At 72.7% G+C, this 113,693-nt stretch carries 99 protein-coding genes, 11 tRNA genes, 1 other RNA gene, 2 pseudogenes and 1 riboswitch (1 of these 114 running past the window's edge); of the genes and pseudogenes, 56 read left to right on the forward strand and 57 right to left on the reverse strand.

Features of this window, described 5'->3' with window-relative positions; translation table 11 throughout:
* A partial coding sequence (locus AC07DA_RS13770; protein ID WP_479127842.1) for a zinc-ribbon domain-containing protein occupies positions 1-359 on the reverse strand: 359 nt, incomplete at its 3' end.
* A 157-nt stretch (positions 360-516) separates the two neighbouring features.
* Here AC07DA_RS13770 and AC07DA_RS13775 point away from each other — a divergent pair.
* The 3 genes from AC07DA_RS13775 to AC07DA_RS13785 all read left to right on the forward strand — a co-directional run bounded on the left by AC07DA_RS13775 (position 517) and on the right by AC07DA_RS13785 (position 4,008).
* On the forward strand, positions 517-1,623 hold the full coding sequence (locus AC07DA_RS13775; RefSeq protein ID WP_479127655.1) for a hypothetical protein: 1,107 nt from the start codon (positions 517-519) through the stop codon (positions 1,621-1,623).
* Between the two features lie 61 nt (positions 1,624-1,684).
* Complete coding sequence (locus AC07DA_RS13780) at positions 1,685-2,257, forward strand: hypothetical protein (protein WP_479127657.1); 573 nt, start codon at positions 1,685-1,687, stop codon at positions 2,255-2,257.
* Positions 2,258-3,777: 1,520 nt separating this feature from the next.
* The gene (locus AC07DA_RS13785; RefSeq protein WP_479127659.1) at positions 3,778-4,008 is read left to right on the forward strand and encodes a DUF397 domain-containing protein; all 231 of its coding nucleotides are present in this window, start codon (positions 3,778-3,780) and stop codon (positions 4,006-4,008) included.
* Here the strand turns inward: AC07DA_RS13785 and AC07DA_RS13790 are convergent.
* Both AC07DA_RS13790 and AC07DA_RS13795 read right to left on the reverse strand, forming a co-directional pair.
* Positions 3,993-4,850 (reverse strand): helix-turn-helix domain-containing protein, encoded by an 858-nt coding sequence (locus AC07DA_RS13790; RefSeq protein WP_479127661.1) that lies wholly within the window; start codon positions 4,848-4,850, stop codon positions 3,993-3,995. The genes AC07DA_RS13785 and AC07DA_RS13790 overlap by 16 nt on opposite strands.
* Before the next feature lie 247 nt (positions 4,851-5,097).
* Positions 5,098-5,574 (reverse strand): MarR family winged helix-turn-helix transcriptional regulator, encoded by a 477-nt coding sequence (locus AC07DA_RS13795; RefSeq protein WP_479127663.1) that lies wholly within the window; start codon positions 5,572-5,574, stop codon positions 5,098-5,100.
* Positions 5,575-5,676: 102 nt separating this feature from the next.
* Between AC07DA_RS13795 and AC07DA_RS13800 the strand changes: the two genes are divergently transcribed.
* The 8 genes and pseudogenes from AC07DA_RS13800 (at position 5,677) to AC07DA_RS13835 (ending at position 15,962) form a co-directional block, all read left to right on the forward strand.
* Positions 5,677-6,078 carry an HGxxPAAW family protein gene (locus AC07DA_RS13800; RefSeq protein WP_479127665.1) on the forward strand — a complete coding sequence of 134 codons (402 nt, stop codon included), beginning with the start codon at positions 5,677-5,679 and terminating at the stop codon, positions 6,076-6,078.
* Between the two features lie 46 nt (positions 6,079-6,124).
* Positions 6,125-6,996: pseudogene (locus tag AC07DA_RS13805) on the forward strand (DUF2797 domain-containing protein).
* A gap of 609 nt (positions 6,997-7,605) precedes the next feature.
* Positions 7,606-8,346, forward strand: a complete 741-nt coding sequence (locus tag AC07DA_RS13810; protein WP_479127667.1) for a response regulator transcription factor — start codon at positions 7,606-7,608, stop codon at positions 8,344-8,346.
* Entirely contained in the window at positions 8,343-9,944 is a 1,602-nt protein-coding gene (locus tag AC07DA_RS13815; RefSeq protein WP_479127669.1) for a sensor histidine kinase, read from the forward strand. The genes AC07DA_RS13810 and AC07DA_RS13815 overlap by 4 nt, the downstream gene beginning before the upstream one ends.
* A 14-nt stretch (positions 9,945-9,958) precedes the next feature.
* Positions 9,959-11,338: a bifunctional glycosyltransferase family 2/GtrA family protein gene (locus AC07DA_RS13820; protein ID WP_479127671.1), complete on the forward strand. Its 1,380-nt coding sequence runs from the start codon at positions 9,959-9,961 to the stop codon at positions 11,336-11,338.
* Positions 11,335-13,476: an ArnT family glycosyltransferase gene (locus AC07DA_RS13825; protein ID WP_479127673.1), complete on the forward strand. Its 2,142-nt coding sequence runs from the start codon at positions 11,335-11,337 to the stop codon at positions 13,474-13,476. Before AC07DA_RS13820 ends, AC07DA_RS13825 begins: the two co-directional genes overlap by 4 nt.
* 96 nt (positions 13,477-13,572) lie before the next feature.
* The gene (locus tag AC07DA_RS13830) at positions 13,573-15,069 is read left to right on the forward strand and encodes an MFS transporter (protein WP_479127675.1); all 1,497 of its coding nucleotides are present in this window, start codon (positions 13,573-13,575) and stop codon (positions 15,067-15,069) included.
* 134 nt (positions 15,070-15,203) lie between these two features.
* On the forward strand, positions 15,204-15,962 hold the full coding sequence (locus tag AC07DA_RS13835) for a TetR/AcrR family transcriptional regulator (protein WP_479127677.1): 759 nt from the start codon (positions 15,204-15,206) through the stop codon (positions 15,960-15,962).
* Between the two features lie 12 nt (positions 15,963-15,974).
* On the opposite strand, the gene AC07DA_RS13840 is transcribed toward AC07DA_RS13835, so the two are convergent.
* Positions 15,975-16,445, reverse strand: a complete 471-nt coding sequence (locus AC07DA_RS13840) for a PPOX class F420-dependent oxidoreductase (protein ID WP_479127679.1) — start codon at positions 16,443-16,445, stop codon at positions 15,975-15,977.
* Positions 16,446-16,455: 10 nt separating this feature from the next.
* Positions 16,456-16,809, reverse strand: a complete 354-nt coding sequence (locus AC07DA_RS13845; RefSeq protein ID WP_479127681.1) for an STAS domain-containing protein — start codon at positions 16,807-16,809, stop codon at positions 16,456-16,458.
* Between the two features lie 215 nt (positions 16,810-17,024).
* Here AC07DA_RS13845 and AC07DA_RS13850 point away from each other — a divergent pair, with 215 nt between their 5' ends.
* Both AC07DA_RS13850 and AC07DA_RS13855 read left to right on the forward strand, forming a co-directional pair.
* Positions 17,025-17,747 (forward strand): GAF and ANTAR domain-containing protein, encoded by a 723-nt coding sequence (locus AC07DA_RS13850; RefSeq protein WP_479127683.1) that lies wholly within the window; start codon positions 17,025-17,027, stop codon positions 17,745-17,747.
* Positions 17,748-17,806: 59 nt separating this feature from the next.
* The gene (locus AC07DA_RS13855; protein ID WP_479127685.1) at positions 17,807-18,517 is read left to right on the forward strand and encodes a GAF and ANTAR domain-containing protein; all 711 of its coding nucleotides are present in this window, start codon (positions 17,807-17,809) and stop codon (positions 18,515-18,517) included.
* Here the strand turns inward: AC07DA_RS13855 and AC07DA_RS13860 are convergent.
* From AC07DA_RS13860 to AC07DA_RS13870, 3 genes are all read right to left on the reverse strand, one after another.
* Positions 18,500-19,321, reverse strand: coding sequence for a YceI family protein (locus tag AC07DA_RS13860; RefSeq protein ID WP_479127687.1), 822 nt, complete (start codon positions 19,319-19,321; stop codon positions 18,500-18,502). The genes AC07DA_RS13855 and AC07DA_RS13860 overlap by 18 nt on opposite strands.
* 87 nt (positions 19,322-19,408) lie before the next feature.
* A complete protein-coding gene (locus AC07DA_RS13865) occupies positions 19,409-21,865 on the reverse strand; it encodes an MFS transporter (protein ID WP_479127844.1) in 2,457 nt (818 codons plus the stop codon).
* 94 nt (positions 21,866-21,959) lie between these two features.
* Positions 21,960-22,448, reverse strand: a complete 489-nt coding sequence (locus AC07DA_RS13870; RefSeq protein ID WP_479127689.1) for a MarR family winged helix-turn-helix transcriptional regulator — start codon at positions 22,446-22,448, stop codon at positions 21,960-21,962.
* Positions 22,449-22,663: 215 nt separating this feature from the next.
* Between AC07DA_RS13870 and AC07DA_RS13875 the strand changes: the two genes are divergently transcribed.
* Positions 22,664-22,858 carry a hypothetical protein gene (locus tag AC07DA_RS13875; protein WP_479127691.1) on the forward strand — a complete coding sequence of 65 codons (195 nt, stop codon included), beginning with the start codon at positions 22,664-22,666 and terminating at the stop codon, positions 22,856-22,858.
* Between the two features lie 280 nt (positions 22,859-23,138).
* Here the strand turns inward: AC07DA_RS13875 and AC07DA_RS13880 are convergent, their stop codons facing one another.
* From AC07DA_RS13880 to AC07DA_RS13915, 8 genes are all read right to left on the reverse strand, one after another.
* Complete coding sequence (locus AC07DA_RS13880) at positions 23,139-24,044, reverse strand: RNA polymerase sigma factor SigF (protein WP_479127693.1); 906 nt, start codon at positions 24,042-24,044, stop codon at positions 23,139-23,141.
* Positions 24,045-24,312: 268 nt separating this feature from the next.
* The gene (locus tag AC07DA_RS13885; protein WP_479127846.1) at positions 24,313-25,191 is read right to left on the reverse strand and encodes an RNA polymerase sigma factor SigF; all 879 of its coding nucleotides are present in this window, start codon (positions 25,189-25,191) and stop codon (positions 24,313-24,315) included.
* A gap of 200 nt (positions 25,192-25,391) precedes the next feature.
* Positions 25,392-25,685, reverse strand: coding sequence for a Dabb family protein (locus tag AC07DA_RS13890; protein WP_479127695.1), 294 nt, complete (start codon positions 25,683-25,685; stop codon positions 25,392-25,394).
* Positions 25,685-25,861 carry a hypothetical protein gene (locus tag AC07DA_RS13895; RefSeq protein WP_479127697.1) on the reverse strand — a complete coding sequence of 59 codons (177 nt, stop codon included), beginning with the start codon at positions 25,859-25,861 and terminating at the stop codon, positions 25,685-25,687. Before AC07DA_RS13895 ends, AC07DA_RS13890 begins: the two co-directional genes overlap by 1 nt.
* A gap of 116 nt (positions 25,862-25,977) precedes the next feature.
* Positions 25,978-26,062 (reverse strand) — tRNA-Ser (locus AC07DA_RS13900).
* A 56-nt stretch (positions 26,063-26,118) separates the two neighbouring features.
* A complete protein-coding gene (tadA, locus tag AC07DA_RS13905; protein ID WP_479127699.1) occupies positions 26,119-26,550 on the reverse strand; it encodes a tRNA adenosine(34) deaminase TadA in 432 nt (143 codons plus the stop codon).
* A 56-nt stretch (positions 26,551-26,606) separates the two neighbouring features.
* Positions 26,607-27,152, reverse strand: coding sequence for a tRNA adenosine deaminase-associated protein (locus AC07DA_RS13910; protein WP_479127701.1), 546 nt, complete (start codon positions 27,150-27,152; stop codon positions 26,607-26,609).
* A 276-nt stretch (positions 27,153-27,428) separates the two neighbouring features.
* A complete protein-coding gene (locus AC07DA_RS13915) occupies positions 27,429-27,698 on the reverse strand; it encodes a hypothetical protein (protein ID WP_479127848.1) in 270 nt (89 codons plus the stop codon).
* Positions 27,699-27,830: 132 nt separating this feature from the next.
* On the opposite strand from AC07DA_RS13915, the gene upp reads away from it, so the two are divergent.
* Complete coding sequence (gene upp, locus AC07DA_RS13920) at positions 27,831-28,466, forward strand: uracil phosphoribosyltransferase (RefSeq protein ID WP_479127703.1); 636 nt, start codon at positions 27,831-27,833, stop codon at positions 28,464-28,466.
* A 72-nt stretch (positions 28,467-28,538) separates the two neighbouring features.
* Here the strand turns inward: upp and AC07DA_RS13925 are convergent, their stop codons facing one another.
* The 6 genes from AC07DA_RS13925 to AC07DA_RS13950 form a co-directional block, all read right to left on the reverse strand.
* Complete coding sequence (locus AC07DA_RS13925) at positions 28,539-29,150, reverse strand: LytR C-terminal domain-containing protein (RefSeq protein WP_479127850.1); 612 nt, start codon at positions 29,148-29,150, stop codon at positions 28,539-28,541.
* 120 nt (positions 29,151-29,270) lie between these two features.
* The gene (locus AC07DA_RS13930) at positions 29,271-29,567 is read right to left on the reverse strand and encodes a type II toxin-antitoxin system VapB family antitoxin (protein ID WP_004943146.1); all 297 of its coding nucleotides are present in this window, start codon (positions 29,565-29,567) and stop codon (positions 29,271-29,273) included.
* 278 nt (positions 29,568-29,845) lie between these two features.
* A complete protein-coding gene (locus AC07DA_RS13935) occupies positions 29,846-29,980 on the reverse strand; it encodes a hypothetical protein (RefSeq protein ID WP_479127705.1) in 135 nt (44 codons plus the stop codon).
* A 72-nt stretch (positions 29,981-30,052) separates the two neighbouring features.
* Positions 30,053-30,391 carry a hypothetical protein gene (locus AC07DA_RS13940; RefSeq protein WP_479127707.1) on the reverse strand — a complete coding sequence of 113 codons (339 nt, stop codon included), beginning with the start codon at positions 30,389-30,391 and terminating at the stop codon, positions 30,053-30,055.
* A 294-nt stretch (positions 30,392-30,685) separates the two neighbouring features.
* On the reverse strand, positions 30,686-31,279 hold the full coding sequence (locus AC07DA_RS13945; RefSeq protein ID WP_479127709.1) for an HhH-GPD-type base excision DNA repair protein: 594 nt from the start codon (positions 31,277-31,279) through the stop codon (positions 30,686-30,688).
* A 44-nt stretch (positions 31,280-31,323) separates the two neighbouring features.
* On the reverse strand, positions 31,324-32,043 hold the full coding sequence (locus AC07DA_RS13950; RefSeq protein ID WP_479127711.1) for a siderophore-interacting protein: 720 nt from the start codon (positions 32,041-32,043) through the stop codon (positions 31,324-31,326).
* A gap of 83 nt (positions 32,044-32,126) precedes the next feature.
* On the opposite strand from AC07DA_RS13950, the gene AC07DA_RS13955 reads away from it, so the two are divergent.
* The 4 genes from AC07DA_RS13955 (at position 32,127) to AC07DA_RS13970 (ending at position 37,982) form a co-directional block, all read left to right on the forward strand.
* Positions 32,127-34,223 carry a penicillin acylase family protein gene (locus AC07DA_RS13955; RefSeq protein WP_479127713.1) on the forward strand — a complete coding sequence of 699 codons (2,097 nt, stop codon included), beginning with the start codon at positions 32,127-32,129 and terminating at the stop codon, positions 34,221-34,223.
* Positions 34,216-34,824 carry a GNAT family N-acetyltransferase gene (locus AC07DA_RS13960; protein WP_479127715.1) on the forward strand — a complete coding sequence of 203 codons (609 nt, stop codon included), beginning with the start codon at positions 34,216-34,218 and terminating at the stop codon, positions 34,822-34,824. The genes AC07DA_RS13955 and AC07DA_RS13960 overlap by 8 nt, the downstream gene beginning before the upstream one ends.
* Positions 34,821-35,294, forward strand: a complete 474-nt coding sequence (locus AC07DA_RS13965; RefSeq protein WP_479127717.1) for a cupin domain-containing protein — start codon at positions 34,821-34,823, stop codon at positions 35,292-35,294. The genes AC07DA_RS13960 and AC07DA_RS13965 overlap by 4 nt, the downstream gene beginning before the upstream one ends.
* Positions 35,295-35,585: 291 nt before the next feature.
* Positions 35,586-37,982: a copper resistance CopC/CopD family protein gene (locus AC07DA_RS13970; RefSeq protein ID WP_479127852.1), complete on the forward strand. Its 2,397-nt coding sequence runs from the start codon at positions 35,586-35,588 to the stop codon at positions 37,980-37,982.
* On the opposite strand, the gene AC07DA_RS13975 is transcribed toward AC07DA_RS13970, so the two are convergent.
* Positions 37,882-38,877, reverse strand: coding sequence for a DUF72 domain-containing protein (locus AC07DA_RS13975; RefSeq protein WP_479127854.1), 996 nt, complete (start codon positions 38,875-38,877; stop codon positions 37,882-37,884). The genes AC07DA_RS13970 and AC07DA_RS13975 overlap by 101 nt on opposite strands.
* A gap of 165 nt (positions 38,878-39,042) precedes the next feature.
* Between AC07DA_RS13975 and AC07DA_RS13980 the strand changes: the two genes are divergently transcribed.
* The 4 genes from AC07DA_RS13980 to AC07DA_RS13995 all read left to right on the forward strand — a co-directional run bounded on the left by AC07DA_RS13980 (position 39,043) and on the right by AC07DA_RS13995 (position 46,087).
* The gene (locus AC07DA_RS13980) at positions 39,043-41,544 is read left to right on the forward strand and encodes an ATP-binding SpoIIE family protein phosphatase (protein WP_479127719.1); all 2,502 of its coding nucleotides are present in this window, start codon (positions 39,043-39,045) and stop codon (positions 41,542-41,544) included.
* A gap of 105 nt (positions 41,545-41,649) precedes the next feature.
* Positions 41,650-42,117, forward strand: a complete 468-nt coding sequence (locus tag AC07DA_RS13985) for an MSMEG_6728 family protein (RefSeq protein WP_479127721.1) — start codon at positions 41,650-41,652, stop codon at positions 42,115-42,117.
* Between the two features lie 129 nt (positions 42,118-42,246).
* Positions 42,247-44,460 carry a hypothetical protein gene (locus tag AC07DA_RS13990; RefSeq protein ID WP_479127723.1) on the forward strand — a complete coding sequence of 738 codons (2,214 nt, stop codon included), beginning with the start codon at positions 42,247-42,249 and terminating at the stop codon, positions 44,458-44,460.
* A gap of 4 nt (positions 44,461-44,464) precedes the next feature.
* Positions 44,465-46,087 carry a type 1 periplasmic-binding domain-containing protein gene (locus AC07DA_RS13995; protein WP_479127725.1) on the forward strand — a complete coding sequence of 541 codons (1,623 nt, stop codon included), beginning with the start codon at positions 44,465-44,467 and terminating at the stop codon, positions 46,085-46,087.
* 380 nt (positions 46,088-46,467) lie between these two features.
* Here the strand turns inward: AC07DA_RS13995 and AC07DA_RS14000 are convergent, their stop codons facing one another.
* The 3 genes from AC07DA_RS14000 to AC07DA_RS14010 all read right to left on the reverse strand — a co-directional run bounded on the left by AC07DA_RS14000 (position 46,468) and on the right by AC07DA_RS14010 (position 47,821).
* Positions 46,468-46,689: a hypothetical protein gene (locus AC07DA_RS14000; RefSeq protein ID WP_383327771.1), complete on the reverse strand. Its 222-nt coding sequence runs from the start codon at positions 46,687-46,689 to the stop codon at positions 46,468-46,470.
* A 112-nt stretch (positions 46,690-46,801) separates the two neighbouring features.
* On the reverse strand, positions 46,802-47,602 hold the full coding sequence (locus AC07DA_RS14005) for an SCO4651 family lipoprotein (RefSeq protein ID WP_479127727.1): 801 nt from the start codon (positions 47,600-47,602) through the stop codon (positions 46,802-46,804).
* A 134-nt stretch (positions 47,603-47,736) separates the two neighbouring features.
* A tRNA-Ser gene (locus AC07DA_RS14010) sits at positions 47,737-47,821 on the reverse strand.
* A 73-nt stretch (positions 47,822-47,894) separates the two neighbouring features.
* On the opposite strand from AC07DA_RS14010, the gene ffs reads away from it, so the two are divergent.
* The 6 genes from ffs to AC07DA_RS14040 all read left to right on the forward strand — a co-directional run bounded on the left by ffs (position 47,895) and on the right by AC07DA_RS14040 (position 56,772).
* Positions 47,895-47,989: signal recognition particle sRNA small type (gene ffs, locus AC07DA_RS14015), an RNA gene on the forward strand.
* A gap of 49 nt (positions 47,990-48,038) precedes the next feature.
* Positions 48,039-50,534, forward strand: coding sequence for a DNA polymerase III subunit gamma and tau (locus AC07DA_RS14020; RefSeq protein ID WP_479127729.1), 2,496 nt, complete (start codon positions 48,039-48,041; stop codon positions 50,532-50,534).
* A gap of 117 nt (positions 50,535-50,651) precedes the next feature.
* Positions 50,652-51,902 carry a phosphoribosylamine--glycine ligase gene (purD, locus tag AC07DA_RS14025; RefSeq protein WP_479127731.1) on the forward strand — a complete coding sequence of 417 codons (1,251 nt, stop codon included), beginning with the start codon at positions 50,652-50,654 and terminating at the stop codon, positions 51,900-51,902.
* A 351-nt stretch (positions 51,903-52,253) separates the two neighbouring features.
* Positions 52,254-54,098, forward strand: a complete 1,845-nt coding sequence (locus AC07DA_RS14030) for a M48 family metalloprotease (protein WP_479127856.1) — start codon at positions 52,254-52,256, stop codon at positions 54,096-54,098.
* A gap of 229 nt (positions 54,099-54,327) precedes the next feature.
* Positions 54,328-55,803, forward strand: a complete 1,476-nt coding sequence (locus AC07DA_RS14035) for a N,N-dimethylformamidase beta subunit family domain-containing protein (protein ID WP_479127733.1) — start codon at positions 54,328-54,330, stop codon at positions 55,801-55,803.
* A gap of 69 nt (positions 55,804-55,872) precedes the next feature.
* The gene (locus AC07DA_RS14040) at positions 55,873-56,772 is read left to right on the forward strand and encodes a phosphoribosylaminoimidazolesuccinocarboxamide synthase (RefSeq protein ID WP_479127735.1); all 900 of its coding nucleotides are present in this window, start codon (positions 55,873-55,875) and stop codon (positions 56,770-56,772) included.
* A 42-nt stretch (positions 56,773-56,814) separates the two neighbouring features.
* Here the strand turns inward: AC07DA_RS14040 and AC07DA_RS14045 are convergent.
* The 8 genes from AC07DA_RS14045 to AC07DA_RS14080 all read right to left on the reverse strand — a co-directional run bounded on the left by AC07DA_RS14045 (position 56,815) and on the right by AC07DA_RS14080 (position 61,378).
* Positions 56,815-56,890: transfer RNA gene (locus AC07DA_RS14045), tRNA-Gly, on the reverse strand.
* A 22-nt stretch (positions 56,891-56,912) separates the two neighbouring features.
* A complete protein-coding gene (locus AC07DA_RS14050) occupies positions 56,913-57,533 on the reverse strand; it encodes a response regulator (protein WP_479127737.1) in 621 nt (206 codons plus the stop codon).
* On the reverse strand, positions 57,530-58,795 hold the full coding sequence (locus AC07DA_RS14055; protein ID WP_479127857.1) for a sensor histidine kinase: 1,266 nt from the start codon (positions 58,793-58,795) through the stop codon (positions 57,530-57,532). The genes AC07DA_RS14050 and AC07DA_RS14055 overlap by 4 nt, the downstream gene beginning before the upstream one ends.
* Before the next feature lie 22 nt (positions 58,796-58,817).
* Positions 58,818-59,615, reverse strand: coding sequence for an ABC transporter permease (locus AC07DA_RS14060; RefSeq protein ID WP_479127739.1), 798 nt, complete (start codon positions 59,613-59,615; stop codon positions 58,818-58,820).
* Positions 59,612-60,577, reverse strand: coding sequence for an ABC transporter ATP-binding protein (locus tag AC07DA_RS14065; RefSeq protein WP_479127741.1), 966 nt, complete (start codon positions 60,575-60,577; stop codon positions 59,612-59,614). Before AC07DA_RS14065 ends, AC07DA_RS14060 begins: the two co-directional genes overlap by 4 nt.
* A 126-nt stretch (positions 60,578-60,703) precedes the next feature.
* Positions 60,704-60,776 (reverse strand) — tRNA-Gly (locus AC07DA_RS14070).
* An 80-nt stretch (positions 60,777-60,856) separates the two neighbouring features.
* Positions 60,857-60,928, reverse strand: a tRNA-Gly gene (locus AC07DA_RS14075).
* A gap of 132 nt (positions 60,929-61,060) precedes the next feature.
* Positions 61,061-61,378, reverse strand: a complete 318-nt coding sequence (locus tag AC07DA_RS14080; RefSeq protein WP_365091789.1) for a histone-like nucleoid-structuring protein Lsr2 — start codon at positions 61,376-61,378, stop codon at positions 61,061-61,063.
* A 268-nt stretch (positions 61,379-61,646) separates the two neighbouring features.
* Between AC07DA_RS14080 and purS the strand changes: the two genes are divergently transcribed.
* From purS to purM, 9 genes are all read left to right on the forward strand, one after another.
* Positions 61,647-61,910, forward strand: a complete 264-nt coding sequence (gene purS, locus AC07DA_RS14085; RefSeq protein ID WP_030251612.1) for a phosphoribosylformylglycinamidine synthase subunit PurS — start codon at positions 61,647-61,649, stop codon at positions 61,908-61,910.
* The gene (gene purQ, locus AC07DA_RS14090) at positions 61,907-62,587 is read left to right on the forward strand and encodes a phosphoribosylformylglycinamidine synthase subunit PurQ (RefSeq protein ID WP_311688296.1); all 681 of its coding nucleotides are present in this window, start codon (positions 61,907-61,909) and stop codon (positions 62,585-62,587) included. The genes purS and purQ overlap by 4 nt, the downstream gene beginning before the upstream one ends.
* On the forward strand, positions 62,584-64,842 hold the full coding sequence (gene purL, locus AC07DA_RS14095) for a phosphoribosylformylglycinamidine synthase subunit PurL (RefSeq protein ID WP_479127745.1): 2,259 nt from the start codon (positions 62,584-62,586) through the stop codon (positions 64,840-64,842). Before purQ ends, purL begins: the two co-directional genes overlap by 4 nt.
* A 118-nt stretch (positions 64,843-64,960) precedes the next feature.
* Positions 64,961-65,461, forward strand: a complete 501-nt coding sequence (locus AC07DA_RS14100) for an ArsR/SmtB family transcription factor (RefSeq protein ID WP_479127747.1) — start codon at positions 64,961-64,963, stop codon at positions 65,459-65,461.
* Positions 65,462-65,479: 18 nt separating this feature from the next.
* Complete coding sequence (locus tag AC07DA_RS14105) at positions 65,480-66,313, forward strand: M23 family metallopeptidase (protein ID WP_479127749.1); 834 nt, start codon at positions 65,480-65,482, stop codon at positions 66,311-66,313.
* Between the two features lie 5 nt (positions 66,314-66,318).
* Positions 66,319-67,116: a maleylpyruvate isomerase family mycothiol-dependent enzyme gene (locus AC07DA_RS14110; protein WP_479127751.1), complete on the forward strand. Its 798-nt coding sequence runs from the start codon at positions 66,319-66,321 to the stop codon at positions 67,114-67,116.
* A 37-nt stretch (positions 67,117-67,153) separates the two neighbouring features.
* Positions 67,154-67,927: an META domain-containing protein gene (locus AC07DA_RS14115; RefSeq protein WP_479127753.1), complete on the forward strand. Its 774-nt coding sequence runs from the start codon at positions 67,154-67,156 to the stop codon at positions 67,925-67,927.
* Positions 67,928-67,990: 63 nt separating this feature from the next.
* Positions 67,991-69,520 carry an amidophosphoribosyltransferase gene (gene purF / locus AC07DA_RS14120; RefSeq protein ID WP_479127755.1) on the forward strand — a complete coding sequence of 510 codons (1,530 nt, stop codon included), beginning with the start codon at positions 67,991-67,993 and terminating at the stop codon, positions 69,518-69,520.
* 45 nt (positions 69,521-69,565) lie between these two features.
* Positions 69,566-70,645, forward strand: a complete 1,080-nt coding sequence (gene purM / locus AC07DA_RS14125; protein WP_479127757.1) for a phosphoribosylformylglycinamidine cyclo-ligase — start codon at positions 69,566-69,568, stop codon at positions 70,643-70,645.
* 80 nt (positions 70,646-70,725) lie between these two features.
* On the opposite strand, the gene AC07DA_RS14130 is transcribed toward purM, so the two are convergent.
* Both AC07DA_RS14130 and AC07DA_RS14135 read right to left on the reverse strand, forming a co-directional pair.
* Entirely contained in the window at positions 70,726-70,971 is a 246-nt protein-coding gene (locus tag AC07DA_RS14130) for a DUF3073 domain-containing protein (protein ID WP_030251636.1), read from the reverse strand.
* Positions 70,972-71,278: 307 nt separating this feature from the next.
* Positions 71,279-72,385, reverse strand: coding sequence for a Leu/Phe/Val dehydrogenase (locus AC07DA_RS14135; protein ID WP_479127760.1), 1,107 nt, complete (start codon positions 72,383-72,385; stop codon positions 71,279-71,281).
* A 220-nt stretch (positions 72,386-72,605) separates the two neighbouring features.
* On the opposite strand from AC07DA_RS14135, the gene AC07DA_RS14140 reads away from it, so the two are divergent.
* Together AC07DA_RS14140 and bldC are read left to right on the forward strand one after the other, a co-directional pair.
* A complete protein-coding gene (locus AC07DA_RS14140; protein ID WP_479127762.1) occupies positions 72,606-73,451 on the forward strand; it encodes a DUF8083 family protein in 846 nt (281 codons plus the stop codon).
* A gap of 598 nt (positions 73,452-74,049) precedes the next feature.
* Positions 74,050-74,256, forward strand: coding sequence for a developmental transcriptional regulator BldC (bldC, locus tag AC07DA_RS14145; RefSeq protein WP_003949541.1), 207 nt, complete (start codon positions 74,050-74,052; stop codon positions 74,254-74,256).
* Positions 74,257-74,712: 456 nt separating this feature from the next.
* On the opposite strand, the gene AC07DA_RS14150 is transcribed toward bldC, so the two are convergent.
* The 7 genes from AC07DA_RS14150 to AC07DA_RS14180 all read right to left on the reverse strand — a co-directional run bounded on the left by AC07DA_RS14150 (position 74,713) and on the right by AC07DA_RS14180 (position 81,450).
* Positions 74,713-74,916: a DUF6274 family protein gene (locus AC07DA_RS14150; protein ID WP_479127764.1), complete on the reverse strand. Its 204-nt coding sequence runs from the start codon at positions 74,914-74,916 to the stop codon at positions 74,713-74,715.
* Between the two features lie 314 nt (positions 74,917-75,230).
* Positions 75,231-75,305 (reverse strand) — tRNA-Asp (locus AC07DA_RS14155).
* Positions 75,306-75,397: 92 nt separating this feature from the next.
* The gene (gene hrpA, locus AC07DA_RS14160; protein WP_479127766.1) at positions 75,398-79,342 is read right to left on the reverse strand and encodes an ATP-dependent RNA helicase HrpA; all 3,945 of its coding nucleotides are present in this window, start codon (positions 79,340-79,342) and stop codon (positions 75,398-75,400) included.
* Positions 79,343-79,514: 172 nt separating this feature from the next.
* Positions 79,515-79,588 (reverse strand) — tRNA-Phe (locus tag AC07DA_RS14165).
* Between the two features lie 24 nt (positions 79,589-79,612).
* Positions 79,613-79,687: transfer RNA gene (locus AC07DA_RS14170), tRNA-Asp, on the reverse strand.
* 35 nt (positions 79,688-79,722) lie between these two features.
* A tRNA-Glu gene (locus AC07DA_RS14175) sits at positions 79,723-79,795 on the reverse strand.
* 80 nt (positions 79,796-79,875) lie between these two features.
* A complete protein-coding gene (locus AC07DA_RS14180) occupies positions 79,876-81,450 on the reverse strand; it encodes a metallophosphoesterase family protein (protein WP_479127768.1) in 1,575 nt (524 codons plus the stop codon).
* 83 nt (positions 81,451-81,533) lie between these two features.
* Here AC07DA_RS14180 and AC07DA_RS14185 point away from each other — a divergent pair, with 83 nt between their 5' ends.
* The 9 genes from AC07DA_RS14185 to AC07DA_RS14225 all read left to right on the forward strand — a co-directional run bounded on the left by AC07DA_RS14185 (position 81,534) and on the right by AC07DA_RS14225 (position 90,457).
* Complete coding sequence (locus tag AC07DA_RS14185; RefSeq protein ID WP_190199398.1) at positions 81,534-81,884, forward strand: metallopeptidase family protein; 351 nt, start codon at positions 81,534-81,536, stop codon at positions 81,882-81,884.
* A gap of 87 nt (positions 81,885-81,971) precedes the next feature.
* On the forward strand, positions 81,972-82,514 hold the full coding sequence (locus tag AC07DA_RS14190; RefSeq protein ID WP_479127771.1) for a hypothetical protein: 543 nt from the start codon (positions 81,972-81,974) through the stop codon (positions 82,512-82,514).
* Positions 82,515-83,136: 622 nt separating this feature from the next.
* Positions 83,137-85,293, forward strand: a complete 2,157-nt coding sequence (locus AC07DA_RS14195) for a DEAD/DEAH box helicase (protein ID WP_479127773.1) — start codon at positions 83,137-83,139, stop codon at positions 85,291-85,293.
* Between the two features lie 149 nt (positions 85,294-85,442).
* Positions 85,443-85,515: transfer RNA gene (locus AC07DA_RS14200), tRNA-Lys, on the forward strand.
* 385 nt (positions 85,516-85,900) lie between these two features.
* The gene (locus AC07DA_RS14205; RefSeq protein WP_107473153.1) at positions 85,901-86,011 is read left to right on the forward strand and encodes a keywimysin-related RiPP; all 111 of its coding nucleotides are present in this window, start codon (positions 85,901-85,903) and stop codon (positions 86,009-86,011) included.
* Between the two features lie 26 nt (positions 86,012-86,037).
* Positions 86,038-87,876 carry a lasso peptide isopeptide bond-forming cyclase gene (locus AC07DA_RS14210; RefSeq protein WP_479127776.1) on the forward strand — a complete coding sequence of 613 codons (1,839 nt, stop codon included), beginning with the start codon at positions 86,038-86,040 and terminating at the stop codon, positions 87,874-87,876.
* A gap of 30 nt (positions 87,877-87,906) precedes the next feature.
* Positions 87,907-88,161 carry a lasso peptide biosynthesis PqqD family chaperone gene (locus AC07DA_RS14215; RefSeq protein WP_479127778.1) on the forward strand — a complete coding sequence of 85 codons (255 nt, stop codon included), beginning with the start codon at positions 87,907-87,909 and terminating at the stop codon, positions 88,159-88,161.
* A complete protein-coding gene (locus AC07DA_RS14220) occupies positions 88,158-88,592 on the forward strand; it encodes a lasso peptide biosynthesis B2 protein (RefSeq protein WP_479127780.1) in 435 nt (144 codons plus the stop codon). The genes AC07DA_RS14215 and AC07DA_RS14220 overlap by 4 nt, the downstream gene beginning before the upstream one ends.
* Positions 88,589-90,457 carry an ABC transporter ATP-binding protein gene (locus AC07DA_RS14225; protein ID WP_479127782.1) on the forward strand — a complete coding sequence of 623 codons (1,869 nt, stop codon included), beginning with the start codon at positions 88,589-88,591 and terminating at the stop codon, positions 90,455-90,457. Before AC07DA_RS14220 ends, AC07DA_RS14225 begins: the two co-directional genes overlap by 4 nt.
* Before the next feature lie 17 nt (positions 90,458-90,474).
* Here AC07DA_RS14225 and AC07DA_RS14230 read toward each other — a convergent pair whose 3' ends face one another.
* The 5 genes from AC07DA_RS14230 to AC07DA_RS14250 form a co-directional block, all read right to left on the reverse strand.
* On the reverse strand, positions 90,475-91,512 hold the full coding sequence (locus tag AC07DA_RS14230; protein ID WP_479127784.1) for a SpoIIE family protein phosphatase: 1,038 nt from the start codon (positions 91,510-91,512) through the stop codon (positions 90,475-90,477).
* Entirely contained in the window at positions 91,512-91,955 is a 444-nt protein-coding gene (locus AC07DA_RS14235) for an ATP-binding protein (protein WP_479127787.1), read from the reverse strand. Before AC07DA_RS14235 ends, AC07DA_RS14230 begins: the two co-directional genes overlap by 1 nt.
* The gene (locus tag AC07DA_RS14240; protein ID WP_479127789.1) at positions 91,952-92,377 is read right to left on the reverse strand and encodes an STAS domain-containing protein; all 426 of its coding nucleotides are present in this window, start codon (positions 92,375-92,377) and stop codon (positions 91,952-91,954) included. The genes AC07DA_RS14235 and AC07DA_RS14240 overlap by 4 nt, the downstream gene beginning before the upstream one ends.
* A complete protein-coding gene (locus tag AC07DA_RS14245; RefSeq protein WP_479127791.1) occupies positions 92,374-93,285 on the reverse strand; it encodes an STAS domain-containing protein in 912 nt (303 codons plus the stop codon). Before AC07DA_RS14245 ends, AC07DA_RS14240 begins: the two co-directional genes overlap by 4 nt.
* A gap of 145 nt (positions 93,286-93,430) precedes the next feature.
* Entirely contained in the window at positions 93,431-94,591 is a 1,161-nt protein-coding gene (locus AC07DA_RS14250) for a PP2C family protein-serine/threonine phosphatase (RefSeq protein ID WP_479127859.1), read from the reverse strand.
* Between the two features lie 273 nt (positions 94,592-94,864).
* Between AC07DA_RS14250 and AC07DA_RS14255 the strand changes: the two genes are divergently transcribed.
* Together AC07DA_RS14255 and AC07DA_RS14260 are read left to right on the forward strand one after the other, a co-directional pair.
* Positions 94,865-95,308: a MarR family transcriptional regulator gene (locus AC07DA_RS14255; protein WP_479127793.1), complete on the forward strand. Its 444-nt coding sequence runs from the start codon at positions 94,865-94,867 to the stop codon at positions 95,306-95,308.
* Between the two features lie 332 nt (positions 95,309-95,640).
* Entirely contained in the window at positions 95,641-96,501 is an 861-nt protein-coding gene (locus tag AC07DA_RS14260; RefSeq protein ID WP_479127795.1) for an RNA polymerase sigma factor SigF, read from the forward strand.
* 94 nt (positions 96,502-96,595) lie between these two features.
* On the opposite strand, the gene AC07DA_RS14265 is transcribed toward AC07DA_RS14260, so the two are convergent.
* From AC07DA_RS14265 to AC07DA_RS14275, 3 genes are all read right to left on the reverse strand, one after another.
* Entirely contained in the window at positions 96,596-97,123 is a 528-nt protein-coding gene (locus AC07DA_RS14265) for a MarR family winged helix-turn-helix transcriptional regulator (protein ID WP_479127797.1), read from the reverse strand.
* Positions 97,124-97,240: 117 nt separating this feature from the next.
* Positions 97,241-97,882: a GTP cyclohydrolase II gene (locus AC07DA_RS14270; RefSeq protein WP_479127799.1), complete on the reverse strand. Its 642-nt coding sequence runs from the start codon at positions 97,880-97,882 to the stop codon at positions 97,241-97,243.
* A gap of 152 nt (positions 97,883-98,034) precedes the next feature.
* Positions 98,035-98,550 (reverse strand): MarR family winged helix-turn-helix transcriptional regulator, encoded by a 516-nt coding sequence (locus AC07DA_RS14275; protein ID WP_479127801.1) that lies wholly within the window; start codon positions 98,548-98,550, stop codon positions 98,035-98,037.
* A 68-nt stretch (positions 98,551-98,618) separates the two neighbouring features.
* On the opposite strand from AC07DA_RS14275, the gene AC07DA_RS14280 reads away from it, so the two are divergent.
* The 3 genes from AC07DA_RS14280 to AC07DA_RS14290 all read left to right on the forward strand — a co-directional run bounded on the left by AC07DA_RS14280 (position 98,619) and on the right by AC07DA_RS14290 (position 101,374).
* The gene (locus AC07DA_RS14280) at positions 98,619-99,749 is read left to right on the forward strand and encodes a dihydrofolate reductase family protein (RefSeq protein WP_479127803.1); all 1,131 of its coding nucleotides are present in this window, start codon (positions 98,619-98,621) and stop codon (positions 99,747-99,749) included.
* A 62-nt stretch (positions 99,750-99,811) separates the two neighbouring features.
* A tRNA-Met gene (locus AC07DA_RS14285) sits at positions 99,812-99,885 on the forward strand.
* 289 nt (positions 99,886-100,174) lie between these two features.
* A riboswitch (cyclic di-AMP (ydaO/yuaA leader) is annotated at positions 100,175-100,331 on the forward strand.
* A gap of 11 nt (positions 100,332-100,342) precedes the next feature.
* Positions 100,343-101,374, forward strand: coding sequence for a M23 family metallopeptidase (locus AC07DA_RS14290; RefSeq protein ID WP_479127805.1), 1,032 nt, complete (start codon positions 100,343-100,345; stop codon positions 101,372-101,374).
* Positions 101,375-101,460: 86 nt separating this feature from the next.
* On the opposite strand, the gene AC07DA_RS14295 is transcribed toward AC07DA_RS14290, so the two are convergent.
* From AC07DA_RS14295 to AC07DA_RS14310, 4 genes are all read right to left on the reverse strand, one after another.
* Complete coding sequence (locus AC07DA_RS14295) at positions 101,461-102,858, reverse strand: PrsW family intramembrane metalloprotease (protein ID WP_479127806.1); 1,398 nt, start codon at positions 102,856-102,858, stop codon at positions 101,461-101,463.
* Between the two features lie 76 nt (positions 102,859-102,934).
* Positions 102,935-103,765, reverse strand: a complete 831-nt coding sequence (trmB, locus tag AC07DA_RS14300; RefSeq protein WP_479127807.1) for a tRNA (guanosine(46)-N7)-methyltransferase TrmB — start codon at positions 103,763-103,765, stop codon at positions 102,935-102,937.
* Between the two features lie 452 nt (positions 103,766-104,217).
* Entirely contained in the window at positions 104,218-105,423 is a 1,206-nt protein-coding gene (lhgO, locus tag AC07DA_RS14305; protein WP_479127809.1) for an L-2-hydroxyglutarate oxidase, read from the reverse strand.
* 69 nt (positions 105,424-105,492) lie between these two features.
* Entirely contained in the window at positions 105,493-106,917 is a 1,425-nt protein-coding gene (locus tag AC07DA_RS14310; protein WP_383336412.1) for an NsdA family TPR-like regulatory protein, read from the reverse strand.
* A gap of 861 nt (positions 106,918-107,778) precedes the next feature.
* Here AC07DA_RS14310 and AC07DA_RS14315 point away from each other — a divergent pair.
* Both AC07DA_RS14315 and AC07DA_RS14320 read left to right on the forward strand, forming a co-directional pair.
* Positions 107,779-109,896 carry an asparagine synthase-related protein gene (locus tag AC07DA_RS14315; RefSeq protein WP_479127811.1) on the forward strand — a complete coding sequence of 706 codons (2,118 nt, stop codon included), beginning with the start codon at positions 107,779-107,781 and terminating at the stop codon, positions 109,894-109,896.
* 367 nt (positions 109,897-110,263) lie between these two features.
* Positions 110,264-111,019: pseudogene (locus AC07DA_RS14320) on the forward strand (AfsR/SARP family transcriptional regulator); the annotation flags it as partial.
* A gap of 253 nt (positions 111,020-111,272) precedes the next feature.
* On the opposite strand, the gene AC07DA_RS14325 reads toward AC07DA_RS14320, so the two are convergent.
* The gene (locus tag AC07DA_RS14325; protein WP_479127813.1) at positions 111,273-113,282 is read right to left on the reverse strand and encodes a sigma-70 family RNA polymerase sigma factor; all 2,010 of its coding nucleotides are present in this window, start codon (positions 113,280-113,282) and stop codon (positions 111,273-111,275) included.
* Between the two features lie 343 nt (positions 113,283-113,625).
* Positions 113,626-113,693, reverse strand: the final stretch of a protein-coding gene (locus AC07DA_RS14330; protein WP_479127815.1) for a TetR/AcrR family transcriptional regulator. Its footprint extends 697 nt past the window's final position; 68 of the gene's 765 nt are visible here — the last part of the coding sequence; its start codon lies off the right edge, out of view — the gene reads right to left on this strand; its stop codon occupies positions 113,626-113,628.

The raw sequence follows: 113,693 nt of genomic DNA on the forward strand, positions 1-113,693 counted from the left end.
TCAGATGCGGTGTGTCCTGGGTGGCCGTCAATTGCAGTGAGCTCGGCCGCGATCTCTGGGAAGCGGTCTTGTAGTGACGCGCCAGGAGGCGGCATCTGCCAAGCCGCTTGCGATGCCGCCCGCCGACACTGGGAGCAGCCGCGACCGCCCGCTTTAGTCCGATCAACTACTCGGCCGCGCCATTGATGGCCGCATGTGCTGCAGGTCCAAAGCACTGTCCGGCCGCTGCCGGTAGTGAGGCTATCTCGATCAACCGCTGCCGGCTCCACGGCGCTGATCTCTGCGAAGACAGCAGGGTGCGTATCGCGCAACAAGCGGCGTGTGGCCACGTCTTCCCCCCGGTACAGGACGAGGTTCATACTACAGAGCTACCGCCTGCTGCACTGGCATGGTTCAGAGGTCGAGGAAGACGTAAGCAGCTTCCCTGTGACCCGGCTGCGTCGGGGCTGTTTCGCGAGTACGCAGAGAAAAGCAGGATAGAACGGGGGAAAATTGGCTGCACATTCATTCTTTGTCGTGGGGGAAACATGGTTCCAATCCTTTCGCGAGGGCTATAACCCTGAAGCGGCATCGATTTTTCGTGAGTGTGACGCCCGCTGCGACGAAAACGGCGACCTTGATTACTTCACGATTTCATCCCACCAGATGAAGGATCGGTTGGAGCTCCTTGGTATCGACATCAATGCGACGGCCGCTGCCTTCAGGCACGGATACATGGAGACTCCAGAGGAATACCGTCCAGACGAGTTCGATTTCCACTCCTGGCTGGAAGACGGCAAAGAGTCAGTGCGGCGAACCGGATGGTGTGATTTTGGTGCAGATGCCGACTGGATCGATTCGTCGGTCGATATTCGCTACACAATTCGGGCCGTAATTGAAATGCACGAAGAAGACGTGCCCGTGGTCTGGAATCTTGCAGACGTGGTAGGTCGCGGCTTCGTGTCACCCGATCCTCGGCTCTGCGAGCTTGAGATGGAGAAGAATAGGGGGGCAAATGTCGCAACCTTCCCCGTGATCGTACTGACAGAGGGATCGACCGATGCTAGCTTTTTGAGTGCGGCGCTCTCATTGATATATCCACACCTTGTTGACTTTCTGAAGTTCATGGATTTTGGGGTTGGAGCTGAAGGAGGGGCTAGCGCCCTTGCGCGATCCGTAAAGTCATTCGCAGCCTCAGGGGTCGCAAACAGAGTGATCGCTATTTTTGATAATGATACGGCCGCCTCGGATGTACTGGTTGCCATGAACGCCACACTTCCCAAGACTTTCAGGGTGATTCAATACCCTGACATCGATTTGGGCAGAAAATACCCGACGATCGGCCCCACCGGGCACGGAATCTCTGACGTCAACGGTAAAGCGGGCGCCTTGGAGCTGTACTTCGGTCAGGATGTCTTGAAAGATCCTGCGGGTGGACTGACACCGGTGCAGTGGACGGGTTACGTAAAGAGACAGAACGCCTACCAGGGTGAACTTCTTGATAAAAGCCGTCTTCAGAAATCTTTCCGAAAGAAGCTGGATGGCGCCATAGCTCGGGGGAGCACTCAACCGGAGGAAGACTGGTCTGGGATCACCGCGATTCTCGATAGTATCCGTCACGCTTTCCGAGATTTTTCAGCTTAATTAAATGGAGAGCGATCGCGGCAGATGCCATTCGGACACACAATGAACTGGAGGGAGATTGATGATCGGCGACTCGACGCCATGGCGTGAGGACCTTCTTCGAATCGCAGAGCGGCTTGAGAAGCGAAAAGTTCAAAAGCGGTGGACTGAGCGAACCACTTACCTGGTCGAGCGAGACATAGCACTTGGTGCCTTCATTGTTCGGCGACTGAACGAGTCCCGTAAAGTCTCCGATAGACTTGCTGCGCGTAACTTTCCGGTCGAGCGCTTCTCGCTAGTTGGAGAGGTGCCGGACGTATACAACCGTTACGAGTTCTATGAGCTGTATGATCTCGAACGTGGTGCGGCAGATACCCTTTCATTCCCTCACCTGTGCAATCAGATAATTCATAGCTACGTCTGGCATTTTTCCGTTACTGAAGATTCTGGAATGCTGGATGGCATTTATGTCTGTTCCGATCACAAGCGCCGGAAGACTCTCTATAAAATTACACTCGACAGCTTGATTGATCTGTTCATTCGTGTGGGATCCGAGGACATCTACCGAATCGACATTCGTGCAGACGGTAATGGTGAGAGGTATGTTGCGCACGTCGAGGGTCGCTCGCCGCTCGACGAAGTACGTGCAGAATAGGTCGATGCAGCGGCTTCGGGCGGGAGTTGCTTCGCTGTGAGTACTCTTGGCCCACAAGTTTTGCCGCGTCGGGCTTGTGGGGCTGCCCAGTAAAGCGCGAAGTCGGGGCCAGAATCTGAGGGGCTCGGCTTGCAGCGACTGCCCAGAATTGTAGAGCTGATTGTCGCGCCACGGCGTACCGCTTCTCTGGGGCAGGCGGTGGATTACTGTGCGCGGCACGGGCGCCGGCCGGGCCGGATGCGGTGAGCCGAGCGAGCCGCCTTGAGTAGCAGAGAAGGTGGTCTTCAAGGGCTTCCGTTCGGTTGGGCCTACTGCCACTCAGGTGGGGTTGGCAGGAGTGGCTTGCTGGGACCGGAACGGGGCGGGCGGACACTCGGCGATGGCGAAGCTGCAATCTGACGGCAGTTCTGACGGCAACGACGGCACACGCTCGCACGCGATCGCCAACCTGGGCGATCGGGATCTGAGGCTGTCGGCAGTGGGCACGACGCCCTGCCCGATCCTACGGATCAGAAGGTTGCAGGTTCGAATCCTGCCGAGTGCACACAGGTCAGAGGCCCCGCCGGTTACCCGGACGGGGCCTCTGACGTCAGCGGGTGACACCAGAGAGGCCACAGAGCCGCGCTCAGTGGCCCGATGCCTCTCCGGTTCCGGTACGGACTGAGTGGCTTCGTCTGGGCGCTGGCTCGCAGGCAGGCCAGCTGCCTGATGTGGCATCAACATCCTCGGGCGGCGGCACGCCTTGAGGGACGGGCGAGACGTGTACTCCCGGTGGTGAGGAGCGGAACAGAGATCTTGCAGAGCGATCCGCAGGACCTCGGCGCAGTGAGCACGACCAGCTAGTCGCCGAGCCGACGGTATTGCCATCGCCCAATGCGTCTGCGGGGACCGGATGTGATCACCGCATGAGTTCGCGGATCTTCAGCAGCAGCATGGTGACGGCGATGAACGTGCCCCCGGCCCATTTCACCGCGTCCAGGATTGTCGCTCGGAGCACGACTGCCACCACGCCGACTATGAGACCGATGAGCAGGCCGAACAGTACGGCGATAATGATCAGTAGGGCCCGCTGCTGTGAACCATCACTGGGGAGAGACGGAGGCTGAGTCACCCTATGCCTCCCCCGCTACGTATGGTCTGTGACAGCTGGTGACTCTTGCCTGGCTGGTAGGCCCCGCCTAGGACGGGCCGTCCACTGAGATACCGGTGAGGGCGGGGCTGGTAGGTGACGCGACGCGCGTTACTATCTGCCATGAGGCTTCCTGGTTGAGTCGATGGACGAGGATGCTTCGCGCTGGGGGAGTACTCGGGCAATGCTTGCTGGCAGACCGAGGACTCCCCCTACCGCTGTGAAAAGCTCTTCATGTTTGGCCGAAATCGGCCTTGAATTCTTGCTTGACGCTCTGCACTTGGTCATCCGTTCATGACCTCACCCATTTTCTGACCCTGCCCTGCCGCATTGGCATCCTTGGCAGTCATGACTTGTACCGTCATACTGGCGCCGGAGCCCTGACTGTGCCATGTTGCTGCAGTACAGGATTGGGGGAGCTGTGACCTTTGCGGACCCGATACCGGTGTGGCGGAAAAGTTCTGCCAGCGGACCAGCGGGTGATAATTGCGTCGAGGTCTCGTTGGGACGTCACGTTCTGATCAGGGACTCGAAGTTATGCGACGGACCCCTTATGGTTGTCGGCCCATCGGCGTGGACGACTTTTTTGGATGCACTTTCTCGCCATTATGCGGCGAGCTGAGCGTTGCTCTCTCGCCATTCCTTGACGGGCTGAGCATAGCTGTTCTCAACTTCCCAAAAGGCCTCCAGGTAGTCTTCTACGCTGCGCTGGACTCCTACGTTCGCTTTGTTGTTCAGGATGACGCTGCCGTCTGGGTTCTCGAGATAGACAACGCGCTCTTGGTCGGGCTTCGCGAACTCGAAAATCACGTAGGGCGAACGCAGCAGCGGGTACAGGCCGCTGGCAAAGGGCACCACTCCAATGCTGATCCGGTCCATCTCGCTGACCCTCTCGAGATGACGGATCTGAGCCTCCATCAGTTCGGGGTCACCTACGACTCGTCGGAGGGCGGCCTCATCGATCAGGAAACGCAGTTCGGTCGTAGCTGCCTCCCCCAACATGCGTTCCTGACGCTTCATGCGAAGGTCCAGCAACTCTTCCTTCTCCGGGACCACCGACTGCTGCAGAAGGGTGCGCGCGTACAGTTCGGTCTGAAGCAGCCCGGGGACGAAGAGGGCCTCGAAGTTGCGAATCACGGAAGCCGATGCCTCGTAGCCGAGGTATGACTGAAACCCCTCAGACAGCAGAAGCCGGTATTCGTACCACCACGGTTGCCGACGCGCTTCCTCTGCTGCGCGACGCAATTTTTCTGCGCTGTCGGGCGGGAGATTGTAGAAGCTGATCAACGCCTTCAGGTCGGTCATGGAGATTTTTACCCGACCTGACTCGAGACGCATGACCTTCGACAGGGACCATCCTGTCTCTCGTGCCACATCCGGCTGCGAATGTCCCGCTTTTTTACGTGCTTCCTGAAGCTGCGTGCCCAGAACCTGACGGTAGAACATGGGATCGGCATCGGGCATGAAGGGCTCCTCTTAGTGCCACCGGTCAAACCGAAGCCAAGCGGACTGGCAGTATGCATAGCGACCAGTGCCGCAAGGCTACGCGGATTTTTGCTACCTGTCACTATGCGACCCGCCGCTTCGCTGCATAGCGAACTCAGGAGAGATTCACGAGATAGGAGATAAAAAATCGTACGCGAGATCGAGGAGGTCGGAGATGTGATCGATTAATGTGGCGTGTTAATTGGGGCTGATGATCCCAGTGGTTTCAGTCCCCGCGGCGGTGCTCCTCCATGTAGTCCGCCGCCAGGGTGCTCGCGCGGTTGAACCAGTCGGTGAGGACCGCGATCTCGGCCGGGGAGTAGTCCGCGAAGAGTTCCATGAGGCGGGCGTAGTACGGCTCGTAGACCTCGCGGACGCGGGCGACGGCGTCGGGCCGGGCCGCCACGCGGATCCGGCGGCGGTCGTCCGGGTCGGGGCGGCGGGCGATGTAGCCGGCGCGCTCCAGGCGGTTGAGGATGCCGGTGACCGCGCCCGTGGTGACGTGGACGCGGGCCGCCAGGTCTCCGGCGGTGGGGAGGTCGTCCCCGGCCTGGATGACGTACGCGAAGCACGTGAGGTCCGTCACGCTCAGGCCCACCTGCTGGGCGATCTCGTGCTGTCCGACCAGGTGGGTCGCGATGAGGTGGTCCATCGCCGACAGCGCCTGCTCCGGCGTGGCGGCCGGGCGCGGCTTGGCTTGCATTCCCATTTCCCTTAGTTCGTGAGATGTTTGGGTGATAAAAGTCTTAGTAAGTAAGGGGCTGCGGGTGTTCCCCGCGCGGGCCCCGTGGCCTAGGGGAAGTACGTGAGCGCACATCAGTATGACCACGGGCACACCGTCGCGGGCTGGGTCGGCTTCGGCATCGCGAGCGTCGGCGCCGCCGTCGTGGGAGCGGGGGTCTGCACGGTCTCCGGCCCGTTGATCGGCGCAGGCCTCGGCATCGGCGCTGTGAGCCTGCTCGTCACCTGGGCGCTCCATCTCGCGGGATGGGGCAAGGGGCCGGGGGCCCGGCCCCGGGCCGAGTGGGGGTGGCGGGTGCGGGATTCCGCGGCGCCCGGCGGGCATGCCGACTGCCTGGGATGCCGGCTGGCCGGACGCCGGCGGAGCGGCGAGCGGGCCGGCCGCACGCCGGAACCGTCCATGCCCGCGCAGCGGGAGGGAGAGCGGGAGAAGGCGACCGCCCTCGGAGCGGACTCCGTCCGCTGAGGCGGTCCGACGTCCTTGTCAGTGGTCCCCTCTACTCTCGTCGGTGATGGCACGCACATGGAAGTGCTCGGGGCTGCGGTGGTCCGGGGCGGGGCCCGAGCTGGTGTGGGACGGGGGCGGCGCAGCGCGCTCGCCCGTGGGAGGCGCGTGGCCTTCGGAGTCGCGGAAGGGGCAGTGCGCGGGTGTGCGGGGGCCCGGGGGCACGCGTGCCCCGTGGGAGCGGTCGTACCGGCGCGCAGTACGGGGGCGCGGTGTGAGGAGTGCGCGCGGCTGGACCGGGCGCACTCCGTGGCGGCGGACACCCTCGCGGACGACCCGCGGCCGTACCACGTGTACCTGGCGTGGTTCGGGCCCGGCCTGGTCAAGGTCGGGATCACCGCCGTGGAGCGCGGCCCGGCCCGGCTGCTGGAGCAGGGAGCCGTCTGCTTCAGCTGGCTGGGCGCCGGGCCGCTCATGGCCGCGCGGCGTACGGAGGAGCTGCTGCGGGCCGCGCTGCGGGTGCCGGACCGGATCCCCTACGCGGACAAGCGGGCCGTGCGCGCCCGGCTGCCGCGGGCGGCGGCCGACCGGGCCCGTGAGATCACCGGGCTGCACGCGCGGGCCGTCGCGCTCGCCGGGTGGCCGGAGTCGCTGGAGCGCGAGCCGCTGGACGTGGTCGACCACGTCGGCGTGTTCGGGCTCGCGAACGTCCCCGCGGCCGTCGGGGAGGTGGCCGGGCTGGCCGCCGGGGGCGTGGTCGGCGGGGAGCTGGTCGCCGCCGCCGGGCCCGATCTCCATCTGTCGACCGGGGGCGGCGTCGTCGTGCTCGACACGCGCCTGATGACCGGCTGGGAGCTGGTGCCCGCACCGGACGGCGGACTGACCGTGCCGGTACGGGAGTTCAGGGCGTCGGCGAGCGTGCAGGACGGGCTGTTCTGACGCGCGCGGGCACCCGGCCCGGGTGAAGCGGGCCGGGCTCCGCCGACCCGGGTGACGCGAGCTACTCCGCCGACCCGGGCCATGCGGCCGGGCTCAGCCGACCCGGGTGACGCGACCCGGGTTCCGCCGACCCGGGCCACGCTGCCGAGCTCCGCCGACCCGGGCCATGCGGTCGGGCTCCGCCGACCCGGGCCATGCGGCCGGGCTCAGCCGACCCGGGTGGCGCAGGCCGGGTCCCGCCCGCCCGGCTCCGTCGGCCCGGGTTCCGCCGACCCGGGCGACGCGACCTACGCGATGTGACCCGGGCTCCTCCAACCCGGGCTCCTCCAACCCGGGCCCCGCCAACGTGGCCTCCGCAACCCGGGCCCCGCCAACCCGGGCCCCGCCAACGTGGCCTCCGCAACCCGGGCCCCGCCAACGTGGCCTCCGCAACCCGGGCCCCGCCAACCCGGCCCCCGCCAACCCGGCCCCCGCAACCGGCCCCCGCGCCCCGGACGGCCCGGGCCGGGTCGTCTTCCCAGGCGTTTCCTGGGAAGTGCCTGTGGGTTTCTCAGACAAATCACAGCCTGTGGAAAGAGCCCTCTCAGCGGGCCTCGACATCGTGTTCACATGACCACGACCTCGCCCCAGGGGCGCACCGAACTGCTGAGGCCGGACGGGAGCCCCGTCCGCGTGCTGGTGGTGGACGACGAGATGTCGATCACCGAGCTGCTGTCCATGGCCCTGCGCTACGAGGGATGGCAGATCCGCAGTGCCGGCGACGGCACGGGCGCGATCCAGACCGCGCGTGACTTCCGTCCCGACGCCGTCGTCCTCGACATGATGCTGCCGGACATGGACGGACTGTCCGTGCTCGGCCGGCTGCGCCGCGAACTGCCAAACGTGCCGGTGCTGTTCCTCACCGCCAAGGACGCGGTCGAGGACCGCAGCGCCGGGCTCACGGCAGGCGGGGACGACTACGTCACCAAGCCGTTCAGCCTGGAGGAGGTCGTCGCGCGGCTGCGCGGGCTGATCCGCCGCTCCGGCGCCGCCGACCGGCGGTCCGACTCCACGCTGGTCGTCGGCGACCTCACCCTCGACGAGGACAGCCACGAGGTGACCCGGGCCGGGGAGAACATCCACCTGACCGCGACCGAGTTCGAGCTGCTGCGGTTCCTGATGCGCAACCCGCGGCGCGTGCTCAGCAAGGCGCAGATCCTCGACCGCGTGTGGTCGTACGACTTCGGCGGCCAGGCCAACGTGGTCGAGCTGTACATCTCCTATCTGCGCCGGAAGATCGACGCCGGGCGGGAACCGATGATCCACACCCGGCGCGGCGCCGGTTACCTGATCAAGCCCGCGGCGTCATGAGCGGCCGGCGACGGCCGCGTACGCAGCAGCGGGCCCTGGGGAAACGGGCGGGCACACCGCGCACGCTGCGCACCCGGCTCGTCGTCGCGTCCGTGGCGCTGATCGCCGTGGTGTGCGCGGTGATCGGGACCGTGACGACCCTCGCCCTGCGGTCGCACCTGTACGAGCAGCTGAACGGGCAGCTCAACGAGGTCGCCGCCCGGGCCGCGCTGAGCCCGCCGAAGGAGCCGGGCCGGGACGACGCACCCGCACAGCCGAAGCGGATCAGCCTCACCGAGTTCGTCACCAAGGGTCCGCAGCCGAGCGGCACGGTCGCCGCCGAGATCCGCGACGGGAAGATCGTGGACTCCGCACACGGCGAGTCCGAGGACACCTTCCACGTGACCGCCAAGCCGCTCACGGCCGCTCAGGCCGCCGCGCTCGCCTCCGTTCCCCGGGTCGACGGGACGATCGAGACCGTCGACCTGCCGGGCCTCGGCGAGTACCGGGTCGAGTACAAGTCGGGTGACAAGGGCAGCTACTACGTCGCCGTCCCCACCACCGGCGTCACCGGCACCATCAACACCCTCGTCCTGGTGGAGATCAGCGTCACGGCAGCCGGGCTGGCCGCCGCCGGGCTGGCCGGTTCCGTGCTGGTCGGCGTCGCCACCCGCCCTCTGCGCCGCGTCGCCGCCACCGCCACCCGCGTCTCCGAACTCCCCTTGCACACCGGCGAGGTGAACCTCAGCGAGCGCGTCCCCGACTCCGAGACCGACCCCCGCACCGAGGTCGGGCAGGTCGGTGCCGCGCTCAACCGGATGCTCGACCACGTCCACGGGGCGCTGCACGCCCGCCAGCAGAGCGAGACGCGGGTGCGGCAGTTCGTCGCCGACGCCAGCCACGAACTGCGCACCCCCCTGGCCTCCATCCGCGGCTACGCCGAACTCACCCGGCGCGGACGCGAACAGGTCGGCCCCGACACCCGGCACGCGCTGGGCCGGATCGAGTCCGAGGCCGGGCGGATGACCCTGCTCGTCGAGGACCTGCTGCTGCTCGCCCGGCTGGACGCCGGGCGGCCGCTGCGGTTCGAGCGGACCGACCTCGTCCCGCTGGTCGTCGACACCGTCAGCGACGCCCGGGCGGCCGGCCAGGACCACCTCTGGCGGCTCGACCTGCCCGACGAGCCCGCGCTCGTGTCGGCGGACGCGGCCCGGCTCCAGCAGGTCCTGGTCAACCTGCTGGGCAACGCCCGCACCCACACCCCGCCCGGCACCACCGTCACCGCGCGCGTCCAGCGGCGCGGGCCCTGGCTGTGCGTGGACGTGGCGGACGACGGGCCGGGCATCCCGGGCAAGTTGCTGCCGCACGTCTTCGAACGGTTCGCGCGCGGCGACTCCGCGCGTTCCCGCGCCACCGGCTCGACCGGTCTGGGCCTCGCCATCGTGCAGGCCGTGGCGACCGCCCACGGCGGTGCCGTGACCGTCGACAGCGTGCCCGGGCGGACCGTGTTCACGGTGCGCCTGCCCGCGCTGCCGCCCGGGCCGCGGCCGGACAGGGACGGGCGGGAGCACTCACAGGCACGCCACAGCCTCACCACACGGGCGCGACAGGGCGCCTGACGACAGTCGGTGCCATGCGAACCGACTCTTCTCCCGGCACCCTGCCGGCGCGGGAGCACCTCCCGGCCGCACCAGCCGGTACGCCTGTCCTGGACGTAGTGGTCCCCGTCTACAACGAGGAGAAGGACCTCCAGCCGTGCGTGCGCCGACTGCACGAGCACCTCTCCCGCACGTTCCCGTACGCGTTCCGCATCACGATCGCGGACAATGCCTCCACGGACACCACCCCGCGGGTGGCCGCGCGGCTGGCGGCGCGGATCCCCCAGGTGACCGTGCGCCGGCTGGAGCAGAAGGGCCGCGGCCGGGCCCTGCGCACCGTCTGGTCGGGCTCGGACGCCCCGGTCCTCGCCTACATGGACGTGGACCTGTCCACCGACCTCAACGCCCTGCTCCCGCTGGTGGCGCCACTGATCTCCGGTCATTCGGACCTCGCGATCGGCTCCCGGCTCGCCCCCAGCTCGCGCGTGGTGCGCGGCCCCAAGCGGGAGTTCGTCAGCCGGGCCTACAACCTCATCCTGCGCGGCTCCCTGCAGGCCCGCTTCTCCGACGCCCAGTGCGGGTTCAAGGCCATCCGCCGCGAGGTGGCGCAGGCGCTGCTGCCGCTGGTCGAGGACACCGGCTGGTTCTTCGACACCGAGATGCTGGTGCTCGCCGAGCGGGCCGGGCTGCGCATCCACGAGGTCCCGGTCGACTGGGTCGACGACCCCGACTCGACCGTGCAGCTCGTGAAGACCGCGACCGACGACCTCAAGGGCGTGTGGCGGGTGGGCCGGGCGCTGGCCACCGGGTCGCTGCCGCTGGACCGGCTCACCCGACCGTTCGGCGACGACCCGCGCGACCGCGAGATCGAGGACGTACCGAAGGGGCTGGCCCGCCAGCTCGTCGGGTTCTGCGTGGTCGGCGGCCTGTCCACCCTCTGCTACCTGCTCCTCTACAGCGGCTTCCGGTCCTTCACCGGCTCGCAGGCGGCCAACGCGCTCGCCCTGCTGGTCTCCGCGGTCGCCAACACCGCGGCCAACCGGCGGCTCACCTTCGGGGTGCGCGGGCGCGGCGGGGCCGTACGGCACCAGGCGCAGGGCCTGGTCGTCTTCGGCATCGGACTCGCCCTGACCAGCGGCTCGCTCGCCGCGCTGGGAGCGGCCACCGCCGAGCCGGCCCACTCCACCGAGCTGGCGGTCCTCATCGCCGCCAACCTCGCGGCGACCGTGCTGCGCTTCCTGCTCTTCCGGGCCTGGGTCTTCCCCGACCGGCGCGAGGGCGGCCCGCCGGTGGCCGCCCCGCCGTACGACACCACTCCGTTCCGCGCCGGTGACGTCGCGGACTCCTGGCGGGAGACCACCGTGCGGCCGCTGCCGGTGCGCCCCCACGACACCGATGCGAGGGACCTGCGATGACCGTCCACTACGACCGGCGGGCCGACGCCGGAGCCACACCACCGGGGACCGGGTCACGAACGCCCGCGCCCCCGGCCGCCCCACAGGCCGGCGAGCCCGGGCGGTCGCTGCCGCGGCGGCTGTGGCGCGGCCGCCCCGAGGACCCCCGCTGGGCCCGCCCGGCCTTCCTCGCCCTGCTGCTGGTGACCACCGCTCTCTACCTGTGGAACCTGAGCGCCTCCGGATACGCCAACTCCTTCTACTCGGCGGCGGTGCAGGCGGGCAGCCAGTCCTGGAAGGCGTTCTTCTTCGGCTCGCTGGACGCGGCGAACGCCATCACCGTCGACAAGCCCCCGGCCGCGCTGTGGCCCATGGCCCTGTCCGTGCGGCTGTTCGGGCTCAGCTCCTGGGCGATCCTCGTCCCGGAGGTCCTGATGGGCGTCGGCACGGTGGCCGTCGTGTACGCCGCCGCGCGCCGCCGGTTCGGCCCCGCGGCCGGCCTGATCGCGGGCGCGGTGCTCGCCCTCACGCCCGTCGCGGCGCTGATGTTCCGCTTCAACAACCCCGACGCGATGCTGGCGCTGCTGATGGCCCTGGCCTGCCACCTCGTCATCCGCGCCCTGGAGGACGGCCGCACCAGGTGGCTGCTGTGGGCCGGTGCCGCGATCGGCGCCGCCTTCCTCGCCAAGACCCTCCAGGCCTTCCTGATCCTCCCGCCGCTCGCCCTCGTGTACGGCGTCTGCGCCCCGGTCACGGTGCGGAAGCGGATCGGGCAGCTCGCCGCCGCCCTGGCCGCGATCGTCGTCTCGGGCGGCTGGTGGGTGGCGATCGCCGAACTCTGGCCCGCCTCCTCCCGCCCGTACATCGGTGGCTCGCAGAACAACAGCTTCCTGGAGCTGACCTTCGGCTACAACGGCCTGGGCCGCCTCAACGGCGACGAGACCGGCAGCGTCGGAGGCGGCGGGGGCGGCGGTGGCGGCGCCTGGGGCGAGACCGGCTGGGACCGGCTGTTCGGCTCCGCCGTCGGCGGCCAGATCTCCTGGCTGATCCCGGCCGCGCTGATCCTGCTCGTCGCCGGGCTGGTGGCCACCCGCTGGGCCGGGCGCACGTCGGTGACCCGCGGCGCGTTCCTGGTGTGGGGCGGCGCGCTGCTCACCACCCTGCTGGTCTTCAGCTACATGCAGGGCATCTTCCACGAGTACTACACGGTGGCCCTCGCCCCCTACATCGCCCCGCTGACCGGCATGGGCGCGGCGCTGCTCTGGGAGAGGCGGGCCGAGGTGTGGGCGTCCCTGACCCTGGCCGCCGCGACGGCGGCGACCGCGGCCTGGGGGTACGTCCTGCTCGGCCGTTCCCCGGGCTACCTGCCCTGGCTGAAGTGGCTGGTCCTGGCCGGCGGTCTCACGGCGGCCCTCGGCCTGGTCTTCGCCGGGCGGCTCGGGCGCCGGCTCGCGCTGGGTGCGGCCGGGCTGGGCCTCGTCGCCGCGCTCGCCGGACCGGCGGCGTACACGCTCACCACGCTGAACGAGGGTCACACCGGCTCCATCGTCACGGCGGGCCCGTCGGTGGCGGGCGGCCGCGGCGGCCCGGACGGCGGCGCCCCCGGCGGCGCGGGCCCGGGCGGTGGCTTCCCGGGCGGGAGCCGGAACCAGCAGGGCCGGAACCAGCAGGGCGGCCCGGGCCTCCCCGGCGGTGGCATGCCGGGCCAAGGCCAGAACCAGAACCAGAACCAGCAGAAGGGTGACGGCGGCCGGATGGGCGGCACGGGCGGTGGCGGCGGCATGGGCGGCCTCCTCAACGGCGCCGGCGTCGGCTCCGAGGCCAGGAAGCTGCTGGAGGCGGACGCCGACCGCTACACCTGGGCGGCTGCGGCCATCGGTGCCCAGAACGCGGCGAGTTACCAGCTGTCCACCGGAGAGCCGGTGATGGCCGTCGGCGGCTTCAACGGCACCGACCCCTCCCCGACACTGGCCCGGTTCAAGGAGTACGTGGCGGAGGGCAGGATCCACTACTTCGTCGCCTCCGGTACGGGCGGCGGCATGGGCGGCCGCGGCGACGGCACGTCCGCGCAGATCACCGCCTGGGTCGAGGCCAACTTCGAGAAGGTCACGGCCGGTTCGGCCACCCTCTACGACCTCACGCAGGAGGCCGGCGGCTGACCAGTGAACGGTCCGGCGGGGGGCGGTGGCTCTCGGCCACCGCCCCCCGCCGAACTCCGTTGTACGCCGTATAGGAGCTGTTCTACGGTGTAGAACATGACGACGTCCCCCCAAGAAACCACCGCGCCGCGGACGGCGCCCGCCGGGCACCCCCAACGCTGGCTCATCCTCGGTGTCATCTGCCTCGCGCAGCTCACCGTGCTGCTCGACAACACGATCCTGAACGTGGCGATCCCCTCGCTCACCCGTGAGATGGACGCCACGACCGCGGACGTCCAGTGGATGATGAACGCGTACTCGCTGGTCCAGTCCGGCCTGCTGCTGACCGCGGGCAACTCCGCCGACCGCTACGGCCGCAAGCTGATGCTGATGTCGGGCCTGGTGATCTTCGGCATGGGCTCGCTCGCGGCCGGTCTGTCCCAGAGCCCGGCCCAGCTGATCGCGGCCCGTGCGGGCATGGGCGTCGGCGGTGCGCTGCTGATGACCACGACCCTGGCGGTCGTCGTGCAGATCTTCGACGACCAGGAGCGGGTGAAGGCCATCGCGCTGTGGTCGACGGTCAGTTCGCTCGGCTTCGCGGCCGGGCCGCTGATCGGCGGTGTGATGCTGAACCACTTCTGGTGGGGCGCGATCTTCCTGATCAACATCCCGGTCGCGGTGCTCGGCCTGGTGGCGGTGGCCGCGCTGGTCCCGGAGTCCAGGCACAAGGCCGGTGACCGGCCCGACCTGCTGGGCGCGGTGCTGTCCACCATCGGCATGACGGCCGTGGTGTACGCGATCATCACCGGTCCGGAACACGGCTGGAGCTCCGGGCAGGTGCTGGTCTCCGCCCTCGTCGGCGTGCTCGTCCTCGGCCTGTTCGTGCTGTGGGAACTGCGCACCGAGCAGCCCATGCTCGACATGCACTTCTTCCGCAACCAGAAGTTCGTCGGCGCGGTCGCGGGCGCCATCCTCGTGGCGTTCGGCATGACCGGGTCGCTGTTCCTGCTCACCCAGCACCTGCAGTTCGTGCTCGGCTACGAGCCGCTGGACGCCGGGCTGCGGACGGCACCGCTGGCGCTGACCGTGGTCGCCCTCAACTTCACCGGGATCGGGGCGAAGCTCGTGCTGAAGGCCGGGACCCCCGCGGCGATCGCGCTCGGCATGACCCTGGTGTCCGCGGGGCTCGCGGCGATCGCGCTGCTCGGCGGGCACGGCTACGGCGGCATGCTGCTCGGCCTGGTCGTGATGGGCGCCGGGGTGGCCCTGTCGATGCCCGCGATGGCCAACGCGATCATGGGGGCGATACCGCCGGAGAAGGCGGGCGTGGGAGCGGGCATCAACGGCACGCTCGCGGAGTTCGGCAACGGCCTCGGCGTCGCCGTCCTCGGGGCCGTGCTCAACTCCCGGTTCGCCTCCCTGGTCGCCGTCTCCGCCGCCTCGCTGCCCGCGGCGCTGGCCGCGGCCGGCACGGCCGAGGAGAAGGCGCGCATCTCCGACGCGTTCGCCTCCGGCCTGGAGACCAGTCAGCTGGTCGGAGCCGTCGCCGTGCTCGCCGGCGGACTGGTCGCGGCGGCGTTGCTCCGGCGGGCCGAGCGGGCAGAGTCCGCTTAGGTGACCGGGCCGTGCGGGTACGGGGTCGCCGCGGCCGGCCCCCACGGCAGAGCCGCACCGCGACACGGCCCCGCCGCCGACGGCAGACGGCGCGTCTAGCATGAGCGGCGTTCGAGGACCGAGAAAGGTGCGCCATGGCGAAAGCGGCCCGGCGGGATCAGCCGCGAACCAGCGTCTGGCTGGAGGGCAAGGCGCACCGCAGGCGCGGCGGCGGACAGCCCTCGGGGCTGGACCGGGAGCGCATCATCGAGGTGACCGTCCGGCTGCTGGACGCCGAGGGCCTGGCCGGGTTCTCCATGCGGCGGCTGGCCGGTGAGCTGAACGTCACCGCGATGTCCGTCTACTGGTACGTCGACACCAAGGACGACCTGCTCGAACTCGCCCTGGACGCGGTCATGGGCGAGATGCGGCTGCCCGACCCGGACTCGGGCGAGGACTGGCGCGAGCAGATGCGGGCGCTGGCGCGGGAGTACCGGACGCTGCTGGTGCGGCACCCCTGGGTGTCGGCGCTGGTGGGGGCCTTCCTCAACATCGGCCCCAACAACCTGGCGTTCTCGCGGGTGGTGCAGCGCGTGGTCCGCGGGACCGGGATGCCCGCGCGGCGCCTGACCAGCACGATCTCGGCCGTCTTCCAGTTCGTCTACGGCTACGGCACGCTGGAGGGCCACCTGGCCACCCGGGCCGCGGCCGGCGGCATGACCGTGGACGAGTACTTCCAGCAGGCCCTCAGCACGGTCTCGACCGCCCCGCAGGCCGCCGACGTCATCAAGGAGTCCCAGGAGATCATGGCGGCGCGCGGTGGCGACACGGTCGCCGAGATGCTGGAGCGCGACTTCGAGTTCGCCCTGGAGCTGCTGATCGCGGGCATCGAGGCGATGGTCGCCCGGGGCTGACCTCGCGCCCGGCTACTCCCCCTCCACCAGCCGCGCCGGGAAGCCGCCCGTCGCCACCGGCCCCCACCGCTCCGGTGTGATCCGGATGATCGACTTGCCCTGCCTGACCATGGCCGCGCGGTACTCGTCCCAGTCGGGGTGCTCCCCGGCGATGTTCCGGTAGTACTCCACGAGCGGCTCGACGGAGTCGGGCGAGTCGAGGACCTCCGCCGTGCCGTCGATCTGCACCCACGGGCCGTTCCAGTCGTCGCTGAGGACGATGACGCTGACCCGCGGGTCCCGCTTGGCGTTGCGGGTCTTGGCACGCTCCGGGTACGTGGAGACCACGATCCGGCCGGAGTCGTCCACCCCGCAGGTCAGCGGGGATCCCTGGGGGCCGCCGTCGAACCGCCGGGTCAGCAGGACCGCGTGGTGGCGGGGCCGTACGAAGTCGAGCAACTCGTCCAGGGAGACACGGGTGTTCGTCGCGATGTTCGGTGCCATGCCCGGCAGCCTACGACGCCAGTGCCTCCGGGAGGTTGTCGTACACGGGCACGTCCCGGCGCATGCCGGTCAGCTCCAGGACGCGGCTCGCGACCCCGTCGGGCCGGGCCACCAGCCGGACCCGGGCCCCGGGACGCAGGCCCTCGCGTATGTCGTTGATCAGGCGGATGCCCTGGGAGTCCATGAAGGAGGTCGACGTGAGGTCCAGGACGAGCACCTCCAGCCGGTCGCCTCGGGCCTCGGCCGCGGACATGACGAGCGGGAGCAGCTCCGAGGCGTTGCAGAAGTCGATCTCGGCGGGCAGGGTGAGGTGGACGCGGCCGGGCAGGTCGCGTGGTTCTGTGGGATTCGTGAAGAAGGTCACGGCACTCACCTGGCAGACGTTCGTCCGGTTTCCGGTAAGGCCGCTTCCTGACCCGCCGCCATTCCACCACGCCGGGGGGTGGCCACGGAAGCGCCCAGGCCCGGCCGTCGGCCGGGCGTCACTTCGAGGCAACCGAACAGTTAGAGTGCTGTCCGTCCTGTGCTCGCAGTCGGGAATGTGCTGCGGAGCTCTCCTGCGCACGGCCATGGCCGTGCATGCCGAAGAGGTTCGTGGTGGCTGCGTCCGAGTTTCCTGATTTGCCCCGTTTTCCGGTCGGCTTCGAGCTGGCCGAAGCACTGACGGTGGCTTCTCAGCAACTGCACGAGACCTCCACCCCGCACAGCACGCTGCGCACGGCGGTCCGGCTGGCCGTCCACCTCATGCCGGGGGCCGAGCACGCCGGCATCTCCGTGATCGAACGCGGGGACAAGCTCCGCACACTCGCCTGGACCGACGAGGTCGTCCGCTCCGCCGAGTCCCGGCACACCGGCCGCGAACAGCACGGGCACTGGGAACAGCTGTGGCACAGCCCCGTGGCGCGGATAACGGACAGCGAGACGGACGACGGCTGGGACGTCCTGTCGGCGCTGGGACTGCGCTCGGCGCTGTCGCTGCGGCTGCGGGCCGACAAGCGCCGGCTGACCGTGCTCACGGCGTACGCCCGCAAGCCCGGCGTCTTCGACGAGGACGCCACGCGCATCGGCCGGCTGTTCACCGCGCACGTCAGCATCGCCCTCGACTCCGCCACCGTGCGCGAGCAGCTCACCGAGGCCATGCACACCCGGGACCTGATCGGCCAGGCCACCGGCATCCTCATGGAGCGTCAGGGCATCGACGCGGCCGCGGCCTTCGAGAGCCTGGTGCGGGCCTCCCAGCGGGAGAACGTCAAACTGCGCGACCTGGCCCGCCGCATCGTCGGCACCCACAACACCGCCTGACGGCGGGACGGGACGGCTCGGGGGGCGTGTTCGCGGGCCGACGGGATACCCGTACGGTCATGAACTCCGAGACGTCCGACACGCTGGACCAGGCGATGGTGCGCAGCAGTGGTCTCGACACCCTGCTGCGCGACCTGACCGACCGCGCGGTGCAGGAGGTGCCCGGCGCGGCCGCCTGCAGCATCACGGTGCGCCGCGCGGGCCGGCTGCTCACGCTGGCCGGCAGCGACGGCCTGCCCAGCGGCCTGGACCTGCGGCAGTACGAGAACGGCTCGGGTCCCTGCGTCGACGCCGCGGAGACCGGCGTCGAGCAGTACGTCCCGGACCTGGCCGAGGAGACGCGCTGGCCGTCGTACACGCCGTACGCGCTGTCCCTGGGCGTGCGCTGCCTGCTGGCGGTGCCGGTGGCCGTCGAGGGCGAGACGGGCGCCGCCTTCAACTTCTACGGCGTGCGGGCCGGGGCGCTGGACGCCGGCCGGGACGCGGCCCGGGCCTTCACGGCCCGGGCGGGGGACGCGGTCAACGTGTCCCTGCACATCGAGCGCCGCCGCCAGTCGGCGGCCGACGTGCGCACCGCGCTGCTCTCGCGCAGCGTCATCGACCAGGCGGTCGGCATCCTCATGGCCCGCGAGCGCATCGACGCCCGCCAGGCCCTGGAGCGGCTGCGCCGGGTCTCGCAGGACCGGAACGTCAAACTCCGGGATTTGTGCGGCCAGTTGGTGGCGAGAGTCTCCCAGCCGCGCGACCCCTCCTCACGCCGCGGGCAGTGACGCTCCCTGCACGGCCTGGACGTCCAGCTCCACCTTGAGGGTGGTGCCGATGGCGGCGATGCCCGCCTGGAGGACCTGGTTGTAGTTCATCGCGAAGTCCTCGCGCCGCAGCTCGGTCGTGGCGCGGAACGCCGCCCGGGTGCCGCCCCACGGGTCCGGGCCGGTGCCCAGGTAGGCCAGGTCCAGGTCGACCGGCCGGACGACCCCGTGCATGCCCAGCTCCCCGTGGACGGTCCACCGGTCCGGCCCGGTCGCCGTCAGCCCCGTGGACCGGAAGGTGATCTCCGGGAACCGCTCGGCGTCCAGGAAGTCCGGCGACTTCAGGTGCCCGTCGCGCATGCCGTTGCCGGTGTCGATCGACGCGGCCCGGATCACCGCCTCCACGCGCGACTTGGTGACGTCGTCCGGGGCGATCTCGATCGCGCCGGAGAACTCCGTGAACCGGCCGTGCACGCTGGAGATGCCCAGGTGCTGGGCCACGGCGGCCACGCTGGAGTGCACCGGGTCGATCGTCCACGGGCCGGGCGGCGGCAGTTCGGTGCCGCCCTGGCGCGCCAGCGTCACCGTGCCGACCTCGGCCCGCCCGCTCGCCGTGACGATCACACTCGACGCCGCGGGCGCGTACCCGACGGCCGTGACGATCACCGTGTACGCCCCCGGCCGCAGCGGCGCGGCGTCCCGTACGGCGCCCTCCGCGTCGGCCTCGGCCCGCAGCACCTGCGCGCCGGTCATGTCCGCCACCGTGACGACCGCGTGCGACACGGCCCATCCGTCCCGGGTACGGATCCTCGCGGTCAGTCCCATCTCACGTAACTCCTCGAGAAACCGGCCCGTGACAGGGGGCGCACCTCCGCTCGGGGCGCGCCCGCCCGCCACGGGCCGGGGTCCGTACTACTCGCCCGGGTGGGCGAGTTCGATGTCGTGGCCGTCGGTGCCGCGGCCGGTCACCGTCAGCGCGGTGGCCACCGGCGGGTAGCCCGTGGCGATGACGGTGTACTCGCCGCCGTCCAGGTCGGTGAAGGCGTACGCCCCGTCCGCCCCGGTCGTGGCCGAGCCGACGACGTTGCCCGCCTGGTCGACCAGCGTCACCCGGGCGTCGGCCAGCGGGCCGTGCGGGGCGCGGACGACACCCTGGACACGGGCGCCCGCGTCCAGGTCGATCTCGACCCGGGTGACCCCGGTGCCGCCGACCTCGACCGGCAGGGCGCGCGGCCGGTACCCGGCGGCGTTCACCGCGACGGTCACCGCCCCCGGCACCAGCTCGGCGAAGGAGAACTCGCCCTGCTCGCCCGTGGCCTGAGTGGCCAGCAGGTCGCCGCGCACGTCGGTCACGATGACCATGGCGTCCCGCACCGGCTGCCCGCTCTCGGCGGCCCGCACCAGGCCGGTCAGCCCGCTGGTGCCGCTGAGCAGGATGTCGTAGGCGAGCGGCTCGCCGTGGACGACGATCGTCGACGCCTGCGGCTGGTAGCCGTCGGCCGAGGCGATCAGCACGTACGACCCCGCGCCCGGCGCGTCGACCGCGTAGGAGCCGTCGGCCTGCGCCACGGACCGGCCCAGCTGGCGCCCGGCCAGCGAGATCAGCGTGACGGCGGCCTGCGGCACGGGCGCTGACTCGGCGCCGCGGACGAAACCGCGGACCGGCACACCGCCGCCGGACGCCGGCTCCTCGGCCCGGGCCGCCGTGGCGACCGCGGCGAGCCGCTGCGTGCCCTCGGGCCCGGTGCCGGCGGCGGCCCCGGTGTCCGCGACGGCCCAGCTCGGCGCGGTCTTCCCGGCGGGCGCCCCGGCCGCCGCCTCCGCGGGAGCCTGCGCGCCGGTCTCGGCGGCCGCGGCCTGCGCGAGCCCGCCCTTGGTCTTCAAGGGGACCTCCTTGATGAACAGCGACACCAGCAGCGCGAGCAGCGCCAGCGGGGCCGAGTAGAGGAACACGTCCGCGACACCGTGGCCGTAGGCGCTCTCCACGACGGTGCGGATCGGCGCGGGCATCGTGTCGAGGTCGGGGATGCCGCCCCCGCCCGTGCCGGCGTGGCCGAGTGCCGCGCCCTGGGAACCGAGGTCCGCGAGGCCGTCCTTCACGTAGTCGGTGATCTTGTTGCCGAGCACGGCGCCCAGCGCCGAGACGCCCACGGCACCGCCCAGGGACCGGAAGAAGGTCACCGTGGAGCTCGCGGCGCCGAGATCACCCGGCTCCACCTGGTTCTGCGTGCAGAGCACCAGGTTCTGCATCATCATGCCGATGCCCAGGCCCAGCAGCGCCATGAAGAGCGCTATGTGCCAGTACTCGGTGTCGTACCGGATCGTGCCCAGCAGCCCCAGGCCCGCGGTCACCAGCACACCGCCGGCGAGCAGCCAGCCCTTCCAGCGGCCGGTCCGGGTGATGATCTGGCCGGAGACGGTGGAGGAGACGAACAGGCCCGCGATCATCGGGATCGTCATGACGCCGGACATCGTCGGGGACTTGTCCCGCGCCAGCTGGAAGTACTGGCTGAAGAAGACGGTCCCGGCGAACATCGCGACACCGACGAACAGCGAGGCCAGCGACGCCAGCGTGATGGTGCGGTTGCGGAACAGCCGCAGCGGGATGATCGGCTCGCTCGCCTTCGCCTCGACGAGGACGAAGACCGCCAGCAGCACCAGCGAACCGCCGACCATCGCGTACGTCTGCCACGAGATCCAGTCGTACTTGTCACCGGCGAAGGTGACCCAGATGAGCAGCAGGCAGACGGCCGCGGTGATGAAGAAGGCGCCGGCCCAGTCGACCCTGACCTTCCGCTTCACCACGGGCAGGTGCAGGGTCTTCTGCAGCACGATCAGGGCGATCACGGCGAAGGGCACGCCCACGTAGAAGCACCAGCGCCAGCCCAGCCAGTCGGTGTCGGTGATGACACCGCCGACCAGCGGGCCGCCGACCATCGCCGTGGCGAAGACGGCACCGAGGTAGCCGTTGTACCGCCCGCGCTCACGCGGGGAGATCATCGCCGCCATGATGATCTGGGCCAGCGCGGACAGACCGCCCATGCCGATGCCCTGGACGGCGCGGAAGGTGATGAGCGTCCCCGGGTTCTGGGACATGCCGGCCGCCGCCGAACCCAGCACGAAGATCACCAGCGCGAGCTGGATCAGCAGCTTCTTGGAGAACAGGTCGGCGAGCTTGCCCCACAGCGGGGTGGACGCGGTCATCGTCAGCAGGGACGCGGTCACGACCCAGGTGTAGGCGCTCTGGCCGCCGCCGAGGTCCCCGATGATCCGGGGCAGGGCGTTGGAGACGATCGTCGACGACAGGATCGCGACGAACATGCCGAGCAGCAGGCCGGTGAGGGCCTCCATGATCTGCCGGTGCGTCATCGGAGCGTCGCCGGAGGAGCCGTGGGAGCCTCCCCCGTGCTTGGCATGAGCCCGCACACCGGCTGGTGTGGTCGTTGCCATGGGCTTCCTTTTCTTACGTGCTCGCGGGTGTACGGGTGGTCCGTTCGAAAGCGGGCGGTGCCGACCGGGCCGCGGGCCGGCAGTCGAAGCTCTCCCGCAGTCGCGCCATCAGGTCCGTGAGCCGGCCGACCTCCTCGTCGGTCCAGTCGCTCAGCCGCTCGGCCAGGACCTCCGTGGTCCGCCTGGACAGCTCGTCGAGCTGGGCGTGGCCCGCGGGGGTGAGGCGCAGGATGCGTGAGCGCTTGTCGGCGGGGTCGGGGGAGCGTTCGATCCAGCCCCGGTCCACGACGTGCGCGACATGGCGGCTGGTGACCGACATGTCCACCGCGAGCAGCTCGGCGAGCTTGCTCATGCGCATGTCGCCGTGGCGGCCCAGCAGGGTCAGCACGGCCGCCGACCCGCCGGGGCATTCGGCGGGCAGCATCCGGCCGAGCTCCCGCTTCACGGCACCGAAGGCACTGAACTGGCGGACCAGCTCCTCGTACTGCGCCCTCCCGGCCATGACACCTCCCGCTTTCGTTGCTTAGGGCAACCATAGGAGTGGTTGGTTGCTGAAGGCAAATAAAAGAGGGGATGGGGGACCAAAAAGTTGGCAAAGGCAAGTATTGCGGGAGTAAATGTGCAGGTGGCGAGCCCGGAGCTCCCGGTCGCACGGGGACAAACGGAAGGCCAACCCCCACTTGGGGAGCCCCGCCGTTTTCGCTAGGGTCTCGGGCCATGGCTAACAACCAGGCCCCCCAGGGCAATCACGACCCGGCCGGCAGCACCCAGATGTTCCGCGCGTTCGTCGACGAGGCGCCGCAGGGGCGCCAGGCCGCGGCCTCGGGCGGCGGCCCGCGCATCGGCCTCGTCCTCGGCGTGGTCGTCGCGGTGGCGATCGTCGCGGCGGTCGCCTGGCTGGCGCTGGGGTAGTACGGCGGGTTCTCGGGCACCCGGCGACGGTGCCGGGTGGGCGCGCGACCCGGCGCTTGCCGTCCCTGGGGCGAGACGCGCCCGCACCCGCCGGACGGCGCAAGGGGCCGTGTCGGGGGTGTCCGCCCGCAGCGGTTGGCGCGTCGACGCCAGTCAGTCGGTGAAGGGGTCGATCGCGCCGTTCCGAGGACGGACACCCCCGGCGCGGCCCCGACCCACCACCGGCGGGAAGGCGAAGACACCGCGCCACGGGCAACCGGCAACCGTCCTCGGTCCGTTCTCAGTCCGAGATCAGACCTTCCCGCAGCTGCGCCAGCGTCCGCGTCAGCAGCCGCGAGACGTGCATCTGCGAGATGCCGACCTCCTCGCCGATCTGCGACTGCGTCATGTTCGCGAAGAACCGCAGCATGATGATCCGCCGTTCCCGCGGCGGCAGCTTGGCCAGCAGCGGCTTCAGGGACTCCCGGTACTCCACGCCCTCCAGCGCGGTGTCCTCGTACCCCAGCCGGTCCGCCAGCGACCCCTCGCCGCCGTCTTCCTCCGGCGCCGGCGAGTCCAGCGAGGACGCCGTGTACGCGTTCCCCACCGCCAGCCCGTCGACCACGTCCTCCTCGGACACCCCGAGCACCGTGGCCAGTTCGGTGACCGTCGGCGACCGGTCCAGCTTCTGCGAGAGCTCGTCGCTGGCCTTGGTCAGCGCCAGCCGCAGCTCCTGAAGCCGCCGCGGCACCCGCACCGACCAGGACGTGTCCCGGAAGAACCGCTTGATCTCCCCGACCACCGTCGGCATCGCGAACGTCGGGAACTCCACGCCCCGTTCGCAGTCGAACCGGTCGATCGCCTTGATCAGCCCGATCGTGCCGACCTGGACGATGTCCTCCATCGGCTCGTTGCGCGACCGGAAGCGCGCGGCCGCGTACCGCACCAGCGGCAGGTTGAGCTCGATCAGCGTGTCACGGACGTACGCACGCTCGGGGCTGTCCTCGTCGAGCGCGGCCAGCCGCAGGAACAGGGAGCGGGACAGGGTGCGGGTGTCGATGGCCCCCGTGGCCGGCAGCACCGGCGCGGGCTCGGTCGCGAGCTCGGCCGGAACGTCGTCGATGGGGCCGAGTGAGTCGAGAGCATGGGGAGCTGTGTCGCTCTCCGCGAGCGTGAGCACCTTCGAGCTGCCCTGTTCTGCGGACATGCCACCCCCTTTGGGTCGCGGGACGGTCGCGGCGAACGCCCCCGTCTGAGGAACGCAGCCTTCACCTGAATACCGGAGCCGAAGCTCCGGCAAACGCGCTTCACGCAGAATGTCACATGTCGGCAACACGCTGTAGTGACATGTCGACATCTGAGACGCGAATCCGCCCTGCAAACAAGGGGTCTGACGACTTTTCGGCTCTCAACTGTCGGCAACGGCCCTGATGAGCGATTCCCTCCCCCCGGTGACCTCTCGCTCGCGTTTGCGGTTACGCGTCGATCCGGTTCGCAGACCGCAACCGCTGGAAGCTACGCGCGAGTAGCCGCGAGACGTGCATCTGTGAGACGCCGAGTTCCGCACTGATCTGGGACTGCGTGAGGTTGCTGTAGTACCGCAGCAGCAGGATCCGCTGCTCCCGCTCGGGCAGCTGGACCAGAAGGTGCCGCACGAGGTCCCGGTGCTCCACCCCGTCCAGCGCGGGATCCTCGTAGCCGAGCCGGTCCAGCAGCCCCGGCAGGCCGTCCCCCTCCTGCGCGGCCTCCAGGGACGTGGCGTGGTACGACCGCCCGGCCTCGATGCAGGACAGCACCTCGTCCTCGGTGATGCGCAGCCGCTCGGCGATCTCCGCGGTCGTCGGGGTCCGCCCGAAGGCGGTCGTCAGGTCCTCCGTCGCGCTGTTCACCTGCACCCACAGCTCGTGCAGCCGGCGCGGCACGTGGACCGTGCGGACGTTGTCGCGGAAGTAGCGCTTGATCTCGCCCACGACCGTCGGCATCGCGAAGGTGGGGAACTGCACGCCCCGGTCCGGGTCGAAGCGGTCGATGGCGTTGATGAGCCCGATGGTGCCGACCTGGACGACGTCCTCCATCGGCTCGTTGCGGGAGCGGAACCGGGCGGCCGCGTAGCGCACCAGCGGCAGGTTGGCCTCGATGAGCGCCCCGCGCACCCGGTCGTGCTCCGGCGTGCCCGGCTGGAGCTCCTTGAGCTGGGCGAAGAGGACCTGGGTCAGGGCGCGGGTGTCGGCCCCGCGGCTCCGCTGGGGAGCGGCCGGGGCGACCGGGGCGGTCGGGGTCGTCGGGGCGGTTTCCGCGGGCGGTTCCGGGGCCTGGGAGGTGGGTGCCTGATGAGGTGCGGTACTGGCCAGCACGGTCAACTCCACCTCGTCATCGTCAACTCATCGTTCAACTCTTCCATCAAAAGCGGTCATAGCATCACAAGACATGTGCACTGTGTGCAAGCACCCCATAACTACGTGTTGAGGGATGAATGGCGCACAAATGAACTCACGTCACGAAGAAGCCCCCTGTCGCACCGACAGGGGGCTCGCGGCGGCCGGGGCGGCCGGCCTCAGAACTCGTAGTCCGCGATCACCCAGGTGGCGAACTCCCGCCACAGCGCCACACCGGCCTGGTGGTCGGGGTGCTCCACGTACCGCCGCAGCGCCTCGGCGTCGTCGAAGGCGGAGTTGATGGCGAAGTCGTACGCGATGGGCCGGTCGCTGACGTTCCAGCCGAGCTCCCAGTGGCGGAGTTCGGGGATCCTGCCGTCGAGGGCGCGGAAGGCCTCGACGCCCTGCACGACCCGGGGCTCGTCGCGCTCGACGCCCTCGTTGAGCTTGAACAGGACCAGGTGGCGGATCATCACTTTCCTCCGTTGGCGACCCACGACGCGAAGTCGCCCAGGGCCTGGGCGGCGTCCGAGATGCCCTGGAACCCTATCCGGACGTAGTCGGCGGCCCCGTCCGGGTCCGTGATGATCACGTAGGCGGCGAAGACCACGAGCACGTAGACGGCGGCCTTCTTCGCGTTCACCGCCACCGCGGCCTCCCCTGTCACTCATGTCACGAACAGCGCACATGATCGCACGAAGGACCGGACACCCGAAGGGGCGGATCGCACGAAGGGCCCCGTCTCGCGACGGGGCCCTTCTCAGGCGGTAGCGGAGGGATTTGAACCCTCGGTGACTTGCGCCACACTCGCTTTCGAGGCGAGCTCCTTCGGCCGCTCGGACACGCTACCGAGGGAGACCTTACAGCAAGGTGCCGCGTGCTTCGAAATCGGTTCCCGGCGGCCGCTCAGCGAGCGCGGAAGAACGCCGTGAGCAGCCCGGCGCACTCCTCGGCGAGCACGCCCTCGATCACTTCGGGCCGGTGGTTGAGGCGACGGTCGCGGACGAGGTCCCACAGGGATCCGGCCGCGCCGGCCTTCTCGTCGCGGGCGCCGTAGACGAGCCGGTCGACGCGGGACTGCTGGATGGCGCCCGCGCACATCGTGCAGGGCTCCAGGGTCACCACCAGGGTGCAGCCGGCGAGCCGCCACCGGCCGAGCGCGGTCGCGGCCCGCCGCAGGGCGAGGACCTCCGCGTGGGCCGTCGGATCGCCGCCGGCCTCGCGTTCGTTGTGCCCGGCCGCGAGCACGGTCGTGCCGTCCGGCGCCAGGACGACGGCGCCGACCGGGACGTCCCCGCCCCGGACGGCCTCGGCGGCCTCGTCCAGGGCGAGTCGCATCGCGGGCCGCCAGGGGTCCCGTACCGGGTCCGGCGGCCCCGGGGCGGGGCGAGCGGTCAGCGGACGGTCTCCAGGGTCTCCGAGGCGCCCAGGGACTCGGCGATCTCGGTGACCGCGTCCGTGGACATCGAGCGCAGTTCCTTCTCGCTCACGCCGAGGTCGTCGAGGATCCCGGCGTCGCCGACCGGGCCGTGCGGCACGGCCTCGGCGGAGCCGGCCGCGCCGTCGCCGTCGCCGGCCTCCTCGTCGTCGTCCGACTCGCCGTCCTCGGTGCCGTCCAGGTCGAGGGCGTCCAGGTCGGTGGAGGCGTCGTCGCCCGGATCCCGGCCGAGCAGTTCGTCGGTGAGCAGGATCTCGCCGTAGCTGCTGCGGGCAGCGGCGGCGGCGTCCGAGACGTAGATGCGAGGATCCTCCTCGCCGTCCACGCGGACGACGCCGAACCAGGCGTCCTCCTGCTCGATGAGCACGAGCACCGTGTCCTCGTCGGGGGAGGCTTCACGGGCCAGGTCGGCCAGATCCGACAGGGTTTCCACATCGTCGAGCTCTGTGTCGCTCGCTTCCCACCCGTCTTCGGTGCGCGCGAGCAGTGCGGCGAAGTACACCGTGACTCTCCCACTGGTCTTAGGCGTGCCGGTTGGGGGTCCCCCCGGCGGAGGTTGCGGGCGGGGAGTGCTCGTCCGAGCCCCACCCACTCGGAATCGTGGCAGAAACAAGGCGTTCAGGGGACGTCTTCGGCCCCCTGTGTCCGGCAGTTGCGCTCGCACGCTCGTTGCCGCCACCTGCGGATCGTACGCGGCTTTGCCCTGCTCCACGCACGGTCACCCGCCACAACGTCCGCGCGGTTCGTGATCTTCCCCGGCGGTTTCCGTGCCCGTTCCCTACCAGCGGAACGTGCGCATGCGCATGGCGTGCCGCAGGCGGGCCGTCTTGGCGCGGCGCGGCTGGACGCGGTCGCGCAGTTCCCTGGCCTCGGCCAGGTCGCGCAGGAACCGGGCGCGGCGCCTGCGGCGCTCGGCGTCGGACTCCTCGGCGCCGCTGCGCTCGGCCGTCCCGTCCGCTCCGGCCCGCTCGGCCGTCCGGTCGGTCTCCGGGTCCGTCCCGGGCCGTGCGCGCGGTGACGGGTCGTGTCGGGTCTCCCGGTCGGGCATCTGGTTCACCACCCCCACTCCGTCTCTCCCACCTTCCCCCGGACGGCCCGTTTGACGCCGGCGAACGGGTGACGGCCGGGCGGCGTGCCTGCCGTGCGGCCGGGGTCATCGGGCCCGGTTACTGTTGTGGACATGCGTCTCCACGTCGTCGACCACCCCCTGGTCGCCCACAAGCTCACCACGCTGCGCGACCAGCGCACCGACTCCGCGACCTTCCGCCGCCTGGCCGACGAGCTGGTCACCCTGCTCGCCTACGAGGCCACGCGCGACGTGCGCACCGAACAGGTCGACATCCAGACGCCGGTCGCGCGGACCACGGGCGTCAAGCTCTCCCACCCGCGTCCGCTGGTGGTGCCGATCCTGCGGGCCGGCCTCGGCATGCTGGACGGCATGGTGCGGCTGCTGCCGACCGCCGAGGTGGGTTTCCTCGGCATGATCCGCAACGAGGAGACGCTGCAGGCCTCCACGTACGCCACGCGCATGCCGGAGGACCTGTCGGGCCGTCAGGTGTACGTGCTCGACCCGATGCTGGCCACCGGCGGCACGCTGGTCGCGGCGATCCAGGAGCTCATCGCGCGCGGCGCCGACGACGTGACCGCCGTGGTGCTGCTGGCCGCGCCCGAGGGCGTGGAGGTCATGGAGCGCGAGCTGGCGGGCACGCCGGTGACGGTCGTGACCGCCTCGGTCGACGAGCACCTGAACGAGCACGGCTACATCGTCCCGGGCCTCGGTGACGCGGGCGACCGGATGTACGGGGCGGCCGAGTAGGCCGGACCGGCCTCTCGGGCGCGACGGGCCTGTCACGGGTTCGTCGGGCCTCCCCGTAGCGGGACGGGCCTCTCAGCAGCCCTTCTTCGTCGTCGGCGCCGGCTCGGGCCTGGCCAGTTCGGTCAGCGCCCGGTCGGCGTCCGGCTTCTTCGCCAGCTCCTTGAAGGCGTCCCCGATGAGGAGGTCGACGGCGGCGCCCTTGCGGGCCGCCTCGGTACGCCGTTCGGCGCCGGGGAGCTGGGTGCCGAGCACCGGCAGCGCGGTGTCCAGGGCGGACGCGGGGCCGAGCAGCAGGCCGGTGCCCTTGACCTTCTTGTCGTACTGCTTGGGCGCGTTGCCCACCTCGCCGATCTTGAAGCCGCGCTTCTTCAGCTCGTCGGCGGTCTTCTTCGCCAGGCCGCTGCGCGTGGTGGCGTTGAGGACGTTGACCGTGACGGTGCGGGGCTCGGGCAGGGGCCTGGCGCTGGGCGACGGGCTCGCCTTGGCCGTGGGGGAGCAGTCCCCGCCGCCGGCCGCCGAAGCCTTGTCGCCGCCCGTGAAGACGTCGATGAGCTGGAGCGTGCCCCAGCCGCCCACGCCGAGCACGGCGGCGGAGGCGATGCCCGCGGCGACGAGCCTGCCGCGCCGCCGGGGCCGGCGCATCCGGGGATACCTGTTGCCCGTGATGCGGTATTTGCCGCCCATGCCGGGGGGAGTCAGCATGCTCATGAGCGCAGCGTAGTGCGCCCGGGCGACGATGCCTACTAGATGATCATTCGACGTCGCCCAGCGGAACCCGAAAGGGCCAACCCGTGACCTGCGGGGTCAGTCGAGCTCGAGCACGCGCGCGTGCAGCACCTGGCGCTGCTGGAGCGCCGCCCGCACCGCGCGGTGCAGGCCGTCCTCCAGGTACAGGTCGCCCTGCCACTTCACGACGTGCGCGAAGAGGTCGCCGTAGAAGGTCGAGTCCTCGGCGAGGAGGGTCTCCAGGTCGAGCTGCTGTTTGGTCGTCACGAGCTGATCGAGGCGGACCGGGCGCGGCGCGACGTCCGCCCACTGCCGGGTGCTTTCCCGGCCGTGGTCGGGGTACGGCCGGCCGTTTCCGATGCGCTTGAAGATCACACGGAAAGCCTACCGGTCAAGACCTTCCGGGCGCAGCCATGGCGACGGAGTACGACGCCGAAAAAAACCCCACAAGGCGGTACGAACCGCAGCAGGAGCGCGCATATGCCGGACCGTGCGCCCGTGCCGTCGGCGGCCGGCCCCCTTCGTCCGCCGGGGAGGCGCCCACCCGGGCCCGTCGCCCGATTCGCCCGAAAGGGGGCGGGAGTCCGCTCGTGGCGCGTGACCCGGGAGGCGGCGGAGACACCGCTCCGGCCGTCTCCGCCGCCGCGGGCGGGTCAGCGGCCGCCCCGCTCCTCCGGCTTCGGGAGCTGCGGCTTGCGCTCGGCCGGCGGGGTGCTCGGCTTGGGGGCGCTGCGGGCGGCCTCCGCGCGCAGCAGGGCGCGCAGGACCGCGTACGGGTCTTGGAGCATGGCTGTGTTCCTCGTCCTTGTGGTTCCGTCTTGTGGTTCCGTGCGGGCCTGGTGGACCGGTGGGCGGTCCGCTCAGCAGCGCAGGACCTCGGAGCGCAGGGGGCGAGGGTCGTGCGGCGGGTCCGGCGGCACGGGCACGGGGCGCCGTGCGGTGCACGCGGGGCCGGGGGCCGGCAGCGGGGCCGGGCGCAGCGGGGCGGCGGAGCGGCGGGTGTTCCGGGCGGCGGGCCGCAGGACGGTGTCGAAGGCGTCGTACTCGGCGGTCGTGCTCTCCCCGGGGACGAGTGCCGCCGGGACCGTGTGCGCCGCGGCGTGCGCGCCGGGCACGAGCAGGGCGAGCAGCAGGACGAGCACCCGCGGCCAGGTGTGCCGGCGGGTGGCGCGGGGGACCGGCTGCGCCGCGGGGTGCACGGGAGGTCACTGCCCGCCGCGGGCACGCCGTTCATCGCGCGGGCCGTGAGAACCGCCCGCTCGGCGTAGGGAGCACGTGGCCCGTTCGCAGGGGGTGCGGCGGCCCGGTGCGCCGGGGGCGTGCTCCTGGTCCCGGGGTTCGCCGGTCGGTGGCTCGGTCATGGTCCATGCTTGGACCGGGCCCGGCGCACCCGCCACCGGGAGCGGGCCACGCGGCTGACGCCGGGACCAGGAGCACGCCCCCGGCTCGCCACGCCGCGCGCGCTCTCCCGCGCGGGGAGGGCGGAACCGGACCTATCCGCGGGAGGCCTTCGCGGCCTTGGCCGCCGCCTTCATCTCCTGCTTGTGCGCCCGCACCCTGGCCAGCGACTCGGGGCCGGTGATGTCGGCGACCGAGCGGAAGGACCTCTCCTCGCCGTAGGGGCCCGCCGCCTCCCGCCAGCCCTCGGGGCGCACCCCGAGCTGCTTGCCCAGCAGGGCGAGGAAGATCTGTGCCTTCTGCCTGCCGAAGCCGGGCAGCTCCGCCAGCCGCTTCAGCAGCTCCTTGCCGGAGCCGGCGTCCCTCCAGACGGCCTCGGCGTCACCGTCGTAGTGCTCGACGAGGTACTGGCACAGCTGCTGGATCCGCTTGGCCATGGAGCCCGGATAGCGGTGCACGGCCGGTTTCCGCGACAGCAGCGCGGCGAAGGCCTCCGGCTCGTGCGCGGCGATCTCGTGCGCGTCCAGGTCGTCCGCGCCGAGCCGCTGGGCGATGGCCGCCGGGCCCTTGAACGCCCACTCCATCGGGATCTGCTGGTCCAGCAGCATGCCGATCAGCGCGGCGAGCGGACTGCGGCCGAGCAGCGCGTCGGCCTCGGGGTCCTGGGCGAGGTGCAGGGTGACGTCCATGCCCCGATCATCCCCCGGTGCGTCCGGCCGCGCTCCCGGGCCGCTCAGGGGCGCCAGTAGCCCAGGGCGTGCACGCGCTGCTTGGGCAGGCCCAGTTCCTTGCGGACGTACGCGGCGAGCGTGCGGGTCGTCGCCGTGTCGCAGGCGATCCAGACGTACGGGTCGGCGGTGCGGCCGAGCAGCCCGGGCAGGTCCGCCCGCACCCGCTCGACCAGGTGGGCGCCGGAGTCCTGGCGGGGCACCCTGCGCAGCTCGTGGCGGCCTGGGTCGGTGCGGAACGGCAGGTCGTCGTCGCCGCCCTCGAACCAGACGGTCGCCGGGGCGGAACCCAGGGCGGCGAGGAGGGAATTGACGGCGGGCAGGGAGGCCGGGTCGCCGACGGCGAAGACGTGCGTGGGCGCGGGGCTCGGGTGCTCGAAGCCGGTGCCCTGGACGGTCGCCTCGATGGTGTCGCCGGGCTTGGCCGCCCGGGCCCAGTCGCTGGCGCAGCCCGCGTGCAGGGCGAACTCCAGGGCGAAGGTGCCGGTCGCCGGGTCGGGGTCGACCAGCGTGTAGGCCCGCTGGTGCGGCTTGCCCGCGTTGTCGAACCAGAGCCGGACCCACATGGTCGGGTGCACGCCGGTGGCGGCCAGCAGGCCGCCGTCGGTGAAGCGCAGCCGCCGGTAGTCCGGGGTGACGTCCTCGGTCTCCGTCACCGTGAACCGGAAATCCTTCGCGCGCAGCAGTTTGAGGACCGCGCCCTCCCAACCCCGCCCCTGCCCCATCGCGTTTCAGCCCCTCGCGTACGATTCCGGCCACACAGCCATGACTTAGGCAAGGCTAACCTAAAGGAAGGTGGGGGTACAGGGTGGCCATCGAGATCTACCGTGACGCCTGGGGCATTCCGCATCTGCGCGCGGACAGCGCGGCCGGACTGGCCCGTGCCCAGGGACTGGTCACCGCCCGCGACCGGGCCTGGCAGCTGGAGGTCGAACGGCACCGGGCCCAGGGCACCTCGGCGTCCTTCCTCGGCGCGAGCGCCCTGGCCTGGGACCGGTTCGCCAGACGCGCCAGACTCGACGACACGGCCAGACGCTGCTTCACCCGGCTGGAGAGACAGGACCCCGGGACGGCGGAGTGGGTGCGGGCCTACGTCGACGGGGTGAACGCGGGGCTGGAGCGGGCCCGGGGCCGCGCGGTCCCCGAGTTCGCCCGCACCGGACTGGCCCCCGGGCGCTGGGACCCCTGGACGCCGCTCGGGGTCTGGCTCGCGACGCACATCCTCTTCGCCGGGTTCCCGGCCAAGCTCTGGCGCGAGCAGGTCGCCACCCACCTCGGCGCGGACGCGATCGGCCTGTTCGCCACCGACGGGCCCGGCACCTCCGGCAGCAACGGCTGGCTGGTGAGCGGCGGGCGGACCGTCACCGGGCGTGCGGTCATCGCCGGCGACCCGCACCGCTGGATCGAGGACCCGGGCGTCTACCAGCAGATCCACCTGTCCTGCCCGGAGTTCGACGTCGTAGGCCTCGCCGTCCCCGGGATCCCCGGCATCGCCCACTTCGGGCACACCGGCACGGTCGCCTGGGCCATCACCAACGCCATGGCCGACTACCAGGACCTCTACCGGGAGCGGCTGCGGCGCACGGGCGCCGGCGTCGAGGCGCTGGACCCGGACGGGGTCTGGCGCCGGGCCGCCCGGCACACGGAGACCGTCGAGGTCGCGGGCGAGGAACCGGTCGAGGTCGAGGTGATCGAGACCGCCCGGGGCCCGGTGGTCATCGGCGGCCCCGAGGGCCTGGACGGCGGCACCGCCGAGCCGGACCTGCCCCCGCTCGCCGTCAGCCTGCGCTACCCGCCCCGCGTCACCGGCGACCTCGGCTTCGGCGCCCTGCTGCCCCTGCTGCGGGCCCGCCGGGTCGCCGACGTGGACCGGGCCCTGGACCGCTGGGCCGAGCCGGTCAACGTCGTCCAGGCCGCCGACACCGAGGGCGGGGTCCTGCACCGCGTGGCCGGGTACGTGCCGCTGCGCGCCGAGGCCAACCGGCTGCGCGTGGTGCCCGCCTGGGAGCCCGGCCACGAGTGGCACGGCCGGCAGGAGACGCCCCGCGCCGGGCTCACCGACGGCGTCGCCGTCATGGCCAACCACCGCGGCCCCGCCGCCCCCCTCGGCGTCGAGTTCGCCCCGCCCCACCGCCACGACCGCATCGCCGCGCTGCTGGCCGGCAAGGAGCGCTGGTCCGCCGCCGACATGCCCGCCGTCCACACGGACACCCACCTGGCCTCCGCGGCCGCGCTCCTGGACCACCTGCGCTCCCTCGACGGCCTCCCCCCCGAGGCCGCCGCGCTGAAGGACCGCCTGCTCGCCTGGGACCGCCGCATGGACGCCGGCAGCGCCGACGCGGCCCTGTACGCGGCGCTGCGCGCCGCGGTCGTCCGGCGGCTCGCGGCCGACCCGGCCTTCGCCGCGCTCGCCACGCCGCCCGCGTACCCGGACGTGTTCCTGCCCTGGCTCGCCCTCCTGCCGCGGGTCGGCTTCGCCCTCGAACACCTGCTGACCGCCGGGGAGCTGTACGGCATCGACCGCCCGGCGGCCGTCCGCGCGGCGCTCGACGAGGTGGCGGCGCGGCCCCCGGCCGGCGTCTGGGGCGACACCCACCGGCTGGCCCCCTGGCGCGCCCTGGACCCGGAGGAACCGTACGAGGAACCGGGGCTGTCCGGGGACCACGACTGCGTGCTGTGCACCTCGGCCGTGCCGGGCCTGACCGACCGGGCCGCGCGCGGTCCGGCCGCCCGGTACGTCTGGGACCTGGCCCGGCGCGAGGACAGCCGGTGGGTGGTCCCGTTCGGCGCCTCGGGCCTGCCCGGCTCGCCCCACCACCGCGACCAGCTCCCCCTGTGGCTGCGGGGAGACCTCGTCCCGGTCGTCACCGACTGGGACCTGCTGACGAAGGAGACCGATGTCTGACCCGTACGCCTCCCGCACCGCCGTCCACGAGCAGGTGACCGACGGCCTCGGCACCGTCCGCGTCCTGCCGTTGGACGCCGAGGCCGACGCCGGTGTCGTCCACCGCTGGGTGAGCGAGGAGCGGGCCGCCTTCTGGGGCATGACCGGCCTCACCGAGCATCAGGTCGCCGAGGTCTACGCCCACATGGACACGCTCACCACCCACCACGCCTTCCTCGTCGTGCGCGAGGGCGAGCCGGTGGCGCTGCTGCAGACCTACGAGCCGGAGGCGGACCGCGTGGGCGAGTGCTACGACGTCCGCCCCGGCGACATCGGCGTCCACCTGCTGCTCGCGCCCGCCGGGCCGGGCGGCGGCAGGCACGGCTGGACGGCCGGGCTGGTCGCCGTCGTCGCCGCGTACGTCCTGGTGGGCCTGGACCGCCGCCGGGTCGTGGTCGACCCGGACGTGCGCAACGACAAGGCGATCGCCCGCTTCCTCAAGCAGGGCTTCACGGCCGGGCCCGTGGTGGTCCTGCCGGAGGTCGACCTGCCGGACGTGTACCTGCCCGAGAAGAAGGCCCAGCTCGCCTTCCTGGAACGGGAGATACTCTTCCCCGCGTGACGCCCGACGACCTCATCGCGCACTACGGCCTGGAGCCGATCCCCCGCGAGGGCGGCCTGTTCCGCCAGACCTGGGCCGGGCCCGGCCGCCCCGACGGCAGACCGGAGGGCACGGCGATCGTCGCGCTCCTCACGGCGGACGACTTCTCCGCCCTCCACCGTCTGCCCACGGACGAGATCTGGCACTTCTACCGGGGCGACCCCCTGGAGCTCCTGCTCCTCGCCCCGGACGGAAGCGCGCGCACGGTGGTCCTGGGGCCGGAGGTGCTCGACGGCCAGCACGTCCAGTTCACGGTCCCGGCGGGCACGTGGATGGGCGGCAGGGTCCGGCAGGGCGGCGCGTGGACCCTGTTCGGCTGCACCATGGCCCCCGGCTTCACGTTCGAGGGCTACGAACACGGGGACGCGGCCGAACTGGCCGCGCGCTACCCGGCGGTGGCCGACGCGGTCGCCGCGCTGTCCCGGCCCTAGGGTGCGGGCGGGTGGCCGTACTCCCCGGCCCTAGGGTGTGGGCGGGTGGCCGTACTCCTTGGCTGGCCCTCGGGTGCGGGCGGGTGGTCGTACCTCCCGGCCCTCGGGCGTGGGCGGGTGGTCGTACCCCCCGGCCCCAGGGTTCGGGCGGCCGGCGCATTCCCGGCCCCCGGCGGGGGACCGGTGAGCGCTGCGCGCTTCCCGTCCGTACCTAACCGGGAGCCGTACAGCCCGACCCCGGAGACCCACGTGGAGCGCAATGTCGGACACCCCCGGCGAGCCCGAGCCCTGGTGCTGCTCGGCGCCGTGCTGGTACTGCTCCTCGGGGGAGCGGCCCCCGCCCCGGCCCACTCCGCCCTCCGCGGCACCGACCCGGAGGACGGATCGGTCGTCGCCCGCGCCCCCCGCCACGTCACCCTGACCTTCACCGAGTCCGTCGGCCTGCTCGACGACTCCTTCCGGGTCTTCGGCCCCGACCAGCGCCGGGTCCCCACCGGAGAGGCCGCGCACGCGGACGGCCGTTCCGACACGGCCAGGGTCCGCCTGGACGGCAAGCTCGCGCAGGGCACGTACACGGTCGCCTGGCGGGTCGTGTCCGCCGACAGCCACCCGGTCTCCGGCGCCTTCAGCTTCTCCGTGGGCAAGCGCTCCGCGACCACGGTCCAGATCGACACCGGCCCGGAGGAGGACTCCCTCACCGACGGTCTCTACGACCTCGCCCGCTACCTCGCCTACCTCGCCGCGGCCCTGGTCGTCGGCGTGGTCGCCTTCGTGTCGCTGTGCCGCCCGGCCGGCACGTCCCCGCTGCGCCGGCCCCTGGTCGCCGCCTGGTGGACGCTCCTGGGCGCCACGGCCGCGCTGCTCCTGCTGCGCGCCCCCTACGAAACCGGCGCCGGGCCCCTCGCGGCCTTCGACGGTGACGCCCTGGGACGCAGCCTGTCCAGCCGCCCGGGCCGGGCGCTGCTGGCCCGCCTGGTGATCCTGCTGCTGATCGCGGCCTTCCTGGCCCGGCTGTCCCGGAGCCGTGACCACCACCGCCCCGCCGTCCGGGCGTCCGGCACCGCCCTGGCCGTCGCCCTCGCCCTGACCTGGGCGGTGGCCGAGCACGCCTCGGCCGGCATCCAGGTGCCGCTGGCGATGACGTCCTCCGTGCTGCACCTACTGGCCACGGGCGTCTGGCTCGGCGGGCTCGTGGCGCTGCTGCTGACCCTGCGCCGCGCCTCCGTCGAGGACCTGACGCAGGTCGTCCCGCGCTTCTCCCGGGTCGCCTTCACCTCCGTGACCGTCCTGGCGGTCACCGGCCTGTACCAGTCCTGGCGCGGCCTCGGTTCCCTGTCCGCGCTGACCGGCACGTCGTACGGCAGGCTGCTGCTCCTCAAACTGGCCGCGGTGTCCGCGCTGCTGCTGGCCGCCGGCCACGCCCGGCGCTGGACGGCCCGCATCGCCGCCCCGGCCGCCGGCGCCCGGACCGCGGCCCCGGCGGCCACCGGCCGGACGACCGTACCGGCAGCGACCCCGCAGCCGGACGGGGCGCACGCGGTGCCCGTGGGCGCGATGACCGTGGGCGCGGTGGCTACGGGCTCGGTGGCTGCGGGCTCGGCGGCCACGGGTGCGGCGAGCACCACCGGCCCGGCCGTGCGGACCGCGGCGCCGGAGGCCACCGCCCGGACGGCTCTACCGGCGCGGGCTCCGCAGCGGCTCGGCGCGCACGCGGTGGCCGAGTCCTCGGTAGCCGCGCCTCCGGTGGCTCCGGGCGCGGCAACCACCACCGGGTCGGTCACTACCGGGTCGGCCACCACCGGCTCGCCGCCGACCCGCGCGGCCAACGCGGTCTCAGCAGACGTCGAGCCGGGCACAGGCGCGGACCCAGCGGATCCGGGCGCGGCGGAGCCAGGGGTGGCGGACCCGGAGCGGCACGGGAAACCGGCGGACCCGGCCGCCGGAAGGGGCGGCGCGGACGCCCCGGGTTCCGTGGCGGACCGGGCCCCCCGAACGAGCGGCGCGGACGCTCCGGAGGGCTCCGTGACGGACCCCGCCTCCGGAAGGGGCGGCGCGGACGCTCCGGAGGGCTCCGTGGCGGACCCGGCTCCCGGAAGGGGCGGTGCGGACGCCCCGGGTTCCGTGGCGGACCGGGGCTCCCAGGGCGGCGGCGCGGACGAATCGGTGGGGCCCGGTGCGCCGGGGGACCCCGACGTCCGGCGGCGCGGGCTGCGCCGTTCCGTGCTCGTGGAGGTCGCCGTCGCCGCCGTGGTGCTGGCGATCACCACCGTGCTGACCGGCACCCTGCCCGGCCGCGCCGAGGCCGAGGCGGCCCGGCAGGCCCCGGCGGGCACGCTGCCGCCCACCGCGCAGGTGACGGTGCCCTTCGACACGGGCGCGGGCGGGGTGACCGGCCGCGGCACGGTACAGGTCACCCTCGACCCGGCCCGGGTCGGCGAGAACGGCGTCCAAGCCGTGGTCTACGGCGCCGACACCGGCCTGGTCGTCGTCCCCGAGGTCCGCGTCACCTTCAGCCTGCCCGCCCGGAAACTCGGCCCGATCGACGCCGAACTCACCGACCAGGGCGGCTACTGGGGCACCAACGCCGTCAATCTGCCGCTCCCCGGGACCTGGACGATGAGGACGACCGTGCGGGTGTCGGACGTGGACCAGGTGACGGAGGAGAAGCGGGTGCGGATCGTGCCCTAGGCAGCCGCGCCACCGCCGTGGACCCGCCCGCCACCGCCGCCATGGGCCCGCCACCCCCGAGGAGCCGCTTCATCGTCCCGGCGGCCCGCACGGCGGCGTCGCCGCAGCAGTTGTTGAACAGCACGTGCACCTGCTCGGTCCGCTCGGCCAGCCGCCGCACGCGGGGCAGCCACTCGGCGAGTTCGTCCTCGTCGTAGTCGTGCCGGAACCGGTCCTCCTTGCTGCCGGTGCCCCAGGCGGCGCTGCGGCCGTGGAACCGCACGACGGACAGCCCCGGCGAGGTCACCGGCGTCACCGGCGGCATGGAGGACGGCAGGGTCTGCGTCATGTCGACGGCGACCGCGGCCATCCCGTGCCGGGCCAGCAGCGCCCGGGTCGCCTCGGCCCGGTCCGGCTCCCACCAGGACGGATGCCGGAACTCCACGGCGACGGGCCAGCCGCGGGTCCGCTCCGCGCACTGCCCCAGGAACGTCTCGGCCCGCTCGCCCGGCCGGAACCACGGGGGGAACTGGAACAGCACGCTCCCGAGCCGTCCGGCGCACCGCAGCGGCTCGACGCCGGCCGCGAACCGGGCCCAGACCGCGTCGAGCACGGCGGGGTCCCGGTGTTCGGCCGGCAGTCCGTCCGGCATCACCGCCTGCCGGGTGGGATGCCCGGTCAGCAGCGAGAACGCCTTCACGTCGAACACGAAACCGTCCGGGGTCCGCTCGGCCCACAGCACGCTGTTCCGCTCGCTCGGCAGCGCGTAGTAGGAGGCGTCGACCTCGACGACCGGGAAGTGCTCGGCGTAGTGCCGTAACCGCCCCTCGGCGTCCCGCCGCCCGGCCGGGTACCAGCCGCTGCCGACCAGCGCCCGGTCCGTCCAGGAACACGTGCCCACCAGGATCCTGCCGATCTCACCCGTCTCGCCCATGGGGGAGCGGTTACCCGGGCCGGGCGCCGGCAGGCTCCTACGACGGCCGGTGACGGGCGGTGAAAGCGCCCGAATGCGGGTAATCAGGTCATAGTTGCCTATTGCGGTGACCTGGCCGACGCCTCCGCGAGAGCGAGATGACCGAACATGGAGCAGCCCGTCACCCTCGGCCGGGCCGGCCGCCCGCCCGGCACGGCCCGCGAAGCTCCCGAAGCCCTCGACGCCCTGGTCGCGGAAGACCTCACCGCCCGTGTGGCCCTCGACGAACAGGGCAGGGTGACCGGCTGGAACGCGGGCGCCGAGCGGCTCCTCGGACACCCGGCCGGGCGGATGCTCGGCCGTCGCGCCGCGGACCTGCTGGCCGAGCCGATCCCCGTGCGCGGCGGGATGCCGGCCCTCGCCGGGCTGTCCCGGTGGAACGGTGACATCGCCCTGCGCCACCGCGACGGCCGCAAGCTGACCGTCCGGATCCTCGCCCACCACCGCCCGCCCGGCACCGGCGCCCCCGCCTGGCTCGTCGTCTCCGCGCTGGGCGAGACCGGGCCGGAGCCCGGTCTCGACGACTCGCTGGTCGGTTGGAGCTTTGCCCAGTCCCCGTGCTGCGCCCAGGCGATCTACGACACCCGGCTGCGGCTGCGCCGGGCCAACGCCGACATGGAGCGCTCCACGGCACTCACCGAGGAGGAGATGCGCGGCCTGCGCGTCTCGGAGATCATCGACGACGCCGCCGGCGAGCGGGCGGAGCGCAGCATGGCCCGGGTGCTGCGGACCGGGGAGCCGCAGTACGACGAGAACTACCTCCAGGCGCCCGGCGAGGACCACGAACACGCCTGGTCCGTCTTCATGTCCGCGCTGCGCGACCCGGAGGGCGTCATCCGGGGCGTGTGCCTGTCCGCGCACGACATGACGGAGCAGTTCTGGGCCCGCAGACGGCTCCAGCTGATCGCCGAGGCGGGCCGGCGCATCGGCAGCACCCTGGACGTGACGCGCACGGCCCAGGAGCTGACCGACGTGACCGTGCCGGACCTGGCCGACTTCGCCAGCGTCGATCTGCTGGCCACGCTGGACGACGAGCCCGAACCGCCCGTCCGGGCCCTGCCCGCGGGCGGGCCGCTGCGCCTGCGGCGGGTGGCGCTGCGGTCCGTCACGCCGGGCGCCCCGGAGGCGGTGGTGGCGGCCGGCGAGGTGGACTCCTACCCGGCGGGCTCGGCACCGTTCGAGAGCCTGCGCACGGGACGGCCCACCGTCCAGGAGGTGACCGGCCCGGCCCTGACGGCGTGGTTCGCGCGCGACCCGGCCCGCGCCGCCCGGGTCCGGAGCTCCGGCGTCCACTCGGTGCTGACCGTGCCGCTGACCGCCCGCGGCACGACCCTGGGCGTCGCCTTCTTCGTCCGCCACCGCAACCCGGACACCTTCCGGCACGACGACCTGGTCCTGGCCGGGGAGCTGGCCGCCAGGGCCGCGGTCAGCATCGACAACGCCCGCCGCTACACCCGCGAGCGCGCCACCGCCGTCACCCTCCAGCGCAGCCTGCTGCCCCAGCGACTGCCCCGGCAGACGGCGGTCGAGGTCGCCTCCCGCTACCTGCCGGCGGGCGGACACGCGGGCGTGGGCGGGGACTGGTTCGACGTCATCCCCCTGTCCGGGGCCCGGGTGGCCCTGGTCGTCGGCGACGTCGTCGGCCACGGCCTGCACGCCTCCGCGACCATGGGACGGCTGCGCACGGCGGTGCGCACCCTGGCCGACATCGACCTGCCGTGCGACGAGCTGCTGACGCACCTGGACGAGCTCGTGGCCCGCCTGAACACGGAGGAGGAGGGCGACGGCGACCCCGGCGCGCCCGCCGGACCCGCCCCGGCCGCGGAGACCTCGGCCGACGTGGGCGCCACCTGCCTGTACGCCGTCTACGACCCGGTCTCCCGGCGCTGCTGCTTCGCCGGGGCCGGGCACCCGCTGCCCGCCGTCGTACGCCCCGACGGCACGGTCGACCTGGTCGCCCTCCCGGCCGCGCCCCCGCTCGGCGTCGGCGGCCTGCCCTACGAGGCGACCGAGGTCGAACTGCCCGAGGGCAGCCTGCTGGCGCTCTACACCAACGGCCTCGTCACCACCCGCGACCGGGACATCGACGCCGGTGTCCAGAGTCTGAGAGACGCCCTGGCCCGTCCGGCGCCCTCGCTGGACGCCCTGTGCGACCGGGTCCTCGCCGAGCTGCTGCCCCAGCGCCCGGCCGACGACGTGGCCCTGCTCGTCGCCCGCACCCGCGCGCTCGGCGCGAACCAGGTCGCCACCTGGGAGGTGCCCTGCGACCCGTCGGCGGTCGCCCGGACCCGCAAGGACGTGGTGGCGCAACTGGAGCGGTGGGGCCTGCCCGACGCCGTCTTCGTCACCGAACTCGTCGTCAGCGAACTCGTCACCAACGCCATCCGCCACGCCGAACCCCCGGTCCGGCTCCGCCTGATCCACGACGCCACCCTCATCTGCGAGGTGTCCGACGGCGGCAACACCGCTCCCCACCTGCGGCGCGCCCGCAGCCACGACGAGGGCGGCCGCGGCCTGCTCCTCGTGGCCCAGCTGACCGAGCGCTGGGGCACCCGCCAGAGCGCCACGGGCAAGACCATCTGGGCGGAACAGACCCTGACCCTCCCGTGAGGACCCCGGCCATGACGATTCCGACCGGCCAGCCGACCGACCGCGTCCCCGCCCACCCGGTGCCGTGGGCCGGCCGCCCCACGCGGTGAGGGGACGGACCACGGCATGCAGACCTTCCTGCCCTACCCCGACTTCCGGGCAACCGCCCTGGCCCTGGACCGCCGCCGGCTCGGCAAGCAGCGCGTCGAGGCGCTGCAGGTCCTGCGCGGTCTGATCGTGCCGGGCTACGGCTGGCGCCGGCACCCGGCCGTGCGGATGTGGGCCGGGTACGAGGAGGCCCTGGTCCGCTACGGACTGGAGATCTGCCGGGCCTGGCGCGAGCTGGGCCACCAGGACAGCTGCGCGGCCACCCTGGTCGCCGACCTCGCCACCGTGCGCCCCCACGCCCCGGTCCGCGACCAGCACGAGCTGGCCGCCGAGGGCGAACTGCCGCCCTGGCTGGGCGACACGCCCTTCCACCGCAGTCACCGCTCGGCGCTGGTGCGCAAGGACCCGGACACCTACGGGGCGGTCTTCCCCGGGGTGCCCGACGACCTGCCGTACGTCTGGCCCGCCTCCGACCGGTCCGCGTAGGCGCACCGCCCTCTCCGTCAACTCCCGTCCGGGCGGCACCCGTTGTCGACCGCGCGGTTCCGTGTTCCACTGGATCTTTTCCGGCACATCGGTCACGGGTTCGGGCGGGCAGGACGTCATGGGGGAACCGTGTGTGAGGAACTGGGCTTCGAAGGACTCCTCTCCGAGGAGGGCTTCTTCGCGCGGCTGCTGGGGCGTTCGCCCTCGGGTGCCGGCCGGGAGCCGCTGTACGGTCCCGATCTGCCGGTGGTGCTGCTCACCGGCGGCCCGGGCATGGGCAAGGGCCGGCTGCTGCGCGCCGTACGGGACCGGTTCGCCGCCAAGGTGCCGGTGATCCACCTCGACTGCGCCTCGCCGGTGTACGAGGACCGGGCGGGCCCGGAGCCGGAAGCCCGCTCGGCCGCGACCGAGGCGCTGGTGGAGGTGGCCCGGCGGCTGTGCACCTGGCAGGGCACGGGCGGCTCGTTCGCCTTCCCGCGGCTGTTCACCGGCCTCGCCATGATCGCCACCGGCGTCGCGGACGGCACGCCCGAGGCGGTCGCGACGGAGGCCGAACGCTACGAGGACCTGCCCCAGCGGCGCCGCGTGCGCGGCCTGGGCGGCGGCGACTTCTGGCGGGGCATGCTGCGCGGCACCATCCGCAACCTGCTGGCGACCCTGTACGGGCAGGCGTTCGACCCCTATTCGGCGGCCGTGAGCAACGCCCTGCTGGACGCCGTCTTCGAACGCGCGGCTCCCCGGGGCAGGGCGGAGCTGGAGCGGGTCTACGGTGCCTACCCCGGCGCGGCCGGCCAGCCCCGGATCGGCCTGCGCATCCTCGCCGCCGACTTCCGGGCGGGCGGCGAGGCGCGGGAGGTCGCGGAAGGCTTCCTCTTCCGGGCCCTGCGCCAGGACCTGGAGGCGGCGTACGCCTCCCCCTCCGGCTGGCTGCGCCGGGTCGGCCGACCGGGCCTGCTGCTGGACCACGCCGAGTCACCCCTGGGCGAGCAGCTGCTGCGCGCGGTGCTCACCGACCGCCGGGGCGGCCTGCGCGACCGCGTCGTCATCGTGGGCACGGCCCGCCGTCCGGACGGCGGTGCCTTCCTGCACGGCGGCCTGCCGCCCGCGCTCACCACGCCCCCGGCCGAGTACCGGCCCGCCGACGGCGCCCCGCCGGCCTGGTCCCGCCGCACGGACGACGGCGCCGACCGCGCCCCCCTCGCCGACGGCGTGCTCCTGCTGCGGATGCCGCTGCTCACCGGTGACCAGCTGCGCCGGGAGACGGTGCGAAGACAGCAGCGCGCCGAGCCGGAGGGCGGTACCAACCGCCGCCGCATCGACGCCGCCGTCGCCCGGCTGAGCGGCGGCCGTCCGCACACGGTGATCCGGCTGGCCGCCGCCGCGGCGGCGTTCCGCATGCCGGCCGACGCCAACGACCGGGACCTCCTGGACGCCCCCCTGCGCCTGCCCGGCGACGACGCCGAACACCCGGTCGCCGAGGTGCTGTTACGCGAACTGGTCCTGCACCAGCTGCCCGTACGGCTCCCCGCCGAGCACCACGACCACTGGCTCGACCTCCTCACCCACCTGTCGGTGGCCCACGACACCGAGTGCGCGGACGTCCTGCTCCGCCACCACCAGGCGGGCCGGGTCCACCACCTGACCGCCCATCACGTCGCCCGGCTCCTGACCGACACCGGCTGGCCCACCTGCGAACGCCACTTCATCGGCGACTTCGGCCTGCGCCAGCTCCTCGTCCACCGCCTCTACGGCCTGCTCCCGGACGGCGCCGCCTGGTACGCCGACCACCACCTGCTGCGCGACCACTACGCGCGGCGCGCGGCGGGGGAGCGGCGCATCCGCGACGAGGACCTGCCGGACGACGAGGGGGCCGACGACGGCACCCCGCACGAGGGCGCCTTCCGCTCCCTCACCGCCCACCGGATGAACCACCACCTGGTCTCCGGCGGCGCCGACGACGTCGTCGGCCACCTCGCCGCCACGCTCCCCGGCCGGCCCCGCGCCTGGTGCGCCGAACTGCTGGAGATCGCCCAGGCCCCGTACCCGGGCGGCGCCGACGCCCGGCGCGAGCGCGCCCAGGGCCTGGTGTCCGTGGACGGCCCGCCGCTGCGCCGCACGGTCGACCAGCTGCTGCACGCGGTGTGGCTGTGCGAGGAACGCACCCGCCCCACCGGCAAGGAGACCGCACGCACCCTGGCCAAGCTGCTGGACCTCCTCTCGATCATGGACTTCGACGGCGCCGGCCGGCTCAGCAGGACCGCGGCGGACTGGAGCGCCCTGGCCGAGAACGAACAGCCCCTGCTGCGCTGCACCTGCACCGACCAGCTCCGGCGAAGGAGATGACGGCATGCCGAGATGGAAGAAGATCCTCTACTCGCTGTTGGGGGTGGTGGTCCTCGTCGCGGGCGTCACGCTCACGACCTCCCTCGTCCGCAAGCCGGACACCTGCGCCGACGGCGTGGAGCGGATCGACGGCGAGTGCGTGGGCGTCAACGGCGAGGGCTACGACTTCGGCACCCCGGAGATCGCCGACGTGGCCCGGGCCGTCGCCCGCGAGAACGACAGGATCGAGGACCAGCCGCACGTCACGGTCGCGATGATGCTGCCCCTGCAGTCCGACCGCGAGGCCCTGCGCCGGCAGATCCGCAGCGACCTGCAGGGCGCGTACCTCGGGCAGCGGCAGGCCAACGCCGGTGAGGGCGAGCCGCCGAAGATCCGGCTGGTCCTGGCCAACCCCGGGCGCGACTACCGGCACCAGGCGAAGGTCGTCGACACCCTGCTGCGGATGGCCGACTCCCCCGAGGACCGGCTGCGCGCGGTCACCGGCTTCAACCTGAGCCTCGCCGCCACGGAAGCCGCCGTCAAACGCCTCACGGAGCACAGGGTCCCGGTGCTGGCCGCCCGGATCAGCGGCGACCGGATCGCCAACGAGGACCGGGCGGACGGCATGGCCGAGCTGCGCTTCCCCGGCCTGGCCCGCATCCTGCCCACCAACAACGACGCGGCCCGGGCCCTGGCCGACTTCAACGGCGGTCAGGGCCGCCGCAACATCCGCACGGTCCTGGTCTACGACAAGCGCCCCGACGGCTACACCGAATCCCTGGCCCGGGCGTTCAGCCGGATCGAGGAGCGGGGTCCGGCCGGTCCCGCGGCGATGTCCTTCGAGTCCCCGTCCATCGACGAGGCGGGCTCCACCGGCAACCAGTTCACGCAGACGGCCAACAACATCTGCGACTCCGAGGCCGACACGATCTACTTCGCGGGCCGCACCCTCCACCTGCGCATCTTCGCCCTCAAACTCGCCCAGGTGGGCTGCGAGGGCCGGCACTACACCATCGTCAGCGGCTCCGACGCGGCCTCGCTGCGCCAGGACATGACGGAACGGGACTGGGCCTCGCTGCGCGGCGACGACGGACGGCCCAAGGTCACGGTCCAGTACGCGGCCCCCGCCCACCCCGACGCCTGGACGACGGAACTGGCGGCCTGGACGAAGAAGTGGACGGCCACCCACAAGCGCGCCCCGAAGCCCCAGGAGCTCCCCCAGTACCTCACCGAACCCAAGACGGCCCTGGACACCCTGCGCGCCCAGATCACCGCGACCCGGCGCGAGGGCATCTCCCTCGGCTCCACGCCGAACCTGGAGGACTCCCGCACGATGCTGGTCCACGACGGGCTCCTCACCATCGGCAAGGCCCTGCACCAGGCCCAGCAGGGAGCCCCCGACACGACGGTCCCGAGCCGCGAGGACGTCGGCCGCCAGTGGTCCCTCCTCCACTCCCGCCACCGCGTCCAGGCCACCAGCGGCCTGATCTGCCTCACCACCGGGGGCAACGCCTACGACAAACCGGCCGCGATCGTGGAACTGGACCCGGGCCGCGAGGGCCGGGGCACGCTCAAGTTCGTGGGCCTGGGCTGGCCGGCGGGTCGGCCGCAGCCGAAGAACTGCGTGATCCCGAGCGAGACGCCGTGAGGGAGAGCCGGGGACCGGCCGCTAGCGCCGCCGCGGGCGGGGGCCGGGCCGGCTAGGCAGCCCTGCGGCGCGGCCGCGACACCCGCCTGCCCGGTGCGGACCGCTGCCCCTGGCCGGGCTCCCGGACGTCCCGGAACTCCCCGGGCCCGCCCGGCTCCCGGGACTCCTCGGACGGGACGTCGTCCTCTCCGAAGTCCGGGAGATCCGGGAAGTCCGGGGCCCGGAAGGGATCGATGACCGGGGGAGGCGATGCCGCCGGGGAGCGGCGGGGTTGCCCTTCCGGAGCGGAGAACAGCGAAGTCGGTTCGATGGGAGGACTCTCCTTCGTCGGGTGCGGCCCCCTGACGGGGCCGCGCGTGCCGGGACCCGGCACCGTGGTCCTACAGCTTGGTCATCTTGGCGTAGGGGCTCAGGATCCGCATCTGTGCGGAACCGAAGTCCACGAGCGCCGCGATCCCGTCCTCGACACCGATCACCCGGCCGAGGCCGTACATGTCATGGGTGACCTGGTCCCCGACGGCGAAGTGCTTCGGCGCCGGTGCGACAGGGGCCGCGAAGGGGCTGGTAGGCAAATGACGCTTCTGTGCAGCACGCTTTGTCATCACGCCCCAGTATGCGCCTCGGGGGGTGTTCATGGGGACGGGCGAGCTTGATCACATGAAGAACACGGGGTGTCGCCGGACGCGAACCCTCCCGGCGGCGTCGCGGCCACGCTCAGTCCGGCGGTGCCCCGCCCGCCGTCGCGGCCATGCCGGCGGTGTCCTCGAACGGTGGCGCCTCGACGGTCACCGGCCGGTTGACGTCGAGAAACGTGAGGGTCAGGTCGAAGGGCTCGCCATCGACGATCTCCAGCGGCCGGCCGTCGGTGCCGCCCCGAGTGCCACGGCTGTCGCCCCGCAGGCGGAACTGCTCGGTGTGGCTGTCGTCACCGATCCACGGATCCACGGTGAGCGCGCCGTCGACGCGCAGCGTCATGAACGGGTCCAGGTTGCCGATCTGGCGGTCCCGGGCGGCCTCGTCCGCGGCGGCGTCACGGGAGGCGCTGATGCCGCGACCGGTGACCGTCCCCCGGTAACGAGTGGTCCTGACGCCGTCGATCGTCTCCGTCCCGATCCTCCTCCGCACGTCCTGGGAGGCGGTCGGGATCCTGGACCGCGCGGCCGGGTCGCCCTCGATCCGGGCCGGCAGCACCCGGTGGGACCGGTTGTCCATCGCGCCGCGTCCCCAGACGGCCGGTTCGGCGCGGAACCAGTCCTTGCCGTCCGGCCTCTCCCCGTCGGTCGCGCTCCCGCCGACGTACCTCACCTCGTCGACGAACCGGATCTCCAGCCGGCCCGTTTCCGGCAGGGTCCCGGTGAGCCGGTAGCGCAGGGAGGCGATCCGCTCGGAGTGCGCCGCCGCCTCCGCCACGGCAGCCGCGGGCGAGGCCCCGCCCGCCGTGCCCTCCCCGCACGAAACCGTTCCCCCGACGAGCAGCACAGCGGCGAACGCCGCGCCGGTGACTCGCCGCGGCACCCGGCCACGCGAGGAAGACCTCACCCATTCCCCCGGGAATCGAGATGGCTTGAACAGACAAAAACTGCCCGCGAACGAAGAAGGCCCCGACCGGCAACCGGTCGGGGCCTTGCTTCTGCCCTGCTGGGCTGAGGCGGAGGATACGAGATTCGAACTCGTGAGGGGTTGCCCCCAACACGCTTTCCAAGCGTGCGCCCTAGGCCTCTAGGCGAATCCTCCGCCGGAAACATTACATGACCGAGAGGAGTGCTCGCGAACTCGTTCCCCGGCCCCGACATCAGGTAGCCTTGGCGCAGCCCCTCACGCGGCGCTATCTGACTGAACTCCCCCAGGGCCGGAAGGCAGCAAGGGTAGGTCGGCTCTGGCGGGTGCGTGGGGGGCGTCTGCGTTCCCCGGGCGGGGCCCGATGTCAGTGGGCGCCTATAACCTCGTATGCGTGTCGTCTCTCGCTCTGTACCGCCGCTACCGCCCGGAGACCTTCACCGAGGTCATCGGGCAGGAGCATGTCACCGACCCGTTGCAGCAGGCGCTGCGCAACAACCGGGTCAACCACGCGTACCTGTTCAGCGGGCCGCGCGGCTGTGGCAAGACGACCAGCGCGCGCATCCTGGCCCGGTGCCTGAACTGCGAGCAGGGACCCACGCCCACCCCGTGCGGTGAGTGCCAGTCCTGCCAGGACCTCGCGCGCAACGGACCCGGTTCGATCGACGTCATCGAGATCGACGCCGCCTCCCACGGTGGTGTGGACGACGCCCGTGACCTGCGCGAGAAGGCCTTCTTCGGACCCGCCCGCAGCCGGTACAAGATCTACATCATCGACGAGGCCCACATGGTCACGTCGGCCGGCTTCAACGCGCTGCTGAAGGTCGTCGAGGAGCCCCCGGAGCACCTCAAGTTCATCTTCGCGACGACCGAGCCCGAGAAGGTCATCGGCACGATCCGGTCGCGGACTCACCACTACCCCTTCCGGCTCGTCCCGCCCGGCACCCTCCGGGAGTACCTCGCCGAGGTGTGCCAGAAGGAGAACATCCCGGTCGAGGACGGTGTGCTGCCGCTCGTCGTGCGCGCCGGCGGCGGTTCCGTGCGTGACTCGATGTCCGTCATGGACCAGCTGCTCGCCGGCGCCGCGTCCGACGGTGTGACGTACGCCATGGCCACCGCCCTGCTCGGCTACACGGACGGTTCGCTCCTCGACTCCGTCGTCGAGGCCTTCGCCACCGGTGACGGGGCCGCCGCCTTCGAGGTCGTCGACCGCGTGATCGAGAGCGGGAACGACCCCCGCCGCTTCGTCGCCGACCTGCTGGAGCGGCTGCGCGACCTGGTGATCCTCGCCGCCGTCCCGGACGCCGTGGACAAGGGGCTCATCGACGCCCCCGCCGACGTCCTGGAGCGCATGCAGGCCCAGGCCGGCACCTTCGGCCCCGCCGAGCTGAGCCGGGCCGCCGACCTCGTGAACGAGGGCCTGACCGAGATGCGCGGCGCCCACTCGCCCCGCCTCCAGCTGGAACTGATCTGCGCCCGCGTCCTGCTCCCCGCCGCCTACGGCGACGAGCGGTCGGTCATGGCCCGCCTGGACCGGATCGAGCGCGGGGTGAACTTCTCCGCGGGAGCCCCGGCCGGCCTGCCCGCCATGGGATACGCGCCGGGACCGCCCCCGGGGGGCCGGCAGGAGACGCCCGGCGGAGCGTCCGCCGCTCCGGCCCAGGTTCCGCCGGGGGGCGGTCCGGCCGCGGCCCGGGCGGCGGTCCGGGGTACCGGCACCCCCGGCGCCCCCGCCGGTGCCCCCGGTGCGACGCCCGGTCCCGCCGCAGGGGCCGGTGTCCCCGGCAGCGGGGACCACGGCGGCGCCGCGGGCCTCGGCGGTGCGACGGCCGCGCCCGGGCACGTCCCGGCGGCAGCGGGCCAGGACGGTCCGCCGCCCGGGCCGGGCACGGCGCCCCAGCAGCCCGCTACGCCGGCCGGGCACGCCCCCGGCGCGTCCGCCGCTCCCGGCCAGCCCGGCCAGCCCGGCCAGCCCCTCCAGGCCGCCCAGGCACCCCAGTCGCCTCCCGCCCCCACCCCCCAGGCTCCGGCCGTCCCCGCCCCCGGCGCCTGGCCCACCGCCGCCTCCGCGGGCAGTGGCCGACGCCCCGGCGGCTGGCCCACCGCCGCCCCGGGCGCACCCGCCCCGGGCACCCCGGCGGCGGGCGCCGCGACTCCGAGCGCCCCCGCCCCCGCCGCTCCCCCGGCGGCGCCCCCGGCCCCGCCCCCTGCCCAGGCCGCCCCCGCCCCCGGCGGCCTCGACCCCCGCATGCTCTGGCCGAACATCCTGGAAGCGGTCAAGAACCGCCGCCGTTTCACCTGGATCCTGCTCAGCCAGAACGCCCAGGTGGCCGGCTTCGACGGCACGACCCTCCAGCTCGGTTTCGTCAACGCGGGCGCCCGGGACAACTTCCTGAGCAGCGGCAGCGAGGACGTGCTGCGGCAGGCACTGGGCGAGCAGTTCAACGTCCAGTGGAAGATCGAGGCGATCGTCGACCCCTCGGGCGGCTCCGCGCCCCCGGCCCCCGGCGGCCCGTCCGGCCACGGCGGCGGCCAGCCCGGCGGCGGCCACGGCACCGGAGGCGGCTACCACACCGGCGCCGGCTTCGGCCCCGGCCACAACGGCGGCGGTACGGCGACCGCCCAGCGCCCCGCCCCCGCCCAGTCGGCGGCGCCGGCGGCCCCCGGCCCCCACCCGGGCGGCTCCGCGTCCGCCGCCTCGGCCCCGGCGGCCATGCCGACAGCCCCCGTCCCGCAGCCCTCGGCTCCAAAACCGCGCCATGTCTCCGTCGAGGAGGACATCCCCGAGGACGACGACCCGGACCTCGACGAGTCGGCCCTGTCCGGACAGGAGCTGATCGTCCGGGAGCTCGGCGCGACGGTCGTGGAGGAGTTCTCGAACGAGCCGTAGCGAACAGCGCCGACCCGCCCGGCCGCGGCCTGTTCGGAGGAACCTCCGAACGCGCCGCCCCGCCGCCTTCGGTGGCCCGCACAAGGGGAGACCGGCACCTCCCGTTAGGCTGACCCCGTGAAGGTCCTCGTCATCGGCAGCGGCGCCCGCGAACACGCCCTGTGCCACTCCCTGTCCCACGACCCCGACGTCACGGCGCTGCACTGCGCCCCCGGCAACGCCGGCATCGCCGAGGTCGCCGAGCTGCACCAGGTCGACGCCCTGGACGGCGCCGCCGTGACCGAGCTGGCCCAGCGCCTCGGCGCGGACCTCGTGGTCGTCGGCCCGGAGGCCCCGCTGGTCGCCGGTGTCGCCGACGCCGTGCGCGAGGCCGGCATCCCGGTCTTCGGCCCGTCCGGCCGGGCCGCGCAGCTGGAGGGCTCCAAGGCCTTCGCCAAGGACGTCATGGCGGCAGCCGAGGTGCCCACGGCCCGCTCCTACGTCTGCACGACCGCGGCGGAGGCCGACGCGGCCCTGGACGCCTTCGGCGCTCCGTACGTCGTCAAGGACGACGGGCTCGCCGCGGGCAAGGGCGTCGTCGTCACCGACGACCTGGAGACGGCCCGGGCGCACGCGGCCGCCTGCGAGCGCGTGGTCATCGAGGAGTTCCTGGACGGGCCCGAGGTCTCCCTGTTCGCCGTCACCGACGGCGAGACGGTCGTGCCGCTGCAGCCCGCCCAGGACTTCAAGCGCGCCCTGGACGGCGACCGGGGCCCGAACACCGGCGGCATGGGCGCGTACTCCCCGCTGCCGTGGGCCGATCCCAAGCTGGTCGACGAGGTGCTGCAGACCGTGCTGCAGCCGACGGTGGACGAGATGAACCGCCGCGGCACCCCGTTCTCCGGTCTGCTCTACGCCGGTCTCGCGATCACCTCCCGGGGTGTCCGCGTGATCGAGTTCAACGCCCGCTTCGGCGACCCCGAGACCCAGGTCGTCCTGGCCCGCCTCAAGACCCCGCTGGCGGGTCTGCTGATGGCCGCGGCCACCGGCAACCTCGCCCACCTGGAGCCGCTGCGCTGGAGCGACGAGGCGGCCGTGACGGTGGTCGTCGCCTCGCACAACTACCCCGGCACCCCGCGCACCGGCGACCCCATCACCGGTCTCGACGAGGTCGCCGCCCAGGACGCCCCGCACGCCTACGTGCTGCACGCCGGGACCAGGCGCGACGGGGACGCGATCGTCAGCGCGGGCGGCCGCGTCCTGTCCGTCACGGCGACCGGCAAGGACCTCGCCGAGGCCCGCGACCGGGCCTACACGGCCGTCGGCCGCATCCACCTCGACGGCTCCCAGCACCGCACGGACATCGCGGCGGAGGCGGCGGGCGCGTAGCCGCCCCGCCGGGGCCGGCCGCCACCGGCCGCCACCCGTCGCGGGAGAAACCACCCCCGCGCCGATGAACCCCGCAGGCCCCGGATCCGTCTCAGGATCCGGGGCCTGACGTGTGCGGTGGGCGGGGGCCTGATCCTCGCTGTCCGTCATCACCTTTCCCCAGAGCCATTCCATCGAGTGACCGATGCCCTATCCGGCTGACGGGGGGCGAGGCCCCAACTAGGGTGCGGCGCAAGCGTTCCGGCACTTGGCCCACCGGCATTGCGATGTCGGTGGCGGGTGCCACAGTGGGGGAGTGAGCAAGGAAAGCGTCAGGTCAACGGGGAGGGGGTGAGGTCGGTCGTGACCGGAATGGGTGTGGAGGCGGGCGCGCAGGCCGCGCGGGCCCGGGCGCTCGTCGTGCTGCGCATCCGCAGCCGCGCGCTGGCCCTGGCCCTGCTGCCGGCAGCCGTCGCCGTGATCCTGCTCGCGGGTCTTCCCACCGGGCACCTGGCCGGTCCGGGCTGGGACGCCGCCCGCTGGGTCCTGACGCCGCTCGCGCTCCTGGCGCTGCTCGCCGCCGCCGGCGTCGCCCTGGTCGTGGCCCGGGCCCGCCCGGCCGTGAGCCCCACGGTCGCCATCGCGGAGGAGGCGGCCCCGGACCTGTACCGGATGGTGCGCGACCTCGCCGACCGCCTCGACGTCCCCGCGCCCTCGGCGATAGCGCTCACACCCGACTGCGACAGCTGGCTGGAGGACCGCACGCACCGGGCCCACGGCCCGCCACCGGCGGAGGAGCACGAGGACATAGCCGGTGCGGGCGGGCACGCCCACCGCCGTCACCCGGTCGCGCCGGTCCTGGTCATCGGGTCCCCGTTCCTGTGGTGGATGCGGGTCGGCGAGCTGCGGGCGGTCCTCGCCCCGGTGGTGGCCGGTACGGGCCCCTCGGCCCACCCGGACATAGCCGCCGCCCGGCGCTTCGTGCGAGGCCTGGACGCCGCCGTCGCGGTGACCTCGGCGCCCCGCCGCGATCCGGTGTCGCGGCTGGTGCTCGCCGGTGCCGGCCGGGTGGCCAGGGTCCTGCTGCGCAGTTGCCGGGCGCACGCCGCCGAGATGGAGCGGGGCGTGGCGGCCGCGGCCGCGGAGCGTGCACAGGCTGTGGACTACGGCCTGCGGATCGTCGCCCAGGAGCAGGTGGGCCTGGCCTACGCCGGCTGGGACCGGCTGCTGACCCGGGTCGCCCTGCCCGCCTGGCGGATGGGCCGCTGGCCGTCCCGGCTGGACGCGGGGGTCGTGGCGGCGCTGACGGAGCTGTCCCGGCGCGACCGCCTGGCCGAGGGGTTCGCGTCCCGGCTCGGTGAGCGGCCCGCCTGCGATCTGCTGGAGGAACCGGGCGCGGTCGACGAGGCCGCCTCCCTGCTGGCCGCCCGCCTCTTCCACGGCGGACCGGCGGGGCCCCGGCCCGACTGGTCCCCGGTGGACTGGAGCGAGTATCCGGAGGAGGTCGTGGACCGCAAGTGGCGCGTCGACGCGGCCCGCCTCCACCGCGTCCTGGACGCGCTGGGCGTCCGCCCCGCCCCCGGCCCCACGGCCTCCGCCACCGGCGCCCCGACCCTCGCCCGCGTGCTCGACCACCTGGCGGACCTCTCCGCCGACGGCCTCGCGGCAGGGGGCGAGGACACCGTCCCGGGAGCCGACGGCGCCCTCGCGAGCGGGGCCGCACCGGGCCCGACCCCGGCCACGGCCCACGCCGCCGCCTCCGCCGTCGCCACCGACACCACCACCGACGACGAAGACCTCTCCGGCACCACCCCCCGCAGTGCCGCCCTCGCCGCCCGCCTCAGCGCCGAGCTGTCCCGCGAGGAAGCCGCGACGCCCCGCCCGTCCCGCACGGCCGCCGACGCCACGGCCGCCGACCCCGCGGCGCTGTGGGACGACCGCACGCTCCCCCTCTTCCCGCTCCAGCCCCCGCGCACGGCCCGTGAACTGCTCGCCGACCACCTCACGGCGATGGTCTGCTGCGCGGCGATGGACACCGCCGGCGCGACGCCCGGCCTGGACTGGCTGGACGGCCCGACGCTGCTCGTCGACGGCGCCCGCACGCCGGATCTCGCACCGAAGGTCTTCGCCCTGATCGAGGACGGCGACGCGACCCCGCTCCGGACCTGGCTGGCCGACCTGGGGATACGTCCGGAGAAGCCGGTCCGCCTCGCCTGACATCGGCCGCTCGCCCGGTGCCCACCCGCGGAGCCTCACCTTCCGCTTCTGGCCAATTCAAAACGAACAGTGACGAAGTGCGCGCGTTATGTGATGTGCTTGGACCGTTCACGCGCGCGGCAAAGGCGCGCGACATACGACAAACACACAAGACCACGCAAGACACAACAACACCACACACCACATCGGCAGGCACCACCACGGGGGCGAAGGGGAGGGGAAAGCGACTATGCGTTCGGAGCAGATCCGCCGCTGGGAATCGGGAGCACTGGCGCACGCCGTGACGGATCCCTTCGGCCAGGGCCCCGTTCCGTGGCTGCGCGGCAATGTGACGTACTTCGACGACACGGGCCAGATCGTCCCCTGGTACGTGGACCAGGACGCGCCCCACTCCCGGCGCGAGGGCGGCCGCTCCGGCGGCCCCCGCGCGGCCGACGACGTCCACCTCCAGATCAAGGGCTTCACCTCCACCGGCGCGGTCGCCCCCGGCGAGGCCATCGACTTCCACATCACGGTCGACCCGCCCCAGCAGTTCGCCGTCGACATCTACCGCATCGGCCACTACGGCGGGGACGGCGCCGCCAAGATCACCACCAGCCCCCGCCTGTCCGGCATCGTCCAGCCCCCGCCCCTCACGGCCGACCGCACGGTCTCCTGCCACCACTGGTGGCTGTCCTGGCGCCTGCAGGTCCCGTCGTACTGGAACATCGGCGCGTACGTGGCGGTCCTCACCACGGCCGACGGCTACCGCTCCCACGTGCCGTTCACCGTCCGCCACGACCAGCCCGCCGACCTGCTGCTCGTGCTGCCGGACATCACCTGGCAGGCCTACAACCTCTACCCGGAGGACGGGCGCACCGGCGCGAGCCTGTACCACGCCTGGGACGAGGAGGGCCGGCTGCTGGGCGAGGCGGACGCCGCCACGACGGTCTCCTTCGACCGTCCGTACGCGGGCGCCGGCCTGCCGCTGCACGTCGGCCACGCCTACGACTTCATCCGCTGGGCCGAGCGCTACGGCTACGACATCGCCTACGCCGACGCCAGCGACCTGCACGCGGGCCGCGTCGACCCCACCCGCTACCGCGGCCTGGTCTTCCCCGGCCACGACGAGTACTGGTCGGCCGAGATGCGCCGGACCGTGGAGGTCGCCCGCGACGCCGGCACCTCGCTCGTCTTCCTCTCCGCCAACTCCCTGTACTGGCAGGTGGAGCTGGGCCCCTCCCCGTCCGGCGTCCCGCACCGGCTGCTGACCTGCCGCAAGCGCAAGGGCCCCGGCAAGCCGGTGCTGTGGCGGGAGATCGACCGGGCGGAGCAGCAGCTGCTCGGCATCCAGTACGCGGGGCAGGTGCCCGAGCCGCACCCCCTGGTCGTGCGCAACGCCGGGCACTGGCTGTGGGAGGCGACCGGGGCGCACGAGGGCGACGAGATCGAGAACCTGGTGGCGGGCGAGGCCGACCGCTACTTCCCGCGCACGCCGCTGCCCGAGCACGAGGAGCGCGTCCTGCTCGCCCACTCCCCGTACACGGACAAGGAGGGTGTGCTGCGCCACCAGGAGACGTCCCTCTACCGCGCCCCTTCCGGCGCCTGGGTCTTCGCGTCCGGGACGTTCGCCTGGTCCCCGGCCCTGGACCGCCCCGGCCACGTCGACGCCCGCGTCCAGCGCGCCACCGCCAACCTCCTGGACCGCATCTGCAAACGCGACTGACCCGCTGTCGGTGACCAAGCTCGCATACGGGAGAATCGAGCCACTGGTACAGAACCACGGGGAGGAACCGTGTCCGGATTCGTCGAAAAGCCCGAGCCGCTCCAGATTCCGGGCCTGGTGCATCTGCACACCGGCAAGGTGCGCGAGCTCTACCAGAACGAGGCGGGCGACCTCGTGATGGTCGCCAGCGACCGCATCTCCGCGTACGACTGGGTGCTGCCGACCGAGATCCCGGACAAGGGCCGGATCCTCACGCAGCTGTCCCTGTGGTGGTTCGACCAGCTCGCCGACCTCGTGCCGAATCACGTGCTGAGCACGGAGCTGCCCGCGGGCGCCCCCGCCGACTGGCAGGGCCGCACGCTCGTCTGCAAGAACCTCCGGATGGTCCCCGTGGAGTGCGTGGCCCGCGGCTACCTCACCGGCTCCGGCCTGGCCGAGTACAACGAGACCCGCACGGTCTGCGGCCTCGCCCTGCCCGAGGGCCTGGTCGACGGCAGCGAGCTGCCCGCCCCGATCTTCACCCCGGCCACCAAGGCCGAGGTCGGCGAGCACGACGAGAACGTCTCCTACGAGGAGGTCGCCCGCCAGGTCGGCGCCGACACCGCGGCCCGGCTGCGCCAGGCGACCCTCGCCGTCTACTCCCGCGGCCGGGACATCGCCCGGGAGCGGGGCATCATCCTCGCGGACACCAAGTTCGAGTTCGGCTTCGACGGCGACACCCTGGTCCTCGCCGACGAGGTCCTCACCGCCGACTCCTCGCGCTTCTGGCCGGCCGACCAGTGGCAGCCGGGCCGGGCGCAGCCGTCGTACGACAAGCAGTTCGTGCGGGACTGGCTGACCTCGCCGGAGTCCGGCTGGGACCGCACGGGCGAGCAGCCGCCGCCCGCCCTGCCGCAGCAGGTCGTCGACGCCACCCGCGCCAAGTACGTGGAGGCCTACGAGCGCCTCACCGGCACCCGCTGGTCGTAGGACACGCAGAAGCCCCCCGGCCGGGACCGGGGGGCTTCTCGCTGGAGCGAACGACGAGGTTCGAACTCGCGACCTCAACCTTGGCAAGGTTGCGCTCTACCAACTGAGCTACGTTCGCATGCGCCGTGGCGCGGGAACCACTATACCCAACCTCGCTCCCGCGCGAGCCGCACCGCGGCATGCCGGTTCTCCGCCCCGAGCTTCGACACGGCCGACGACAGGTAGTTCCGCACGGTCCCCTGGGACAGCGCGGCCCGCTCGGCGATCTCCGCGACGGGCGCCCCGTCGGCGGCCAGTTCCAGCACCTCGGCCTCCCGCGCGGTCAGCGGCGAGTCCCCGGCGGCGATGGCGTCGGCGGCCAACTCCGGGTCGACGTAACGGTTCCCGGCGTGCACGGTGCGGATGAGCTCGGCCAGCCGCTGCGCGCTCACCGTCTTCGGCACGAACCCCCGCACTCCGGCCTCCAGCGCCCGCTTCAGATGGCCGGGCCGCCCGTGGCTGGTGACGATGAGCACCCTGCAGGAGGGCAGTTCGGAGCGCAGGGATGTGGCGACCTTCACACCGTCGGCGCCGGGCATCTGGAGATCCAGCACGGCCACGTCCGGCCGGTGCGCCCGGGCCATCGCCAGCGCCTCCGGTCCGGTGGCCGCCTCGGCGACGACGGTGATGTCCTCCTCCAGCGCCAGCAGCGCGGCGAGCGCCCCCCGGATCAGGTGCTCGTCGTCGGCGAGCAGCAGCCGCACGGGCTGCGCGGCCGTCACGACGTGACCTCGCTCACGCCACGGGCGGCGGCGGACCCGTGCGGGGCGCTGTCCGGCGGCAGCGGAATCACCGCGGTCAGCCGGAACAGGTCCGTGCCCACGGGCCCGGCCTCCAGCGTCCCGTCGATCTTCGCCAGCCGCTCCCGCAGCCCGGCGAGCCCCGAACCGGGCGCGGCGGACGAGCCCCCTTCCGTTCCGGTGACCCCGTCGTTCTCCACGGACAGCACCACACGCCCCTCCCATACCCGCAGTTCCACGGCACACCGCCGCGCGTCCCCGTGCCGCAGCACGTTCGTCGCGGCCTCCCGTACGACCCACCCCAGGGCCGACTGCACCGCGGCCGGCAGCCCCGCCGGGGTGCGTCCGCTCACCGTGCAGTCGATCCCGGCGGCGGCCAGCACCCCTTGCGCACCGGCCAGTTCCGACGCGAGGTCGGCCTCCCGGTAGCCGCGTACGACCTCGCGCACCTCCCGCTGCGACTCCTGCGCGAGCCGCTGCACCTCGACCATCTGCGCCACGGCCTCCGGACGCCCCCGCTGGGCCAGCTGCACGGCCAGCTCGCTCTTCAGGGCGATGACGGCGAGGTTGCGCCCCATGACGTCGTGCAGATCCCGCCCGAACCGCAGCCGCTCCTCGGCGACGGCGAGCCGGGTGCGGGTCTCGCGGGCCTCGTCGAGCTCGTAGACGATGTCGAGCAGCCACACGGAGACGACGGCCGTGAAGGCGACGAGCCCGCAGCCGAACAGCACCATCGCCGACGCGAACAGCGCTTCGGACAGGGGGGCGCCGCGGGTGAACGCCACGATCCAGGCGCCCGCGGCGCATCCCCCGACGATCGCGAACACGCGCCGCCGGTCGCGTACGCCGAGCGTGACGATGCCGGCCCCGACGATGACGACGACCGCGAAGGCCCCGCCCGCGGCGGCGTCGGCGCGTTCGCCGTCCCGCCCGTCCGCGATGGCCAGCGAGGCGATGCCGACCGCGGCGGTCAGCGCGGCCAGCGCCCACAGCAGCCTGACGGGCTGCGGCCGCCGGCCGCGCGTCCAGTCCAGCGCCCGCGACACGATGACGAAGCACAGCGCGGCGTGCCCGCCCACCAGCAGCAGCAGCGCGGCTCCCGGCCACGCCCCGAGCGGGACCAGGACGGTGAGGCCGACCGTGAGGAACTCGACCACCGCGAAGAAGTGGAACGACCACCGGGTGTACGTCTCGACCTTCTCCGGCTTGCTCTGCTGCCGCCACCACCTGCCCGGCCCGCGCATCAGTCCGTCACTCCCCATCCGCTCAGCGCCGCGGTTCCCAGCGGAACCTCCGCCGTACAGCAAACACGGCGACTGCCGTCCAGGCCACCGCGACCGCGAGGGCGCCCAGCGTGTCGGAGGCGGACAGGTCACCGGTCCAGCCGCCGCGCACCAGGGTGACGGCGGGCGTCAGCGGCAGCAGCTCGCACACGCTCGCCACCTGGTCCGGCAGCAGCTCCAGCGGCACGAACATGCCGGAGCCGACCATCGAGACCATCATCAGCGGCATCGGCGTGACCTGGGCGCTCTCTCCCGTCCGGGTGAAGCTCGCGGTGGCGGCGGCGAGGGCGGCACACAGCACGAGCCCCGACAGCAGTCCGAGGGCGGCCAGGTGGGGGGCGGCCGGCGCGGCCACGTCCAGCAGCACGGTGCACCCCGCGGCCAGCAGCAGGCTCTGCGCGAGCCCGGTGAGGACGGCCGGCAGGGCCGCACCGGCCAGGATCTCGCCGTCCCGCAGCTCACCGGTGCGCAGCCGCTTGAGGACGAGTTCCTCCCGCCGGACGACGAAGGTGCCGACGAGCACCGAGTAGACGGCGAACAGCAGCGAGAAGCCGATCGCGGCGGGCAGCACGAAGGTGCCGGTGTCGAGTCCGGCCTTGGCGAGGTCCATCTCGCGGGCCGCCTGCGACGCGCTGACCGGAAGCACCAGGGGCACGAACAGCGCGGCGACGAGCGCGCCCCGGGTGCGTCCCAGCAGGGTCAGTTCGGCGCGGGCGAGGGCCGCCATCCGGCTCGGCGCGGTGGTCGCCGCGGGGCGGGGTGCGGTGGGGACGGCGCTCATGCCGCGTACTCCTTCGTCGTCGTGGCCCGCTCGGCGGATGCCTCCCGGGCGATCTGCAGGAACGCCTCCTCCAGGGAGGCCGACCGCACGTCCAGGCGGCGCAGCTCGACCCGGGCCCGGTCGGCCCACATCAGCAACCCGGTGGCGGTGCGCTGCAGTTCACGGGTGCGCAGCCGGACGGTCCGGCCGTCGGTCTCGTGCCCGGCCACGCCGAGTTCGCCGAGCGGCGGCAGGTCACCGAGGAAGTAGCCCTCCGGCAGCTCGAAGGAGATCCGCGAGGGCTCGGCGGCGGTGACCTCGGCCGGGGTGCCGGTGGCGGCGATGCGGCCCTCGTGCATGATCGCCAGCCGGTCGGCGAGCTGCTCGGCCTCCTCCAGGTAGTGCGTGGTGAGCAGCACGGTCGTGCCGCCGTCGCGCAGCGCGCTCACCAACTCCCAGGTGTCGTGGCGCCCTTCGGCGTCCAGGCCGGTGCTCGGCTCGTCGAGGAACAGCACCTCGGGATCGCCGAGCAGGGCGAGCGCGAGGTCCAGCCGTCGCCGCTGCCCGCCGGAGAGCTGCTTGACCCGGGTGCCGGCCTTGGACTCCAGCCCGACCAGCGCCAGCACCTCCGCCGGTGGCCGGGCCCCGCTCACGCACCCCGCCCACATCCGCGCGGTCTCCGCGACGGTCAGCTCGGACGGGAAGCCGCCCTCCTGGAGCATCACGCCGGTGCGGGGGCGTACGGCGGCCCGCTCGGTGTACGGGTCGTGTCCGAGGACCCGCACCCGGCCGTCCGCCGGCGGTGCGAGGCCCTCCAGCAGTTCGACGGTGGAGGTCTTGCCCGCGCCGTTGGTGCCGAGCAGCGCGAAGACCTCTCCGCGCCGGACGGTGAAGCTGATGCCGCGTACCGCCTCGAACCCGCCCCCGTACACACGCCGCAGGTCAGTGACCTCAATCACGTGTTCGTGTCCGTTGGTTTCCATGCCTCAAGCGTTCCGCCCGCACGGCCCGTCGAGCAGTGCGCGCTGTCATCACTCGGCATGACAAATGTCAGAGGGGGAGGGGAAACGAAAAGACCCCGGTCCATCAGGACCGGGGTCTCATTCCCGAGCGGACGACGAGGCTCGAACTCGCGACCTCAACCTTGGCAAGGTTGCGCTCTACCAACTGAGCTACGTCCGCGTTGCTCCCGACCAGCTCTCACTGACCGGTGCGGGCACCAGCCTACCTGATCCACATCAGTGGTCGGTACGGCGGTGCGGAGCGGGTGACAGGAATCGCACACTGCGCCTTCCCCCTGGAAGGGGGATGTTCTACTACTGAACTACACCCGCGTGTTCCGTGAGCTGGCCTTTCGGCCGTGCCCCTCGGCGTGCTCCAGACTCTAGCTGATCAGCGGGGGTGCTGCGCAAGTCGGTTGCCGCGAGGGGCCGGTGACCGGTCGTCGGGGCGGGCCCGGCGGGCCGTCACTGCGCGGCGCTGAACGCCTCGTAGACCCTCTTGGGGATGCGCCCGCGCGCGGGGACCTCCATCCGGTTGGCCTGGGCCCAGGCGCGCACCGCCGAGGGGTCGGGCGCGACCTCCGTCTGCCGGTACGCCTTGCCCGAGCGGGACCGCTTGCGGCCGGCCTCCACGTAGGGCGCGAGCGCCTTCCGCAGTTCACCGGCATTGACCTCGCTCAGGTCGATCTCGTACGACCGGCCGTCCAGTCCGAAGGCGATCGTCTCCGTCGCTTCCGAGCCGTCGATGTCGTCAAAGAGAGTGACCACGACCTTCTGCGCCACGAATATCGGTCCCTTCTTGCGGCACTTGCCAATTCATTTCTACAGTGCCCTGACAATGCATGGTGAAGCCCGACTAAATCCTTCCGCGTGTCCGAACGCAATAGGTTCCGGGTGTCGATCGGGAATCTTTCCCGGAAATTTTCGCGTGTGTGCTCGTCGATGCCGGATCGTGATGCCGGTCACGTAGCTTCCTCCAAGTCGACGCGCGTAGAAATTTTGTGCGGGTAGTCTGAAGGAACCTGCTCAGCACCACACACCGGGAGTGCCAGTGGCACGCGTCGTAGTCGACGTCATGCTCAAGCCGGAGATCCTCGACCCCCAGGGCCAGGCGGTGCAGCGCGCACTGCCGCGGCTGGGTTTCGACGGGATCTCGGACGTCCGCCAGGGAAAGCGTTTCGAACTGGAAGTTGACGGGCCGGTCGACGAGGCCGCCCTCGCCCGCATTCACGATCTTGCGGAGTCCTTCCTCGCGAACACCGTGATCGAGGACTTCACGGTCCGGGTCGAGGAAGTCGCGGAGGCCGTGAAGTGACCGCTCGTATCGGCGTCGTCACTTTCCCGGGCTCGCTCGACGACCGGGACACGCAGCGTGCGATCCGTCTCGCGGGCGCCGAGCCCGTCGCCCTCTGGCACAAGGACAAGGACCTCAAGCAGGTCGACGCCGTGGTGCTGTGCGGCGGTTTCTCCTACGGCGACTATCTGCGCGCCGGCGCCATCGCCCGTTTCTCGCCGGTGATGGAGCCCCTGCTGGAGCAGGCGAAGGCCGGTCTGCCGGTCCTCGGCATCTGCAACGGCTTCCAGATCCTCACCGAGGCGCACCTGCTGCCCGGCACGATGCTGCGCAACGACCACCTGCACTTCATCTGCCGCGACCAGAAGCTGCGGGTGGAGAACGCCGAGACCGCCTGGACCACCGACTACACGGCCGGCCAGGAGATCCACATCCCGCTGAAGAACAACGACGGGCAGTACGTCGCCGACGCGTACACGCTCGACCAGCTGGAGGCCGAGGGCCGCGTCGCCTTCCGCTACCTGGACTTCAACCCCAACGGCTCGCAGCGGGACATCGCCGGTGTCACCAACGAGGCCGGCAACGTGGTCGGCCTCATGCCGCACCCCGAGCACGCCGTCGAGCCGCTGATCGGCACCGGCCGCACCGACGGCCTCCCGTTCTTCACCTCGATCCTCAAGAAGCTGGTCAACGCATGAGCCGGACGCCTCTGGACACGGTCGAGCACGCGGCCGCGACCCCCGACGTCGAGCTGCCCTGGGCCGAACTGGGCCTGAAGAAGGACGAGTACGAGCGCGTGGTCGAGATCCTCGGCCGCCGGCCCACCGGGGCCGAGCTCGCCATGTACTCGGTCATGTGGTCCGAGCACTGCTCGTACAAGTCCTCCAAGGTGCACCTGCGCCAGTTCGGCGAGAAGGCACCGGAGAGCGACGCCATGCTCGTCGGCATCGGCGAGAACGCCGGTGTGGTGGACGTCGGCCAGGGCTACGCGGTCACCTTCAAGGTCGAGTCGCACAACCACCCGTCGTACGTCGAGCCCTACCAGGGCGCGGCCACCGGTGTCGGCGGCATCGTCCGCGACATCATCGCCATGGGCGCCCGCCCGGTCGCGGTCGTGGACCCGCTGCGCTTCGGCGCCGCCGACCACCCCGACACCAAGCGCGTCCTGCCGGGCGTGGTCGCGGGCATCGGCGGCTACGGCAACTGCCTGGGCCTGCCCAACATCGGCGGCGAGGTCGTCTTCGACGCCTGCTACCAGGGCAACCCGCTGGTCAACGCCGGTGCCATCGGCGTGATGCGGCACGAGGACATCCACCTCGCCAAGGCCTCCGGCGCCGGCAACAAGGTCATCCTGTACGGGGCCCGGACCGGCGGTGACGGCATCGGCGGCGCCTCCATCCTGGCCTCCGAGACCTTCGACGACGCCAAGCCCTCCAAGCGCCCCGCCGTGCAGGTCGGCGACCCCTTCCAGGAGAAGCTCCTCATCGAGTGCACCCTGGAGGCCTTCAAGGAGAAGCTGGTCGTCGGCATCCAGGACCTCGGCGCGGCCGGGCTGTCCTGCGCCACCTCCGAGCTCGCCTCGAACGGCTCCGGCGGCATGCGCGTCACCCTGGACGACGTCCCGCTGCGCGACTCCACGCTCTCGCCCGAGGAGATCCTCATGAGCGAGTCGCAGGAGCGGATGTGCGCGGTCGTCGAGCCGGAGAAGGTCGACCGCTTCCTGGAGATCTGCGCGAAGTGGGACGTCATCGCCACCGTCATCGGTGAGGTGACCGACGGCGACCGCCTGGAGATCTACTGGCACGGCGGCAAGATCGTCGACGTCGACCCGCGCACGGTCGCCCACGAGGGCCCGGTCTACGAGCGCCCCTACGCCCGCCCCGACTGGCAGGACGCCCTGCAGGCGGACGACGCGAACAAGCTGCCGCGCCCGGAGACCTCCGAGGAGCTGAAGGACCAGGTCCTGAAGCTGGTCTCCTCCCCGAACCAGGCCTCCAAGTCCTGGATCACCAGCCAGTACGACCACTTCGTGCAGGGCAACACCGTCCTCGCCCAGCCCGAGGACTCCGGCATGATCCGGATCGACGAGGAGACGGGCCTCGGCGTGGCCATCGCCACCGACGGCAACGGCCGGTACGCCAAGCTCGACCCGTACCACGGCGCCCAGCTGGCCCTGGCGGAGGCGTACCGCAACGTCGCCACCACCGGCGCCAAGCCGCTCGCCGTCTCCGACTGCCTGAACTTCGGCTCGCCCGAGGACCCGGCGGTGATGTGGCAGTTCGCGGAGGCCGTGCGCGGTCTGGCGGACGCCTGCCGGCAGCTCGGCACCCCGGTGACCGGCGGCAACGTCTCCCTCTACAACCAGACGGGCGAGGCGGCCATCCACCCGACCCCGGTGGTCGCGGTGCTGGGCGTCATCGACGACGTGGCCCGCCGCACCCCGGTCGCCTTCCAGGAGGAGGGCCAGCTGCTCTACCTCCTCGGCGACACGCACGAGGAGTTCGGCGGCTCGGCCTGGTCGCAGGTGATCCACGACCACCTCGGCGGACTGCCCCCGAAGGTCGACCTGGAGCGCGAGCGCCTGCTGGCCGAGATCCTGATCTCCGCCTCCCGCGACGGCATGATCGACTCCGCGCACGACCTGTCCGACGGCGGTCTGATCCAGGCCGTGGTCGAGTCGGCGCTGCTCGGGGACAAGGGCGCGCGCCTGATCGTCCCGGACGGCCTGGAAGCCTTCACCTTCCTGTTCTCCGAGTCGGCGGGCCGCGCGGTCGTGGCCGTACCGCGCTCCGAGGAGCTGCGCTTCACCGACATGTGCGGCGCCCGGGGCCTGCCGGCCACCCGCATCGGTGTCGTCGACGGTGACACGGTCGACGTGCAGGGCGAGTTCACGCTCACCCTGGCCGAGCTGCGCGAGGCGCACGAGGGCACGATCCCGGCCCTGCTGGCGTAGGCGACCGAGCTGCGAAGCCCCCGTCCGGTCCGTCCGGACGGGGGCTTCGCCGTGCCCGGAACGCCACCTCCGCCGAAGGGTCTTGCACGATATTACGTAATTCCGTAATCTCGAAGACGTGGATCTGGAACAACGCGTCGCCGACCTCGAACGCCGCCTCGCGGCCCTGGAAGGCGACCGGCGCAGCGGCCCCCGCATCGACGGCGGCGACTTCTGGGCCCTGAACGGGCTCAAGGAACAGCTCTCCGGCGCGGGCGTGGCCGACGGAGGCGTCCTCTACACCGGCTCGGTGCGGCTGCCGACCGGCGAGGAGTACGCCTGGCAGATGACGGCCCTCACCGAGGACCTCCTGGAATCCGACGGGACCGCGGCCGCCGAGTCCTTCGCGGCGCTCGGCCACCCCGTCCGGCTCCGGCTGCTGCGCGAGATCGTCGGCGGCCGCCGCACCGCCGCGGAACTCGCCGAGCTGGACGAGGTCGGCACGACCGGCCAGATCTACCACCACCTGAGCCGGCTCACCGCCACGGGCTGGCTGCACACGACCGGCCGGGGCCGCTACGAGGTGCCGCCGGCCCGGGTCGTCCCGCTGCTGGTGGCGCTGGCGACGACCCGCCCGTAGACGAACAGGGGGAACAGGATGCCCGTACGCAAGCTCGGCATGGTCGCCTTCCGGGGTCTCCAGCTGCTCTTCATCGCCCTGGTGATCGCGCACGTGTGCCTGGACTGGAGCCATCCCGCCGTGTGGAACCTGCTCCCCCTGGCGCTCGCGTACGCCGTCGTCACCGTCACCAACCGGTGGGGCGGCGCGCCGGACAGCCCGCGGGTGGCCCGCGAGCCCGTCGAGGTCGCCCCGCCCGTCACCGGCCGCTGGTCCGCGCTGAACAGCCCGGCCGACCGCACCCCGAGCCACGGCGTCCACGCCCACGGCCAGACCTACGCCATCGACATCGTGGCCGAGCCCGCGCCGGGAGCCCGCCCCGCCTTCCACCGGCTGTGGCCGCTCGCCCGCCGCCCCCGGGACTTCCCCGCCTTCGGCGCCCCGGTCCTCGCGGTCGCCGACGCCACGGTCGTACGGGCCTCGGACGGACAGCGCGACCACCTCAGCCGCACCTCGCTGCCCGGGCTGCTGTACCTGCTGCTGGCCGAGGGCTCGGTGCGCGAGCTGGCCGGCACCCGGCGCCTCCTCGGCAACCACGTCGTCCTCGACCTCGGCGACGGCACCTACGCCGCCTACGCCCACCTCCGGCGCGGCGGCCTCACCGTCCGCGAGGGCGAGCGCGTGCGGGCCGGGCAGCCGATCGCCCGCTGCGGCAACTCCGGCAACTCCTCCGAACCCCACCTGCACTTCCAGCTGATGGACGCCCCCGACCCGGACGCCGCCCGCGGTGTCCCCTTCACCTGGCGCGGGATCGGCGTCCCGCGCAACGGCGAGACCTTCGAAGCGCCCGCCGCGACCCCCGCCCTAGGCTGACCCCCATGCCCCCGGCCAGGAAACGCCCCCGCAGCTACGACCCCGCCAAGACCCGGGCGGCCGTGCTCGCCCAGTTCGGGCACGTCCGGACCGCCGTCGCCGGGCTCACGCCCGAGCAGCTCGCCCTGCCCACGCGGCTCGGCGACTGGACCGTGCGCGATCTGGCCGCGCACTGCGCCATGGCCCTGGACGCCGTGGACCGGCTGCTCGCGGAGCCCGAGCCCGTCCGGCAGACCGGCCGGCTGCTCGACTGGCCGTTCGCCGTCGCGGCCGACGCCCCCGCCATCGCCGGCACCGCCCGCCGCCTGGCCGAGGAGCACCCGGACCTCGACGCCCACCTCACCGACGCCGAGCGCCGCTTCACCGCGAACCTGGACGCGCACCCGGCGGGCCGGCTCCTCCCGACCAGCGCCGGAGCCCTGCCGCTGGCCGACTACGTCGTCACCCGCACCGTCGAACTCGTCGTCCACACCGACGACCTCAACGCCGCCGTCCCCGGCCTGGACGTCCCCCACGACCGCCAGGCCCTGGCCGCCTGCACCCGCCTGCTCGCCGACGCGCTCGCCGTGAAGGCACCCGGCGGCTCGACCGAGGTGCGGGTGCCGCCGTACGCGGTGGTGCAGTGCGTGGAGGGGCCGCGGCACACCCGCGGCACCCCGCCCAACGTCGTCGAGACGGACCCGCTGACCTGGGTCCGGCTGGCGACCGGGCGGCTGACCTGGGCACAGGCGCTGCGGGACGCCGAGGTCAGCGCGAGCGGAGAGCGGGCGGACCTGTCGGCCCACCTGCCCCTGATGACGTAAGGGGAACCGATCCCCCCGGGTGGCCCGTCGAAGGGGCATGGACAGGCAGAAGCAGCGCATGACCCTGACGGCCGCCGCCATGCTCGTCCCGCTCCTGGCGGCCTGCGGCAGCGAGAAGGCGGACGGCGGCAGCGGCTCCGCCGGTGCCGAGCGGCCGGTCACCGGCGTGCGGTGGAGCGTGGACAGCGTCACCGCGGACGGGAAGACCCACCAGGCCCCCGCCGGCGCCCACGTGACCATCGACAAGGGCCGCGCCGAGGGCAGCCTCGGCTGCAACACCTTCGGCGCCGACGCCACCGTCGACGGCGACCGCGTCCGGCTCGGCAGGACCATGGCCACGGAGATGGCCTGCGAGGGCACGCCCATGGCGTTCGAGGAGACCCTCGCGCGCACGCTCTCCGGCCACGAGTTCCAGGCCGAGGTGGACGGCGACCGCCTCACCCTCACCACCGACCGGGGCGAGACCGTCCGCCTGACCGAGGCGAAGGACGCCCGGCTCAGCGGCACCAAGTGGACCGTCACCAGCCCCCGGGCCGACGGCCGGGCCCACCTCACGTTCGACGAGAGGAACGGCACCGTCGCCGGCAGCCTCGGCTGCAACAAGGTCAACGCCAGGGCCACCGTCCGCGACGGCCATATCACCCTCGGCCCCCCGGCCACGACCCGAATGATGTGCGAAGACTCACTCATGGCCGACGAGAAGACCCTGCTGCGACTTTTCGACGGGAAGCTGAAGTACGGAGTCGATCATCAAACCCTGACGCTGACCAGCGAAAACGGTACGCGTGTGCGAGCTGTCGCCGCGCGGTGATCCACCGGAAAGTCCGGTATCCCCAATTCGGACCAACGGTCGACCTCGCCTACACTCGGTGGCGTGCCACGTGGTGACGGACGACTCAACCACGACCTGCTCCCCGGCGAGAAGGGCCCCCAGGACGCTTGTGGCGTCTTCGGTGTCTGGGCTCCGGGCGAAGAGGTCGCCAAGCTCACGTACTTCGGGCTCTACGCCCTCCAGCATCGAGGCCAGGAATCCGCGGGAATCGCGGTCAGCAACGGCTCGCAGATCCTCGTCTTCAAGGACATGGGCCTGGTCTCCCAGGTCTTCGACGAGACCTCCCTCGGTTCGCTCCAGGGTCACATCGCGGTCGGACACGCCCGCTACTCGACCACCGGCGCCTCCGTCTGGGAGAACGCCCAGCCGACGTTCCGTGCCACCGGGCACGGCTCCATCGCGCTCGGCCACAACGGCAACCTCGTCAACACCGCCCAGCTCGCCGAGATGGTCGCCGACCTCCCCAAGCAGGAGGGCGGCCGCACCCCGCGCGTCGCGGCGACCAACGACACCGACCTGCTCACCGCGCTCCTCGCGGCCCAGACGGACGAGGACGGCAAGCCGCTGACCATCGAGGAGGCCGCCCACAGCGTCCTCCCGCAGGTCCGGGGCGCCTTCTCCCTCGTCTTCATGGACGAGCACACCCTGTACGCGGCCCGCGACCCCCAGGGCATCCGCCCGCTGGTCCTCGGCCGGCTGGAGCGCGGCTGGGTCGTCGCCTCCGAGTCCGCCGCCCTGGACATCTGCGGCGCCTCCTACGTCCGCGAGATCGAGCCGGGCGAGTTCGTCGCCATCGACGAGAACGGCCTGCGCACCTCCCGATTCGCGGAAGCGAAGCCCAAGGGCTGCGTCTTCGAGTACGTCTACCTGGCCCGCCCGGACACCGACATCGCCGGCCGGAACGTGTACCTCTCCCGCGTGGAGATGGGCCGCCGTCTGGCGAAGGAGGCCCCGGTCGAGGCCGACCTGGTCATAGCGACCCCGGAGTCCGGCACCCCCGCCGCCATCGGCTACGCGGAGGCCTCCGGCATCCCGTTCGGCGCCGGCCTGGTGAAGAACGCCTACGTGGGCCGGACCTTCATCCAGCCCTCGCAGACCATCCGCCAGCTGGGCATCCGCCTGAAGCTGAACCCGCTGAAGGAAGTCATCAAGGGCAAGCGCCTGGTCGTCGTCGACGACTCGATCGTGCGCGGCAACACCCAGCGCGCCCTGGTCCGCATGCTCCGGGAGGCGGGCGCCGCCGAGGTCCACATCCGGATCTCCTCGCCGCCCGTGAAGTGGCCCTGCTTCTTCGGCATCGACTTCGCCACCCGCGCCGAGCTCATCGCCAACGGCATGACGATCGACGAGATCGGCACCTCCCTGGGCGCCGACTCCCTGGCCTACATCTCCATCGACGGCATGATCGAGGCGACCACCATCGCCAAGCCGAACCTGTGCCGCGCCTGCTTCGACGGCGAGTACCCGATGGAGCTCCCGGACCCCGAGCTGCTCGGCAAGCAGCTGCTGGAGACGGAGCTGGCCGCCGGCCCGGCCGCCACGGCCGCCGCCGACGCGATCCGCCGTCCCTAGACGGCCCGTCATCCCCGCCGTACGACACGAAGGTTCTCTTTAGCCATGTCCGAGAAACCCATTGCCGAGGGCGGCGCCAGCTACGCAGCCGCGGGCGTCGACATCGAAGCCGGCGACCGCGCCGTCGAACTGATGAAGGAGTGGGTGAAGAAGGCCCAGCGCCCCGAGGTCCTCGGCGGCCTCGGCGGCTTCGCCGGTCTCTTCGACGCGTCCGCCCTGAAGAACTACGAGCGCCCCTTGCTCGCCTCCGCCACCGACGGCGTCGGCACCAAGGTCGACATCGCCCGGCAGCTGGGCATCTACGACACGATCGGCCACGACCTGGTCGCGATGGTCATGGACGACATCGTGGTCTGCGGTGCCGAGCCGCTGTTCATGACCGACTACATCTGCGTCGGCAAGGTCCACCCCGAGCGCGTCGCCGCCATCGTCAAGGGCATCGCCGAGGGCTGTGTGCTGGCCGGCTGCGCCCTGGTCGGCGGCGAGACGGCCGAGCACCCGGGCCTGCTGGGCGAGGACGACTTCGACGTCGCCGGCGCCGGCACGGGCGTCGTGGAGGCCGACCGGCTGCTCGGCGCGGATCGCATCCGTACGGGTGACGCGGTGATCGCCATGGCGTCCTCCGGTCTTCACTCGAACGGGTACTCCCTGGTGCGGCACGTCCTGCTGAACCAGGCCGGCCTCCCGCTGGACGCGCACATCGAGGAGCTCGGCCGCACCCTCGGCGAGGAGCTGCTGGAGCCGACGAAGATCTACTCGCTGGACTGCCTGGCCCTGATGCGCACCACCGAGGTGCACGCCTTCAGCCACGTCACCGGCGGCGGACTCGCGGCCAACCTCGCCCGGGTCATCCCCGACGAGCTGCACGCGATCGTCGACCGCTCCACCTGGGCCCCCGCCCCGATCTTCGACCTGGTCGGCCGGACGGGCAGCGTCGAGCGCCTGGAGCTCGAGAAGACCCTGAACATGGGCGTGGGCATGATCGCGATCGTGCCCCAGGAGTCCACCGAGGTGGCCCTGGCGACCCTCGCCGACCGCGGTGTGGACGCCTGGGTCGCAGGCGAGATCACGGAACGGGGCGAGCACCCCACGGGTGCCGCCCTGATCGGTGACTACGCGAGCTGAGACACGTTCGTCACCTCGCACGCAGCACAGAACCCGGTCGGTGACCGGAGTCACCGACCGGGTTGCTGCTCAGTGCAAGGTCAAGCGCCGCGACGATGCTGCGAGGACTGGTCGTCCTCGTCGTCGTCGTCCTCGTAGAGGTCGGCGTACCGTGCGTACAGGTCGTCGTCCTCATCGTCTTCGAACGGCTCGCCGTTAGGCGGCTGCGGATTCGAAGGCGATGCACCCAGCTCCTCGGCCAGGCGTGAGAGGTCAGTCCCACCGCTGTTGTACTTCAGCTGGCGGGCGACCTTCGTCTGCTTGGCCTTGGCCCGGCCGCGCCCCATGGCTCGACCCCCTCAACGACGGGGCTCGACGGCCCCAGAGTCTTGACACGCGTTCATGGTCCGGCACGGACTCTCCGCGGAGAGACCGGTCCGTAGGGCTTCCACGGTACCTGAGCCCGCGCCCATACGGTACGTCGCCCGCATGACGTGCCCGCGCCCAGGACCTTCGAGGCGCCCCGTCCTCGCTGGTCAACCGCGATTTTAACCACTTGTCGGCGGTCGACCCGCCGGTGGAAGTGAGAGTTCTCTCTAACTGCCCACCGGCGGGTACCGGCCAAACGTGCGACTCGCGGTGTCCCCGACCGGGTCAGCGGGCCCGGCGCGCCGCCGCCGCGTCGGCCATCCGCTGCTCGGCGATCCGGTCGGCCGCGGCGGCCGGCGGAATACCGTCTTCCTTCGCACGTGCGAATATGGCCAGCGTGGTGTCGTAGATCCCGGCCGCCTTCGCCTTGCACCGCTCGAAGTCGAATCCGTGCAGTTCGTCGGCCACCTGGATGACGCCGCCGGCGTTCACCACGTAGTCGGGCGCGTAGAGGATCCCGCGGTCGGCGAGGTCCTTCTCCACGCCCGGGTGGGCGAGCTGGTTGTTGGCGGCGCCGCAGACCACCTTGGCGGTGAGCGCCGGGACCGTGTCGTCGTCGAGCGCGCCGCCGAGCGCGCACGGGGCGTAGATGTCCAGGCCCTCGACGCGGATCAGGGCCGCGGTGTCGGCGACGGCCGTGACGCCCTCGGGGTGCGCGGCGAGGATCCGCCCCACGGCGTCCTCGCGCACGTCGGTGATGACGACCTCGGCGCCCTCGGCCCGCAGGTGCTCGACCAGGTGGTGGCCGACCTTGCCGACACCGGCGACGCCGACCTTGCGGCCGCGCAGGGTGGGGTCGCCCCACAGGTGCTGCGCGGAGGCGCGCATGCCCTGGTAGACGCCGTAGGCGGTGAGCACGGAGGAGTCCCCGGCGCCGCCCTGCTCCGGGGAGCGGCCGGTGGTCCAGCGGCACTCCCGGGCGATGACGTCCATGTCGGCCACGTACGTGCCGACGTCGCAGGCGGTGACGTACCGGCCGCCGAGCGAGGCCACGAACCGGCCGTAGGCCAGCAGCAGCTCCTCGGTCTTGATCCGCTCCGGGTCGCCGATGATCACGGCCTTGCCGCCGCCGTGGTCGAGACCGGCCATGGCGTTCTTGTACGACATGCCGCGGGCGAGGTTCAGCGCGTCCGCGACGGCCTCGGCCTCGTTCGCGTAGGGGTAGAAGCGCGTACCGCCGAGCGCGGGGCCCAGGGCGGTGGAGTGGAGGGCGATCACGGCCTTGAGGCCGCTCGCGCGGTCCTGGCAGAGCACGACTTGCTCATGGCCCCCCTGGTCCGAGTGGAACAGGGTGTGCAGGACATCAGCAGGTGCGCCGGTTACGTCGGTCACGGTGGTGACTCCTGAGTAAGTTGCGGCGGGTGGAGACAGGCCCCGTGCGGGTGGCGGGGACTGTTGAGCACGAGATTAGAGCCTGGTGGGCCCGTCGGCCGCACGGTGCTCAGGATCACCTCCGACCGGAGTACACCCGTGCGACGATTTGCATGGATTTCCCGTGCGACCGCGACGGTCCGACAGGTTTTCGCGGCGGTGCGCGGGGGAGGGAGCAGGCGTGCCCAAGGTGACCTCGGTGATCGTCCCGTACGCGACCTACTTGCGCGTGTACGAGCCGCTGGCCGCCTTCCCCGAGCCGGAGCGCGGCCACTGGGCCCGCTACGCCCGCCGGCCGGACCGCCCCTCGTACCAGGACGAACTGCGCCGCGCGCTGGCCGACTTGGCGCCCACCCCGCCGGTCCTGGTGCCGGTGCACGAGAGCGAGGACGCCTTCGTGCTCGACGTGGACGGGGTCGTCTGCGTCTGCCCCTGGCGCACCCGGCTGCGCGGCTGGCTGGCCCTGGAGGACCTCCCGGAGGAGCTCCCGCCGCCGGTCCTGGACGCGGTCCTGCCGCCCGTCCTGCGCCGCCAGGCCGCCCAGGACTACGAGCGCTGGCTGGCGATCAACCCGGACGCCCGGCCGTGGATCCGCACGGCGACCTGGCAGGTCCCGATCAGCTGGTTCGTGCTGGTCTCCGACGAGGAGCGCGAGTACGAGACGGGCGACAGCGTGGACAGCCCGCCCGTGCTGCGCTACCGCACCCCCATGGTCCAGGCCCGGCGCCGCGTGGCCCGGGGCCTGCGCGCGCTGCGGGAGGCCATGGACGAGGGTCCGCTGATCGACGGCCTGGTGGACGTCGGCCGCTGGCTGGAGGAGTTCCACCCGCGCTCGCTCGTGGAGCTGGACTACGGCGGCCTGGTGCACGCCGTGCCGGCCGGGACCCTGGAGGACGACCACTCGGCCGCCGACGTGGCCGAGGGCATCGCCGCGCTGCGCCGGGGCGACGGGGCGGCCGCGGGCCAGGCGTACGCCCGGCTCGTGGAGCGGTGGCGTTCGGTGCGGGATCTGCGGTCGGCGAACTGACCGCTGACCTCGGGATCCGTAGGGACCGCTCGCGGTAGGTCACGAACTGACGTTTGACGAACCGCCCGATTTGGGGTTTCGTCCTCGCACCGAGTTCCTGAAGCGGGCGGTGCGCTCCCTGAGACTTCGTCAACAAGGGACGTAGGACCCGATCCGGGCGTACCTCTCAAGTAGCCCAAGCGTGACGGACTGCACGTACGTGGCCCTTGCGTCCCTTGCCCCTCCTCATGCCAAAATAGGACAAGGAGTCCGGGGAGGGCTCCTTCCGTCCCGTAGTGCTGCACTATGGGTGGAATCTCAGCATTGCACGCTTTGGGGGGTCTGGTGACTCCTGATCGCCCTGTGACTGATCGTCACAGCGGCGTGACTGTCCGCTATGGCATGGTCCATCGGCTTCCGTGGCTGATGGACACCTGGAGGGGCAATTCCATCGGTTTGGCCGACGCGGCTGGACAGATGGTGTAGTTGTAGTGCCGAGGACAAGCCGTTCGTCCTATAACCGACTCGACTCGCGTCCGCCATTTCGGGCAACGCGGGTCAAGGTGCAGAATTTAGAGGAAAGAACCGAGAAGGTTCGGTTCTCCCGAGGAGGCCGCTCATGACCGCTCGCACCCCTGATGCCGAGCCGCTGCTGACCCCGGCTGAGGTCGCCACCATGTTCCGCGTCGACCCCAAGACGGTCACGCGGTGGGCGAAGGCCGGCAAGCTCACGTCGATCCGCACGCTCGGCGGGCATCGGCGCTACCGCGAGGCTGAGGTCCGCGCTCTGCTCGCGGGCATCCCGCAGCAGCGCAGCGAGGCCTGAACAACTGAATACCGGACGAAACGGTCCGTCCCCCAACTGGCCGTGACGTCCGGAACCACAGCTCCAAGCGACGCGGGGTCCTGCCCCAACAGGCCCCACGCCCAAGCCAGAGAGAGCCATCCGGGCATGTAACAGGGTGCGTCGTCGGTCGCGCTGGACTCCGCCGGGTCCAGCGCGATCTTTTTTTGTGTGCCGGGCACGGGCCGTCGGACCTGCTGTGAGCGGCCTTGTCGGAGTCTGGGGAGGGGTGTCGGATCAGCTGTGTGCGGCACCTCCGACATGGTGCAATTGCACATATTAAATTGACCCTTTGTAGGAGGCGGGTAAGTACCGCACTTCGCGAAACTCATGCGGTGACACCCGTCACATACCGAGCGGCTTGTTAGCGCTGCCGCCGGTGCGGTAGAGGAGCCTCCGGCTCCAGCTCCCTTTGTGCGAACGGGCGTTGAGGCCGGCTCACGCGGGTGCGGGGCTCTCGTCCTCGACGACCTCGTCCTGGGCCGGTCCGGTCTCCTGGGCCGCGGGCGGCGTGGACTCCATCGCCAGTCGCAGCAGGTGATGGCAGATCGGGCAGTGCCGGGTGAGGTGCCGGTAGGACGACGCGGCCGCCAAGTGCGCGCGCAGCAGGGCCCGCGTCTCGTGCCTGGCCGATGCCGCCATACGCCACCTCCACGGGCCGTACGGGGGACGGCCCTGGTTCTGGGGTACCGAGCGGATGAGGGGGCGTCAAGACGGCGCGTGGGGGCGCACGGAGCCGTACGGGCGCCGGCTGCCGGCCGGGGGCCGGGGCACACGCAAAAGAGCCCGGATCCGAAGATCCGGGCTCTTGCTGCGGTCCTGACGGGATTTACTGCGTCCGATCGCGGCTGCGCCGCGGGTGCGGCCTCCACCTGGCCGGGGCGGCGCGACGGCGTGAGCCGCGGGCATGAAGAAGGCCCACGCCCCTTGTGGGGTGTGGGCCTTCTTCGTCGATGCGGTCCTGACGGGATTTGAACCCGCGGCCTCCACCTTGACAGGGTGGCGAGCACTCCAAACTGCTCCACAGGACCAGGTTTCGCCGCGCTTTCCTGCGTTGCGCTGCGAGAAGAGACTGTACAGGAGGGTGAGCCCCTGGTCGAACTCACCCAGGGTGCGCGGGCGATCACGGTGCCAGCGCGTCGATCGCCTTCACGATCCGCTTGTCGGAGATCGGGTACGCCGTTCCGAGCGCGTGGGCGAAATAGCTGACCCGGAGTTCCTCCAGCATCCAGCGGACGTCGAGGACCTGCCGCGGCACCGGCCGGCCCTGCGGCATCTGCTCCAGCAGCCAGGCGTACTCGTCCTGCATCTCCTGGACCTTCTCCATGCGCGTGGTGTCGCGCTGGACGTTCGTCGGCATCTGCTGCAGGCGCCGGTCGGCCGCGACCAGGTAGCGCATCAGGTCCGGCATCCTGCGCACGCCCGCCTCCGTGACGAAGCCGGGCTTCACCAGGGCGTCCAGCTGCTTGTGGACGTCCTGGAGGTTCGGCAGCAGTGCCGGGCTGCGCACGGTCTTCAGGCGGCGCTCGCAGGCCTGCCAGGCCGCCAGGACCTGCTGCACCTGGCCCACCGTGCGGACGGTCGTGTCGACGATCTCGGCGCGCACCTTGTCGTACAGCTTCCGGTACGACTCCTCGTCCCACACCGGGCCCCCGAAGTCCGCGATCAGCTTGTCCGCCGCCGCCGTCGCGCAGTCGTCGAACAGGGCCTGCACCGAGCCGTGCGGGTTCGAGGACAGCGCGAGCTTCTGCGCGTTGGTCAGCTTGTCGGAGGCGAACTTCGCCGGGTTCACCGGGATGTTGCGCAGGATCAGGCGGCGCGTGCCCTTCCACATGGCCTCGGCCTGCTCGGCCTCGGTGTCGAAGAGGCGGACCGAGACCGTGTCGCCGTCGTCGACCAGCGCCGGGTAGGCCTTGACCGGCTGACCGGCCCGGCGGGTCTCGAAGACGCGGGTGAGCGTGCCGATCGTCCAGTCGGTGAGGCCCTTGCGCTCCAGGGACTCGCCGCCCTGCCGCTCGGCCGTGGCGGCCGCGGCCTGCGAGAGGGCCTTGCGCGCCTTCGGCTTCAGCCGGAGCTTGAGCGCCTCCAGGTCCTTGTCCTCGGCCAGCTTGCGGCGCCGCTCGTCGACGATCCGGAAGGTGATCTTCAGGTGGTCGGGGACCTTGTCCCAGTCGAAGTCGGCGGCGTCGAAGGGGACTCCGACCATCAGCCGCAGTTCGCGGGCCATGGTGGTGGTGAGGGGCTCCTGGAGCGGCACCGCCTTGTCCAGGAACGCCTTGGCGTAGTTGGGCGCGGGAACGTAGTTGCGCCGGATCGGCTTGGGCAGGGACCGGATCAGCTCGGTGACCAGTTCCTCGCGCAGGCCCGGGATCTGCCAGTCGAAGCCCTCGTCCGTGACCTGGTTGAGGACCTGGAGGGGGATGTGGACGGTCACGCCGTCGGCGTCCGCACCCGGCTCGAACTGGTACGTCACCCGGAACTTGAGGTTCCCCTGGCGCCACGAGTCGGGGTAGTCGGCCTTGGTGACCTCCCCTGCCTTCTCGTTGATGAGCATCTCGCGCTCGAAGTCGAGGAAGTCGGGCTGCTCGTGCCGCTTGCGCTTCCACCAGGAGTCGAAGTGCGCGCCGGAGACGACGTGTTCGGGGATGCGCCGGTCGTAGAAGTCGAACAGCGTCTCGTCGTCGACCAGGATGTCCCGGCGCCGGGCGCGGTGTTCCAGCTCCTCGACCTCGGTGAGGAGGCGGCGGTTGTCCGAGAAGAACTTGTGGTGCGTGCGCCAGTCGCCCTCGACGAGCGCGTTGCGGATGAACAGCTCGCGGCTGGTCTCCGGGTCGATCCGGCCGTAGTTGACCTTGCGCTGCGCCACGATCGGCACGCCGTAGAGCGTGACCTTCTCGTACGCCATCACGGCCGCCTGGTCCTTCTCCCAGTGCGGCTCGCTGTAGGTGCGCTTGATCAGGTGCTGGGCGAGGGGTTCGACCCACTCCGGCTCGATCCTGGCGTTGACCCGGGCCCACAGGCGGGAGGTCTCGACGAGTTCGGCCGACATCACGAAGCGCGGCGGCTTCTTGAACAGGGCCGAGCCGGGGAAGATCGCGAACTTGGCGTTGCGGGCGCCCAGGTACTCGTTCTTCGCGCCGTCCTTGACGTCCTTCATGCCGACGTGGGACAGCAGGCCGGCGAGGAGGGAGACGTGGATGCGGTCGGCCGGGGCGTCGTCCTCGTTGAGGTGGATGCCCATCTGCTTGGCGACCGTGCGCAACTGCGTGTAGATGTCCTGCCATTCGCGGATGCGAAGGAAGTTGAGGTACTCCTGCTTGCACATCCGGCGGAAGGAGGAGGAGCCGCGCTCCTTCTGCTGCTCGCGCAGGTAGCGCCAGAGGTTGAGGTAGGCCAGGAAGTCGCTGGTCTCGTCCCGGAAGCGGGCGTGCTGCTGGTCGGCCTGGGTCTGCTTGTCGGCGGGGCGCTCGCGCGGGTCCTGGATGGACAGCGCGGCGGCTATGACCATGACCTCGCGGGCGCAGCCGTTCTTGTCGGCCTCCAGGACCATGCGGGCCAGACGCGGGTCGACGGGCAGCTGGGCGAGCTTGCGGCCGGTGTCGGTGAGCCGCTTGCGGGGGTCCTTCTGTGCCGGGTCGAGCGCGCCCAGCTCCTGGAGGAGCTGCACGCCGTCGCGGATGTTGCGGTGGTCCGGCGGGTCGATGAAGGGGAACTTCTCGATGTCGCCGAGGCCGGCCGCGGTCATCTGCAGGATGACGGAGGCGAGGTTCGTCCGGAGGATCTCCGCGTCGGTGAACTCCGGGCGGGCGTTGAAGTCGTCCTCGCTGTAGAGGCGGATGCAGATGCCGTCGGAGGTACGGCCGCAGCGGCCCTTGCGCTGGTTGGCGCTGGCCTGCGAGACCGGCTCGATCGGCAGGCGCTGCACCTTGGTGCGGTGGCTGTAGCGCGAGATGCGGGCGAAGCCGGGGTCGATGACGTACTTGATGCCCGGGACGGTCAGGGACGTCTCGGCGACGTTCGTGGCCAGAACGATCCTGCGGCCGGTGTGCGGCTGGAAGACGCGGTGCTGTTCGGCGTGGGAGAGCCGGGCGTAGAGCGGCAGGATCTCCGTGAAGCGGTAGTTCTTCTTGGTCAGCGCGTCGGCGGTGTCGCGGATCTCCCGCTCGCCGGAGAGGAAGACCAGGATGTCGCCCTGGCCCTCCTTCTGGAGCTCCTCGACGGCGTCGATGATCGCGGTGATCTGGTCGCGGTCGGCGTCGTCGCCGTCCTCTTCGAGAAGCGGGCGGTAGCGCACCTCCACCGGGTACGTACGGCCGCTGACCTCGATGATCGGGGCGTCGCCGAAGTGCCGCGAGAAGCGCTCCGGGTCGATGGTCGCCGAGGTGATGACGACCTTGAGGTCGGGGCGCTTGGGCAGCAGCTGGGCGAGGTAGCCGAGCAGGAAGTCGATGTTGAGGGACCGCTCGTGGGCCTCGTCGATGATGATCGTGTCGTAGGCGCGCAGCTCGCGGTCGGTCTGGATCTCGGCGAGCAGGATGCCGTCCGTCATGAGCTTGACGAAGGTGGCCTCGGGGTCGACCTGGTCGGTGAAGCGGACCTTCCAGCCGACGGTCTCGCCGAGGTCGGTGTTCAGCTCCTCGGCGACGCGCTCGGCGACGGTCCGGGCGGCGATCCGGCGCGGCTGGGTGTGGCCGATCATGCCGCGCACGCCCCGGCCGAGCTCCATGCAGATCTTGGGGATCTGCGTGGTCTTGCCGGAACCGGTCTCGCCGGCGACGATCACGACCTGGTGGTCGCGGATCGCGGCCGCGATGTCGTCCTTCTTCTGGCTGACGGGCAGCTGCTCGGGATAGGTGATCTCCGGCAGGCGGGCGCGGCGGGCCGCGACACGCTCCTCGCCCTTGGCGATCTCCGCCTCGATCTCGGCCAGCACGGCGGCCCGTGCCTCCGGCTTGCGGATCTTGCGCGCACCTTCGAGCCTGCGCCCGAGCCGGTGCGCGTCGCGCAGGGACAGCTCGGTCAGACGGGGGGCGAGGGCGCCGAGGGCGGGGGCGGATTGCGTAGACATACGGGATCCAGGATCTCATCCCCGGGAAATTCGTGGCTAACGCTTTTGTCCCGGGCTCTTCGCCGTGCCGCGCGGGCATCCCCGTGCGGGCACGGTCACCCACGCCGGTACACGAAAGAGCCCCTCCCCGGTCGAATCGGGGAGGGGCTCCAAGCCCTGGTGAGGGCGGCGGTGGCTGGGGCCGGGGTCGAACCGGCGACCTTCCGCTTTTCAGGCGGACGCTCGTACCAACTGAGCTACCCAGCCACGAGGTTTCACGTGAAACCTCAGCGGTCCTGACGGGATTTGAACCCGCGGCCTCCACCTTGACAGGGTGGCGAGCACTCCAAACTGCTCCACAGGACCAAGCTTCGTACGACAGTGTCGCACAGGGTGGTGCGTGCCCCCAACGGGATTCGAACCCGTGCTACCGCCTTGAAAGGGCGGCGTCCTAGGCCGCTAGACGATGAGGGCTATCGGCCCGCCTGGGCGCTTCTCAGCGCGTCGGGGACGTGAGAAGCATATGGGATGGCGGGAGGTATCGCCAAAACGGTTTAGGAGGAGGGGGAGGCGGTGTCCTCCGGGGAGGTGCTCGGGGACGGGGAGGCGCCGGGCTGGTTCTCCTCCGGGAGGTGACGGCTGACCTCGGCCGTCGTGAGGCCGAGGCCGCCCAGTTCGATCTCGTCCCAGGCCTGGAGATGGCGGGTGTCCCGGTCGAAGTAGAGGATCGACGCCTCGATGGGGTCGGGATGCCTGCCCTCGATGGCCCGCAGGCCGCTGCCGCCGGTCGAGCCCTCGATGCGCAGCCGCGTGCCGTACTTCAGGACCTCCATCTCGTCGTGGTGGAGGTGGCCGGCCAGGACCAGGGGGACCTCGCCGTCGACCTCGCGGGCCGCTGAGGGCTCGTGGGCGATGGCGATGTCCACCGGGGTGTCCGCCGCGCGCTGGTCGCGCAGGGCCGTCGCCAGGCGCGCGCCCGCGAGCTCCTGGGACTGCTCGGCGCCGGTGTTCTTGGAGCGGTCGGGGGTGAACTGTGGATCGCCGATGCCCGCGAACCGCAGCCCCTTGATCGTCTTCGCCCGGCCGTCGTCCAGGACGTGGACGTTCTTCAGGTCTTCCAGGTACCGCTGGGTGATCATCGAGTCGTGGTTGCCCCGGACCCAGACGTAGGGGGCGCCGAGGTCCTCGATGGGGTCGAGGAAGCCGTTCTCGGCGGCCGTGCCGTGGTCCATCGTGTCGCCGGAGTCGACGATCACGTCGACCTTGTACTGCTCCACCAGCGAGGCGATGATCTTCCAGCTCGCCGGGTTGAGGTGGATGTCGGAGACGTGCAGGACCCGGATCGTGGAGGGGTCGGGCGCGTACGCGGGGAGCGTCGAGGTGGCGTCGTAGAGCTTGGTCACGTTGGTGACCAGGCGGGCCAACTCCTTCTGGTAGACGTCGAATTCGGTGACGATGCTGCGCGCGTTGCCGACCAGGGAAGGGGCGGAGGTGAGCAGCCCGGAGAACCTGGGCTCCAGGACCGAGTCCGGGCGCCAGGTCGCGTACGCCGTGCCGCCCGAGGCGGCGAGCAGGGTGAGGGCCAGGCCGCCGGCGGCCATCGCGCGGCGGGGGCGGCGGTAGACCGCGAGGCCCAGGGTGGTGGCGCCCACGACGACCGCGACGCCGGAGCGCACGGCCAGGTCGAGGGTGCCGCGGCCGACGTCCTGGGCGACCTCGTCCTGGAGGCCGGAGAGCCGCTCGGGGTGGTCGACCAGCGCCTGGGCGCGGTCCGGGTCCAGCTGGTCGACGTTGACGTCCAGGCGGACGGGGGCGAGGTGGCTGTCCAGTTCCAGGGCGCCCAGCGGTGAGATGTTGATCTTCGTGCCGCCGGTGAGGGACGGGCGCAGCGTCATCGTCGTGTTCATGGGCCCGACCGGCACCCGCACGTTGCCCACGACCAGCAGGCCGAGCCACGCGCCGACGAGCACGACGGTCACGAGCCCCGCCGCGCGGGTCCACGGGTGCGGCTGCGGTACGAGCTCGATCGTGGTGGGCGCCTGGCGGGACCGGTAGTGGCGGGCCAGGGCGCGCGGGGCCTTGCGGATCGGGTTCAGGGCACTCAGGACTGCGGCGGGGACGCGGGCCATTGGTCCCGTATGCCCAAGTCCGAGGCCGGATATGCGGCGCCGGGAGGCTCTCGCGCGGAGGTGTCGTGGCCGACAATGGGCCTGTGCTGGAGATGACGCGCGAGGAGTTCGAGGAACTGGTCGCCGAGGCGCTCGACCGGATCCCGCCGGAGCTGACGCGACTGATGGACAACGTCGCGGTGTTCGTCGAGGACGAACCGCCGGCGGACGATCCCGAGCTGCTCGGGCTGTACGAAGGGACTCCGCTGACCGACCGGGGTGAGTGGTACGCCGGGGTGCTGCCGGACCGGATCACCATCTACCGGAACCCGACCCTGCGGATGTGCGAGTCGCGGGAGGATGTCGTCGCCGAGACGGAGATCACCGTGGTGCACGAGATCGCGCACCACTTCGGCATCGACGACGAGCGCCTTCACGCCCTGGGCTACGGCTGAGCGGGTTGTGAATACGGGGCGCGTGTCCTCTTGTGGGCGGCGGGAGTTGGAGGTGTTGACTCCATCAGCCCTCCCGGAGGTGGCCCCGTGCGCCCCTTGTACGTACCCGTCCGCCTGGCCGCCACCGTCGTGGCCGTCGCCGCTGCCGCCGGCTGTATGAGCGTGGGCGACGACGACGCGGGCGGGCGCGCCAAGCCGTCTCACTCCGCCGGGCAGCGGGGCGGCGAAGCGTCCGGCGGCGGCTCGACCGTGTCGGGCGGCGCCGGTGGGTTCGGGGCAGCGGCCGCCGACGGGGAGCATGGACGCGGCAAGGGCAAGAAGGGGAAGAAGGGCGAGCGGCGCGGGGCGGAGGGCTCGGCGCCGCCCGAGGCGTCGCCGACGCCCGACGCGAGCGCGTCCGCGCCCGGGGGCGGGAAGCAGGGCAGGCCCGGCAAGGAGGGGAAGCCGGCGCCGAAGCCGCCGGCGCAGCCGACGCCCACCCGGACGACGGAGCCGGAGCCGACCCCGACGCCCCAGGAGCCGACGACCTCCCCGGAGCCCACCCCGGAACCGTCGTCATCGGCCCACGAGCCCCCGGCCCCGCAGCTGGCCCAGCGGGAACCGGCACCGGAGGCGGGGGCGCCGGCCTGAGCATGTCCGGCGCGCGTTCCCACGACCGGGGCGAGCCTCGGGAACCCGGGGTCTGCCCGGGAGTCCGGGGTCCGCTCGGGAGTACGGGGCCTGTTCTTGAGCCCGGGGTCGCTTCGGACGTTCGGAATGTCTTCGGGGGGCCGGACTTTTCGGAGTCCGGTGCCGTGGAGTGGCCGCGGGGGACGGCAGCGCGGCCTGCGGAACGACCGGGCGGAGATGACGGCGGGTCCTGGAAGCGGTCCCGCGGGTGGGACCTGCGCGTGGGTCCGTGGCGGCGGCCGGGGTGTGGTGTCGTGTGGCGTCCGCCACGGTCGTTCGGATCGCGGGGTGGGAACACTTGGCGGGGTGGCGTGGTTGACGCTCTCGGGAAGTGCACCGGGGCGGCTGCCGCGGGGGCGTTTCCCGCTGTCTCCCGCTCGGTCCGGTTTGCGCAACGCGGCCCGGACTGCGTATGGTGGCAGATCGTTTGATCCCATCTTGCCCGGCGCCACCGCAGAGCGCGCCGTGTGGCGCGTACTCTCCCTTGCCGTGGTGGACCGCATTGAGGCGGTCGTATTGCGAATCGCGAATCACGGAGTTGACGGGCGCGTGCCGACGAGACTCCGGAAGGTTTCGCATTCGCATGTCCATCACCAGTACTGATCACGTCGTCGTGCCCGAGAACGAGGCAGCCGACACCACCCCCGACACGGCCCCCGAGGTCACCTTCGCGGACCTCGGTCTGCCCGAGGGCGTCGTGCGCAAGCTCGCGCAGAACGGCGTGACCACCCCCTTCCCGATCCAGGCCGCGACCATCCCGGACGCCCTGGCCGGCAAGGACATCCTCGGCCGCGGCCGCACCGGCTCCGGCAAGACCCTGTCGTTCGGTCTGCCGGCCCTGGCGCAGCTCGCCGGCGGCCGTACCGAGAAGCACAAGCCGCGTGCCGTCATCCTGACCCCCACGCGTGAGCTCGCCATGCAGGTCGCCGACGCGCTCCAGCCCTACGGCGACGTCCTCGGGCTGAAGATGAAGGTCGTCTGCGGCGGCACGTCCATGGGCAACCAGATCTACGCCCTGGAGAAGGGCGTCGACGTCCTGGTCGCCACCCCGGGCCGCCTGCGCGACATCATCAACCGCGGCGCCTGCTCCCTGGAGAACGTGGAGATCGCCGTCCTCGACGAGGCCGACCAGATGTCCGACCTGGGCTTCATGCCCGAGGTGACGGAGCTGCTCGACCAGATCCCCGCGGGCGGTCAGCGGATGCTCTTCTCCGCCACCATGGAGAACGAGATCAAGACCCTCGTCGACCGGTACCTGAACAACCCGGTCAGCCACGAGGTCGACGCCGCGCAGGGTGCCGTGACGACCATGTCGCACCACATCCTGATCGTGAAGCCCAAGGACAAGGCGCCGGTCACCGCCGCGATCGCCTCCCGCAAGGGCCGCACGATCATCTTCGTCCGCACCCAGCTGGGCGCCGACCGGGTCGCCGAGCAGCTGCGCGACGCCGGGGTGAAGGCGGACGCGCTGCACGGCGGCATGACCCAGGGCGCGCGCACCCGCACCCTCGCCGACTTCAAGGACGGGTACGTCAACGTCCTCGTCGCCACCGACGTCGCGGCCCGCGGCATCCACGTCGACGGCATCGACCTGGTGCTGAACGTGGACCCGGCCGGCGACCACAAGGACTACCTGCACCGGGCGGGCCGCACCGCGCGGGCCGGCCGGACCGGCACGGTCGTCTCCCTCTCGCTGCCGCACCAGCGCCGCCAGATCTTCCGGCTGATGGAGGACGCGGGCGTCGACGCCACGCGCCACATCATCCAGGGCGCCGGCGCCTTCGACCCGGAGGTCGCCGAGATCACCGGCGCCCGGTCCATGACCGAGGTCCAGGCCGAGTCCGTGGGCAACGCCGCGCAGCAGGCCGAGCGCGAGGTCGCCCAGCTCACCAAGGAGCTGGAGCGGGCCCAGCGCCGCGCGAACGAGCTGCGCGAGGAGGCCGACCGGCTGCTCGCGCGGGTCGCGCGGGAGCGCGGCGAGGAGCCCGGGGCAGCGGACGCCGAGGCCGGGGACGCTCCCGTCGCCGTCGAGGTGTCGGTGCCCGAGCAGCCGACCGCCAAGGACGTCGAGCGTCATGACCGCGCCGAGGCCCCCGCGCCGTACGAGCGCCGGGAACGGCGTGAGGAGCGCGGCGGGACCGGGCGTGACCGGTACGCCGACCGGGACCGGTCCTTCGACCGTGACCGCTCCTTCGACCGGGACCGTGGCGGCCGTTCCTTCGAGCGTCGTGACGACCGTGGCGGGCGTTCGTTCGAGCGCCGTGACGACCGCGGTGGCTTCAACCGCGACCGTGACCGCTCCTTCGAGCGTCGTGACGACCGTGGCGGGCGTTCCTTCGAGCGCCGCGACGACCGCGGCGGCTTCCGCCGGGACGACCGGGCGGACCGGGGCGAGCGCGGTGAGCGCGGCGGCTTCCGGCGCGACGACCGGGGCGACCGCGGTGGCCGTCCCTTCGAGCGTCGTGACGACCGTGGCGGGCGTTCGTTCGAGCGCCGTGACGACCGCGGCGGCTTCAACCGCGACCGTGACCGCGGCGGCTTCCGCCGGGACGAGCGCGGTGGGCACCGGGGCAGCGACCGTCCCTTCAACCGCGACCGCCGGGACGACCGTCCGGGCTTCCGGTCCGGCGGGCACGACCGCCCGGGCCACGACCGCCCCTACGGCCGTCGTGACGACCACCGCGGCGGCGGCAACTTCGGTCGCCGTGAGGACAAGCCGCGCTGGAAGCGCAACGGCTGATCCCCGAGCGTGACGAGCGCCGTGACCCCGCAGCGGGGTCACGGCGCTCGGCCGTCGCGGCCCCGTTTCGCCCGCGGCACGGCCGGGACCCCGATACCCGATCGGAGACTCGGCGTCGTCCGGCTATGCTCGTGGGGGCAACATCGCCCGGGCCCTTAGCTCAATTGGCAGAGCAGTGGACTTTTAATCCATTGGTTGTGGGTTCGAGTCCCACAGGGCCTACCGTTCGGCCCCGGGTCGGAGTGCATCCGACCCGGGGCCTTCGCGTTGCGCGGGTTTCGGCTCGAAGCGGGAAAGGAGCTCGCGCGCACGCGTCGGTGCGCCCGGCGGCTCCCTCCCGTACGCCCCGCTCCGCCTGCCCTGGGTGAACCGTGCGACGGCATGGGTGCGCAGATCGAAGCGTTTCTGCAGATCCGGGCGCAGGCCGCTGCCCAGTTGTGCAACGTTGGACTTTTTCGGTCCATATGAGGCGACTTCCCCATCTTCTTCGCGCTTTTCATATCATCGGATGGTCTCTGACGGTCTTGCCCCGTACGCCGGTTGTGCAGATAGCTAGGTGCTGCGCCCCGTATAAGCGGTCGCGCAACCCCATCAGAGGAGGAGAGTCATGAAGAAGGCGTACGAGGCCCCGACCCTGGTCCGGCTCGGGACCTTCCGCAAGAAGACGGGGCTCCTGCAGCGCTCCGGCAACGACCGGCTGATCCTCAGCAAGAACTGACGGGCGACGGTCACTGACCCGACGTCATGACGGAACTGCACGCAAGTGCGGGGACGGGCCCCGGCGACGCGCACTTCACGGTCTTCACCGACCGGGAGGACGCGGCCGCCGTGGCCCGCTCCTTTGCCCGCCCCGGCACCCGCACCCTCCCGTACCCCTCCGGCCGGCCCTGGCTGGTCGGCCGGTGGGCCGACGAGGAGATCGTCATCGCGCGGGCCGGCCGCACCGCCCTGGCCGTCGTCGGCTGCTGCCCGGTCGACGCCGGTGAACTGCGCCGGCACGCCGAGCGGTTGCGCGATCCCGCCGACGCCGATGCCCTGGCCCGCTCCCTGCCCGGCAGCTTCCACCTCGTCGCCGCCCTCGACGGCCGGCTCCGGGTGCAGGGCACCGCCTCCGGGCTCCGGCTCGTCTTCCACGCCACGGTGGACGGCGTACGGGTGGCCGCCACCCGCGCCGACGTACTCGCCCGCGCGCTCGGTGCCGAACCGGACGCGGAGCGGCTGGCGGTACGGCTGCTGTGGCCCACCCCCTACCCGCTGTCCGAGACCTCGCTGTGGCGTGAGGTCACCGCCGTCCCCCCGCAGGACGCGCTGTTCGTCGGGGCGGACGGGCGCACCGCCCGGCACGCGCGCTGGTGGACGCCACCGGAACCGGTCCGCCCGCTCGCCGACGGCGCACCGGCGGTCCGCGAGGCCCTCACCGCGGCCGTCGACGCCCGGACCCGCGCGGGCGGCGTGGTCAGCTGCGACCTCTCCGGCGGTCTGGACTCGACCTCCCTGTGTTTCCTGGCCGACCGCTCCACCGCCCGCGTGGTGGCCAGCACCTGGCCCGGGCGCGATCCGGCCGACACCGACCTGTACTGGGCCGAGCAGGCCGCCCGGCACCTGCCGGACGTCGAGCACGTGGTGTGGGACGCCGACGCCTCACCGCTGGTGTACGAGGACCTGCTCGCCATCGACGACCTGCTGGACGAACCCACCATCGGCGTCATGGACCGCTCCCGGGTCCTGCACCACCTGCCGGCCATGGCCGAGCGGGGCAGCAGGCTGCACCTCACCGGCATCGGCGGCGATCACGTGGCCTGGTGCTCCGAGGCCTACTACCACCGACTGGCGCGCACCCGGCCGCTGTTCGCGTGGCGGCAGCTGCGCGGCTTCCGGGCCCTGTGGCAGTGGCCGCCGGCCGACACGGTCCGGGCACTGGCCGATTCCCGGCCGTACGGCAGGTGGCTCGCCGACGCGGCGGGGCGGCTGCGCGCTCCGGCCCCGGCGAACGTCACCACCAGCCTCGGCTGGGGCATGCCCCCGCGCCTGTTCGACTGGGTCACCCCCGACGCCGAACGAGCCGTGCGCAGGGCGCTCGACGAAGCGGCCGCGACGGCCGCACCGCTGCACCCGGACCGCGGGATGCACGCCGACCTGGAGCAGATCCGCGCCTGCACCCGCATCATCCGCCAGTGGGACCGCATGGCCGCCGGGGCCGGAGTGCCGATGGCCTCGCCGTTCCTCGACGACCGCGTCATCGAGGCCTGCCTCGCCGTGCGGCCGGGCGAACGCGTCTCGCCCTGGCGGTACAAGCCGCTGCTCACCGCCGCGATGCGGGGCGTCGTGCCCGAGGCGTGCCTGCGGCGCACCAACAAGGCCGCGGCCTCGATGGACGCCGCCGAAGGGCTGCGCACGCACCGCGGCGACCTGCTGGCGCTGTGGGAGGACTCCCGGCTCGAAGCACTCGGCCTGGTCGACGGCGACGCGCTGCGCCGCCTCGCCCAGCGGCCCGCCACCCCCGGGCTGCGCGACGCCATCCTCTACTCGACCATCGCCGCCGAGGTCTGGCTGCGCGGACTGTCCCGTACCCCCACCCCCTGAGCACACATGCCGGAGAAAGGCAGTCGCACCATGGCATTGCGGTTCGGCCCCGACGTATCCACCGCGGAGACCGCGTACGGCACCGTCCTGCTGGACGAGCGCAGCGGCGACTACTGGGAGCTCAACCCCACCGCCACCCTGGTGGTCACCACACTCCTCGAAGGCGGCGACGAGGCCGCGGCGGCCGACGCGCTCGTCGCCCGGTTCGACATCGACCGGACCCGCGCGGAGCAGGACGTCACGGCCCTCGTACGGGAGTTGCGGGAATCGGGGCTGGCCCGATGACGACCCCCAGCGCCCTGGAGCGCCCCACGGGCGTGCCCTTCACCCGGCGCGTGGCCGCCCGCCTGGTGCTGCTGCCCGCCCTCGCGCTGGCGCTGCTGCCCCCGCGCCGCATCCGCGCCGTCCTCGAAGTCCTGCGCCGCGGAGCCGCACCGGCCACCGCCGCGCAGGCCGGGCGGGCGCGGGACGCCCTGTGCGCGGTCAGCCTGCGCTGCGCCGGGCCGAAGGGCTGCCTGCCCCGGTCCCTGGGCGCCGTCCTGCTGTGCCGGCTCGGCGGCACCTGGCCGACCTGGTGCACCGGCGTACGCGTCGTGCCCCCCTTCACCGCGCACGCCTGGGTCGAGGCGGGCGGGCGTCCCGTGGGCGAGGGCGTGCCGGACGACTACTTCGCCCGGCTCATCACCGTCCCCGCCCCGGACCGCACGGCCCGATGAGCGACCCCGCGGCGGAGCGCGAGGACGCCGCCGGCCCGGCACCGGACACCGTCACCGGCGACGGCGGAGGGCGGGACCGCTCCACCCGGGCCGCCGTCCGCACCCTGTACGGACTCACCGCCGGCCACCGTTCCTCCATCGCGGTCGCCTCGGTCCTCACCCTCGCGGGCTCCGCGCTCGGCCTGGCCCAGCCCCTCGTCGCCAAGCGGGCCGTGGACGTCAGCGGCGGCGGCCAGGTGCCGTGGGCCCTGCTGCTGGTGCTGGCCGTCCTGTTCGCGGCCGAGGCGGTGACCGGCGCGGTGGGCCGTTTCGTCCTGGAACGCATGGGCGAGGGCGTCGTGCGGCAGCTGCGGCACGGCCTGGTGGCGCGGCTGCTCCGGCTGGAGATGCGGGAGCACGACCGGCACCGCACCGGCGACCTGATCTCCCGGGTGACCGTCGACACGACCGTGCTGCGGGACGTGGTCTCCCAGGCCCTGGTCGACCTGGTGACCGGGGCGCTCGTCGCGGCCGGCGCGATCGCCCTGATGCTGTGGATCGACGCCCTGCTGCTGCTCCTGGTCGCGGCGACGGTGGCGGCCGCTGCCCTGGTCGTGGCGTCGCTGCTGAAGGGCATCCGGGCCGCCTCCGAGCGGATGCAGGCCGCCGTCGGCGCCATCGCCGCCGACCTGGAGCGCGCGCTGGGCGCCCTGCCCATGGTCCGGGTGCACCGCGCCGAGGAGCGCGAGGCGCGGCGCATCGGCGAGCGGGTCGAGGCGGCGTACGGCGCGGGCGTACGGACCGCGAAGCTCGCGTCGGTGATGAGCCCGGCCGTCGAACTCGCCGTCCAGGGGTCGTTCCTGATCGTCCTGGTCATCGGCGGCCTGCGCGTCGGGGGGCAGGCCAACTCCCTCGGCGACCTGGTCGCCTTCCTGCTGTACGCCTCCTACCTGGTCCTGCCCCTGTCGTCGGTCTTCCGCGCGGTCGGCCTGATCCAGCGGGGCATGGGGGCCTACACGCGCGTGGAGCAGGCCCTGGCCCTGCCCGCCGAACCGGCGGAACCGAGCCCGCCCCGGTGCCCCGGCGGGGCGCCGGCCGTACGGACCGCGCCGCGAGAGGAGCCCGTCCTCGCCCTGCGCGCCGTCACCTTCGGCTACGACCCCGGCCGGCCGGTGCTGCGCGGGGTGGACCTGACCGTCCCCGACCGGCGCCAGACGGCGCTGGTCGGCCGGTCGGGCGCCGGGAAGAGCACCGTCTTCGCCCTGGCGGCCAGGTTCTACGAACCGGACTCCGGAGTGCTCCTCTTCGACGGGCGGCCCGCCCGCGAACTGAGCCGCGCCGCGTGCCGGGCCCGGATCGCCGTCGTCGACCAGAACACCCACGTCGTCCACGGCACGCTCCGGGACAACATCACCTACGCCGTGCCCGACGCCCCCGAGGCGGAGGTGCGCCGCGTCGTCGAACTCGCCCGGCTCGACGACGTCGTACGGCGGCTGCCCGGTGGCCTGTCCGGCATGCTCGGTGAGCGCGGCAGCACCCTGTCGGGAGGCGAGCGCCAGCGCGTCGCCCTGGCCCGCGCCCTGCTGGCCCGCCCCCGGCTGCTCCTGCTGGACGAGCCCACGTCCCACCTGGACGCCATCAACGAGACGGCGCTCGCCCGGGTGATGAAGGACGTGGCCCGGGAGTGCGCCCTCCTGGTGATCGCGCACCGGCTCTCCACCGTGCAGCACGCGGACCGCATCGTCGTGCTGGACGACGGGCGCACCAGCGCCTGCGGGACGCACGAGGAACTGCTCGCCGGCAGCCCCGTCTACCGGGAACTGGCGGCCGGGCAGATGCTGCGTCCGGCCGCCGGCCCGTTCCGTGCCGCGGGGACCGTCCGGTAGGGAGCGGGGCGCCGGGTTCAGGAGCCGGCGCCGCCGCCCAGCACCACCACGCAGGTGTCGTCCCCGGCCGGCCGGGCCGCGCTCCCCGCGTCCCGCAGGAGCACCGCCGCCACCACGGCCGGGTCGCACCGCAGCAGGACGGCGTCGTCGGGCGGGGCCCAACGGGTGGGCATGCCGTCGCTGTGCAGGACGAGCAGGCTGTCGTCGCGCCAGGGCTCCCGGTGCGCGGGTACGGTCGCGGGGGCCTGGGCGCCGACGATGCCGGGGTGGGAGAGCAGGGGCTTCCAGCCGCCGTCGGTGCGCAGGCGGGCGCCGATGTTGCCGATCCCGGCGAAGTGCAGCCGGCCGGAGCCGAGGTCGACCTGGGCCACGGCGACGGCCGCGCCGCGGGTGGGACGCAGGGCCCTGCCCAGGTGCCGCAGGATGTCGGCGGGGGCCCGGTCCGCGACGCCGCGCAGTTCGGCCACGGCGGTCGTGGAGGCCTCGGCCGCCTTGGCGCCGTGGCCGAGACCGTCGGCGATCAGCAGGGTGAGCCGGTCGTCGGTGTGCACCCACCCCCAGGCGTCCCCGGAGTGTTCGGCCCGGCCGAGGGGCACGTTGACGCCGCCGGCGCGCGGATGCGGGGACGGGGCCGAGCCCCGTACGGCCGGGTCGTGGTCGATGCGGGCCACCGCCACGGTGCCCCGGCCGGGCGCGCTGTGCAGGTCGAAGGCGTTGGCTATGCGCCGGCAGGTGCCCAGGCCGGCGCCCAGGGTGGCGGCGGTGCTGTAGCCGTCGCGCATGGCCTGCGCGACGTCCGGGATGCCGGGGCCGTGGTCCAGGGACAGCAGTTGCACCGCCGTCCGCCGGTCCTGCGCGCTCTCGACCAGGTTGATGATCACGTGCCCGTCGTCCGCGTGCCGCAGCAGGTTGGTGGCCAGCTCCGTCGCCACGAGCGCGGCGGTCGCGGTCCGCTGCGGGGGCAGACCGGCGCACGCGCTGGCCTCCTCGGCCGCCACCCGCACGTCCCGCACGCGCGTCGAGTCGGCCACCGGCACGTCCCAGACCCTGCTCATCACGGCCCCGGACGGGTCGGCGGTACGACGGTGGCCCAGGCGGTGACGGTGACGGTGGTCCCGCCGCCGGGCGTGCTGTCCACCTGGAACTCCTGGACGAGGCGCCGGGACCCGCTCAGGCCGAGGCCGAGGCCGCCGCCGCTGGTGTAGCCGTCGGTCATGGCCTGTTCCAGGTCGCGGATGCCGGGCCCGGAGTCGACGAAGGCCAGCCTGAGCCCCCGCGCCTGCCCGGTGTGCAGCGGGGTGAGCTCCACATGGCCGCCGCCGCCGTGGACGAGGGTGTTGCGGGCCAGCTCGCTGGCGGCGGTGACCAGCTTGGTCTGCTGCACCAGGCCGAAGCCGAGCTCGGCGGCGGCCTGCCGGACCTGCTGGCGGACCCAGGCCAGGTCGGCGTCGGAGGCGATCGGCAGGGTGGCCGGGGCGGCGTGGCGGAAAGCGGTCACCAAGGACTCCCCTCGCCGTCGCGCGGCCCGGCGGCGAGCAGTTCCATCGCTCGCTCGACGTCCAGGGCGGTCCGCAGCCCGGGCAGGGTCAGGCCCAGCTCGACCAGGGTGATGGCCACCGCCGGGCGCATGCCGGCCAGGACCGTGCGCGCGGCCAGCAGTCCCGCTCCGGCGGCGATCTCGGCGAGGACCCGGCCCAGGAAGGAGTCGACGATGTCCACGCCGGAGATGTCGATGACCACGCCGGTCACCCGGGAGCGGGCGATCCGGGACGTGATGTCGTGCTGGAGCTGCTCGGCCATCCCGTCGTGCAACTCCCCCTGGAGGGTGACCAGCAGCACGTCGCCCAGTCGGAGGACCGGCACCGTGAAGCCGTACCCGTCCGTGGCCCCGGCCACCGGGGGCCCCGCGGCCCCGGTCATCGCCTGCCCGCGTCCGCCGCCGCGCCGGCCGACCGCAGCGGCGCGATCTCGACGCCCTGCCTGCTGAGCGCGTAGGCGAGGGCGTCCGCCAGGCTGGCGCGGGTGAGCACCGACCCGAGGTCGATGCCGAGGTGGACGATGGTCTGGGCGATCGCGGGCCGGATGCCGGAGACGATGCACTCGGCGCCCATCAGCCGCGCCGCCGCCACCGTCTTCATCAGGTGCTGCGCCACCAGCGAGTCGACCGTGGGCACGCCGGTGATGTCGAGGATCGCGAACCGGGCGCGCTCGGCGACGATCGCGTCCAGCAGGCTCTCCATGACGACCTGGCTGCGCGCGCTGTCCAGGGTGCCGATGAGGGGAACGGCGACGGTGCCCTCCCAGAGCTTGATCACCGGGGTGGCCACCTCGTGCAGCTGCTCGCGCTGGCGGGCGATCACCTCCTCGCCCGCGCTGACGGTGGTCTCCATCACGACCAGGCGCAGCGTGCCCATGAGCACGGTGAGCGCCACGACGCAGTCGAGGGCCCCGGGGCCGTCCGGGTCGTCCAACTCGGCGCGCAGCAGTTCGGTCACCGGCGCGCGCAGGGCGGCCACCTCGCGGGCCACCCCGTCCGGGTCCACTCCGGTGCGGGCGCGGGAGGCGGCCATCCGTCCCAGCTGGTCGCGGACCGCTTCGAAGCCGGACGCCCGGACGTCCTCCAGCCCGCCGGAGGCCGCCACGGCGGCCAGGGCGGCGACCACGGCCCGGCCGGCCTCGACCGCCTCGTCGCGTGAGACGGTGAAGACCGTGCGGAACAGGGCGGCGTCGGCCCAGCGCTGGGCGATCTGCTCCCGGCGCCGTTCGAGGAAGGCGCTCACCTGCTGGGCGGCCGGCTGCTGTTCCGCGTTCTCTTCCGACACCGACACGTGCATCGCTCCCTTGCGCGGGCCGGACCGAGGTCGCTCCGGCGCCTCAGTCCGTTACTTGCCGTATGACAAACATTAGTGCCGACGTTCGGCACCTCAAAACACCTCGCTGCGAACCCTTACGACCTGCGCCTTCCCCGCTCGCTCAGCGGCCACGCCAGTCGAGGCACACCACCAGCGCGTCGTCGTCCGGGGCGGTCTCGCCGCGGTGTCCGGTCAGTTCGCGCAGGATGGCCCGGGGCACCTCGGCGGCCGGGAGCAGCCGGGTCGACTGGATCGCCCGGGTCAGGGCCGCGGCGCCGTAGGTCTCGCCGCCCGGGGAGGCGACGTCGTACACCCCGTCGCTGACGAAGATCAGCCGGTCGCCCGGCTCCACGCGGAACTCCTGGGCCACGTAGTCGGTCTCCTCGAACATGCCGAGCGGCAGCTGGGCGTCGAACGCCACCGGCTCCACCGTGCCGGCCCGCAGCCGCAGCAGCCGTGGCGATCCTGCGTCCACGGCCCGGACCAGCCCGGTGGCCAGGTCGATGTCGAGCATGAGCACGGAGAGGTAGCAGCGGCCCCGGTAGTGGGCGTACACCGCCTGGTCGGCCAGGGCCGCCTGGTCGGCGAGGGCGAGTCCGGCCCGGCGGGCGTTGCGCAGGGCGTTGATCGCCAGGTTCGTCAGCAGGGAGGCCTCTATGCCCTCGCCCATGCCGTTGGTGACGTAGAGGCTGAGCCGGTCGGCCGAGGCGGACCAGTCGAAGTTGTCACCGAAGATCGCGTACGCCGGTTCCAGCTGGGCGCCCAGCTCGTACTCGGGGCGGGCGCAGGAGCGGGCCGGCAGCAGCTGCCACTGCATCTCGGCGGCCAGGGTGAGCCGGTCCCTGCGGCGGGCCTGGAGGTAGAGGTCGGTGTCCCGCTCGGCCACGACGACCTCGTGCGCCAGCACCTCGGCGATCTCCGCCAGTTCGGCCAGGGCGGCCCGGGCGTGCTCGCGGCCGCGCAGGGTCACCGTCAGCACGCCGAGGCGGTCGCCGCGCACGGTGACCGGCAGGTGGGCGCGCACCAGGTCGTCCGGGAGGGTCTCCACGTGGGGCTCCTGCGCGCCGAAGGCCCGGCCGGCCGGGCTGCTGTGCACCGGCACCGGCTGGTCGGTGTGCGGCAGGACGGACACCGGCTGGAGCACCGACAGCCCGTAGTCGGCCAGGAAAAGCTCGACGGAGTCCGCCGCGTACTGATCGGTCAGTACACGACGGACCGCGTCCAGCAGTTGGTGGGGTGCCGCCGTGCGCAGGGCGCGCTCGGCGGCCACGAATCTGTGCATGGTCGTCGTCATGGGGTTGGTTACACCAGTCCTTGGTCGGGCGCCGGCGGGTCAGACCGGCGCCGACGGGTTGTGGAAGAAGGGAGGTTCCGGGCACGGGGCCCCGGGTATGCCCGGGCGGGCGGCCGGCGGGGGGACGGGCGGGCGTGGTCCGTGGCCGTTGCCGCCACCGGTTCCCCGCGCGCCTAGTACGCTGACGGCCACCCCGGTGCCTGCGAGAGTGTGACTGTGACTTCCCTCCGACCCCGCCCTGAGCCCGCAGAGGTCGCCCGTGTGACCTCCACGGCCGCGGAGTTGCTGGAAGTCCTGTGGGGCCGGGCCTCGACGGCGCCCGCGTCCGCGTCCCAGCTGCGCGTGCTGCTCATCCTGGAGCACCACGAGGGCATCAACCTGCGCACGCTCGCCGACTCCCTCGCCTCCACGCCGCCCTCGACCAGCCGGCTGTGCGACCGGCTGCAGGCGGCCGGTTTCGTCGAACGCGTGGTGAGTCCGGTCGACCGGCGCGAGCTGCGCCTGCGGCTCAGCGGCCGGGGCCGCGCCTTCCTGGCCGATCTGCGCGTGCGCCGGGAGGAGGCGCTGCGCGCCGTGCTCGACCAGATGCCCGCCGCCAAGCGGGTCGCGCTGCTGCAGGGTCTGGAGGCGTTCTGCGACGCGGCGGCGGCCCAGATACACGACGACTCCGACGACTCCCGCGCGTCCGGCACCCGGACTGCCTGACCTGCCCGCCGGGGCGTCGAGGGGTCGTCCCTTCCGGGGCCTTCCCGCCGCCTGCTCGGCACCGCTACTTTGTTGCTCCACGACTATAGTTGTCAAACGACAACTGTCCGTTCCACGACCCCCTGGGTCTCTCTCGCCGCACCGCACCGCCGCCTCCCGCTCGTACCGGCACACCTCTCGTGCGAGTACCCCGCCACCGCCCCGACCTGCGCCGACTGTGGTCTACGTCTCGGCTGGAACGGAGGGTGGCATGACCGGGGCGAGTGCGGGTAGCGGCGGTGGAGGTGGCCTGTCGGGGGATCGGAGCGGGCCGGAACTACGAGGGAGGGCCCGTGACCGCGACCACGCGCATCGGCACGACGACGGATTCCGCCACCTACGCAGGCGAGGAGCTGCCGCAGATCGCGGAGCCGCAGAAGATCCCTCCGCAGGACGCGCGCGAGCTGACGGGGCAGTTCCTCGACCGCCTGGCGGTGCTGGAGGAGGGCACTCCCGAATACCAGTACGCGCGCAACACGCTCATCGAGATGAACATGTCGCTGGTGCGCTTCGCGGCCCGGCGGTTCCGCTCGGGCGGCCAGTCGATGGAGGACGTCGTCCAGGTCGGCGTGATCGGGCTGATCAAGGCCATCGACCGGTTCGAGGTCTCCCGCGAGGTGCAGTTCACCAGTTTCGCGGTGCCGTACATCGTCGGTGAGATCAAGCGCTTCTTCCGGGACACGTCCTGGGCGGTGCACGTGCCGCGCCGGCTGCAGGAGGCCCGTACGGAACTGGCCAAGGCCACCGAGGAGCTGGCCTCCCGGCTGGGCCGCGCGCCCAGGGTCGCGGAGCTCGCGGCCCTGATGAACCTGTCCGAGGAGGAGGTCGTCGAGGCGCAGATCGCGGCCAACGGCTACCTGTCCTCCTCGCTGGACGCCGCGGTCACCGGTGACGCGGAGGAGAGCGACACCAAGCTCTCGGAGTTCATCGGCGGGGAGGACCCGGCGCTGGAACTGGTCGAGGACTTCCACGCCCTCGCGCCGCTGGTCGCCGAACTCGACGAGCGCCAGCGCCTCATCCTCCACCTGCGCTTCGTGGAGGAGCTCACGCAGGCGGAGATCGGCGCCCGGCTCGGCATCTCCCAGATGCACGTCTCCCGGCTGCTCTCCCGCACGGTGGCGCGCCTGCGCTCGGGGATGCTGGCGACGGAGTGAGGCCTGAGCCCCGGATGAGGCCCTGCGTCCCCGATGAGACCGTGAGGCCCGGATGAGTTCGTGGGCCGTGCCGCCGTCGGCACGGCCCACGAACTCATCCGCGCCCGTGCGTCCCGTGCGTCCCGTCGGTTCCGTCCACGCGCGGCACCGCGGTCCGCCGCGCGGCCAGGAACCCCCGCAATCCCCGCCGGAGCGCCGCCCGTTCCGCCGGTTCCATCGCCTCCAGCGCCGTGGTGAGGGCCTGGGCGCGGCGCACCGCCACGTCACCCAGGACGCGCCGGCCGTGGGCGGTGAGCCGGAGTTGCACCTCGCGCCGGGTGTCCGGGTGCGGGGCGCGTTCCAGCAGGCCCGCGGCGGCCAGGCGGTCGCAGAGGCGGCTGGCCGTGGGCAGGCCGATGGCCAGCCGGTCGGCCAGGGACGTGAGGTTGAGGCCGGGGGAGGCCTGCAGGGCGCGCAGCGCCCGCAGTTGGTGCGGGGACAGCCGCAGGGACGCGTCCTGGGCGGCGACCGACCACAGGGACGCCAGGCTCTCCACGGCATCGGCGATCTGGGCCGCGACGGCCTCCGGGCCATCACCTCGTCCTCTCGCCCGGTGGTCTCCGGGGCCGTCGAGATCGGTCACGAAACGGTCACTTTCCATAAGCTCCGGGTACTGCGGAGGTCGCCCTCATTCAAAGGCTGTACCCGAAGAGCCGAGGGGCAAGCCGTCCCGTTCGGCGCCGGATCGGACCCGGACGGCTCAGCCGGCGCTCAGCTCCGTCAACGCCGCGAGCGGCAGCGTGTGCTGCGTCTGGAGGACCTTGGCGCGCAGGTAACGGACGTTGTGCGCGGTGGTGAACACGCCCGTCGGGACCCGGTCGCGGACGCCGACGCCCAGGGCGCGCAACTGGGCCGCCTTGTCGGGGTTGTTGGAGAGCAGGTCCAGCTCGCCGATGCCGAGGGCCCGCAGCATCTGCGCCGCGGCCGTGTAGTCGCGGGCGTCCTCGGGCAGCCCCAGCGCCGCGTTCGCCTCGTACGTGTCCAGGCCCTGGTCCTGGAGGGCGTAGGCGTCCAGCTTGTTGTAGAGGCCGATGCCCCGGCCCTCCTGGCGGAGGTAGAGGAGCACGCCGCCGCGCTCGGCGATGCGCTCGACCGCCTCGCGCAGCTGCGGGCCGCAGTCGCAGCGGGCCGAGCCGAACACGTCCCCGGTCAGGCACTCGGAGTGCAGCCGCACCAGCGGGACCGGGCCCGGCTCGCCCAGGACGACGGCGACGTGCTCCTGGCCGTCGGCCAGGCCGTGGAAGGTGACGAGCTCGGCGTCGGCCTCGTAGCCGTCGTGGAAGCGCAGCGGGACCCGGACGCGGGCGCGCGGGGTGGCGATGACGCTGGGGGTGTCGGGCATGCGGGGCCTCTCGGTTCCGTTCCTGTTCGGCGGCACAGCCGTCTGGCGCGTTCGCGTGGCCATGTGCTTCAGATTTGAAGCAGATCCACGGCTCGAACCCTACTCATGCTTGAAATTTGAAGCAATAAGAGGGCCGCGCGGTGTGACGTGCGTCATGAACAGGCCGGGGAGGACCTCCGCCGCCAGGGCACGTCCTCCGCCGCCGGCCGCGCCCCGTCCTCCTGGAGCCCCTGCGCGATCGCCGTCGAGATGGCCTCCAGCTGGCCGACCTGCTCCGCGCCGAGCCGGTCGAACAGGAAGCTCCGCACGGTCTCGACGTGTCCGGGGGCCGCCCGCTCCAGCACGGCGAACCCCTCGTCGGTCAGCGCCGCGATGCTGCCCCGCTTGTCGTGCGGACACGCCTCGCGCCGCAGCATGCCGTCCTTCTCCAGCCGCGTCACCGCGTACGTCAGCCGGCTGCGCGTGATCTTCAGCCGCTCGGCGAGGCCGGTCATCCGCAGCCGCCGCTCCGGTGCCTCCGACAGGACGGACAGGATGGAGTAGTAAAGGTGGGGCATGCCGGCGTCCTGCTGGAGCTGCCGGTCGATCGCGTCCTCCAGGAGCAGCGAGGCGGCGATGTAGGCGCGCCAGGCGCGCTGCTCCTCGGGGGTGAGCCAGCGAGTCGTCATGCCGCCAGTGTAGGTTGTTTCAAACTTGAACCAGCCTGTCCGCCGTCCCGACCAGCCGCGGAGCGCCGATGCCCCACCCGTACGTCCTGCTGTCCGCCGCCGTCTCCCTCGACGGCTACCTGGACGACACCGGCCCCGAACGCCTGCTGCTGTCCAGCCCGGCCGACTTCGACCGGGTCGACGAGGTCCGCGCCTCCGCCGACGCGATCCTGGTCGGGGCCGGCACCCTGCGCGCCGACAACCCGCGCCTGCTGGTGAACGCGCCGGAGCGCCGATCGGCCCGGGTGGCCGCCGGGCTCCCGGAGTACCCGCTCAAGGTCACCGTCAGCGGCTCCGGCGACCTCGACCCGGACGCCCGGTTCTGGCACACCGGCGGCGAGAAGGTGCTGTACACGACCGACCGGGGGGCCGAGCGCGCCCGTGCCCTCGGCGTCGCCGCCGACGTCGTCCCGCTCGGCGCGGACCTCGACTGGCGGCGGCTCCTCACCCACCTGCACGACGCGCGGGGCGTACGGCGCCTCATGGTCGAGGGCGGCGGCCTGATCCACACCCAGCTCCTCACCCAGGGCCTCGCCGACGAACTCCAGCTGGTCCTCGCCCCGCTCTTCGTGGGCGACCCGCGCGCGCCCCGGCTCTTCGGACCCGGCGGCTACCAGGGCGGCCGGCTCCGGCTGCTGGAGACGCGGCGGATCGAGGACGTCGTCCTCATGCGCTACGCGCCGACCGCCCCCGGGACCGGCGCCCTGCCCGCCGCCGCCGACCACCACTGGCTGGCCCTCGCCTGCGAGTTGGCCGAGCGCTGCCCGCCCGCGAAGACGGCGTTCAGCGTGGGCGCGGTGGTGGTGGCCGCCGACGGCACGGAACTGGCCCGCGGCCACTCCCGGGAGGGCGGTGACCCGGTCGTGCACGCCGAGGAGGCGGCCCTGGCCAAGATCGACCCGGCCGATCCCCGGCTTTCCGGCGCCACGGTGTACAGCAGCCTGGAGCCCTGCGCCCGCCGCGCCTCCCGCCCCGCCCCCTGCGCCCGGCTGATCCTCGACGCGGGCGTACGCCGGGTGGTCACCGCCTGGCGCGAGCCGGACACCTTCGTGGCGGCCGCCGACGGCGGCGGCGTCCTGGCCGCCGCCGGAGCGGAGGTCCTCGTCCTGCCGGAGCACGCGGAACGGGCCCAGGCGCCCAACCGTCACCTGCTGCCCTGAGCCCCCGGCGTCGGGGGTGGCGCGAGCTGTCCCGCGCATGGCGTACACTGGAATCACAACGACGCGGGGTGGAGCAGCTCGGTAGCTCGCTGGGCTCATAACCCAGAGGTCGCAGGTTCAAATCCTGTCCCCGCTACTGAAGGCCGAGGGCCGGAATCCGAAAGGGTTCCGGCCCTCGGTGTTTTCGTCCCCCAGCCCCTCACTCAGGGTGAGCGAATCCTGCCGCTCCGCATAACAACTGACACACCGTCAAAACCCGTCAGTCACTTGGAAGGCGGTCAACTCGCCCGATTCAAGCCGGTCATGCCGGGTATGTCCGCGCGAAAAAGGTTAATGATCAAGCGGAATCGCTGGAATACGCACCGCGGCTCCATTAACGTTCGATAACGCAGCGCGGTCGTCCCAGCCGTCACAGAAGGCGGCTCCGTGCGCACGCGCCGAATCCCGAAAGGGAACCGGGGAACCACCACTTGGGGTGAATCGAGCGGATGCCGCCGTGCAAGCACGGCCGGTATACGCGCGTAGGAGACCTTCCTGCTCCGAACCCGTCAGCTAACCCGGTAGGCGAGAAGGAAGGAAAGGAGTACGCCTACGTGGCGTCCAACCGGCCTGCCCCCGCGGCCCCGTTCGCGACGGACCAGCGCGACACCGAAGTCTTCGGCTACGGCGGTCAGCGCACCGACGAGGGCCCGTTCCAGGAGTGGAACCCCACGGCGGAGTCCATCCGCCCCGTCCGTGGCCGGCATCGCGTCACCAAGCAGCGCGGCGGAGGGCTCGCCCGCAGCTCCACCGTCCTGGGCGTCGGCGTCATAGCCGCCGTGGGCGCCGGCGGCATGGCCAGCGCCCAGACCGGCAAGCCGCCGGTGTCGATCTCCGTGCCGGACCTTCCCTCGGTGGGTTCCCTCATCTCGGACGACGACACCCCCGAAGGCTCCGCAACCCCGCTCAGCGACCTCGCCACGGCCGCGGCGGACACCGACCAGGGCACCTCCGGCGCCGGCGAGGCCCTGCGCGCCCGGATCATGGCCCAGGTCGAGCACCAGCAGGAGCAGATCGAGACCAAGGCCGCCGAGGAGGCCGCGGCCGCCGCCGAGAAGGCCGCCGCCGAGGCCGTCGCCAAGGCGGAGAAGGAAGCCAAGGCCAAGGCCGCCGAGGCCAAGCGGAAGGCCGAGGAGGAGGCCCGCAAGAAGGCCGAGGCCGAGCGGCTCGCCGCCCTCGCCAAGCAGTACACGCTGCCGACCTCCTCGTACACCATCACCTCCAGCTTCGGCCAGGCCGGCGCCTACTGGTCCTCCGGCTACCACACCGGTCTCGACTTCGCCGCCCCCACGGGCACGCCGATCAAGGCGGTCCACAGCGGCACCATCACCGAGGCCGGCTGGAACGGCTCGTACGGCTACAAGACCGTCCTCACCCTCGATGACGGCACCGAGATCTGGTACGCGCACCAGTCGTCCATCGGCGTCAGCGTCGGCCAGAAGGTCAGCACGGGCGACGTCATCGGCCGCGTCGGCGCCACCGGCAACGTCACCGGGGCGCACCTGCACCTGGAGGTGCACGCCGCCGGCTCCAGCAGCGGCATCGACCCGATGGCCTGGCTGCGGGGCAAGGGACTCAACCCGTAAGCGCCGAGCGCCACAAGAAGCACCGGCAGCCCTGACGACGACCCCCCGGCGTCAGGGCTGCCGGTTTTCCCGGGGCCGGAGCGTGCTCAGGACCGGTAGGGGTTGTACGCCGGATACGGGGTGGGGTGAGGGGCGTACCCGGCCGGGTGGCCGTATGCGGGCGTCTGCCCGTACGCGTGGCCGTGTCCGTACGCGTGGCTGTGACCGTACGCGCCGGGCGTCGGCCACGGCGGGGCCGTCACCGGTACCGCGGGGGCCGTGACCCTGGCCGCGTGGTCCAGGGCGGGGCGGGCCGCGTCCCGGCGACGCCACAGTGCGGCGAGCAACTCCATCTCCCGTACGGCGAAGTCGGCCCCGGAGTGGCCGCGGCGGGCCCGGTGCCGCAGGAACGCGAGCGACGTCGCGTACGCCTCGTAGCGCGCCACCTCCCGCGCCGCCGCCTTCCCGGCGTGCCGGCGGGCGTACTGGCGGGCGATCCGGCGCGCCCGCATCGAGCCCAGGGCGTACGGTTCGGCCGGGGACAGCCAGCCCGCGACCGCGTAGGCGGGCAGCTCCGCCCGCACGGTCCGCAGCTCCCGCTGCCGCGTCCAGATCACCAGCCACGTCAGCAGGCCGAAGATCGGCACCATGAACGCCGCGTACACGGCGAAGAACCCGTACTCGCCGAACGCCGACGAGCCGTTCCACATCGCGTGCATGCCCATCGCCAGCAGCAGCCCGGTGACCGGGAACGCGACGCGGCGCGCGTGCCGGCGGTCCGCCGAGAGCGCCGCGACGCCGAACCCGATGCCGGTCAGGACGGTGAACAGCGGGTGCGCGAACGGCGACATGATGATGCGGACGAAGAAGGTCGCCGCCGTCACGGAGGCGATGCCGCTGTCGCCGGTGAGCTGGTCGGTGCCGAAGGCGGTGCCCAGGTAGAGGATGTTCTCCGTGAACGCGAAGCCGGTCGCGGTGACACCGGCTATGACCACGCCGTCGACGATGCCGGTGAAGTCCCGGCGGCGGAAGAGGAACACCAGGAGGACGGCCGCCGCCTTGGCCGTCTCCTCGACCACCGGCGCTATGACCGTCGCGCCGAGTGTGTCCGCGCTGGACGGGTCCGCCGTCGCCGTCGCTATCCACCGCGTGGCGAAGCTGTTGGCGACGATCGCTATCAGCGCCGCCGCGCAGGCGCCCCAGGCGAAGGAGAACACCAGGTTGCGCCAGGGACCGGGCTCGACGCGGTCCAGCCAGCGGAACGAGGCGATGAGCAGGGGCACCGGGAGCAGCGCCAGGCCGAGTCCGACCAGGAAGCCCTCCGTGCCGGTCTCCTCGCGGACCAGGGCGAGGATGACCAGGCCGGACAGCGCGAGGAGGGTGGTCGGGGCGCCGTAGCGCACCCAGGGGCGCTGCCACCAGTGGGCGTGCCGCAGCGGACCGGCGGTGGGGGCGCCGTCGATGGGGGCGCTGGGGTACGACGGGTGTGGGGGGCAGGTGGCCACGGCATTGACCCTAACGACGGAGGGGCGCTGTCCGCAGGCGGGAGAGGTGCCAGGGGTGCGGAGTGGTGCGGTGCGGTCAGACGCCGGCGGGGGGTTGGTCCGCGTGTGGTACGCGGCGGAAGAGGAGGTCGTTCACGACATGTCCCTTGTCCAGTCCCTGGCCCTCGAAACGGGTCAGCGGCCGGAAGCCGGGACGCGGCGCGAAACCGCCGTCCGCCTGCGTGTTCTCGAAGTCGGGGTGGGCCGTGAGTACGTCGAGCATGTGTTCGGCGTACTCCTCCCAGTCGGTCGCGCAGTGCAGGATCGCGCCCGGCTTGAGGCGGGTCGCCGCGAGGGTGAGGAACTCGGGCTGGATCAGCCTGCGCTTGTGGTGCCGCTTCTTGGGCCAGGGGTCGGGGAAGTAGACGCGCAGGCCGTCGAGGCAGTCGGGGGTCAGCATCTCGCGGAGCAGGATGATCGCGTCGCCGTTGCCCACGCGGACGTTGGACAGGCCGTTGCGGTCGGCGAGGTTCAGGAGGTTGCCCTGGCCGGGGGTGTGGACGTCGACCGCGAGGATGTTGGTGCCGGGGTCGGCGGCGGCCATCTGGGCGGTCGCCTCGCCCATGCCGAAGCCGATCTCCAGGACGACGGGGTTGTCGTTGCCGAAGAGTTCGGGCAGGTCGAGGGGGTGGCTGCCGTCGATGTCCAGGCCCCACTTGGGCCACAGGCGCTGCAGCGCGTCGGCCTGACCGGCGGTGACCCGGCTGCGCCGCGGCTGGAAACTCCGGATGCGCCGCTCGAAGTGCGACCCGGCGGGATCGGGCTTCGGCCCGTCGGGAAAGCGCGGCTCTCCCTTGGCCCGGGTGCGCTGTGCGGTGGCCGGGGGGTGGGGGAGCGGGGTTTCGGGGGAGTTCGCGGAGTCAGACACAGTGAGGTCGATTTTACGGGGTCGGGATGTGAGGGTGCGGGGCTTCACCTGCTTGCCGGGGGTGGCTGGATGGAGGGCGGGCCTCTCGCCGGGTGGCGGCTGGGGGTGGGGTGCGGGCCCCTCGCCGGGAGGGCTGAGGGTGGGGTGCGGGTCCCTCGCCGGGTGGCGGCTTGGGGGTGGGCTCGCGTTTTCGCCTGACGGTGGGCCGGGGGGCGGGGCCGCGCCGGGCGTGTCCGTCTTCGGAGCGGCGCGATCGAGTCGTGTGCCGACTGACTGCCCGTTGACGCGCCGACCGCCGCGGGCGGACGCCCCCGACACGGCCCCTCGCGCCGTCCCGTGGGTGCGGGTGCGTCGTGGCTGCCGCCGCCGCCCCGTCGCGGCCCCCGCCCGGCCGCGGGTAGGCGTGCGCCTAGCCGGGACTGGCCGCGCGGCGGAGTCCGGGCGCGGCACGCTCAGAGCGCGCTCAGCGCCCGGCGTGCCACCTCTCTGCCGATCGGCAAGGAGGCCGTGGCCGCAGGGGAGGGGGCGTTCAGGACGTGGACCGTGCGGGGGGCCTCACGGATCAGGAAGTCGTCGACCAGCGTGCCGTCCCGCAGGACGGCCTGCGCGCGCACGCCCGCCGCCGTCGGCACCAGGTCGTCCTCGGACACCCCGGGCAGCAGCCGGCGCACCGCCTCGGTGAACGCTCCCTTGGACAGGGACCGCCGCAGCTCACCCGCCCCGTACCGCCAGTGCCGCCGCGCGATCCGCCAGGAGCCCGGCCAGGCCAGGGTCGAGCCCAGCTCGCCCGGGCGGACCGTGGCCCGGCCGTAGCCCTCGCGGGCCAGGGCTGGTACCGCGTTGGGCCCGATGTGGACGCCGCCGTCGATGCCCCGGGTGAGGTGCACCCCGAGGAAGGGGAACGCCGGGTCGGGCACGGGATAGACCAGGCCCCGCACCAGCTCTGGCCGGGCCAGCTCGTAGTACTCGCCGCGGAACGGCACGATGCGCACGTCCGGGTCGTCCCCGGTCAGCCGGGCGATCTCGTCGCAGTACAGCCCCGCGCAATTGACCATGACCCGCCCGCGTACGACGTCCCCCGCGGCCGTGAGCACCGCGACGCCACGGTCGGGCCGGCGGTCGACGCGGACCGCACGGGTGCCGTAGCGGATCTCCGCGCCCGAGCCGTGGGCCAGCTGGCGGGCGACCGCGACGAAGTCGCAGACGCCCGTCGTGCCGACGTGTATGGCGGCCAGGCCACGTACCTCCGGCTCGTACTCCGGGATCTGGGAGGCGCCCAGCTCGCGCACCGGTATGCCGTTCTCCCGGCCGCGCTGCACGAGGGCGTGCAGGCGGGGGAGCTCCGCCCGGTCGGTGGCGACGATCAGCTTTCCGGTGACCGCGTGGGGGATGCCGTACTCGGCGCAGAACTTGACCATCTCGGCCGCCCCGCGCACCGCGTAGCGCGCCTTGAGGGAACCGGGGCGGTAGTAGATGCCGCTGTGGATCACGCCGCTGTTGCGGCCCGTCTGGTGCCGGGCCGGGCCGGGCTCCTTCTCCAGGACGGTGACACGTGTGCCCGGTGCGGCGCGTGCGATCGCGTACGCCGTCGACAGACCGACGATCCCGCCGCCGATCACCAGCACGTCACAGTCGTATGCGAGCCCCACCGGCACCACCTCCCACCTCGATAGTGCACTGCGCCACTGACAGTGCCTCCAAACGCGGGGACGGCACCCCTCGGGCACCTATGCGGGGGTCATCAGCAGCGGCCGGGCGCGCTCACGGAGCTCCACCACCCGCGGTTCGTCGCCGTAGGGCTCCAGGCGGTGGAGCAGGTCCTTCACGTACTCCGTCGTGCGGGCCGACGAGATGCGCCCGGCGACCTCCACCGCCCGCACCCCCTGCTCGCACGCCGCGTCGAGATTGCCCGACTCCAGTTCGGCGACCGCGGACACCACCAGGCGCAGGCCGTGGGAGCGCACGAACTCCTCCGTCGGCTGCGACAGCGCCTGCTCCGTGAAGCGGCGGACCTGGCGGGGGGCCTTGAGGTCGCGGTAGCACTCGGCCGCGTCGGCGCAGAAGCGGTCGTAGGAGTAGAAGCCGAGCCAGCTGGGGTCGTTGTCGCCGGGGCGGGCGCGCTCCAGCCAGCTCTCGGCCGCCTTCAGGGCGCCGCCGGCCGCCTGGGCGTCGCCCGCGCGTGCGTGCGCGCGGGCCTCGACGAGGCGGAAGAAGCTCATGGTGCGGGCCGTGGCCAGGCCCCGGTTGCGTTCCAGGGCGGCCTGGGCCAGGTCCACGCCCTCGTCGCCGAAGCCCCGGTAGGTGGCCTGGAGGGACATGGAGGCCAGGACGTAGCCCCCGAGGGGGACGTCGGCGGCGGCCCGGGCCAGGCGCAGGGCCTGGATGTAGTAGCGCTGGGCCGCTTCCTGCTGGCCGGTGTCGAAGGCCATCCAGCCGGCGAGCCGGGTGAGTTCGGCGGAGGCGCCGAACAGGGCGCGGCCGACCTCGTCGGAGTAGGAGCCGAGGAGGAGGGGCGCGGCCTCCACCCTTAAGCACTCGGGGACCATCGACGAACGCCAGTCGCCGCCGCCGTACTTGGAGTCCCAGCGCCGCGCGTCCTCCGCGGCCTCGCGCAGCTTCTGCACATCGCTGTGGCCGACTTTGAGCGGTGCGCCGGAGCCCTCGCCGGGGCCCACGTCACGCGCGACCGAACTGTCGGCCGGGGTTATCAGCCACCGGGAGGCGGGCGTTGCGTACGCGCTCACTGCGAACGATCCGGCGAGCGACTGCCAGATGCCGCCGGAGCCGGCGCGGCGGCCGGCGAGGTCGAGGCGGTACAGCTCCGTCGCGGACTTCACCGCCTGGCCGACGTCGCGCGGGAAGGCGAGGCCGACTTCGGGTGCGGGGTCCGCGTCCGCCAGGCCGATCTCGTGGAGCGGCACCGGGCGGCCGAGCTTCTGGCCGATGGCGGCGGCGATCAGGTGCGGGGCCGCACCCTGCGGCACCATTCCCTTCGACACCCAGCGCGCCACCGAGGTCTTGTCGTAGCGAAGTGTCAGTCCCCGCTGTGCGCCAAGGTCGTTGACGCGCCGCGCGAGGCCTGCGTTGCTGATTCCCGCGAGGGCGAGAACGGCGCCGAGTTTTTCGTTCGGCCCGCGTTGCTCCCTGGACATGAGCCACCCCTCGACACAGACGGCTGCCGCGCTGGCATAACCGTGCGGCATTCGTAAACCCAGCGTAGTTCGCCGCATCCCAAGCGTTAAGGGGCATTGTTCCGGTTGGCGGGATTGTGGTCCGTACTGAAGTGCGGGGCAGATACGGTCAGTTGCGGTGTGCTCCCACTGTGTGGCCGTGCGCCCGGCCGTGCGCTCTTCTCCGGCCATCGCGGGAGCGGTTCCATGGTCCGTGCGTGGGTCGGCCCGCTGTACTGGATCCAGTGGGCTGGGGGACACCGCCGCCTTCATCCCCGCGGGCGGCGGAACGGTCCGGGAGGCGTGCTCCGTCTCCCGGGCTACGCGACCGGGTGACGCGGTGCCGGTCCTGTACGGAGCGTGTTCGAGTCTGCCCGCGCGTCGACGATTTGGCCGAAAATCGACCCCGCCGATTGCGGGGCTTCAGGGCTCCGACCACGGCAGTTGAGGGCGCGTTGGGCGTGTTTGGGGCGCGTATCGGGGGCGCATTCACGTCGCAGTCGTACGGGTGACATGTCGCCGGTGTGTCTTGCCCCGTGGCCGGATGGTCGCGTAACGGCGGCGCGGTCGCGGTCGCCGTTCTTCCCGCATTCCCTTCCGTGCCCCTTTTCCGTTCCCTGCCTGTCCTCTCCTCTCCCGTCCTCTCCTCACCTCTCTCCGCAGGGCCGTACCGTCTTGCGGGGTACGGGAGTTCGGGGACCAGGCAGGGGTGTCGGCGGCTCCGCCGGGGCGCATTCGGCGGAGCGCGAGCGGCGCGGGCACCCTCCGGAGCGCTTCCTTCATGGCAGCATGGTGAACCGGTTCGTGCGGTGCACTGGTTGTCCACAGCCTGTGGAGGCGGCGATGCGGTGGTTGGTGGGTTGGAGCAGCACCGCCGCGGGAGCCGTCGCTGCCGGTTCGGCGGGGGCCACGGGGCACGACGGAGAGACGCTGCACCCGGTGGGGTCCCAACTGCTGTGGGGCGACCCCGATCCGCTGTGGGCCGTGGGCGACTGGCGGCCCGACGAGGTGCGGGTCGTGAAGGCCGACGAGCGCACCCGCATCGCCGTGCTCGGGATCTGCGGCGCCACCGACGAGCAATTGCGCGTCGCGCTGTTCGCCGCGCGCGGCGGGGCACTTCGGCACCTGACCGCCTGGCCCGGCAGCTACACCGCGATCGTGCAGGTCGGCCGGAGAGTGACCGTCTGCGGCGATCTCGCGGGCGCGCGGCCGGTGTTCTACACGCCCTGGGCCGGCGGCACGGCCTACGCGACGGCCGCCCTGCCGCTGGCCGACCTCATCGAGGCCAACCTCGACTTCGGGCACCTCGCCGCGCTGCTGGCCGCCCCCGACGTGCCCGCCGCGCTCCACGACTCGACGCCGTACGACGGCGTGAAGCGGGTTCCGCCGGGGCACGCACTGATCCTGCGCGCCGGGGCGCGGGAGATCGCCGGGTACGAGCCGGTCGCCTCGCTCGCGGTCGCCGCCCCTCCGGCCGATCCCGACAGCGCGGTCGACGCCGTGCGCGACGCGCTCGTGGAGGCCGTACGGACGCGGCTGTCCGCCCCGCGGCACGTCCCCGGAGCGGACATCGACCCCGGGCCCGTGCCCGGGATGGGCCCCGCCGAACGTCGCGCGGCGCGCGGCATGCCGGTGCCGGGCATCGGGGCGGACCTGTCCGGCGGACCCGCCTCGGGGACGCTGGCGCTGCTGGCCGCGGGGCTGCCCGGCATGCCGGGCACGGTGCTCGGGCACGGCACGGGCGCGGGCGAGCGGCTGCTGGCGGTCACCTTCAACGACCTTGCCGTCCGCGGCCGGGAGGCCGAACTGGAGCGGGCCGGGGCGCTGGCGGCGAACCCGCGGCTGCACCACGTGGTCGTGACGGGTGGCGAGGAGACCCTCCCGTACGCCGACCTGGACGGCCCGCTGACGGACGAGCCCGGGGCGTGCCTGGTGACGGCGGCGCGGCACCGGGCCCGGCTGGCGGCGGGCAGCGCGGACCACTTCACCGGGTACGGGGCGCGGCAGGTCCTGGACGCCCACCCGGCGCGGCTGGCGGATCTGCTGATGGACCGCCGACGGCGTCATCTCGTGCGGCCGGTCGCGGCGCTGGCCAAGGCGGACGGGTCGGTGCTCGTGCCCGCGCGCGTGTACGCGGCGGCGCGACGGCTGTCCCGCACGTCGTACCGGTCGGGTCTCGAGTCCCTCGCCGAGCGTCTGCTCGACCACCGGTCGGACGACGGGCTCGACGCGCCCGGCGGGGCGGTGGAAGCCTCCCTCGCGGCGCTGACCTGGGGCAGACCCGGGCCGGCGGCACGCTGGCTGACCGGCGAGGCGCTCGCTGAAGTATCGGTTCGCCTACAGGCGTCGACGCACCGGTCGGAGCTGGTCGGTCCCGGGCAGCGGCCGGGCGACTTCCGCGCACGGGCGGCGCTGGCGCGGCACGCGGCGGATCTGCGGGTGCTGGAGCAGGCCGCGGAGGTCCGCTTCCAGCGGTTGCACGCGCCGTTCCTCGACAACCAGGTGGTGCGTGCGGCGCGGGCGCTGCCGGAGGCGCTGCGGGTGCGGCCGGGGGCGCGGGCGGCGGTGCTGCGGACGGTGCTGGAGGGGGCCGGCGTGCGGGAGTTGCCGCCCGGGTGGGGCGCGCCGAGCCAGGCGACGGCGGCGGCGGTGGCGCGTACGGGGTTGCGGGTGGCGGTGGATTCGCTGGTCGCGCTGTTCGACACGCCGTTGCTGGCGGAGGCGGGGCTGGTCGAGGCGCGGGTGGTCCGCAAGGCGCTGCGGGGCGCGGCGGCGGGCGAGCCGCTGCCGCTGGACGGCCTGGCGGACCTGGTCTCCCTGGAACTGTGGCTGCGCCGCCTGCTGGCCCGCCGCGGCACGTGCTGGACGGGGACGCCGGCCCGCCAGCGAGCGGTACCGGCGGGGATCGCGCCGCAGCGGGGGGCGTTGGGGGCGGGGGCCGGCGGGGGGCGGCGGGGGTAACACCGGGCGCCTGCGGTGGTGGGGCGAGCGGGTGGCTTTGCGCTTTGGGGGTGGCTTGTGCCTTGGTGGTGGCTTGCGCCTGGTGGTGGCCGTGCCTGGGGGTGGGGGTGCGCGTCTTTCGCCTGACGGTGGGGGGTGGGTCGGGGCCGCGCCGGGGGGTGTCCGTCCTCGGAACGGCGCGATGGGGTTGGACGCCGACTGACTGTCCGTTGACGCGCCAACCGCTGCGGGCGGACACCCCCCGGCACGGCCCCTTGCGCCGTCCGGCGGGTGCGGGCGGGTCGTGGTTGCCGCGGGCGCCGGGCTGCGGGGTGCCGCCCCGGTACGGCCCGCCGAGAATGCCCGGGACCCCGGCGACAATGACCCCGTGCGGTACAGGATCCTGGGAGTCACCACGGCAGAGGACGAGGACGGCTCGGTCGTACCCGTCGGCGGGCCCCGGCTGCGGGCCCTGCTCACCGCCCTCGCCCTCCGCCCCGCCCGCGTCACCCCCTCGCGGGCCCTGATCGACGAGGTCTGGTCCGACGACCCGCCCCAGGACGCCCCCGCCGCCCTCCAGGCCCTGGTCGGGCGGCTCCGGCGGGTGCTCGGCAAGGACGCCGTGACGCTGGAGCCCGGCGGTTACCGGCTCGCGGCCGGGCCGGACGACGTCGACCTCTTCGTCTTCGAACGGCTCCTGCGCCACGGCACGGACGCCCTCGCCGCCGGCGACCCGGCCCGTGCGGAACGGCACCTCGACGACGCCCTCGCCCTCTGGCGCGGCCCCGCCCTCGCCGACCTGCCCGACCGCTCCGCCGCCGCCCGCCCGGAAGCGGCCCGTCTGGAGGCGATCCGGGCCAGGGCCGAGGCCCGCCTGCGACTGGGCCGGGCCCAGGACGTCGTACCGGAACTGCGCGAGCACACGGCCGTACACCCCTACGACGAGCCGCTGCACGCCCTTCTGATCCGCGCCCTGCGCGACGCCGGACGCGCGGCCGATGCCCTCGCCGCGTACGAGAGCGCCCGCCACGCCCTCGCCGAGGGCCTCGGCACCGACCCGGGTGCGCACCTGCGCGCCCTGCACGCCGAGTTGCTCGCCGGGGACGTGCGGGAGGGGGCACCGCCGGCAATCCGGGCCGCCGTGGTGGACGGAGCGGCCGCGCTGCTGGCCGACCTCGGCGACTTCCCGCGCGCGGCCCGGCTGCTCGGCGCCGGCGACCACTGGCGTTCGGGCCGCCCCCGCCCCATGCCGGAGCGCGCCCACGCGGAACGGACGGAGGCCGCCGCCCGCGCCGCACTGGGTGCCGACCGGTGCGCCTCGGAGCGGGCCTCGGGTACGGCGCTCACCGCGCGGGACGTCCTGTGCGAGCTGCACGAGGCGCGCCGCGCGCACGCCGCTAGCGACAGGTGAACCTCGACTCGGCCCAGTCCGCCAGGGTCAGGCCGTCCAGTGCGCCGCCCGGCTCCACCACGAGCCGGACGGTGCTGCGGCCGGTGAGGTCCACATGGACGGGGACGGCCGGGCCACCGCCCTCGACCAGCCCCGACCGCCAGAGCCGGACACCGTCGGCGTAGACGGAGAAGTACACCTTGCCGTGCTTCAGCATCAGGTCGTCGACGCCGACGGCCGCGTCGTAGGCGGAGCAGGAGCGGTTGAGGTCGATGGTGACGGAGGAGCTGCCGTGCACGGTGACCCCGTGCGGGTACCGCCGGCCGTCGACCGACAGGCCGGAACGCTTCCAGACCCAGCTGCTCGCACCGATCCGCATCTCGGGCCCGGTGCCGTCACCGGTGACGTCGTACGCCAGGTCGCTCCACTGGTAGACGGCCGGGGCGGGCGGCGGAGGTGGCGGCGGGGGTGGGGAGGGCGTGGACGTCGGGCTCGGGGTGGGTGCGGGGGTGGGGATGGAGGTGGGGGGCGCCGGGGGTGCCGGTTCCGGGGGTGCGGACGGCCGGGTGGGCCGGGGTGCCGGTTCGGGGGACGCGGCCGGGCCGGGGGCGGTCCGGGAGCTCGGTACCGGCGCGGGTGTCCCGGCACCCACGGGCACGAGGGCGGGCGGACGCGGGCCGGGGCCCCGACGCGGCGGGGCGGGCGCGGGCTCACCGGGCCGCACCACGGACGAGGGAGGAGGGGACGACGGTGCCGGCCTCGCCTCCTGCCCCGGCCCGTCGTTGCCGACCAGGGCCATCACCACCGCCGCCACGACCCCGACGGCCACCACACCGGCCGCGATACCGGCCTTCACCGGCGCACCGGCCCCTTCGGAGGCCGCCGCACCGGCCCCGCCGGAGGAGCCGCCCGCCGCCCCGCCGGACGCACCGGTTCCCGCGGCCCCGGAGGAACCACCCGTCGCCGCGGCCGCCCCCGCGGCTCCCGCGCCGGCGCCCCCGGCGACGAGCCCGGCCGCCTTGGCGTACCCGGCGGCACCGAACCAGCCGATGACCGCGACCGGTACGACGGCCGGGATACCGCCGGCGACCTCCGCGATCTGGCTCGCGGCCAGGCGGCACTTGGCGCACTCCTCCAGGTGCTTGCGCAGTCCGCGCTCGGCCCGGGTGCGCAGCCGGCCGCGGGCGTAGGTGCCGAGCTGGTCGGCGTAGCGCGCGCACTCCTCGTCGGCGGTGAGGGTGGCGCTGACGTGGGCCTGGAGGTAGGCCTGCTTGAGGCCCTCGCGGGCACGGCTGGCGAGCACGCGCGTGCCGTTGGCGTCCAGACCGAAGAGCGGGGCGACCTCGCTGGGCGACTCGTCCTCGACCTCGGTGTGCCAGAGCACGGCCTGCCAGCGCTCGGGCAGCGACCGGAAGGCCCGCATGGCCAGGGACTGCTCGGCCTCGTGCATGGCCCGTACGTCCGCGCCCAGTTCGAGCGTGTCGTCGTCGGACGCGTCCCGGTCGCGCGCGGACTGGGCGGCGAACACGGCGAAGTCGTCGACGAGCTGCTCGCGCCGCGCGGACCGCGTCCAGGAGGCGGCGACGCGCCGGACCGAGGTGAGCAGGTAGGCGCGGACCGCGTGGGCGGGGCCCGCTCCGCCGCGGACCGCCTGGAGCATGCGGGCGAAGACCTCGGCCGTCAGGTCGTCCGCGGTGTGGGCGTCCCGGCAGCAGGTGCGGGCGTACCGGCGCACGGCCGGTGCGTGGCGCCGGTACAGCTCCTCGTACGCCGTGTCGTCGCCCGCGCGCATCCGGTCGATGAGGTGGGCGTCGGAGGGCGGCAGGTCGCGCGGCAGTGGCGGGACGCGGTCCTCGCGCCGTCGGCGCTGGGCCGGGACCGACTCGTCGGCGGCCCGCCCGCCCGCAGGAACGCTTCCTCGCCCGCCCTGGCCCGGCACCTGTGGGGGAACCGGACCGCGGGCCGTGGCGTCTCCGCCGTTGCCGCCGCTCGACTCGTCCCGCCCGTCAACGCTCATCGCGGAAAGCCCCCGCCAGCCGCCGTACCCGTCCAGACCACCGGGTCAGCGTGCCACAGCGACTTACCGGCGGAACCCCGGAGTTCGAACCGTCACTCGTCCGTGCGGATTCACCGCACGCCAGTAGTGACCGTCCTCCCTCCGGGGGAGGCTCCTTCCTCGCCTCGGGGCCGGGGTCGCCGCGTCCTCCGAGGCTCCACAAGCCCCGGTCCGGCCCGTCGCACCCGCCCGCCCGTCCGTCTGCCGGCCCGTACTCCCGTGCCAGGAGCGCCATTACGGGCCCCGGCCAGAGGTCACTGCCGGTGTACACCGTCCTCTCGAAGCCCACCCGGGCCGCACCGGCTCACGCCGGACGCGAGCGCAGGCCCTCCAGCAGGATGTCCAGCAGCCGGGCCGACGCCGCCGCCTGCT

Source organism: Streptomyces sp. NPDC044921 (assembly GCF_056432865.1).

Excerpts from the sequence above, each read along its gene's own strand:
- AC07DA_RS14115 (WP_479127753.1), top strand. The coding sequence starts at position 67,154 with ATGGACAGGCAGAAGCAGCGCATGACCCTGACGGCCGCCGCCATGCTC.
- AC07DA_RS14195 (WP_479127773.1), top strand. The coding sequence starts at position 83,137 with ATGTCCATCACCAGTACTGATCACGTCGTCGTGCCCGAGAACGAGGCA.
- AC07DA_RS14315 (WP_479127811.1), top strand. The coding sequence starts at position 107,779 with ATGCGGTGGTTGGTGGGTTGGAGCAGCACCGCCGCGGGAGCCGTCGCT.
- AC07DA_RS13875 (WP_479127691.1), top strand. The coding sequence starts at position 22,664 with ATGGCTAACAACCAGGCCCCCCAGGGCAATCACGACCCGGCCGGCAGC.
- AC07DA_RS13810 (WP_479127667.1), top strand. The coding sequence starts at position 7,606 with ATGACCACGACCTCGCCCCAGGGGCGCACCGAACTGCTGAGGCCGGAC.
- AC07DA_RS13835 (WP_479127677.1), top strand. The coding sequence starts at position 15,204 with ATGGCGAAAGCGGCCCGGCGGGATCAGCCGCGAACCAGCGTCTGGCTG.
- AC07DA_RS13815 (WP_479127669.1), top strand. The coding sequence starts at position 8,343 with ATGAGCGGCCGGCGACGGCCGCGTACGCAGCAGCGGGCCCTGGGGAAA.
- AC07DA_RS14270 (WP_479127799.1), bottom strand. The coding sequence starts at position 97,882 with ATGCCCGACACCCCCAGCGTCATCGCCACCCCGCGCGCCCGCGTCCGG.
- AC07DA_RS13985 (WP_479127721.1), top strand. The coding sequence starts at position 41,650 with ATGCAGACCTTCCTGCCCTACCCCGACTTCCGGGCAACCGCCCTGGCC.
- AC07DA_RS13870 (WP_479127689.1), bottom strand. The coding sequence starts at position 22,448 with ATGGCCGGGAGGGCGCAGTACGAGGAGCTGGTCCGCCAGTTCAGTGCC.
- AC07DA_RS13980 (WP_479127719.1), top strand. The coding sequence starts at position 39,043 with ATGGAGCAGCCCGTCACCCTCGGCCGGGCCGGCCGCCCGCCCGGCACG.
- AC07DA_RS13865 (WP_479127844.1), bottom strand. The coding sequence starts at position 21,865 with ATGACGCACCGGCAGATCATGGAGGCCCTCACCGGCCTGCTGCTCGGC.
- AC07DA_RS14060 (WP_479127739.1), bottom strand. The coding sequence starts at position 59,615 with ATGAGCGCCGTCCCCACCGCACCCCGCCCCGCGGCGACCACCGCGCCG.
- AC07DA_RS13995 (WP_479127725.1), top strand. The coding sequence starts at position 44,465 with ATGCCGAGATGGAAGAAGATCCTCTACTCGCTGTTGGGGGTGGTGGTC.
- AC07DA_RS14110 (WP_479127751.1), top strand. The coding sequence starts at position 66,319 with ATGCCCCCGGCCAGGAAACGCCCCCGCAGCTACGACCCCGCCAAGACC.
- AC07DA_RS14275 (WP_479127801.1), bottom strand. The coding sequence starts at position 98,550 with ATGACGACTCGCTGGCTCACCCCCGAGGAGCAGCGCGCCTGGCGCGCC.
- AC07DA_RS13945 (WP_479127709.1), bottom strand. The coding sequence starts at position 31,279 with ATGGACGTCACCCTGCACCTCGCCCAGGACCCCGAGGCCGACGCGCTG.
- AC07DA_RS13785 (WP_479127659.1), top strand. The coding sequence starts at position 3,778 with ATGTTGCTGCAGTACAGGATTGGGGGAGCTGTGACCTTTGCGGACCCG.
- AC07DA_RS13855 (WP_479127685.1), top strand. The coding sequence starts at position 17,807 with ATGAACTCCGAGACGTCCGACACGCTGGACCAGGCGATGGTGCGCAGC.
- purM (WP_479127757.1), top strand. The coding sequence starts at position 69,566 with ATGTCCGAGAAACCCATTGCCGAGGGCGGCGCCAGCTACGCAGCCGCG.
- AC07DA_RS14180 (WP_479127768.1), bottom strand. The coding sequence starts at position 81,450 with ATGGCCCGCGTCCCCGCCGCAGTCCTGAGTGCCCTGAACCCGATCCGC.
- bldC (WP_003949541.1), top strand. The coding sequence starts at position 74,050 with ATGACCGCTCGCACCCCTGATGCCGAGCCGCTGCTGACCCCGGCTGAG.
- AC07DA_RS14230 (WP_479127784.1), bottom strand. The coding sequence starts at position 91,512 with ATGAGCAGGGTCTGGGACGTGCCGGTGGCCGACTCGACGCGCGTGCGG.
- AC07DA_RS13935 (WP_479127705.1), bottom strand. The coding sequence starts at position 29,980 with ATGCTCCAAGACCCGTACGCGGTCCTGCGCGCCCTGCTGCGCGCGGAG.
- AC07DA_RS13780 (WP_479127657.1), top strand. The coding sequence starts at position 1,685 with ATGATCGGCGACTCGACGCCATGGCGTGAGGACCTTCTTCGAATCGCA.
- AC07DA_RS14000 (WP_383327771.1), bottom strand. The coding sequence starts at position 46,689 with ATGACAAAGCGTGCTGCACAGAAGCGTCATTTGCCTACCAGCCCCTTC.
- AC07DA_RS14280 (WP_479127803.1), top strand. The coding sequence starts at position 98,619 with ATGCCCCACCCGTACGTCCTGCTGTCCGCCGCCGTCTCCCTCGACGGC.
- AC07DA_RS13840 (WP_479127679.1), bottom strand. The coding sequence starts at position 16,445 with ATGGCACCGAACATCGCGACGAACACCCGTGTCTCCCTGGACGAGTTG.
- AC07DA_RS13820 (WP_479127671.1), top strand. The coding sequence starts at position 9,959 with ATGCGAACCGACTCTTCTCCCGGCACCCTGCCGGCGCGGGAGCACCTC.
- AC07DA_RS13890 (WP_479127695.1), bottom strand. The coding sequence starts at position 25,685 with ATGATCCGCCACCTGGTCCTGTTCAAGCTCAACGAGGGCGTCGAGCGC.
- AC07DA_RS13880 (WP_479127693.1), bottom strand. The coding sequence starts at position 24,044 with ATGTCCGCAGAACAGGGCAGCTCGAAGGTGCTCACGCTCGCGGAGAGC.
- hrpA (WP_479127766.1), bottom strand. The coding sequence starts at position 79,342 with ATGTCTACGCAATCCGCCCCCGCCCTCGGCGCCCTCGCCCCCCGTCTG.
- AC07DA_RS14250 (WP_479127859.1), bottom strand. The coding sequence starts at position 94,591 with ATGCACAGATTCGTGGCCGCCGAGCGCGCCCTGCGCACGGCGGCACCC.
- AC07DA_RS14325 (WP_479127813.1), bottom strand. The coding sequence starts at position 113,282 with ATGAGCGTTGACGGGCGGGACGAGTCGAGCGGCGGCAACGGCGGAGAC.
- AC07DA_RS13915 (WP_479127848.1), bottom strand. The coding sequence starts at position 27,698 with ATGCCCGACCGGGAGACCCGACACGACCCGTCACCGCGCGCACGGCCC.
- AC07DA_RS14225 (WP_479127782.1), top strand. The coding sequence starts at position 88,589 with ATGAGCGACCCCGCGGCGGAGCGCGAGGACGCCGCCGGCCCGGCACCG.
- AC07DA_RS14105 (WP_479127749.1), top strand. The coding sequence starts at position 65,480 with ATGCCCGTACGCAAGCTCGGCATGGTCGCCTTCCGGGGTCTCCAGCTG.
- AC07DA_RS14055 (WP_479127857.1), bottom strand. The coding sequence starts at position 58,795 with ATGCGCGGGCCGGGCAGGTGGTGGCGGCAGCAGAGCAAGCCGGAGAAG.
- upp (WP_479127703.1), top strand. The coding sequence starts at position 27,831 with ATGCGTCTCCACGTCGTCGACCACCCCCTGGTCGCCCACAAGCTCACC.
- AC07DA_RS14215 (WP_479127778.1), top strand. The coding sequence starts at position 87,907 with ATGGCATTGCGGTTCGGCCCCGACGTATCCACCGCGGAGACCGCGTAC.
- AC07DA_RS13925 (WP_479127850.1), bottom strand. The coding sequence starts at position 29,150 with ATGGGCGGCAAATACCGCATCACGGGCAACAGGTATCCCCGGATGCGC.
- AC07DA_RS13830 (WP_479127675.1), top strand. The coding sequence starts at position 13,573 with ATGACGACGTCCCCCCAAGAAACCACCGCGCCGCGGACGGCGCCCGCC.
- AC07DA_RS13850 (WP_479127683.1), top strand. The coding sequence starts at position 17,025 with ATGCCGAAGAGGTTCGTGGTGGCTGCGTCCGAGTTTCCTGATTTGCCC.
- AC07DA_RS13960 (WP_479127715.1), top strand. The coding sequence starts at position 34,216 with ATGTCTGACCCGTACGCCTCCCGCACCGCCGTCCACGAGCAGGTGACC.
- AC07DA_RS13790 (WP_479127661.1), bottom strand. The coding sequence starts at position 4,850 with ATGCCCGATGCCGATCCCATGTTCTACCGTCAGGTTCTGGGCACGCAG.
- AC07DA_RS13825 (WP_479127673.1), top strand. The coding sequence starts at position 11,335 with ATGACCGTCCACTACGACCGGCGGGCCGACGCCGGAGCCACACCACCG.
- purL (WP_479127745.1), top strand. The coding sequence starts at position 62,584 with ATGAGCCGGACGCCTCTGGACACGGTCGAGCACGCGGCCGCGACCCCC.
- AC07DA_RS13860 (WP_479127687.1), bottom strand. The coding sequence starts at position 19,321 with ATGGGACTGACCGCGAGGATCCGTACCCGGGACGGATGGGCCGTGTCG.
- AC07DA_RS14065 (WP_479127741.1), bottom strand. The coding sequence starts at position 60,577 with ATGGAAACCAACGGACACGAACACGTGATTGAGGTCACTGACCTGCGG.
- AC07DA_RS14035 (WP_479127733.1), top strand. The coding sequence starts at position 54,328 with ATGCGTTCGGAGCAGATCCGCCGCTGGGAATCGGGAGCACTGGCGCAC.
- AC07DA_RS14150 (WP_479127764.1), bottom strand. The coding sequence starts at position 74,916 with ATGGCGGCATCGGCCAGGCACGAGACGCGGGCCCTGCTGCGCGCGCAC.
- AC07DA_RS14030 (WP_479127856.1), top strand. The coding sequence starts at position 52,254 with ATGGGTGTGGAGGCGGGCGCGCAGGCCGCGCGGGCCCGGGCGCTCGTC.
- AC07DA_RS14220 (WP_479127780.1), top strand. The coding sequence starts at position 88,158 with ATGACGACCCCCAGCGCCCTGGAGCGCCCCACGGGCGTGCCCTTCACC.
- AC07DA_RS14205 (WP_107473153.1), top strand. The coding sequence starts at position 85,901 with ATGAAGAAGGCGTACGAGGCCCCGACCCTGGTCCGGCTCGGGACCTTC.
- AC07DA_RS14210 (WP_479127776.1), top strand. The coding sequence starts at position 86,038 with ATGACGGAACTGCACGCAAGTGCGGGGACGGGCCCCGGCGACGCGCAC.
- AC07DA_RS13795 (WP_479127663.1), bottom strand. The coding sequence starts at position 5,574 with ATGCAAGCCAAGCCGCGCCCGGCCGCCACGCCGGAGCAGGCGCTGTCG.
- AC07DA_RS14130 (WP_030251636.1), bottom strand. The coding sequence starts at position 70,971 with ATGGGGCGCGGCCGGGCCAAGGCCAAGCAGACGAAGGTCGCCCGCCAG.
- AC07DA_RS13950 (WP_479127711.1), bottom strand. The coding sequence starts at position 32,043 with ATGGGGCAGGGGCGGGGTTGGGAGGGCGCGGTCCTCAAACTGCTGCGC.
- AC07DA_RS14310 (WP_383336412.1), bottom strand. The coding sequence starts at position 106,917 with ATGTCCAGGGAGCAACGCGGGCCGAACGAAAAACTCGGCGCCGTTCTC.
- AC07DA_RS14240 (WP_479127789.1), bottom strand. The coding sequence starts at position 92,377 with ATGACCGGGGCCGCGGGGCCCCCGGTGGCCGGGGCCACGGACGGGTAC.
- tadA (WP_479127699.1), bottom strand. The coding sequence starts at position 26,550 with ATGCGACTCGCCCTGGACGAGGCCGCCGAGGCCGTCCGGGGCGGGGAC.